Genomic DNA, 115,343 nt, shown 5'->3' with positions numbered 1-115,343 from the left:
TGCCCAAAATTTCTGGGGCGATGGTTGCCGAAAAAGCCCAACACGTTCTCGACTCAGGAGCAGATTTACTCTTAGGAATGGACATGGGCTGCCTTATGAATATTAAAGGTTATCTCGAAAAGATCAATAAGCCCGTGAAAACCATGCATATCATTCAGTTACTGGGGGAGGGAATGAAGCCATGACTATGTACAGCCCAACTATTGATCAACGCGTGGATGAGGCTCTCGCCAATGATTTCTTGCGTCTAGCCACACGTAGAGCCACCGACCGTTTGCGAAATAACAAGTATAAAGCTACTGAAGAACTAGGCGATTGGGAAAAATGGCGTCATGCCGGGGATACCATCCGTACCCACGTCGTCGCTAATCTGGATTATTATTTACAACAGCTCATCGGGCAGATCGAAAAACAGGGCGGGCATGTTCATCTTGCCAAAACCCCAGCCGATGCTGTCTCGTTCGTGAGAAAAATTGTACAGGATAATGACGCTAAAAACGTGATCAAATCTAAGTCGATGATCTCGGAAGAGATCCATCTCAATCATGCGTTGGAAGAGGATGGCTCCACTGTCATCGAAACAGACCTCGGGGAATATATCATTCAAATTGCCGGAGAGCCCCCCTCTCATATTATTGTTCCTGCAATGCACAAAACGCGCCAACAGGTTGCCGATTTATTCGAACCCATTGCGGGTCACCCCTTGACCTCTGACACCCCAACTTTAACGCGTTTCGTGCGCCTTCAAATGCGTGAACGCTTTCTCCAAGGGGATATCGGAATCACTGGGTGCAACTTTGCCGTGGCGGATACTGGTAGCATCGTCATGGTTACTAATGAAGGAAATGGGCGAATGGTCAGTACCCTACCACGCGTTCAAATCACACTGATGGGCATGGAGCGCATCGTTCCCTCGTTTCGAGAACTCGACGTGATGCTCAATCTACTCGCTCGGAGCGCAACCGGACAGAGGTTCTCTAGCTATACAACCATCCTCACCCCACCTAAACGAGCACCGGATGCGGATGGTCCCGAAGAATTCCATCTCGTGATTCTCGACCACAACCGCTCAGAAATGCTCGGGGACAAAACCTTTCGAACGGCGCTAAAATGCATCCGATGCGGAGCCTGCTTTAACGTATGTCCAGTCTACCGCCAAATTGGTGGGCACGCCTATGGGTCTGTTTATTCTGGTCCGATAGGCGCTGTGATCACGCCACTCTTGGAAAATGATTGGGAAAAATGGGGACACCTCCCCTTCTTTTCCTCACTTTGTGGCGCTTGCACCGAGGGCTGCCCCGTACGCATCCCACTCCATGATCTACTCGTAAAACTTCGAGCGCGAAAAACGCTTAGTGGACACACCCCAAAAATTGAACAACAAATCTTTAAAGCCTATCGCTACTTTTTCACCCATGAAAAGACTTTGCGCAGAGCACTTCGACTCGGTTCTCGTCTCCAATTTCCATTCGTTCGGAATGGACGCATCACCGGCGGTCCCGCACCTCTTTCCAACTGGACGAAGAGTCGTACCCTTCCCAAGGTTGCTCCTAAATCATTCATGCAAATGTGGTCCGAGGTAAATCAAAAGTAGTAATTTAAATTATGATTCAATTGTGTAAAAATGAGGTGAGAGTATTGACCCATATAAATGAATTCATTAGTCAACTATCGTCAAAACTAGGGCGCCCAACCCCCACCGAACCACCGAAATATGTTCCTATCGACGTTCCACACTTCCATTTATCAGAATCTAAGGAACGAGCTTCGAACTTCATGAACAATTGGCAGGCCTTAGGTGGCAAAGGAGCTATCGTTAACTCACACGAGGATACAGTACTGTGCCTAACGGAATGGTTTGGCGAGCAACAATCAACCTGCCCGAATAAAGATCAAGCCATCGTGGCTTGGGATATGCTCCCCACCATCGCGGAGTCAGCGTTTGCCGCATTAGAATGGCCCCTTGCCCGCTATACCCAAGCAGCCAAAAAACCACGCGATCGCTATTTGCTCGCTTCTCAAGCAGAACTTGGCGTGACTGGAGCGGATTGGGGAATTGCTCTCTCCGGCACACTCGTGGTCAACAGCAGCCCTCAACGTGGACGAGCTATAAGCCTGCTTCCACCAAGGCATCTCACGTTTATTGAGGCCTCTAAACTTCGGGATAACCTCTTCGAGGTCCTTGAAGAACTTATATCGTTAGGAGTTCCCCCCTCAGCCATTGAGATGATCTCGGGCCCTAGTCGAACATCGGATATTGAAATGGACTTATCCATTGGAGTCCATGGACCGATAGAAGTTTATGTGGTGTTAATTAGCGATTAGATAAAATACTCCACCTGGGCTAAGGGGAAATACCCCTTAGCTTGCTCTTGGAAAAACTCCTTCATTTCCTTTATCTCCTCTGGTTGATAGACGTATTTTCCATAACCAAACTGACCGTACTTAAACTTTCGTTCCTCCTCTTCCATGGGTAAGGTGGAGTTTGGAAAGACCTCTAGAATGTTAGCTTTAGCTTTCGCAGTAAAGCGATGCGAGATAAACTCTAATGACAGTTGCTCAGAGGACCAACCTAACGGAGCCCTTTTCACCACTTCATCCGCCGAGCGCTCCAAAAGCCTACGATAGGCTTCTTGCCACCCTGGAAACCGAAAAATGGGCGCGATAATAAAGCCTAAAGGATACTCAGCGTTTAACACTTTACCTGAGGCAATAATCCGTTCTTCTGGAGACGGAGTTCCATGTTCATACTTCTGCACGACCTCAGCACAATTCAGACTAAAGCGAAAACGAGTATGTCCTTCATGTCTGGCCTCGAGTAGACTCTCTACGTCCGTATACTTCGTGACAAAGCGGAAGCGACCATTCTGTTCACGTCCAAAAAATTCGATCGTCTTTTTCAAGGCTCCGGTATAGCGTTCGACCGGAATCGGATCTGAGGTTGCGGCTCCTTCAAACTGAGTAATCTCTGGTAGTCGTTCCTGAATTAGGTTTGACGCTATGCCTAAGATCTCTTCGAGATTGACATAAACTCGTACGTAAGGTTTTTTTCCTAACGTGGTGGCCAAGTAGCAATATTCGCACATGCCTGGGCAACTAGTGACCAGTGGCAATTGATAATGGGCAGATGGTTTACACGATTGGAATGTCTTACTGCGACGTACTCCGATCACCAACGCTCGCTTAGCTTCCCGATACGCAGCAGCTGCGCTATCACCGGGAATCCCTGTAATTCGATTATGAGAGGTAGTAGGACTCATCGATATTCCCATGTTCTGAAAACGCTGTACTAAGGTTTTCCCTAAGGGATAATCAAGGACACCGGGCTCATAAAATACGCGATTAGGTATGAATTCTAAGGACATTTTCCTTCACCTCAGTTTTAGGTTGCCCCATGGGTGCCAAACTAAAACTTCTCATACTTAGTTCATACTCTTCTACACCCTAAAGCGATACCCAGCGCCCCACACAGTTTCCACGTATTGGGGGTTAGATGGATCAATTTCGATTTTCTCGCGTACCCGGGCAATATGGACTGTGACAGTTGCCGAATCTCCCATAGCTTCTAAGCCCCAGACACGTTCGAATAATTCCTCACGCCCAAACACTCTATTAGGATTTTGCGCTAAATATAAGAGTAAGCCGAACTCTTTATGCGCTAGGCTTACTTCTTGTCCACTAACAAAAACTCTTCGTGAGTCTTTCTCTATTTTAAGCCCTCGAATAATCATGCTATTACCTTTTTTAGCCCCTTCGCTGAAGCGATGTTTTAACCTCTCGTAGTTTTCCAGATGCGTTTTTACCCTAGCGACCAATTCACCAGGACTAAAAGGTTTCGTGATGTAATCATCCGCACCAAGGCTTAGCCCCTTAATCTTATCGATTTCTTCCTTTTTAGCTGAAACTAAGAGAACAGGAATATCTTTGTCTTCCTTCATGATTCGCAATATTTCTAAACCATCCATGCCGGGAAGCATGATGTCCAAAATTAATAAATCAAATTCGTTTTCTTGAAGCGTTCTTAAACCTTCTAATCCGTTGGCGCACACGATAACTTCGAAGTTGGCAACTTCAAGGTAATCTTTCTGTAATTCAGCGATGCTAGCGTCGTCTTCAATAATCAAAATCTTCTTTTTCATGTATTCGCCCAGTATCATGCTTTACTTAATGAGATCATGATACTGGTCCCCTCCTCCCCGTGACTAACAGCCCATACTCTTCCTTGGTGACCTTCTATAATTTGCTTTGCTATAGCCAGCCCCAGGCCGCTGCCTTTGCTTCGTGCTGCGTCTGACCGATAGAATCGATCAAAAATATACGGTAAATCCCCTTCACTGATCCCTGAACCGTTGTCACGCAGTTCAATAATCAAGCTAGTAGATGTGTCTCTCAGCAGGATTTTTAATTCGCCCTCATTTTTACTCATGTATTTGCAAGAATTATCAAGGATGTTCATAATCACGCGTTTCATTCTCTCCCGATCTAACAAGACATGTTGTTTTTGACGGAGCTCATTATGAAACGAAACCTTGATATTACTGGTTTCCAATTCTGGTTCACTCTCTAGTAAACAAAGCATTAAATACTCTTCAATATCCGTTCTCTCAAAATTAAAGGGAATCTGGTTTAAATCGAGCTTAGCATAAAGCAATAAATCATCAATCATTTGGTCGATTTGTCGAGCCTTTAAGTCTATGGTTTTTAAATAGCGTTCTGTTTTGTCAGGCGTATTTGCTATTCCATCTAAAATCCCTTCAACGTATCCCTTGATTGAGGTTACTGGAGTTTTTAAATCATGGGAAATACTGGAAATAAGCATTTTTCGATTATCCTCATACTTGAGTTGAGTGTGCACCGAATCTTTTAGCTTAATACGCATGAGTTCGAAATCGCGGCACAACGCTTGAATCTCTTGGTCCCCTTCTTCTACAATCGAGCGATCAAGATTTCCTCGACTAATTTCAGCCGCGGCGCTTTGTAGATTATGTAGTGGCTTTAAGATACTACGAGAAAATTGATAGGAAACAACGATATTTGTCAACATAAACGTTAAGATGAACGTAACACAGATAAGCACTAGGAAACTTGTAAGGTTAGCTGTCGATCGATTCAGGGGCACCAGTAAAAATACATTTCCAGGGGAGCCTTCTTTAAACTTGAGACTAATCACTTGAACCGTATAAGAAACATCACCAATAATAACTGGTTCGCTTCTCCCCGTCTTATTCCCTGCTTCCAAAAACTTAGCCACGTCGATTTTACTGAAATCGTGTGAGGAAAAAATCACCCTTTCTTCCTTAGTTATCAAAAGTTCTCCATTAATTCCAGCAAGTTGATCCTGCAGATGTTGTTGAAAGCGCTCTTCCTCTACAACCTCAGGTGTGCGCTGCAAAATACTCGTTTGACTATTTAATAGCTCAAACTTGATCTGAGACAACCTTTGGTAGTCTTCAAACGATATATCATGACCAGATAATTTTCCGGAAACAAAAAAAGCAGCCAACGCAATTAAGACAGTAATCAGCATGGGAATGACTACTGTCGAAGCATTAGCTAAAATCAAACGTTTTTTCAGGTTCATGACATCACCTTAAAATTCCTTCTTATCAAATAAGTAAAACCCTGCTGTAAATAGCATTATACCAGATCCTATCATGATCAAGAACTGGCGTACAATTTTCCCGAGCGGAAAAGAGTTAACCAGAAATAGATTATACCAGTCAAGTTGGGTCGTCATGAATAGACTGGAATATTGAGAAAAGACCACTCCCAGCACTTTCAAAACAATAAAGATCAAGATGGATACAAAAAAGACGGATATTCCGCTCTTAAAGACATTCGCTAAGAGGACAATACCTAAAGCCAAAACAACCATCGGAAGCAAACTCACAATATAGGAGAATACGGTCCTCGCCAAGGAATCCAAGCTCGCTGAATTAGTATTAAAGATAAACCCCGCCAACATCGAAAAGATGAGTAATAATAGTAGTATGGCCAAGATAAATAGAACGATGGCTGTGATTTTGGCGCTAAAGATCTTAAAGCGGCTCACAGGTCGAGTCAGTGTGATGCGCATACTATTCTGACTAAACTCCCCTGAGAAACTATCAATCGCAACTAAGGCCGTAAAAAGCGGCAGGATGGTGTTGACAACCACTGACAGTACGAGCATTGGGAATTCGACACTTCCCGCCCCTCTAAGTCCAAAGCCGCTTCTCACCCCTACTATACCCAATTGCCCAATGACAATCACAGCTAGAGAAAGCAAAACGGCCACCAAGGCCTTTTTCTTTTTAATTAGCCTCTCGATTTCATTAACGAGCGCAGCTTGAAACACGGCCATTTCTCTCTACCTCACTTACAAAATAATTCTCTAATGTTGCATAGTTGCTCAATATAGTTTGTGTGCTCTCGACATTGAGTATTTTTCCATCGTAAATTACCCCAATGCGGTTGCAGGTCAACTCTACGTCATGGATCAGATGACTCGATATGAAAAATGTGGTCTGTTCCTGCTCCGCTAAATACTTAATCATCTTGCGAATATCGATCATTCCTTCGACATCGAGACCATTCAGTGGTTCGTCGAGAATAACGACCTTAGGTCGGGATAATACAGCTGCCGCGAGACCTAGACGCTGCTTCATTCCAAGAGAAAACTTTTTGGGCTTTTCATTCTTGTACTTGATCATTCCCGTTAGTTCAAGGACCTCATCAATCCGTTGATGATCCACATCGGGATAGTATCGAGCCAACTGCTTCAGGTTATCAAAGGCGCTAAGATAGGAGTAAGCCTCTGCGATTTCGATCAGACAGCCAACCTTTTCCATCGCCATTTCATATTCTTCCATCACACTATGGCCGAAGATTTTCACATCCCCACTCTCCGGCCTGACGAGTCCTGTCATAATTTTCATTGCGGTCGTCTTCCCTGCCCCATTCGGTCCAAGGAAACCAAAAATATCCCCTTTAAAGATGTCCAAGTTAATATCCTTAATTCCCCGGCCATTTCCATATAATTTGGTCAGGTTCTTAATTTCAATAATTTTTTCCATGTCTTGCCTCCCTAGGACAATAATACGACTGCCGGGAATTAACCCGGCAGCAATCATCTAACCGTTGATTTATAAACACTCTTACTCTACATCTGGACTAAATTCCGAATTAAATATCAAACCACTCATTGACTGAGTAATCCCATTTACATATATCTTCGCTGAATGTTCATCAATGAAAAGGTCTCCCTTACTACCGGATTTCGTCGTGTAATCATATCCTGAAGAATTTTCCTTGTCTGACATTTTGGCATCAATTTCAAAATTACGTTGAGTGGTCGCGTATTCTTCAAATCCAGGCTTATATTCCTCGTAATACCGCCCTACAACCGTCTTATTATCTATCTGCGTAATTTCAATTATTCGCTCTCCAGCTTTGACGAACTTATTGTCTTTTTCAAGCAGGATGTCGTTACTAAACTTGCCGACAAATTTTTCCGGATTAGAGATTTCAGGCCCTGAATTTTCATTCTTGGCGATGTTTTTAATTACTTTCTTCCCCGTAAGATCGGGTTTAGTGACTGTGGTGGAGTTTATACCCGACAGCTTAGCTAAAACTTCAATCGTTACTTCATGTACCGTTCCTTGCTTATCTTTACCAGACAGCACTGCGGTCCCTAAGATGTTCTCCATCACGCCGTCTTTGTTGACTTTGGCGGTTCCTTTTACTTCTTTGACAAAAACGTCCTTCGTGAGATGAGGCATGTTGTCTTGATTGCCGTTAAACTCTTGTTTCAATGAATAGGAAGCGACAGCATTGACCAAAGATGGGATTTGCACCTCAGTCAGAGAACCTGCAAATCCAAGACTCCCATCTGAATTTTCCGTAACTACCACGTGGTCTTTCAGACTCCCGACGATAGCGTCCGCAATTTTTTCAATGTCGTCTGCACCATCTTCTTTGAAAGGATTGTCAAAGGGGTCTTCTGTTCTTTCCTTGGTAAACTCAGTCACATAGTAGGTAGGATCACTCTCGGAAACCCGAATCATCGTCTTCTTATCGGAGTAGTAATTGGAATTGTTCTTATTTCCGTTTAAACTTTCTCCAGACGAAATAGTTTCCGAAGCCCCCTTACTTCTGTCATGCTTCGCGACTTCATTGGAGGTCATCAGTGTTTTTCCATTGTCCTTCATGGCCATTGAAAAGTCCAATGTAAAACTGTCAAATTTTTCGCTGCTCTGCTCAGCGGTTACTTTAAGAGCATCCTTTAACTGGTCATACCCACTTTTATTTGCGATGTCTGCTAGGGCTGTAGACGCAACCAACAGGGTTCCTAATGTAAAACTTACTAGCATCGCTGTTTTCTTTTTAAATTTCATCCATACATCCCCTTAACTATTTTAAGGAAGCTTCCTTAAATCTATTCTAGCAGTCGTGTCTTGATTTTGTCTAAACGATTTATAAACAAATTATAAACTGTCTTCCAGTGAGACGTGGAATTACTTCGAAATACTTCTTTTTGTTAAGAGTATAGCATAATATTCGTCAAAATCGGACTTTCGCACGGCTACAAAGCTGACTACATCATAAAGGGACCGGCCAAGTTAACTTGGTCAGCCCCAAACTATAACTGATCACCGATTTCGGCATCATTATTAAAACTTCCCCGATTTAAAAATTGAGATAAACAGCCAAAGCAACATGAGGCCAGCCGTCGCAAACCCTACTTCAATGGCTGGGATCTGCCAAAGTACGATGGGCTGGTGGCCTAACGCCGACGCGATAATAATCCCCGCCATAACGATACTAAACGAGAGTAAGACAATACTAAAAGAAATCTGATTCGTGATACGGTCCAATTTTCTTAGAAAAATATCAAGCTCAGGCACACTGACTTCAAAGCGAATCTTTCCTCGCATTAAGTTTCGCATTAAATCCTTCATTTGTTTCGGAAGATCCACTAAAACATCACTATAATCTGTGAGATTATGCCATATCCGCCCCGCAATCGTACTGGGTCTGTAGCGTTCTTTAAGGAGCTGAATACCAAACGGTTCAGCCATATCCATGATACTAAGTTGAGGATCGAGTTTCTCCACGATCCCTTCCAGGGTCAGCAAACACTTTGCCAGTAAGGTGAAATCTGAGGGAATGCGGATCCGATGACGAAAGGCGACTTTGAATAGGTCACTAATCGCCTCACCCAGACTAATACGACTCATCGGGACATCAATATACATCTCCCGTAATTCGTCTACATCGTTGGTCAGATGCCGCAGATTGACCTCATCCGGAACAATTCCAATTCTTAATACCGCTTTAATCATACTCTCCGTATTTTGGCGCATCATAGCAATGACCAAGGACGCAAAATTTTGCTTCATATCTAAGGTGAGTCTTCCAACCATGCCAAAATCGATAAACGCAACCACTCCGCCCCGTAGAAGGAAGATATTTCCTGGATGTGGGTCAGCATGGAAAAACCCTTCAATTAAGACTTGATGAAAGAGAGCTTGAACGAGTTGTTCAGCTATGACTTTTCGATCATACCCCTTTTCTTCAATCTCCTCAAACTGGTTGAGTTTCAGTCCATCCACAAATTCCATCGTCAAAACAGTTCGAGTTGAGTAATCCCAATAAATCGAGGGTATGTGAATCTTCGGATCCTTCTTAAACTGTTTGGCTATTTTCTCAGCATTTCTAGCCTCAATACTATAATCCAGCTCATTGCGCAACGACTTGGCAAACTCCTCGACAACATCTCGCAATTGAAGACGTTCCATGCGTTCCATACGATGTTCCGCCAATGTGGCCAAATCCAGAAGAATTTCCAAATCCGTTTCGATCATGGCCTTGATCTGAGGACGCTGCACCTTAACCGCCACCAGTTCCCCAGTCCGCAACTGAGCACGATGTACTTGTCCAATGGAGGCAGCAGCAATCGCCTCCTCATCAATCCAAGAAAAAATTTCCTCCAAAGGGGCGCCGAGCTCCTCTTCTATAATTCTAGTGACTTGATCAAAGGAAAATGAGGGAACGTTATCTTGGAGTTTTTCCAGTTCTTTTAGAACATCTTCCGGAATGATGTCCGCCCTAGTGCTCGCAATCTGCCCAATCTTGACATAAGTCGGACCAAGCTCTTCAATGACCTGGCGTATTCGCTCCCCGAACGTCATAGGATCAATCTTCTCCGTGTCGGTGAAGAGCCGTTTGGGCAGGGAAAGCATATGTAAAAGTCCCATCTCTTCCACAAAGAACCCGAACCCGTGGTGAGTAAGGACTTTAGCGACATCTCGATAGCGTTTAATATGACGTATCCTTTTTCCAAACATAAAAAAGCGTCCCCTTTATTCGAGGTTCGTAGTTCCGGGGTAAGGGCAATTCTGAATTGCCCTTACGTCTTCCCGGGTAGGGGGTAATTTACCCCCTATTTGTTTTCCAAGTCTTGAATACGCTTTTCCAAGCGCTCCAGGTCCGCTCTAGTTGGAATATTCAACTCCTTGAGAAGCTTCTCCATTTGCTCGTGAATACGGGTATTCATCTCTTTCTTCTCCGCTTCCCCCTTTTCAAGCAGCTCACGCATTAAATCCTTGGATTCAGCAGCAGAAACTTCCCCCTTTTTAACTAACTCGTCCACAAGTTTCTCGATCTGTTCCTTACTAACCACCGCTAATCCCAAGCCAAAAGCCAGTCCTTTGTTAATTAGATCTTTCATGATAGATCTCCCCCTTATCTTTTTATTCATTAGCCCTTAATAGAAATTACTGTTGACTATACTTATTATAATCAAAAATGAGTCGACTCGTCTAACTATTCTCGGCTTCAATAATAGTTGTTTACAAAAATGGATAAACTTATTTAAGAATTCGCAAGCTTTTGCTCATATAGGATTAAACCGTTGCCATTGGATAACAACTCCTCATTTAAATTTGTAAAATATTCTAGCCACGTAACAATTAGCATATTGATAAATTAAGTTATCACATGTCCAAATCACAGGAGGGAATTCTGATGTCTATCTTAATAAACTTAGGTTTGAGTGCTCTGTTTGGTCTACTTGGAATAGTCATTCTCATTCTCGGATATATCTTATTTGCCAAGTTAGTCCCGTTGGACTTTAACAAGGAGCTTGGAAACAACAACATTTCAGTCGCGATCGTAATTGCTGGTTTATTGATTGGAATAGCTATTATTGTATCCAAAGTCGTCGCAGCTTAATTACCCCTACTTAGAAGGCCTCTACTTGTAAAAAGTAGAGACCTTTTTATCGTATCTCTTTCAAACTATGACAAATAAATTTATAGAATTTCCCATACCTACCATATTTCGACCAAAGACAAGCCTGCATCTATCCGTTATACTAGGAAGCAACTTCACTGTATAATACCAGTTGTTAGTTGTGGGTCCATGATATTCCGCTCCCTACAAAGAAAGGATGGATAAAAATGAAAACCATACTCAATAAAATGGGCACGTTTCTCTTTCTACCCGTCGTTTCTGCATTCTTACTTGTGATAATCATCACAGCAGTCCCTACGACAGTAGAAGGTGATTCCTCCGCCAAAACAATTCAGAAAGCAATGGGAGATCTATACCCTAAAGCTATTCAAACAGCAGAAGCTGTTGTACCTGTCGAAGTAAAAAATACACCAGAACTCGAAACGACCTCTACCGCTAGTACTCCTCCCCCCACTACATCTGCCCCAGTAGTACAAAATCGTCCTGTGACCCCAAAAGCACAGGTATCCCCCCAACCTTCTCGGTCATCAACTTCGTTAACCTCTGCTACCGCACCGGCACAAACATCTAAGGCGAGTGCAATTATTGCAACTGGTAAACAATATATTGGGGTTAAATATTTGTACGGTGGGACCACACCATCAGGTTTTGACTGCTCAGGTTTTGTTCAGTACGTTTTTGCTAAAAATGGTATTAATCTCCCCAGAGTTTCGCGTGATCAATATAAAGTGGGCACTTCTGTCTCCTTTAGTAATCTAAAACCGGGCGATTTAGTCTTCTTTTCTTTAGCTAAAAATGGCGTCGTTGATCACGTTGGAATATATGTTGGTAGTGGACAATTTATCAACGCTTCTAGCTCTAAAGGTGTAACCATTTATACACTGGGAACTTATTGGAAATCCGCATACCTTGGAGCGAGAAGTATATTATAGCTATTAAACCCAATTCCTGCTCCCTAAATAATATATGTGCATCAGACACCACGCGTGGTTAAAAACTAATCCCCACCTCGCCAACAGCTAGGGTGGGGATTAGTTTTAACGGGAAAAATAACAAGTAACATAGATTATGTTTCTATGTATTTATTATTCAGTCATTCTTCAATCCAAATTTCAATAGGAATATCAATTGACCATCTCAATCATAAGTTCAACGAGCGCGTATAAAATATAGCTTCTATATTCATTGATCGAGTCACTAGAAGAAAATTGATCAATTTAGCTTGCCTTAATTATTCTGTAATAATAATTAGCTCATGAGAATATAAAACCCGATTTTTCCCTTCTGATTTCGCCTTGTATAATAGTTGATCAACAAATTCAAAGAGTTTATTCTGTCGGTAATACGGGTCTGTGCAAATACCTCCGGCAACTCCGCCACTGATGGTTATAGTAATAGAGTGATTGTCGATATTTAAAACATGAGTTTCAATAATATTTCTAATCCTTTCACATATAACAGCACTGTCTTGCGCCGAAGTATCTGGAAATAAGATAGCAAATTCTTCTCCACCATATCTGGCAGCAACGTCCGTCATTCTAATATTAACTTGAATTAAGGACGAAATTTCTTGTAAGATTTTATCTCCTGCTAAATGACCGTATGTATCATTTATTTTCTTAAAGTCATCAATATCCAAGATTGCAAGACTGAATGCAGTTTTAGACTGACATGAACGAAGAATAAGTTCTTTATAATACTTGTAAAAGGTCTTGTGATTATACAGATTGGTCAAGAAATCCTTAGTGACCATTTCGCTGAGTAAATGATTCTTTTGTTCCAAATCATCATACATATAGCACGTTCTGCTTTCAAGTATATTAATAGCATTAATTATAGTAGTCATAATATGTCCTAATAAATAAAACAATAAGACCTTGATAATTACAGCTAGGGAAGCTAATGCCATATTATCTTGAATGATTACCAAGATAATATAGCATATCGCTATAAAGGAACTACAAGCCATTGGAAGCTTATGATTAAACATCATACTCAGTATCACGAGATAGATATAAAATAAATCTGAAAGTATATAAAAATAATCATGTGCTAAATACAAGAAAAAGCAAAGGAAAATCCCATCTAGAAAAACGCTCCAAATGAACGGCTGAAAATCCTCTTCTCCCTTTAAATATACCTTGTATACGAACTGAGCCACTTTGAAAATAACAAATGACGTATATACAATTATAAAAACCAAAGAGTATTTGAGCTCATTTTGAAACAGGTATTTATAAAACAGAAGGATGCCAAAAATGCTCATAATCTGAAGACCGAGGTAAAACTCATAAATCACTCTTGAACGAAAATCATGAATATTATTCATGATAGCCCCTCTCTCTAATTAAAAAATGCTCATTTACAAATATTCTCTTCTGTTCATATATGCGAAAAAGAAATAGGGCAACCTTTATGTTTACCGCATGCCCAAAATAGTACATCGCGTCCATTGTATGGGTTAACAAATGTTTAGGTTACTTTATTAGCAAGCAGCGATCTTGCCTAATCTGCACGAGACACGCTCTCCCAACTCGGTAAGCGCCATACTACCAAGTTCAATATTTGCTGTATCACAAAGAAAGCTTGGATTTCGCTTCCCCTCATTGACACTTTCTGTAAAATATGCAAATATAACCGAATTTGTATGCTGTTTGTAGTCATAGTCCTGCAAGGGGATATCATAATCCAGAGTGATCAGCCGCTTTTTCTCAAGCTCTTTTAAAATAATTCCGATCTCCTTCACTGTTTCCATGCTGTTATCGAGAGCATCGATATACACAGGAGCAAGCGACACGAATTTGGCTTCTTTCTCTATACTGCTACTCATAATAAAGCGGCTGACAGGCAAATAAGTGCACTGTACAAGCTCCAGTAAAACGGATATTCCCTTACTGCTGATTGTCAGAGTCTCCTGAGAATCAGCACAGACTCTTTCCGAATCGGAAGAATTGCTGGAACCAATCAAGACGAACGGTTTATGTACCTTTAAATCATCTTCCTGTGAAGCCTGATTTACCTCTTTTATCTCTACTTTAGCACCCGCTTCCTTAACTCTTTTTGTTACAGCTCTAATCATATTAAAAACATCCTTTCTTTTAGCCCAATACGCTCTGTTTAAGCGATAACCATTCTCAATGATAGGTAAATTTTTTCGTCACTTTTTCCTAGTGACGAACATCAGATGTTAGATCACTCTAACATCTGAGTAAAATTTTCCGCTCAATGTCTTAGTCTATCTGACTTCAATTGCCCCCACTAGATTACTTCCAGCGTTGAGTTGTCAAGCTTCTTGTCTGTGGATAAGTATTCTTGGAGTCAAATTCCGACCCACGATTCTCAGCAATGAATTCTGTAATTTTATTCATGGTGATCGGACTAACAACATGTTCCATCAAACAGGCATCTTTCTCTGCTGTCTGATAATCAACCCCAAGCACTTCTACTAAGAATTCCCTCAGTATCCTGTGGCGTTTTCTTACTTCTACAGCATACGCCTTACCAGCGCGAGTCAGTACGATAGGACCGTAGCTTTCTTGAGTCACCATCCCTAGCATCTTCAACTTATTAAGTGTGATAGTAACAGTAGATTTGGCAATATTCAACTTAGCTGCAACATCAGTTACCCTGATTCCTGTTTCAGTATCACCTAACTCTAAAATTACTTCAAGGTAATCTTCCAAAGCAGAAGTTAACTCTATTGTATTTGTCACCTGTATCACCTGCCTAATATGTAGAATATGTAGAATATGTTTTATCTATCTAACTTTCATTTTATATATAAAGTATACCAAAATCAGTTCTATGTCAAGATCCACTTTCCTTCATCTGTAGACACTCTTTCAATCGTACGAGTTCACTCACCAGCTAATTCTTTAACACTTGCCACTAAAGCTCCTAGTAAGCGATGAAACCCCTGGGGATTTTGCGCCGGCACCCTATATTGTTTGTTGATCTCTATTTGAACAGCTGGAATTCCCAATTCGCGTGCTATATAATTAGCCATAGTATTAGGCCCTGAAGCGGCGAAATGATCATGGGAGATTCTGCTTAACCCGAAGCTCCGAAGGTTCCGCTCGATCACTTCAAGCATCCTGATCTTCTCTAAAAGGGTTTTTCCGCCATTCGTACCAAGATCCACATCGAATTCGCGGTCACGGGCTGCTCCATGGATATCTAGAATAAACTTCACTTTTTGTCTAGCACAGATCTCAGCGATTCTTTCTTTATATATGCAGGGATCGTCAAAGTTAGGATCCCCACCATAAAGCTTAGTTGCTGCGATGCAATGACAATCTGTTAGTTGGTTTAATAGGTATACTATAGAACCAGTGAATTGATCAGACATCTTAATCCTCTTATGTCTATAGTGCCTTACCGCATGCGGGGCCGACACCAAAACAGGCAACTTCCCTTGGGCAAACCAAAAGGGTTCTTCCTGCTTGGGGTTAACTCTCTTGTCCGTCTTGTAAAAATGCACCTTTTCAATATTCACTGCTTCCTCATTAATACGAGATCGTGTGAACTCTACTAGAATATCTTCTGGTTTGCTCAAAGTGATGACCCCCTGTTCTTTTTATAGCCGATGAAGGTTACTTTGGCAATATAATCCTCATTTTCATTGAACACATCTACATTATAGTGAGCGATTTTCTGAGAATCCGCTACTTCCTTTGCTTCAGCAATTAATGTTTTTCCTTTAGATGCTTTAAAATAGGCAATATTAGCGTTGATTCCTACAGTCACATGACCACTTGCATTAGCTGCGGCAGCAAAAGCGAAATCTGCTAATGTAAAGATGGCTCCCCCTTGAATCAAATTCACTCCATTTAAGTGGTTCTCCATAATTTCCATTTGTGCTACAGCGTATCCAGGCTCCATTTTGACAAGCTCTATGCCAATAAAAGCAGCAAATCGATCGTTCTTAAGAAGTTTAACTAGTTTATCGTCCATAATTCCTCTTAAACCCGCTTTCTTCTAAGCACGGCTCTTATCCTGACTAAAACAAGAACTAATACTCTTGAATGAGAATTGCTTAGATTATATCATAAGCTTTAAATTATATTATATTTCAAGGAGGTACCACTTTGAAAAAACAAGCCGTCGTTATTAGCCCCCAGGACAACGTCGCCACCGTAGTTGATGACTTTGCTTCAGGTACTCTGATACACTTTTTCATCGGTGGGTCTGAACAATCCCTTCAGTTACTTCAAGACATTCCCCTCGGCCATAAGTTTGCCATTTGTGATATTTCGCCTTCAGCAAACATTCTTAAATATGCCGAGAGCATTGGCATATCAACCACGCTAATTTTGGCTGGTCAACATGTTCATGTTCATAATATGGAAAGCCAAAGGGGCCGATCTAACAAGTGAACTCATTTTAAATAAAGTTGAACGTCGAGACTTTGGCGGGGAATCTACCCCTACTCCGAAGTTGAGTATAGGTTTACCCTTCCCACCAAAAGTAAGGAGTTTCGCGATTCGATTGAAAAAGCATACCTGATCCTGCATCCAAAGCTCCTAACTTACCTAAGAGGAGGACTAGACATGGAATTTTTAGGATACCGCCGGCCTGATGGCAAGGTGGGCATTCGCAATCATACTTTGATTATCCCAACCTCGGTCTGTTCGAGTACCGTCGCTTTCCATATCTCTCAACAAGTTCCCGGCACAGTAGCGCTAGCGAACCAACACGGTTGTTGCCAAATAGGCGCTGACTACGAGCAAACCTTACGAACTTTGATTAACCTAGGTAAAAACCCCAATGTTGGGGCGGTTCTCGTCGTCGGACTGGGATGTGAAGGGGTCCCCATTCATCAGGTTGTCGCTGAAATCGGAGCAACTGGCAAACCAGTCGAGGTAGTTGTTATTCAAGAAGTCGGTGGCACGTTAAGAGCCACCGCTGAGGGAGTACGCAAAATAGTCGAATTGACCCGACAGGTCGACCATCTTCAACCTGAAAAAATCAACATTAGTGAACTGAGCTTGGCCATAGAATGCGGGGGGTCTGATTTCACCTCAGGACTGGCGTCTAATCCTGCTGCAGGAATTGCAGCTGACCTATTAGAAGCTGCTGGAGGCAACGTCATGTTGTCTGAAACCACAGAATTCATCGGGGCAGAACATATCCTTGCTCGCCGGGCAAAATCACCAGAAGTAGCAGAGAAACTGTTCAAAATTGTGCGTGACTGCGAAGAACGAGCCAAGTTCTCCAACTTTGACCTTCGTGATGGACAACCGACGCCTGGCAACATTGCTGGGGGGATCAGTTCCATTGAGGAAAAATCCTTAGGATGTATCTATAAAGCAGGCCATGCATTAATTCAGGGTGTACTAAAATATGGGGAAATACCAGGTGAGAAGGGACTTTACATAATGGATTCACCTGGGCAGGATGTCGATTCCGTCTCTGGAATGCTCGCCAGTGGCGCAACTGTCGTCATCTTTACCACTGGACGCGGAACTCCAACAGGTTCTCCGATTGCCCCAGTGATTAAGATAACTGCCAATGAGCGGACGTTCAAAATGATGGAAGATAATATGGATATCGATGCTTCAAGCATCATTACCGGTCAAGAAACAATCGAACAGGTCGGCCAGCGTATTTTTAACGAAATCATCCACGTGGCTAATGGACGAAAATCCAAAGCTGAAATCTTAGGTCACCAAGAGTTTGGGATATATAAGATTGCTCCAACATTTTAATTATCAGATCAAAGTCCCGTCCATGGTCGACTAGGATATCTAACTATAAACAACCACGGCTTGAGCAAGCTGTGGTTATTTAAGTTAGATATAGGTCATCTATTTCAATTATTCTTACCCCAGGTACTTGGCCACAGCTGCCGCAGTATCATACTTGTTATTGCCTGATAGTAAAACTTCGTTTGGATGTTTAGTCGTTGATCCGCCAACTACGATAAGTTTATTGGCATTCATGGCATCGACAGGAACTGATTGATCCGCTGGCCGAATAAATATCGCGCAATAACCATTCTTAGCTGAAACATCTGCTCCAGCCCAATAGTCCTCCTTCGTAAACAACAACACAGCCACTTCTAACACGTCGCTTCCTCCTTGCAAATCCTTAAATAATCTATCCCAAGGAAAACCCGTTCCTGGACAATTAATTTTATTTACTGAATCAATCCGATAATGGCCGATAATATTATCTCTGGTTACAGGTATCTCCAATGTTTCGATTAGCCAGCGATGTAAGGCAAGTGTAGCTTGGTACTGCGCTTCAGGCATTACATCGCCACTCTCTCCTTCGTGTTCAATTGAAACGGTGTAATAATTTGGGTTAACTCCGTTTTGCAGTAGTGACCAACTAGGTATATTTATAACACCATTTGCCCAAGCATGGTTAGCCAAGTCAACGTATTGATGAATTTCGCCCTTCTTGCCTACTCCAAAGTGTGAACTAACTTTACTAGCTGGATTGGTAAACCATGCGTCAGTACCTATTAGAGTTCCGCTCATAATATGGTTAACTATTGCAAATATCTTATAACCCTTAGGACTACTGAAGTTTGGCGATCCTATCCATTTTATAGTTGGTTTGTCCATTTGCCCACTCCTTTCTACCATAATATGTATTTAAACTCATATGGTCACTCCCCAAATCATTGCCACCGCTAACCTACTTACTATAGAACAAGAGCAAAAAAAAGCCACCATTGGCACATAGCCTCTAGTAGCTTAATCTCACTTTCCATGGAATAGAATCACCCTTACTCAAATTGCAACGTTTTACCGAAAACTTTTGTAAAGTAGGCCCCACACCCCTCAACCTCTTTTCGTTCCCCTTCAGTTGTCCCCTTCGACAATAAATGTATGCTCAACCGATCTGCCTTAAGTTTACATTCGATCTTAGTAATATTCCCATTCCTTTTTCGATCAAAACACTCTGCTAATCTTAAAACAATTCCGAGCCTTTGAATTATATATTTATCTTCTTCATTTAATAACGTTACATAGGGAGAATTATCAATATCGAAATTCTCCTTTACACTAAGCATCATGGTATAGGCCGCCATAATCAATTCTTTATGGGATAAGCCGTATATTGGGGTGTTCGTGATCATGTAAAAGTTATGTTTGTGATAGTTATAGAAGTTAATAGTTTTACCACAATCATTTAACATTGCAGCTGTTTTCAATATTTTATATGAATTTCCATTAATCTTATGGAGAGGTTTCAGCTGTGTATACAAGTTCTCTGCTAACTTCCATACATGATGGGCATGAGTCTTATCTATATGTAATGTTTTGATAACATTATCGAGAGAAGTCTGTAGCACATATTTGATCACCTGTTCTCCACGCAGGATTTCATAGATCAACCCTTCCCTGAGGCCACTACCACTTACAATCATTTTTGGGTTGTTACAATATTTCATCAAGACTGTAACCGCTGAGAAAGCCCCTACAAACATATCGCACCTTTCCTTGGAAAGGCCCTTTACCTTTCTTCTTTGCTCAGTATTTTTATATTTTATAGAATCATAGATCTTTAGTATTTCCGAAGAATCCATTTGGTAATTATGAGAACGATCTATGGGATAGTTATTTGTCTTCCTTGAAATCTTTCCAATATTTCGGATGGTTCCTCCTACTCCTATAAGGGGTAAATTCTTTGCCTCTTCAAGCCATGCTACCTTTTTAAACTGGTCCATTAAATATTTATTTAACGCTTTCTCTGTATTACTTGTCATTTTTTCCGTCAGGTTAAATTGAGCGGAAATATTTATAGCTCCAAAAGGAAGGCTAATGGCTTCCTTTTTTTTCTTATTCTTTACCCAGACAAGCTCCGTACTAGCTCCGCCAATATCCATGATTAAACCATTGGAAAAGTCAAGGCTATTAATCACACCGAAATAATCATAGTATGCTTCTTGTGCTCCCGTTAAAACCCGTATTTCCATATTTAACGTTGATTTAACCTTCTCAAGAAATTCTCGTTGATTACTCGCACGCCGGACAGCCTCTGTTGCAACTGGGAAAATGTTGCATTCTCCTAAACCTTCACATAACGATTTGAAATTAGTTAGTGTTTGAATAGCTTTTTCCATCCGGATAGGATCGAGTCTACCATCCGCAGTCATATCCATGCCTAATTTGACAGTTTCCTTTACCTCATCAATGACTCGAAAATAGTTCTTCTTACCAATTTCTATGACGACCAGTCTTATTGAATTAGATCCAATATCTATAACTCCAACATTCTTCATTTTTATTTCTCCCTAAGATATAATATAATAAACTAAATATCTGTCTAATATTATATGTATTTCGACTTAGTTTCAAGGATGTTTCAAATTTTATACATTAATGATATCTTAAAGAGCCAATAAATGATAAAGACGCGAATGTAGTTGAGTGGCTATAAGAAAGGATAAGAGCATTTATGAATCCTGCTTTTTCTACCTTGCATTTTTTGAATAGAGAACTTAGCTGGTTAGAATTTAATGAACGCGTTTTGGAAGAGGCTCAAGATACAAATAATCCACTTTTTGAACGGTTAAAATTTCTGTCCATTGTAGGTTCTAATTTGGACGAATTTTTTATGATTCGAGTAGCGTCATTACAAGGTAATGTCGAAGCAAACTATGTAAAAATTGACCCTTCTGGCCTCACACCTACGGAACAAATTGAACGAATATCAGCTAGAACCCATAGACAAGTCTTCGATATGTATAACTGTTTCAATCGTTCCTTGAAAAAATCTCTAAAAAAAGCAGATATCCACTTTATAAAGATTAAGGAGTTAAACAATTTTCAACTCAATTTTCTGCGGGACTATTATGCAAATAACGTTTTTCCGGTACTCACCCCAATGGTTGTTAATAAAAATCAACCCTTCCCCTTAATTCTAAACAAAACACTCAACATTTCATTATTATTAGGAGATATCACTAATCCCGAAAACCTTTTATTTGGCACAATACAAGTTCCTTCAGTATTAAATAGATTAGTTGAGATTCCTTCCTCAGAACGTCATAAATCCTTTATCTTATTAGAAGAAATTATCAAATTGAATCTGTCAACTCTATTTGATAATCACACAGTCATTGCAACTGGGTGCTATCGTATTACTAGAGATGCTTTTTTAGATGTTTCTGAAGATGAATCGGAAGATCTCCTAACTGCAGTTGAGTTATCCCTAAAGCAAAGAAAGTGGGGTAGTGCAATTCGTCTAGAAATCGAACATGGTATCAATCCCTTGCTTCTCCAGATATTAGAAGAAGAATTGGAGATTTCTGCAGAAGCAGAATACAAAATTAGTGGACCCATTGATTTAACCTTTTTAATGAAATTAAGTGGGCTAAAAGGCTATGACTCACTACGTTATGACCCCATCAAACCAAACATTCATCCTACCCTTTTAGACGAAGACGATATATTCCAATCAATTTCTAAACAGGACATTTTACTCCATCATCCCTATGATTCCTTTGATATGATTGTCAACCTCGTTAAAACTGCTGCTGAAGATCCAAATGTTCTTGCTATTAAGCAAACACTTTATAGAGTAAGCGGCAACTCCCCTATTATAGAGGCCTTAGCTCAGGCTGCTGACAACGGTAAACAAGTAACCGTTCTATTAGAACTACAAGCACGCTTTGATGAGCAAAATAATATCACCTGGGCTAAAAAACTGGAGACTGCAGGCTGCCACGTGATTTATGGACTTGTTGGATTAAAAGCTCACTGCAAAATATTATTAATCGTTCGACGCGAGGATGGTTTAATTAAGAGATACGTGCATCTTGGAACCGGGAATTATAATGACGTTACAGCAAAATTATATACAGATTTAGGTTTATTGACTGCTAACCCCTATTTTGGCGCGGATGCCTCCGCAATCTTCAATACGTTATCGGGCTGTTCCAGCCCCTCAGCGCTTTACAAAATGACACTAGCTCCAATGAACCTTCGCAATAAATTTTTGGATCTAATCCACAAGGAAACCGAATACGCGAAGGCAGGCAAAAAAGCTAAGATAATTGCCAAGCTAAATTCTTTAGTCGATACAGAAATTATAAAGGCACTTTATAATGCTTCCTCTGCCGGAGTTACTATCGAACTAATTGTTCGTGGGATATGCTGCCTGAGGCCTAAAATACCCTTCATAAGCGAGCATATTACGGTAAGGAGCATCGTCGGGAGATTTCTCGAACATAGCCGAATATATTATTTCTATGGAGATGGTGAGGAATTGATATTCCTGGCCAGTGCCGATTTAATGAGACGTAATTTGGACAAAAGAGTTGAACTTTTATTTCCTATCGAGGATCCTGCTGCTCGAACAAAGGTTAGGAATGTCTTAGACTTAGCCTTACTCGATACCTCTAAATCAAGGGTTCTCAATTTAGACGGCACATACAGTAAAATTGATAAAAGAGGAAAGGATTCCATCAATAGTCAAGAAATCTTTCTGGCTCCTAAGTTATCTGAAACCACTCCATATGAAGTTCGTGCAAACTTCGTACCTATTATCTCTGTTAAAGATATTGATTCTTGATATTGTTGAGAATTGCTATATACTTAGAATAAATATAATTTAAGTTTTTCTATACTTACATACATATCGAAAATACAATTATTGGAGGGTTCAATTAATGGTAAGAAAAACTGTTCCTCGTGTAGATAAGCGTGATCTAACCTTAGAAGTTGCACCGTTACCTGTAACTGTATCTGAAAGTGGAAATACAATAGTACCTGTAATTAAAGTCGAAACAGAAATCATATCTGAAGTCATTCCTGAAGAGGCACCCGAACTCTCACCCGAAGTCGTACCTGAGGCCGCAGCTGTTGTCGCACCTGATGTCTCATCGATTGAAGGAGACAAAGTTTGTCCAGACGTAAAAACTCTTGAGCAAAAGATTTCAGAATTAGAGACACAGTTTGTCAACCTTCAAACTGTGCTATACGAACTTGTTAATAAAAAGAAGAAAAAAAAGGGTAAAAAGAGAAATAAGGTTAAGTGCAAATGCAAAGATAAAACAGTAGACATTTCTGAATGCAAGTGTAAAAGCAAAAAATTAGATAAATAATATACAAAAGGGTCTGTAACTAAACTTGTTTTCCAGTTTGTTGCAGACCCTTTTTGTTCGAGAATTGCCGTTATTTTCGAGGATTATTCACCATTTCATAGGTGTATAATCCTCTTTTTGGGGGATAGCGCACCACCACTCAGAAAATTTCCCAAGTTTTGTTACGCCCCCTTTATGTTGTAACCGCAAGGAGTTCACAATGTTAAGAAGATCTCTTTTTTGAAAGCAACCTGTACGAAAAATATAGTACCATCAGCAAAAGAATTATCAATCCAACTAGCATTCCGAACTGGGTTATCAAATCACTTATAGTCTCCCATGCGTCACCAAACCAGTACCCTACCCCTAAATAAAATGCAACCCAGAAAAACTCGCCGATCACTACAGTGAGGACGAAATCGATAAATCTGTACTTTGTTATTCCTGCAATTGCATTTACTAAAGCCCCTAACGCAGAAAGTGGAAATCTTGTAATTATAATTGCAACCTTCCCGTTCTTGCTAAAGAAGATGCCCGTCTTTCGAAGCTTTGGATCTAAAGATTTTTGCAGTCTAGGAAAGGTTCTTAAGATAAACCGTCCGAATTGCCGCCAAGTCCAGTAGCCAACGCTATCACCAAGTAATGTTAGAAGCCAAACCTCACCAAAAAGCAGGAAAATGTCAAATTCACCTGCCGATGCAAAAGCTCCTGACGCCATTATTAAAACACTTAGCCCTGTTGGGATCCCTATTCCTTGGAGCATTATTAACACAGCCAAGAAGATTATACTATATTGTCTAAAAGTCTCTATTGTTAAAGCAAGCATATCAATCATGCTTGCCACCATTCTGGCTAGAATGATTAATAACGTTCTTCAAGCCTTTTAACATTTCCTCAGAGGTTATGTTGTATTTTTTTCTAAGCGCGAGAATGCTTAGATTGTAATCCTCAGGTTGTGGGGTAATCCCCAAGAGTTCAAACACCTTTTCTTCCTTTGTCCCAAATTTTTCAGTCAATTCCCCCACCGTCATCCAGTTATAAATTCCGGATTTGCTGAGTTGTCTGCTTTGTTGCGTCGGAAATTGAACTCTATTTATACTGTTATGCAGCCTTATTGACTGCTTTACAGTGGCGATGACTAATATGGTTATTATTAATATTGATAAAGCAACTTTTAGCTTCTTGCTCATACTTTTCCCTCTTTCAGGCTTCCTTCATAATGTGCAGTTTTAGATACTTCATAAAAGGATACCACCTATATCATCCTTAAACAAGACATCCTCCTACCCTCTTGTCCTTGTTACAAGGATAATTTGAAGTTTTTACAGACAATTTATTGAATATAGTATAAAATGTATAGTATAAGATATCGACTTGAAAAAGGGAATTGCTTTAAATTAAAGGATTTAATGATTTCCATAACAATTTTCCACATAGAAAGGGAGTTTTTTGATGAGCCAAGATCTTAACCAAGACCTTGCCAAGCTACCAAAATCGTTTCAAGCCTTTTGGGATCGAGTAGCTCACATTATCCCGAGTAACCGTCTCTTTTGTGACCCTTTGCACACCTTAGCCTATGGAATTGATGCCAGCTTTTATCGCATGATTCCAAAAATTGTCCTAAAGGCTCGCACCCCTGACGAGATAACTCAAGTTTTAAAAACTTCTCAAGAGTACAAAATTCCTGTAACCTTTCGGACTGCTGGGACAAGTCTTTCCGGACAAGCCGTGACGGACTCTGTCCTTGTGGTATTACAGGGAGCTTGGCGAGGTCATTCGGTTCTGGAGAACGGAGAAAAGATTGCCTTAGAACCAGGAATTATTGGGGCTGAAGCAAATCGATTTTTAACGGAGTATGCTCGCAAAATTGGACCAGACCCAGCATCCATCGATCACGCTATGATTGGGGGGATTGCCGCTAACAATGCGAGTGGTATGTGTTGCGGAACCGCCGATAACAGTTACCAAACTGTTGCTGAGATGAAAATCATCTTTGGTGATGGTACGTTGCTGGATACAGGGAACCCCACATCTTGTGTGAATTTCCTCAAAAATCATGCAGCGTTAGTTCAGGAGATAAAGGACATCAGAGATGAGATTGTCGCTGATTCAGAACTGACTGCGATGATACGTCATAAATATAAAATCAAGAATACGACAGGATATGGTGTCAATGCCTTTGTGGATTTTGAAGACCCCATTAACATTATAAAACACCTTATGATCGGATCAGAGGGAACTTTGGGCTTTATCTCAGAGATTACGTATCATACCGTGATCGAGCACGCCTATAAGGCTTCAGCATTGATTCTCTATCCAGATATGGAACAAGCTTGCTTAGCCGTTCAGCACCTTGATAGGGAAACTGTCTCTGCTGCTGAATTAATGGATAGAATCTCGTTGAAAACAATGGAAGAAAAACCCGGGATGCCTGAGTATTTAAGAACTCTCTCCCCCACCGCCACTGCTCTGCTTGTCGAGGTTCGGGGTGTGGATCCCGAATCTCTAGCACAAAAAATTAAACAGGTGGAAGAGCTTCTTAAAGATATCCCTACCATACTTCCCTTAAGTTTTACCTCGGTAAAGGCAGAGTACGAGAACCTTTGGAACATTCGCAAAGGAATTTTCCCTGCCGTAGGAGCAATACGGGTCTTGGGAACTGGGGTTGTTATCGAAGATGTTGCCTTTCCTAAAGAACATTTAGCTGAAGCGACAATAGCGCTCAGAGAACTTTTGGATAAATATTCCTATCCTGACGCCATCATTTACGGTCATGCCCTAGATGGGAATCTTCATTTTATTTTCACCCAAGACTTTAGCCGTCCGGAGAATTTACAGCGTTACGAACGGTTAACGCTGGATGTAACCGAGCTGGTCGTGACACGCTTTGGTGGGTCCTTAAAAGCAGAGCATGGAACAGGCCGCAATATGGCGCCCTTCGTTGAAATGGAATGGGGTAAAAAAGCCTATGTTTTGATGAAACGACTTAAGGCCACGTTCGATCCAGAAAACCTCTTGAATCCAGGCGTCATCATCAACGACAACCCTCATGTTTATCTAGAAAACTTAAAGAATATGCCTCAAGCTCATCAACTAATTGATACCTGTACGAACTGTGGTTTCTGCCAAGCTATTTGCACCTCCAAAAACCTCACGTTGACTCCACGACAACGAATTGTGGTTCAACGGGAGATTCGAGAATTACGTCGCACGAAGGAAGATCCAGAACGTCTATCCCGTCTAGAAAAAGACTTTGAATATCCCGGTAACCAAACGTGTGCTGTCGATGGATTATGCGCTACCACCTGTCCTTTGGGATTAAACACAGGAGATTATGTTAAATTCTTGCGGTCCGAATCGGTTACATCGACTACCCGTTGGATTGCTGAAAGTATCGCGAATCATATGACCGGAGTGACGGGGTTTCTGCGTTTTGGATTAGGAGCGGTCAATGGAGTACACGCTGTAGTAGGCACGCCTATGATGGAACGACTCACACTTGGGGCCAGAAAAATCTCCAGAGATGCTATCCCGCTCTGGAACCCATGGATGCCAAAAAGCGGAAAAGTTCCAGCTCTCAAGCAATTGCCACAGAAAGTTATAACGGCAACTCCTGCGAAAGATTCAACTCCTTTAAAAGTAGTTTATTTTCCAAGCTGTATTACCCGTTCAATGGGGGCAGCCAAAAATGATCTGGATCAGAGAGCTGTAAGTGATGCTCTGCTTTCGGTTTTGGCCAAGGCAGGTTATGAAGTGATCATACCTCCAACTATGAATGGACTTTGTTGTGGTATGCCTTGGGAAAGCAAAGGCTTTTTCGAGACAGCCGATAAAAAAAGCGCTGAGCTAGAAAAGGTTCTGTTCGCAGCCAGTGAAGGAGGCAAGTACCCAATTTTGTGCGATACAAGCCCCTGTTTATATCGAATGAAACGGGTTATGCATTCTCTCAAGCTTTATGAACCCGTCGAATTTATTCACGACTTTTTACTAGATCGTCTCACATTCACCCAGCTGCCTGAAACGGTCGCCGTTCACGTTACCTGTAGTTCAATTAAAATGAACTTAAAAAATAAGTTTTACAATGTAGCTCACGCGTGTGCGGAAACTGTTATAATGCCGAAGGATATCCAATGTTGCGGCTTTGCTGGAGACCGTGGATTTACAGTTCCTGAATTAAATAGTTCGGCTTTAGCTACGCTCAAAGAGTCTCTCCCAAAAGACTGTCACGCAGGGTACTCAAACAGTCGTACGTGTGAAATCGGACTTTCTCTTCATAGCGGAATTAGCTATCAGTCCATTGTATACTTGGTGGATAAATGCACAAAACCGAGAGTGTGAGATTAAAACCATCAGAAAGGAGGATCTTACACTTTAAATACCGCGGTAGGAAAAGTGACCGACAATGTCGGTCACTTTTTAAGTGGCCAAATGCATCCCAAGCATAAGTATGTCCACAAAAAATGGTACTATTGTCCCACTGTGGTACAATAATATTGTAAGCTTATACTGTTAGGCTGATTAGAAAGAAGGAATCCTAGTTGGAAGAATCCCGTACTTCACATCTGCTGAAATCCAAAGTGGGTGTACGTTTATCGAAATCAATCCGCACTTTAAAAAACTTCAAGCCTTGGCAAAAGCCTAAGTTTTGGAGTAAACTAAGCATTTTTTTAATATTATTAATGATTTTAACTACCGGAGGAATCACCCTGTACATCTCCTCATTAGATATTAGCAAGCTACAGACTCCTCTTGCTCAGCCCTCTTTCCTTTACGATCAAAAGGACAACCGGATTTCCCAACTTTCATCCTCACGGATTGAACCAGTTTCAGGGCAGCAAATCCCTCTTATTATGAAAAATGCCCTTATTGCGGTAGAAGACCGTCGTTTCTATGATCATCAAGGGGTAGATCTTCGCTCGATCGCACGTGCTCTAATCAGAGATTTGAAATCCGGTGACTTTTCTGAAGGAGGAAGCACGATCACCCAACAATTGGCCAAGAACTTCTTTTTAGTTTCCGATAAAACGATCACTCGAAAACTGAAGGAAGCCGCCTATGCTTTAAAGATCGAGACAGTTCTTGAGAAAGATGAAATTCTAGTGGCCTATCTTAATCAAATCTACTTTGGCGAAGGGAAATGGGGTTTACAGAATGCGGCCCAACTCTATTTCGGTAAAAGTGCTGAAAAACTTACTTTAGAGGAATCTGCTTTGCTTGCAGGACTGATCAAGTCCCCTAATAATTATTCTCCCCTAAGAAACAAGGAAAAGTCTTTAGCGCAAAGAAATTTGGTTCTCAGTTTAATGAAAGAACAGAATTACATCACTCCAGCCGAATATGAGAAAGCAATAATTCAACCGATTATCCTAAAAAAAGAAACGACAAGCGACCTTTCTGGTCAATATGCTCCCTATGTCGATTATGTAATCGAAGAAGCAATTGAACTTATTGGTTTTACGGAAGAACAAATCCTCAACGGAGGACTGCAAATATATACTCAGATGGATCCTTCAGTTCAAAAGGCCGCTGAGGACGTCTATAAAGATAGTAGTTTCTTTCCTTCTGGAAAAGCAGACCAAATTGTCCAAAGCGGAGTGGTTGTTATCGACCACACGACAGGAGGCATTAAAGGCTTAGTGGGCTACCGCGGAGAAGAAGTTTACCGCGGATTTAACCATGCAACCGCACTTTTACGCCAACCGGGTTCTGCCTTCAAACCTTTGGCTGTTTACGCTCCTGCGTTAGAAAAAGGCTATACTCCAGATTCTGGTCTTAATGACAGACCCTTAAATATCGATGGGTACGCTCCAACGAATTATGACAATCAATACCGTGGCAAAGTAACAATGCAAGAGGCTTTACGTCATTCTATGAATGTCCCTGCAGTGTGGCTATTGAACGAAATCGGGATAGAGAACGGTGTTGATTACGCCACACGAAGTGGGATCACTCTAGAAAAAGAGGATCATGTGCTTCCTTTAGCCCTAGGGGGGCTTGACAAAGGGGTCTCACCGCTTCAAATGGCGCAAGCCTATGGAGTCTTTGCCAATCTCGGGGTAATGAATAAAGCCTATGCCATTAGCAAGATTACCACGAATGACGGTAGCGTTTTGTTCCAAGCCCAACCAGAATCGATAAAAGTGACCACACCTAGCGTAGCCTATATGATGACTTTGATGTTACAAGATGTTGTCACCAATGGCACCGGTAAAAATGCCAACCTTGGTCGACCGACCGCTGGTAAAACAGGTTCTGTCGAACTTCCCATCGATGATCCACAATTCTCAGGAATTAGCAAAGGTGAAAAAGATGTTTGGTTTGTTGGTTATACTCCAGAACTCACAGCGGCTGTTTGGATGGGTTATGATAAAACCGACTCCAACCACTACCTTACTACTGCAGGCGGCGCTGAACCTGCCGAGGTTTTCCGTGAGATCTTATCCAGAGCGCTAAGCGCTACTCCCATTGTCCCCTTTGAGATTCCACAAGATTACATTGAGCAGAATAAACTGTCCAACAAAATGCGCAAATGGGTCGAAGACAAGTTGAACCCAAAGGACCAGGATAGTAAGGATGAAGATAACGAAGATGATAAAGGCAAAGGAAAAGACAAGAAAAGATGAACGAAATTTCATGATGTAAGATTAGAGCCACCTTTTCTTTCGAAAAGTTGGCTCTTTTTTCACTCTTATTTGAATTTTAGAACATTAGCAAAATTAAACTATTGATCCTAAAAAAGTTGTATAATAGTACTGTCGATCGTGAAATCTAATACAATACTACTTAAATAAGGTGGTTTTTATGAGTATCTTTGAAATCATTATGTTAATTTGTTTCGGCGCAGCTTGGCCCCTTTCCATTTACAAATCTTACACATCACGATCAATTAAAGGTAAAAGCGTGTCTTTTTTAATCGTTATTCTCATAGGCTATGTTGCTGGGATATTAAATAAAATCTTTAATCAGTATGATGCTGTCGTGTATTTATACCTACTCAATTTTATTATGGTATTAATCGATCTCCTAATTTACTTTCGCAACAGTCACATCTCTGGTCGCCCTTCCCAGTCTTATCCCTCAAAAATGACTCCCCCTGCTATATCAGCTAAATAATAAATAGAAAACTTGGCTAGCACCAAGCCTTCAGGCGCCGACGACCGCTGAATTGCACTTATGCTTCAAGAAGTATGTAACTGAAAGTTATACTTTCCGACTAGAATGAAGAGACCTCCCTTAGCCGCTAATCCTTCGGCAAGGGAGGTCTCTGTTTATTATGAAAAATTTCATTTTCCTCTAGAGTAAATGACCCTCCTTTATTAAATTACCATTTGTTTGAATAAGGGACTATTCTAGGTGAGCCTTTTCACTCTTATGGTGCATATAGTAGTGTTAGAGCACACTAATGTCTCTCTTAATCAGAAGAAAGAGGTGGGAAATAGTGACAACTTTAAGGCGTGGAGCTCGCGGTTCCGAGGTGCAAGAGCTTCAACGACTGTTAGTAAAATGGGGTTATCAACCTGGGCTAATCGATGGAATTTTTGGAGCTAAGACTGAAAAGGCGGTCTTGCAATTTCAAAGAGATCATGGTTTGAAAGCAGACGGCATTGTCGGTCCTATAACTTGGCGAGCTCTTCAGAGTCAACCCCAACCAGGCTATCAATTGTACACAATCCAAGCAGGTGACACTTTCTACAAACTCTCAATAAGATTCAAAATTAGCCTTGCGAGTTTAGTTGCCGCTAACCCAGGCGTTGATCCCAATCGTTTAAATATTGGCCAACAGATTCGGATCCCTGTCCCTAGCCCCGAACCTGGTCTTACACGCGCCGTAAGCGGCTGGATTCCTTATTGGGTTCAAGCACAGGCATTACAGTCTTTACAAAAACATGCCGAATTGTTTCGTTCAATCTCCCCGTTCTGGTATCATTTGTCTGCATCCGGCGATGTATTAAATTTCACGGGTGCTGAAGACAGTAGTGTTCTTTCCTTTGCCAAGGCGCACGGAATCAATGTCATTCCTCTCATTTCGAATGAGTTTAGCAGTCAACTCGTCTCGACTGTTCTTAATGATCCCGTTATTCGTCAAAGACACGTTATGGCAATCGTGAATAAAGTAAGGCAAATGAATTATGCAGGGATCGATATTAATTATGAAAATTTGTTTGTACGTGACCGAGAAGTTTTCGTTATCTTTGTGCAAGAGCTGAAAACCGCACTATCTGCTTTAAATAAGCAGCTTGTTGTGTCGGTTCATGCAAAGACAGGTCCAACGGGCTTTTGGAGTGGTGCTGACGCCCATGATTATGTTAAAATCGGCCAAAACGCTGACACTGTTCGGGTTATGGGGTATGATTATCACTGGCAAGGTGGTCCTCCTGGGTCCATTTCTCCTGCTGACTGGGTGGACGCAGTGTTGGCCTATGCCGTTTCAGCCATTCCCCGCAACAAGATTGAACTCGGTATCGCCACGTATGGTTATGACTGGCCCCAAGGTCTGCAGGCCAAAGGAGTGACTTATAGCGAGGCTGTTTCCATAGCGAACCAGCATAATGTCCCCATTATTACTAATGCTCAACTGGGTCCCCACTATACGTATTCGGTTAATGGCCTTAACCATGAAGTTTGGTTTGTGGATGCCCTTTCGTTTAGTACCATTTTGAATTTAGTCAATAAATATGACATCCGTGGGATTTGCATGTGGTACCTGAGTGCAGAAGATCCAAAAATCTATGATGCAATCGAAGCAAAGTTTTAGACAGCCCAAGAATAACCACCGCGTCGCTCCTTACCATTAAATTACCCTGTTAAAAGTATGCTATAACAAGATAACTAAACTAGCCATGTTCCAATAAGAATAGCAAGGAGCCGTGGCGAAACTAAGTTTCGCCACGGCCCTTTAATTATACTTGAAAGCCCGCGCTTTAGAAATCTGACCTACTTGAATCGCGAGATCCCCTTCTCGATTGACTCCTTCAGCTCATTCCACGACTTTTCAGTTCCTACTTTTAGATCTTCCCATCCAAGTTCGCCGGACTCTTTAAGCTGTTCGTATTTTACCATGAAGGCATCCCTTTTCTTTTCAAGGTTATCCATTTGAGAAAGGTACTCTAATTTCATATCTGCCTTAGCCACAGCCACTTCAGCTTTCATCACGGCTAATTTAGCATTATATTTTGCAAGGTTGGCCTCAATCTTTTCCAAATATAGATTGCGTTTTTCCATCATGCACTCCCCCTCTTGTATTATACATTAAAAGCATATCATCTATAGCCTTCCTTAACAAGACATATGTGCTTTAGCCTTTTACCTATTGAAGGAATTACTATATCTAATTGTTAAATCTAGTAATTAAGTTTTAATTATTAACCCGATAAGCTTTGAGAAAGATATCACTTGTTCAGGATAAACAATACATCCAGCTAGGTCCTCTACGGTTACTCCTAACCCTTCTAGTTCACAACTACTTAAATCAATACCTTTTAGTTTTGCACCTGTCATCCCAGCTTGTTGTAAGTTAGAATCTTTAAAACTTACTTTTACAAACTTAGATTTATAGAAATCAGCACTGCGTAACAAACTATTATTAAAATTGACTTGTTTAAAATCCGAAAACCGAAATAATGCATAACTGCCATTACAGTTCTCAAAAAGTACATTTCTCAGAGTAGATTCACTCATATTTGTTCCTACCATTTTACAGTTGATCAACTCTACTCTATGTAGAACAGACTCACTTAAATCCAAATTTGATAAATCACAGTTTTCAAACCTAACATCTGTTAAATCTATGTACTTAAAAGACACTTCTATAAACGTAACGTTTTTGAATATTATTTGCTTAAAGGCTACGTGGTCAGCCTTTTGATTCTCAATCAAGCAATTACTGATAATCCCTCCCGAAAAAGAATCCTCGGTTTGGATCGCCTTATCTAGACTTAATATATCTTGCTCCCACTGTAAAAGATTAGGGGGTAATATTTTACAGTGCAAATTCTTATCGTCCATAAAATAACACCTTCATTTAATTATTATCGCCACTTTAAGTAGCCTAACTAATAACATATTTTTAATAAAAGAAACACTCTCCTACCTCTAATCATTTAACGGGGGAGAGCATTTCTTTAGACTTTCACCTATTATTGTGGCGCTCTTTCTGCCATTACCTTACTAAGTACTTTACCGCCTCGACCCCAGTTATCCATTTCGTTTTCTTTAATAAGCACGATAAATGCATCTTCCGGAATCCCGAGCGTTTCACTAGCAACTTTCGTTAATCTGCTAATTAGTAATTCTTTTTTCTCTTTGTCAATTTTACCACCCTCAAGTTGAATAAAAGGCATCAATAATCCCCCTTAAAGCAATTTTGTTTAACGAATAAAGCATACTACTATAATACCATTATTTAACCTTTGGGTATATTCCGACCATAGAAAATTTCGGCCATTTCCTTCTTTAGTCTTTGTTTAATCCGTTTCTTTTCACTCGGGGGGAGTTCTTTTTTTTCCATATCAAATAAATAATTATCCAAATCGAAGTCTTTTAAGAGCATCTTCGTATGAAAAATATTCTCCTGATAGACGTTAACATCAATCATTTGATAGAGATCCCTCTTTCCTTTGGAGAGATAATTTTGGATGGAAGAAATCTTATGATCAATAAAAAACTTCTTACCCTCAACGTTTCTGGTAAATCCTCGAACTCGGTAATCCACAATGGCAATATCCGAAGAAAAATTAGAAACAAGATAATTCAGTGCTGTCAGTGGAGATATTTTTCCACAAGTTGAGACATCGATATCAGCTCTAAATGTACTAATTCCTTTATTCGGATGGCTTTCAGGGTAAGTGTGTACCGTGATATGACTTTTATCTAGGTGAGCTACCACTGCTTCAGACAATGGTTCAGCTTTATTTGCAGCCTCTGCATCCGCGGGGTTGTCCCCCTCCTCGGAAATCAGCATGGTCACACTTGCCCCTTGGGGCTCATAATCTTGCTTGGCAATATTTAAAACATGCGCACCAATCAGACTGGCTACATGCAATAGAATATTGGCCAGCCGATCCGCATTATATTCTTCATCAATGTACGCGATATAAGCTTGACGTTGCTCAGGTGTCCTTGCATAGCAAATATCATACATATTAAAGCTGAGAGTTTTTGTTAGGTTATTGAAACCATATAATTTAAGTTTTTTGATTAGCTTAATTTCCATTTCCATCCTCCAAGTAATAAAGTCATAATAAGAGTTTAAGCATTTTGTTTAAAAGGCATTCAAAATCCTTAAATCCTAATATAAAACAAGTACACCCATCATTATACATCTTTCAGCACAATTCTTGGAGGTTTTTTTATATGCAGTGAGATTTTTTATGCACTTCATTGATTCTAGTGCCTATTTGACGGAAATTTTCCGGGGAGGTATAGAAATTGAATCCATCGACAAAGGTCAATATGAAGTGCCAAAGCTTTGGGGATAACTTATCCCCAGACGATGCGTCGAATCATCATTCCTCAAACGGTTTGCCGCCTACCTTTAACTTAGGAACCTAAGAAGAGTAGAAATCGCCATCGATCTCTACTCTTCTTGGGTTCTGATTGCCTTATTTAGATGATGAACGCTTAATCCGCTCAATCGCCTTAAGCGTATTTTCACGAGTACCAAAGGCAGTTAAACGGAAATACCCCTCTCCGTTCGCGCCAAAGCCAGCGCCCGGTGTTCCAACAACATATGCATCGTTCATAAGTTTATCGAAGAACTCCCAGGAACCCATATCGTTTGGGGTCTTCATCCAGACATACGGAGCATTGACTCCACCAAATATAGTATAGCCAGCTTCTTGTAAGCCTTCTCTGATGATCCGGGCATTTTCCATGTAATAATCGATGGTTTCTTTGATCTGTTGCTTTCCCTCTTCCGAGAATACAGCGACTGCTCCCGCTTGGACTGGATAAGAAGCTCCATTGAACTTTGTGGTTTGTCTTCTTAGCCATAGCTGGTTGAGACTATGGGCTTCGCCCTTAGAATCATAGACATTGACTTCCTTCGGAACAATCGTATAAGCACAGCGGGTTCCGGTAAAGCCTGCAGTCTTTGAGAAACTTCGGAACTCTACAGCGACCTCACGGGCACCTTCAATCTCAAAAATACTGTGTGGAACGCCCTCTTCCCGAATAAATGCTTCATAAGCCGCATCGAACAGAATGATAGAGCGATTTTTTCGAGCATAATCCACCCATTGTTTCAGTTCCTCTTTAGAAAGCGTCATCCCGGTCGGGTTATTCGGAAAGCAGAGGTAGATCATATCCACGCGTGTCTCAGGAAGGGAAGGCTTCATACCATTCTGTTCTGTGCACGGGAGATAGATGATTTTTCCATACTGTCCCTTTTCAATGTTAAACGTCCCTGTCCGACCTGCCATGACATTGCTATCGACATAAACTGGATAAACTGGATCAGTCACTGCCATGATGTTATCAGCCCCGAAAAGTTCCTGGAAATTTGCCGTGTCACTTTTCGCTCCATCACTCACAAAGACTTCATCGACCGAGAGTTCCACTCCCCGAGGGGTAAAATCATTCTCGATAATCTTTTCTATCAGAAATGGGTAGCCTTGCTCCGGACCATACCCACGAAAGGTTTCCGCGCTCCCCATCTCTGCGACACCTTTATGCATCGCCTCGATAACTGCGGGTGACAGGGGGCGTGTTACATCTCCAATTCCGAGTCGGATAATATCGGCTTCTGGATTGTCAGCTTTAAATTGATTAACTCTACGGGCAATTTCGGAGAAAAGATAGCTCCCTGATAACTTCAAATAATTCTCATTTACTAGTGCCATATGAATTCATACTCCTTTATTGATACCACTTCTCATTGATAATTGAATTATATTTATTATTTGGAGATATTGCAACTCTGTTAGCCTAAGTATACAATCAACAATTCTGTTACAGCACTCTCTCCCATCAATATGAGTGAACACCTTTTCTAGGATTTGTTACTTTAATTAATCTTTCTCACACTCTGGCAACTTGACAGCAAAGTGGGCACCCTCAAGAATTTGTACTAAAACACTAAGAGGAGTAGTAGCCACCTCCCTGTACGTCCTATGCGTGTATACGTGTCGAACATTTGGATACTCCTGCTTAAACAAACGCCGGGCTTTGTCACCAGCATAATCAGCATCCAAAAATACGCAGACCTCATCCTCACTATACTCTGCAATCAACTCTTCCAACTTATCCAACCCTAATGTTCCATAGGTACAGGCTATCTCCACTGGTTCATCTAAAATCTGCTCTAACCGCTTTTTATCAGTTATTCCTTCTACTATGATAACTTTACTCATTATTGTAACCATACTTTCAGTTAATTCCTGTTCGGTTATCTCTAACTCATTATTTTCAGCGCATTGCTAATGAACACAGTTTTTGTAAGCCTTCGCTTCATTTACCCGCTGTTTCAAAGCCTGCTCTATGTAAATCTGTATAGATTATTTTGCCACCTATACCCCTGCTCTCGAATAAAACAATCTCCGAAACCATGAATTCGCCTGATATCTTAGCACCGACAATAGAAAAATCAATACTATCAAATTTAGGACGAGAGGCTAGAGTGACATGGGGCTTGAACTCTCGTTCATCCAATTCAAAGCCTTTGCTTTTGAATTCATGATGTAGCTCATTTCTTAGTTGATTTAGTTCAATTAAATCTCCACTTACCGCTGTCCATAAGGTGTGTGGACGTTTAAGAGAGGGAAATGCCCCTAGTCCACTAATAGTTAATGCGAAGGGTTTGTAGTTGCTTGCAACTTGTTTCAGAGTTTCTGCAAGTACCACAATTTTATCGGGATCTAATTCTCCTAGAAATTCTAGGGTTATATGAAGATTGTCTAGTGATTTCCAGCCTCCATTGACTCCAAGTAGTCTCAACTCGGACTGCAATCTTACTAGATCTTGTTTGATCTGAGCTGGCAGATCGATCCCAACGAATATTCTCATAAACTGTCTCCCCGCTTCCAAGGCAAAATTAGCCAACCAACCTCCATTGTTTACCTTATTATTACAATGACCTCATTTTTCAATCCATATCTCGATTTGGTAAGTTAAGGAAGGCTGTCATGCTTGGACATTAAAAGAGGGAGCTGTCAACTTTCTTCTAAATAGTAATTAATCAAGTCCAAGGCAGGTGGTTTCTTCTTCAATTGCCTAAGCATCGTTACAATTTGTCCGCGGTGGTATGATGAATGATTGGTCACATGCAGCATCTGTTTCCACAATTCCAAAGTATAGGGTATCCCTTTGAGATTTCTATAACTAATTAGATGTGTTAAATCATCTTCTGTTAAGGACAGTATGAAACTATTGATCTGATTGCTATAATCATCCCAACGATCGGCTAGAAGAGAATGCGTCGGAAAATGGTCAGGATTTAAAAGAGTTCGACCTTGCTCCCCCATCCAGCGTGATAACCACAGTTCTTCCGCTCCTAAAATATGTACCATAGTATCTCCGATCGACTTAAAGCTACTTGATAAGTCTCGACGAAACTCCTCCATTTCTAACTCAGTCACTACATACAATATTTTTTTATTAGCCCAATCATTATAGCTATAGAGTTCAATTATCTGTCTCTTGTTCATAACGAGTGCCCCCTTTTAATGCTATCCGCTCTTAATCTACTAATAGGAGCGTTATTTCTACACTTATTGATCGCCTAGTAATTTTATAAATTCTCCCTTTTTTAGAGATACTGTTGAGCCAGGAAAAAGACCATTTCCGCTTTCCTTTCTGACACACAGCATGCAGAAAGCATATTCTCACTGCAGAAATTTTCAACCGTCTTTTTAAATCTATCCGCTTGAATAGGCGAGGTCTTATAATACTTTGTTTTGGTTCTCATTCTACTCCTCCTTGGTATCCAACTACATAAATAATCCCCTTTTTATACCTTCCACATTTATCTCCTTTTTCCTCTAAGAAACATTAATGCATTTACACTGAGTAGTGTTTTCGCAACTTAAAAGACCCCACAAGCACTTGTGGAGTCTAGATTTCTTATAGTTTTGGTCAGATTTGAAGACAGACTATACACGCTTAGTCTGAGGATCTAGGAAGAGAGAATTCCGAGAGCATAGTAAGTGACTCTGCTCAGCTTACTTCAACGTATTCTACAGTAAACAACTTTTTCCTAAGTTCTGTATCCGAGAGCGCCGTGAGTCTTTTCCAACAGTAATCTGTGTACAACCATTTACTTATCGAATTACCAATTGTATTTCGCATGCTTTTCATATGACCAGATTTTATCTGCAGGGTAAAAACAATGTCATCAGATCTAACTTTAATATTGATAATCTCCCCCCCGTCCAGCCTCCGCGAGGGGTGTTCATTATACCTGTCGGCTGCTTTAGAAAAGGTCTGTGGTATGTCGATATCCTCACAAATTCCAGTTAGATCGTAGTTGTTTTTTGGTGCGACCAAAGAAAGCCTTACAACATACTTAATCATTGGCCCTTCTGGAACCTTTGCTTTAACTGGAAAAATCTCATCGTAGTTAATAACCATAAAACCCTGCTCCTTTTTTTCGTATAATTGAAACCCAAGGAACTTCATTCACTTCTGAACGCGTTCACTGGGTACAATAAATAGTATCTCAAACTTCCTAGAATAGACGAAGAAGCTATTATTAGTTCTAGCGCTGTTCCTTAACAGCTCTTAGAGCAACAGCCACCTCTGCACCAAACAAAATTATTATACAAACGATATAAACCCAGAAGGTAAAAAGCATAATGAAGGCCAGACTGCCATAGATCATTTCATACTGCCCCAAGTGCAGTGAATACCATACAAACGCTTCCCGCGAAAGGTATATTCCAATTGTTGAGACCAAGGCGCCCATCAATAGATAAGCATTCCTAATTGTATGGGACGTTGGCAAGAAACGATAACTAAAATAGCAGGTCAAAAATAACAGTACTGGAAACGACATACGAGAGATGTCATGAAAAAGTGCCAGCCAAAATGTTATGTTACCCCTCATGAAAATCCTTTGTACTAAATCAAGTGATATCGTTGCCGCCAATGATGTAATGACGGTCAAAGACAACAGTATTCCGAGCATACCAAAGCCTACTAGGTATTGCTTGAGAAATGAACGCCGATGACTGCTTTCCCATATCATGTCAAGAATCTGCTGAAATGAAACAAATCCGCCCATAGTAGTCCAAAGCAAACCAATTAAACCAACAAGGCCAACTTGCTTCGAACCCACTGAGACCAACCTAGACACGTTTTCCACAATGTAGAAATTTGCATCGGGTAGGGTGGGGACATAGGATTGGACAATATCTGACAAAAATTTTTGTACCGAGGCATCCGGAATAAAAAAGGAGGCACCGTATATAAGCAAAAGTGCCAATGGAATCATAGCGGAAAGCCCAAAAAAGGCAATGACTGCTGCCAAGGCAACGATATTATGTTTGAAGATAAATCTTACAAGATACCTTATAAATTGTACAATGGGTCTATAATAAAAATATATTTTACCCACCCCTTATTTAACACCATGTCTCTATGCTTATCCAAGAATGTACCAATATATGTCCGTCGTCAACAAAAATAAGTCGATTTAGAAGAAGAAAAAGGCCAAAAGAAAGAACAACTAGTGTTGACACACCAGTAGTCCTTTTCCCTTGAAGCATGTAATTTATGTTCTGTAAGCCAGTAGCAACGTCAGTCCGTCGACTTTGACTTGCGGAGTAATTCCTAGCTCCAATGGTCGGAATCGCACCGACCTACTTATTTATCGTTTATAGGGAGGTCGCAGGCTATAGATTTTTAGTCTGAGGACCCTTGAATAGCGAACTCGTAAGCTTCGTAATTGTGTCTGTTTTACTAGAACCTGGAACGGTTTCAACTTCGAAGTTTTCAACTCTCATTAAGTCGTCATTTGCTATTTTGGCTTCATTAGCTGTTATGATTGCACTTTGAATTGCGATTTGTTGAGCTTGTGTAATTGTACCATCCTCTACTAAACCATCCAGTACGATTTCAACTTCACTCTTATTTTCTTTCTTGGACTTACGAAATGCTTTAATTGCAATAACAGCAGTTGCTGATAAAAGTGTTGTGATAGCAGTCGCTATTACAACTGTTCTTTTATTGACTTTTGTTTTACTGATCGTTTTACTCATCATTTTTTTCATCATCTTAAATAACCTCTTTCAAATTTACAACTAATTCTAACTAAGTATATTAACCAAATTCCACGTTAAATAAGTTAGGGTAATCATAGTGCTTTGATACATCTAAAACATCCTTAATATTTACACCCTATAAACCTTAAATGTTTGATTTTTTTAATTATATCTCAACCTTGTTTATTTTTAAACCTTATTTAATTAATACCCCAATACCCCAAATTCACATTTGTATAGTTGTTTATTGAATACCTTAACCAGCTTATACGATAGCACTATCCACAACAAAGTAATAATGGTATAGAAATCTAACCCCTTCAATAAGATTTAATAAACCTAATTTTGGAGGGGTTAAGTGAAAAAGCATATTTTATTAGGAATAATTCTTGGTATTTGCTTTACGCTAATTGCACTATCCTCTTTGCTTTCAGTTAATTACGGTAATTCAACAGTCTTAAACCATAATTATAACTATCAGCTTCCCGTACACCTTCCACACACAACTAAAGTGATAGAAACTCCCCTAAGTGAAAGAGGCCAACTCTTGTATAGTGTTTATCTAGTTGATCAGACATTACTGATCAGAGGGTATATACAAAAATGGAAGCTAGATGACCTAGAAGATTATTTAGTCTATAGCAAAAGAATTAGTACTTTCGATTTTCAATCTTACTCGCTAAAACCAATTAAATTAGCTAACCATAATGGTTATATAACCGAATGGACCGCATCTTTTGGTGAAAGTTACAGAATTTCCGGGCAAGAATACTGGCTGAAGAAATCTGCTATTGGAGAAGTATTAAGGATTTCCTTTTTTACAGATACAACTTCTTTTTCGAATGAGCAGATAGAATACATAAAAAAATTTACTGATTCAATTAACTGGAGCAAATTCACTTAACCAATTTCGTCCTATTTTTAATCGAAATCTCCTGATATATTTTCAATGGAAATAGCTCGTATTGGAGATCCATCAGCATCTTTATTTTTAAGTGGCATAATACTTAAAATAAAATACTGGTTGCTAATGGAATCTAGATTTGTTAGATTTTCAATAATGATTATGTCCTTTTGCATTAATATTTTATGAATCGCAAACGTGGTTGATTTTATATCATCAATTGAAATTGCGTCAATACCAATGCCCTTTAAATTAAATTTTGTCAACCATTTGGCTGATTGCTCTGTCAAAGAAGGAAAAGCTTCATAATACTTTTTGCTCCCCCAATACTCACTCCATCCTGTTTTTATGATAATGAACTCAACATTCTTAATTATCTCTTCATAGTGCTTTAAACGATCAATATCTATTAATACAATCTCTTCAACTGAAAAATCCAGAATCGTTGCCTTTCCTATAAAATGTTCAATATTTAAATTATCTAAATAAGACCCATGACTCAACATATGCGCAGGTGCGTCTATATGAGTACCTGTGTGGGAGTACATAGTTATTTTCGCCTCTCGAAAACCGTCCTTATCGAATGTATTTGCCTTTTTAAAAATTGGCGGTTCGGTTCCTGGGAAAACTGGCATATTCGTATCAATTAAATGTGTTAAATCAGTAATTTTCATTAATATCTAGCCTCCCCAAAATAATAATTTTTAGTGCACGTTTCAAACTCAAGTGAAAAGTAAGCATTAAATAGCGCATTAGCACTATTTAATGCTTACTCTGGTTTAACTCCTATGGTCCATAACCTATAATGTATATTCCTTGAAATATTGTTTAATCTAACAGTTAACAAAGGAGTGAACTATATGGGTTTTGGTCAGTTAGCAATAGAGTTAATTATAGGTTTTTTTAGTTTACTACTTTTTACTAGGTTAATAGGCAAAACTCAAATCACACAGCTTACTGCTTTCGACTTTATCTCGGCGCTCATTATGGGTGAGCTACTAGGTAATGCAATCTATGATGATGACACTGGCATAACAAAAATTTTATTTGCTATTGCTGTTTGGGGTCTCCTAATTTTTATAATACAGCTTCTGGGTCAAAAGTCCATTACACTAAGATACCTTATTGAAGGTAAACCTTCCTTGGTCATTCAAAAAGGAGTTATTGATCGTCAAGCACTTAAGAAAAACCGTTTGACCATCAATGAACTTCAAACCTTATTGAGGGATAAAGATGTCTTTTCCGTCCGAGAGATCGATTACGCTATACTTGAACAAAATGGGTCCTTAACTATTTTACGGAAACCCGAATTCGATACCCCAACGCTTAAAGATCTTAATCTCCCTTTAAATAGCAAATCCCTACCATCAATTCTTGTTAGTGATGGAGTAATACTTAACGATAGCTTACAGTCAATCCGAAAAACCGAGTCATGGCTCAAAAAACAGCTAAAAAAAGAAGGTCATCCTAATCTGGATAACATTTTTTTTGTTGAATGGAGGGAGGAAGATGGTTTCTATATCATTGAAAAGAATCAATTATCGAAGGATAGTTAATTGTTCTTAGGAATATGCAAGTTACTATTTTATTTTCCTGCTTCTCTGCATGACACTGGACATGACCTTGCCTAGCTCTTGAATTCTGTAAGGTTTTGCAATCACGTCGCAGAAGCCATAATTCTTATAGTCAGTGATGAGCGCGTCGGCGGAGTAACCGCTGGAAACAATTGCTTTAACATCCGGGTCAACAATAAGTAGCTCACTTACAGCCACTTTACCACCCATACCACCACGAACCGTCAGGTCGGTAATCACCACATCATAAGGACGGCCTGAAAGAAATGCTTCTTTATATAGTCTGACTGCTTGGGCACCATCCCCGGCTAACTCCACATCATAACCGAGAAAAGTCAACATCTCATTAGCCGTTTGTCGCACACTCTCTTCATCATCCATCAATAAAACTTTTCCTTCCCCCAAGATAAGAATATCTTCATGCACTTCTTTTTCAGCTTGAACATTGGAGACAGGAAGATATATCGTAAAGCTTGTCCCTTGCCCCTCCACAGATTGAACTGAAATATGACCGCCATGTTTCTTCACAATTGCGTAACAAATTGTTAGCCCAAGGCCGCTGCCAAGATCTTTGGTACTAAAATAAGGGTCAAATATTTTCGGCAGTATCTGACTGGAAATGCCAGCTCCTTCATCTGTAATGGTTAGGGCCACATAATTACCGATCTGAAGTGGCAAGGTACTGTTTTCACCGGTAACAGCAAGTTCTTTAGCGTGGATCTTGATTGTTCCGCCCAGCAGCATAGCTTGGTCTGCATTGATTAATATGTTAGTAATGACTTGTGTCATTTGTCCCCGGTCAATCTCAACTGACGGCAGATCTTCTGTAAAAAATAATTCACAACGTGTTTTAGAGCCGCTCAGGGCAAAAGCGCTATCGTCCTCAATTAATCGATAGAGGGAGACAGCCTTGGTCAAAGGCTGACCGCCCTTAGCGAAAGTTAGCATTTGCCTGGTCAAGTTACCAGTCTGTTTAACGGCCTCTTCCATATACTGAAGATATTTAGTAGCTTTGGGCTCTTCTTTGGTACACCTCTTCACCAGTGAGAGATTACCGAGGATTACGGTGAGGAAATTGTTCAGGTCGTGTGCAATCCCACCAGCTAGAACACCAAGAGATTCCAATTTATCAGCTTTTTGCAACTCTTCTTCCAGTTGTTTGCGTTTGCTGATATCACGCAGTAGCCAGCGCAACTCCTCCTTTCCTCCACTGGAGGCAATTACCTTCCCCACAGTTATTGACACGGGAAACGTTGTTCGCTTTCCGGATAGCATTATAAGCTCCCAGTTCTCGTTTTGGATAACTATTCCTTTTTTTATCTCTAACAACCGGGTACGGAAGATCAGGTGCTCATCGCTGCGGACAAATATCGCTAACGGCTTACCCATAAGCAAGGATCTGCTTAAGTTAAAAAGGGTGGTAGCAGCGATATTAGCATCGAGTATTATGCCTTCTGTATCAGTGACCAGATAACCATCTGGTGCAAAATCAAACAGTTCCTGATAACGACATCGCTCTGCTTCAAGTTTTTGGCGACTAGATGCCATTTCCTCATTTTGCTCAATCAATTCAACAGAAGCGATCTTTAATTCGTGAAGAGCAAAATCGAGCTCTGATAAAAGTTTAGACGTCAGTTCTTGGGACGATAAATCACATTGAGACAAGTTCTCCAGACGGCTGAATGCTTTTTGCACTTGTACATATAAATCCATGTAAAAGCTCGCCTCCTCGACAAATACTACTACGTAATATCATAAAGTCTGACATTCTAGTTAACATCTTGAAACCTTTTGGATATTAAGGATAATTCGACATGTACCATAATAATCCTCTCTCAATCTAAGAATAACAGCGGAAATAATTATAGATAAATAAAAAAAACCTCAATAGAGGTTTTATTTATTTATCTATAATCACGATACTGGTTCCCCATATATGGGGACTACTTTTGTCCAGCCTTTCATTTTTCCATACTTTAAATATTTATCATAATACTCTAACTCTGTATTGAGTAGTTCGCTCCATAACTTACGCAATGCGTCATTCCTTATCGTCTCAATGATTGCTCTAACATGAGTATCTAAAGAAGTTAATTCCCAACTTAGGATATTACGATACATAAACTTATCCTTTATCGTTTCAGGATCAATGGGAGACATTACAGGCAGTGTCGGCCTGTTAGGCAGCGGTACATTCAGCTTTAGCGCTATCTGTTCAAGATGGTTTACCTGCTTGTTAAAAATATATATTCCATGTTGAAGGATAACCTTAAACTCAGTGTCATGAGCAAAGCTAATGAATATTCCTATTAATTCAATTTGTTCATATCTCAGATTTATATGGTCCCAAATATGAAATGCTTCGGAAGTGGAAAGTTGTTCTTTTTGCTGGGGCAAAGCTGTCTTATAAACAGGATACGACTCTTCCCACCCTTTCAATTTACCAAACTTATAAAGAATATCAAAATCCTCAAAATGAGTGGTTAAGTCTTGAATAATAATATGTCTTAAATTATCGTTCGTGCTGGATGAACGAACTGCATGGATGAGTGACATTAGTTCTGCTATGAGGTCATGGTATATTTTTTTATAGATATATTCATCCGTAATATCATTAATGCTGGTTGCAAATTTGATGTCCAGCGGAGGTCTACTGGGCATCATGATACGATATTCTTCTCCTAATTCCTCTAGAATAACAATTTGTTTGTCAAAATGTTTCATAAATTTATCTAGAATTATTTCCCAATCTATGTCATGGACAAAGTTCTTAAATAGTTGCACTGTTTGAGCACTAACATATCTTGCTCTTAGAAGGTTATATATATTAAATGCTTCCTGAATATCAAGACGTTCTTGTTCACCTTTAAATTTCTTCAATATCGCTAATAGATCCAACATCTTCACCCCTCAATGCTACATACTTATTTTAGTATAAGTAAAATTACTTAACGTATGCATCAGTGAAGGGACTTCTAGGCCTTAAAATATATTCTCATTGATAAGACCTAAACAGATCTTGTGAATGATAATATCCACTCTCCTCGGTTTCTTACTTTACTTCGGCTCTTTACCGGCAGCTACTTCCCTATGGCTAAGTTTCATTTCATTCTGCAAGCTGTCATTCACCTGTACCAGCTCTTCCCCTTGATCTATAATGCGTTGTTCCAAAGCCAATTTCGTTTGACGTAGCTCCGCCTCTAACACCTTTGATTCAGTGATATTTACAAAGGTGATGACCACACCGTCTATTTTATCCTCTAGAGTGCGATAAGGCAGAATTCGTGCATTAAACCAACACCCATTATAAGACATTACCTGTTTTTCAACAGTATTCAGCGTCCGCAGCACTTCCCCAACATCCTCTGTCAATTCAGGGTAAAAAAGATCTGAAGCAATATCGGTGATTGGTCGTCCTGCGTCACTCGAAATCAGCTTCGAGACCACAGACATTTGGTTAGTAAAGCGTTTGACGCACAACGAGTTATCTAAAAATAAGGTGGCAATTTTCGTGCTGTCCAGTAGATTCTTCATGTCGTTATTAGCTAGTGATAGTTCATCCAAATTGGCCTGCAGTTCAAAGTTAACCGTCTTTAGTTCTTCATTTAAGGACTGTATTTCCTCCTTGGTTGTGCTCAATTCCTCGTTTGTCGACTGGAGCTCTTCATTGCTTGACTGCAATTCCTCATTGCTAGATTTGAGTTCTTCTTGGGATATCTGCATTTCTGTACTGGCAACTTGCCACACCTGGCGAGCTTGCATTAATTCTCGCTCCAGTTCCGCCTCTCGCGGGCTGTTGGCAGTGATTCGTCCGGCTGGGTTGGTTGTTTCGATAACATTAGGGGTGTCAACGTCAGTAAAAACAATCATGACCATCCCCCTTAAGGCCTCCGGCTCTTTGAGCGGATTGACTGTAATGTCTACCATCTGCGACCCACCTTCGTTCTTCACAATGGCGTTTTTGTAAGTAACTGCCTCTTTTTGCCGAAGCGCCTTGTAGAAGGTGTTACTCAGTTTATAGTTAAGCCCTTCACGGGCCATGGCAAAAATATTCCAATTAACCTTGCCAGCAGCCGGTTCCAGATACTTACCCGTTCGTCCGGTAATGTAGAGGATATCACCTTTAGCATTGACTAACACAGTAGGTGGTGAATAAAATTGCAAAATCAGTTTATCCGCTAGTGACTGAATGTTCTGAACTTTTACCGACTGGTTTGTTGCAGCTTGAGCGGGGGCAAAGGAGGTGGGAAATTTCACAGGTTCCGCCTGCAATAAGGGTTGGCGTCGCTTGTACAGTCGCGATTTGCGATCCAGTGGTTTAAAAAGATCTGTAAAATTCCCGACTGCCTCCGCACTTCCTAAAAACAAAAAGCCCCCCGGATTAAGACTATAGTGAAAAAGCGGCATGAGCTTTTTCTGTAGTTCTGGTGTCAGGTAGATAAGCAGATTACGGCAGGTCAATATATCGATCCTAGTGAAGGGCGGATCCTTAATCATGTTTTGCTGAGCAAAGATGACCATATCGCGAATGGTCTTAATAACCTGATAGCCACGATCCACCTTTACGAAATATCGGTTCAGCCGCTCAGCCGACATATCTTCCGCAATGTTAGCTGAGAATACCCCCTCTCGGGCTTTATCAATAGCCTCACGGTCTAGATCAGTGGCAAAAATCTGCATAGAAAAGTCTTGGGAAGGCTTCAACTGTTCCAAGACCTCTTTAAATACAATAGCTAAGGAGTATGCCTCCTCGCCCGTGGCACAGCCGGATACCCATACCCGTATAGTATTAGTGGGTGCCCGTTCTGCTAAGAGTGCAGGTATTGCTTTTTCCTTTAGCAGCTCCCACTCTGTCGGTTCACGAAAGAAACTGGTAACCCCGATCAAAAACTCTTTAAATAGCAATTCCAGTTCCTGGGGATTCTCCTGTAAAAAACGGACGTAAGTAGTAATCTTGTCAATTTGATGGACGCCCATGCGCCGATCAATCCTGCGATCCACTGTGTTCTTCTTATAGGAGGAAAAATCATGACCTGTTTGTGAACGCAACAAAATCATAATTCTGTCGTAAGAACTCAATTCAGTCTCTGCCAGATCCTTATCAACGCTATAGATAAGAGGCATTTGCTCAAGATGCGAAACAATCTTTGACGGTAAAGTCTCTGCAGGAGAGACAACGTCTGCTAAACCTGCCTCAATAGCGCTGCGAGGCATCCCCTCATATTTAGCCGAGGACGGTTCCTGAATAAAGACAACGCCTCCTTTTTCCTTGATCGCCCTGAGTCCAGATGTTCCGTCAGCACCCATGCCAGAGAGGATAACTCCGATGCTTCTCTCCTGTTGGTCATTGGCCAAGGACCGAAAAAAGAAATCTATGGGAAGATGAAGAGTATAGGGCATAATAAAGTCGAAAAGACGCAGCACCCCGTGTTGGATCGACATTTCTTTGTTGGGCGGAATTACATAGACATAGTCCGGCTGAACAGATAAATTCTCCACTGCCTGAACAACTTTCATAGAAGTAGCACTCTGAAGTAACTCCACCAAAATATCTTTACGCATCTGCTCCATATGCTGAATGATAACGAAAGCTAAGCCACTGTTCTTAGGCACATTACTCAAGAAAGCGATCAGGGCCTCCAACCCTCCTGCGGAAGCACCAATGCCAACGATTGGAAAGTCTACTTTTGCGGTATCAGTATTGGTAACTATGCGACTAGATTTAGTCCCTCCGTTTGTATCAAAGTGCATATTTTCTTTCATCTTAGCTCTCCATTCATTGAGACAATCCTACACTACTATTTGTATTTTCATAAATACATTCAACACAAAAACAATTTCTCCTGCTAAAAACAACATGGCATCAGTATTCAACAACAGTAGTATGCAGACCAGCGCACCAGCACAATCATAAGACTCCCACTTTAGACATGGGAGTCTTATGATTGCCTAATTTCCTTTAATTACATTCTGATTTATGAATCCATCTTTGCATTTTTTGTGATTTAATATCTAGTGCATTTATCCCAGAGCTAACACATTAGATTTTTTCTTGTTTTTCCGAAGTCAAATTCGGCTCTTTTACTAGGAAACACAATGCTAAAATTATACCACCAACAGTGAACAAGGCCGATATAATGTACATTAATTGCACGTCGCCAACTCGAATTAGCCACCCTGCACCTACCGTCCCGACAATTGCACTGATTCCAAAACTGACCGCATTAAAGGCTGATTGTGCGCTCCCTTGTAAATAGGGTGGTAAAAGCAAGTTTAAATATTCCACACCCGCCAAATAAAAGAGTGCAAAGCTAAGACTCTGACTTATCTGCAACAAGACTATTAGATGATAGTCTTGAACAACACTATACCCTACCCAACGCAGAGTAAAAACCAGTCCAGCCATCGCGATCAGTTGCTGAGGCCGGAACCGCCTTAGCCAAGCACTCCCTTTACTAAAAACCACTATTTCGCTCAATGCGGCAATCGTCCAACCTAACCCAATCCACCACTGGCTTGCCCCTAACGCCTGCATGTGCCAACCAAAAAATGCAGAATAGGCGTTATACGGGGCCATGAATAGAAATGTGATCAAAAGAAAAACAACTAAACTAGGCGCTTTCACGACACTAAGAAAGGGAAAAGGCATGGCGGAGACAGCTTGACTCGTGTCACGTGGATTAGGCAACGATTTTGCCCACAATAAACACCCGAATAATATAATACCTTCGATAGCTCCAAACCAAGCCAAATCCAAATAGGAAAAGACAAGTCCTCCAAATGCAGCAGTCAAAGCAAAACCTAAGGAACCCCAGCGCCGAATCTTACCATAATCCCTCGGGTCTTCCAGTGTATTTAACACTAAAGCATCTGATAGAGCCGTAATCGGGGAGTTTGTCAAAGCATAGAATAACAGCAAAACAGCTAAACCAGCAAAGCCCTTGCCAAAAGACAACGAAATGCTGATGATTGCGGTTAAGGTCAAAGCTATGAGTAGATATTCTTTGCGTCGATGATAGCGATCCGCGAGTGTCCCCCAGACCGCTTGTGCAAAAATACCTGCTAGGGGGCCAACAGACATTAGAACGCCAATTTGAAGGCTATTCATATCCAAACGCGCGAGAAATAGTGGCAAAAAGGGAAGATAGATTCCCACCGCTGCAAAATAAAAAATATAATACCCAGCCATAATGGAATTGCGTTTCATGTTCACTCACTTCTCCTAAAAACATTCTGGTTAGGCATTAATATCGTGGTGGCCTTCCTTAGTTTATCATATAAACCATAAACTATGGCACAAAAGACTGCACCAGACTAGCCGCCATTTCGCAATATTATTACTATATTACTAGCAGCAGCTTTGAACCATCTACCCATTTCTCGCAATACAGTCTTTATCTCTAGCCAGCAAAATCTCAGCGATGCTAAAGAATAACTAAAACGAGCCCTCAGTAAGACAAGGGCTCGTTGCTGTTTCAATATTTTATCAGTCTTTCTTAATTTTCATTAGAATCTAATACGGCATACAATATTTCACTTGCAGTAACGACTTCCAGATCGTAAAGGATCTTTCTCTTGTATCGTCTGGAGTTGCTCATAGTAAACATAATCTAGTTTGCTCATTGCTCTTAGGAGGAATAATATCGATACCAATGCCAAGTGTCTTAGCCTGAGCTAAAATGTTGGTTAGCGTATTTGTTCTCTCGACTGCCTTAATTTTCAGCCTTGCTTGATCATTCGTAAGTCCTCCGATATCAATCTTGAGCGCTATAGCCCGGGCCTGAAGAGTTGCTCGTTGTTTTGCTTGACCGGCCGTTTTAAGTTGTTTTCGAATTTCATCATAGGTTAAGCCAGTAGTATCGATATTCAAGGCTTTAATCTGCGCTTGAAGAATCAGATCCTCATCCGCTTGCCGATCTTTTTTTACTGTTGCAGGCTCGATAACGTCAGGTGATTTAACGCCTTCTCTTAGCCCTACTATTTCTGGCTGATTCATAAGAAGTATCAGTGATTTATCTGAGTCTACATTGGGTTGTGCGAAGGTTGGGGTTGACAACATTACAATGATCGATATAGTTCCTACCATTATTTTGAATTTCAACAGTTGCTACCTCTCCTCTATTGTTGTGTTAACACCACATCTGATCTATCTATTTACCAGAATTAACGGTTAACTGTCTTATTAATATAGCATAAACAATATTTGTTACAGTTCTGTGACCTACTTATGGAGAAAATGTCAACTATCAATCCATTGCTACTTTAGTGGAAACAAAAGTTCAATTACAGAATCATCTCGGGTCGGCTTCATAGCTAAAGCATACAGGTGTTCCGTTATCAGAATCTATCATAATTCTTGCATTAATGTGGAACACTTCATTCCATACTTTTGGGGTAATAATTTCAGTAGGAGTTCCAATCTTAATAATTTTACCTGCTTTCATCGCTACTATTTCATGTAAAAACCGTGCCGCCTGATTTATATCATGCAGTACCATGACAATGGTGCGGTTTGGGCAATTTGTAAAACTTCTAGTTGATGAGCGAAAACAATTAATTTTTTCAAATTACCCTGCCTCCTTTTAATTTAGTATTGCATTGAAAGAAGAAATTATTCAGTTCGTACAATTAGCTATTACAAACAAAAAGACTTAAGAACCCACCTCAAACATAATCCAGAAGTCATTCCCGAACAATACAGTTTGGCAAGATAAACCGAAAGATATGCCTTACTGTAGCTACGATTCTTTCCAAGAACATTTTTTATTTTTCTCCATTGTTAATTATTTAACATTTATCTTTTTAACCCCATGTTAAGATCACATAAGACGAGCGGTTTGTTAGATCCAATGACTTGAAGTATAACGCAGCTCAGAGAAGAGGTGATATTTATATGAAGGTACGCATAGTTGCCTGCGGCATCTTCCAACTGGAGCTTGAGCAAGTTCTGGAGGAAATAAGAACTGAATGGGCAACTGATGCTGAGTTTAAAGTTATCTATACACCACCAGCTTTGCATGTAGACTATGATAAACTGAAAGATGGCATCACCGAGGCTCTAAATAATAATGCGACCGAAGAAAAGACAGTCCTCTTTTTTGGCTCTATGTGCCATCCTGAGATGAACGAGTTCACTGAAAAATATCATGTTATCAGGTTGCAACCCCGGAATTGTATTGAATTGATTTTAGGTAAGGAGAGACAGGAGGAGCTAGAAAAATCGATTAAGATATTTTACCTTACACAGGGTTGGTTGCAAAACTGGCGAGAAATTTTCAGTCAAGCACAAGGCTGGGACGAAATTGACGCTAGGCAGAATTTTGGTTTCTACGATAAAATTTTGCTCCTCGACACTGGCGTTTCCAAGTTCGATGATGAGGATATCTTGGATTTTTTCGAATATACACAGGTACCAATCGAAATTGAGAGCGTAGATCTGGCAGTTTTCAAAAATAATGTGATTCAAACTCTAGAGAAAGCTTTTAGTAAAGAAACCCCTCATAATCGGTTAAATTAAGAAAAATACCCAACAAAACAATTTAAGGAGTGTATTTTAATGGTTATAACTCAAGAAATTAAAGACGTAATATCAAAGGCTCCGTTTATTCCTATCACTACTGCTTCTGCTCATGGAGAACCGCACATGATCGTGGTAGGAAAAGTAGCGGAAATAAGAGAAGGTGACATACTAGGGTTTGGCATCTACAAGATGGAGGTCACTCAGCAGAACATCAAAGCTAACGGAATGATGCAGGTTGTAATAGCAACGATGGAAGGTGGCCCCAAAGGCTTCAGGCTGACAGGTAAAGCATGTATAGAAGAAAAACTGGTTCTATTTAAGGCAGAAAAGGTAGATGTGCTTCTGTAGATTTTCCTGAAATGCACAATAAACCCGCTTATGACAGGCGGGTTTATTGTGCATTTCAGGTTTTCAGATATTATAGTAGTGTTAGAACATTTCCTTTATACACTCTATCTATAGCAACTGTTGATACATGAGGAGGAAAAGTATGAAGCGTTGCATCATCTGTCTGCAACAATTGGACCTATTTCTAGGACTAGCACAAGAGCAACTTACTAACTTATGTCAATGTACGCAAAGAAAGAAATTGTCCAGAGGACACTATCTTTTTCGTCAAGGAGAGGCAAGAAGTACCATATACCTTATAAAATCGGGTAAACTGAAACTAGTACAAACTACTGAGGCGGGCCATGAAACAATTCTAGATATATGCGGCCCCGGCGAAGTGTTAGGTGAATTGTCCTTATATCGAGAACAAAATGAGCATTGTAGCGCCATAGCCATGGAAGATGTTTGCATATGCTGTTTCAGCAAACTCCAATTTGAGGCGTTAATCAAACAAGATCCTTCGTTTGCCATGCGGATTATTGGCTACTTAGGGCAAAAACGTTACGAAACCATGGTGAAATTAGGAAAAGAAGCTGGACTACCTGTTAAAGAGAGACTGTTGCAACTTTTTTATCGTTTAGCAGAACAATATGGAAAACAAACGCCAACCTCGACGTTGATAGATCTAAAAATCACCCAGCAGGAATTAGCTGATATGATTGGCTCTTCGCGTGTTATGGTCATTCAGGCACTTAAAGAGTTTAAAGCGGCTAATATAATTGACCGGGAAAAAAGATATTTCGTCTTGAAGGACGACCCTTGCATCAGTATTCATAAGTTTGAATAATGCAACTACTCTTCAAAACAAAAACAAAATGCGCTGTTGAGAAAATTTCAATCTTCTCAGACCTGATATTACAGTGTACTAAGCCGCAGCTCATAAAAATACTGCACAATCGGGTGCTTCAACTTCATATTCTCAGTCATGCTTAAAAGTCGCTTTTTCCCGACCCTTCTGTCCACCAAAGCCAATATATTCAATAATATATCATTGCTCTCTATACTATCCACTATAGAAATAGATAAAAACTTATTTGCTACAACAGTAAAATTCGATTTACTTAATACTGATTGCGCTGACAGCAGCTCTTTTGCATATTCTGATATTTTTCTATTTCTGGCAATTACAACTAGACGATCCTCAGGGACTGTCCCATTAATATCTTTTCTGACTGCTTCAATTTCTTCATTGTTGATAGGAATTTGAATATCTGGATCATTCTTTATTTCCTGCTCCGTTTGATACCACCTGATCAATGTAGTTACATCTCTCATATTGAACACGTTCTTTTTATTTACCGTAATATAACAAAGGCCTGCCTTATCAGGTGAATAACGGTAGCTGGTTGCACAGTACTCAACCCTTCCATATAATGCAGGGCAAAGAAAGCTCTCCAGAAGTTGCTTAATTTTACTCCAGGCCATGTATTCCTCCTATGAATTTACTTCCCTAACTCATTTTATTGTATAAATGCTAAATCTCACCGATTTAAGGCTACTTCCGCTCTATATTGCGTGATTCCTATATGTGAAACGATGAATACATTAAGCTTTAAAAACAAGATTTTCTTCATAGTTTTCTAAAGTCTCCTGTTCACTGAATAAGCTTGAAACAGCTTCATCGTAATCATCTAACCTCTCTGATTTCTTAATTTTTTTTGCATATTTTGCGTTATTAGAAAACACCGAAATCATATAAAACCATAACTCTTTCATTTTAAACAAGACATTCCTATCTCCAAAAAGTATCACTTTATAATCGTTATATACTTTGTCATGAAAGTCTTTTAGTAAATTTTTTTTGAGTTTAATATTATTTTTGATATCGCTTATCAGACCCGGATTAGCTAATAATCCGCGGCCTAACATTAGAGTACTTACACTCGGAAATTGAGCTGAAAACTCCTTGTAATCTTTGGCTGTGAAAATGTCGCCATTATAGCAAATGGGATTTTTACTCATCCTCAAGGCTTCCTTAAAAATTTCTAGATTAGGCTTGTTTTTATAAAAATCCTTTTGAATTCTAGGATGAATGACAAGCTCTTCTATAGGGTATTTGTTAAATATTTCGATTAAATCATAAAATTCTTCAGGCTGGTCTTTGCCTATTCTCGTTTTTACCGAGATCTTTGTTATGGATTGAGAAAAAATCTCTTCTAAAAACACATCAAGTTCTTCTCTTTTCGAAAGAAATCCCGACCCCCTATTTTTTGAAACTACAGTTCCAGAAGGGCATCCCAGATTTAAATTTATCTCATTATAACCTAAAATCTTTATTTTCTTTGAAGTATGGATAAAATCTTTTGCATGATTGGTTAGTAATTGCGGAATCAAAACTAGTCCTTGGTTGTTTTCAGGCAAAATATCATTTAATTCACGAGTTCTAAAGCTTTCGCTTTGATTTGCAATAATAAAAGGTGAAAAATATTTATCTATATTATTGAATAAAGCATTATGGGCATTTCTATAAATGTATCCGGTTGAACCTTCCATAGGTGCGAAATAAAAATTCATATACCAAAAAGCTCCCTTTATTTAAGTAATTCCCTTTCTATCAACGCAACACACTCCACATGTCTTGAGCGGTCAATAATAATTCCGCTTGAAGTTGTTAGTCCGGGGTAGAAAAAATTCCTAAGTCATTGATTTCTATTTCATAGGACTTTACTTTATTGTTTCTTTACTATGTAGCTTATGGAGCATCTGATGAATATCTGCGACCTGAAGTTCTAGACGATGGAGATGCTTTTGCATGTCGGCTATTTCAAGCTCAGCTTTATAGTTAATAGAAAAATCAACGACTGCTTCGTGTTTGTCCCGGATGCCTTGGCGGTTTTGACTCATGATTATGAAAGGAGCCTGAAATGCCGCAGTGAACGAAAGAATGAGATTGAGTAGAATGAATGGTGCGACATCGAAATGAAGTGCTGTTGTTTGAGCAAGAGTGTTCCACACCATCCAAAGAACAAGGAATGATGTGAAAATAATAATGAACTTCCAACTGCCAGCAAAAAAAGCTACTTTGTCAGCTAGATGGTCTGAACGGGTCGTTTCACGATATTCTCGGGCGTTTAGTTGTGAAAGAATGTGAGTTTTATATTCATCGACGAGACGATCAATACGCTCGGCATGAGCATCGCTAATATCTGTGTTCGATTTCTTGTTCACTTCTTGCTCTTGTTCATTTTTTGGCTCTTTCACATATATCACTCCACAAACAAATTACTTTACTGGAATAAGTATTAAGCTACCTATAAAATTAACCTAACATTATCGTATCGTATATCCCTTTTATCATAAATGCAAATTCATAACTCATAAGCATAATTCATTACTATTCAAACTTGTAACCATAGAACTAGGCACATGGATAGCATTAAAGTTAGTGCTAGATAACAAGGGAACTCCCGATTAAACGAAAGTTCCGCTTTTATTAATGGCCACAGCTTAGAAGTACTGGATGGTATACTGAAGGAGGAAATTGCATCCCTCTGCTGTTCTATGCATTAACATAAACACATCTGCTCTTAGGTTTCCCGTATCAGGAACTGTATAAACAGGTCGTGGTAAATATTTAACGAGCGCGCCTAAACAAGTTTAGTAGACAATTATTTTAAGATTAAAAGTTGAGGTTCAGTTGATTTTGGGATGGTAAAGTAAGAGGTAATTCTAAGTTGACGTAACAGGAGGTGAATTTATGTTCAATATTTTGGTAGTCGAAGATGACACCAACACACAAAAACTGATCTGCGCTGTTCTAAAGCGGGGAGGTTACACTGCTTTGGCGGCAAAAGATGGCCTCGACGCTTTAAGTATGATGGAAAGGCAATATTTTGATTTGATTATCTTGGATTTGATGATGCCAAGGATGAGCGGCTATCAGCTTTGCAAAGAATTACGCGATGTAGGAGAAAATATTCCTATATTGATGATCACAGCCCAACAAGAAATTAAGGATAAACATAGAGGCTTCCTTGTAGGGACAGACGATTACATGACAAAGCCGTTTGACGAGCAGGAGATGCTGTTTCGCATAAAGGCATTACTACGTCGGGCGCAAATTGTAAATGAGCACAAATTAACAATCGGCGGCACCACGCTGGATTATAACACTCTTACCGTCACTCATGCTGAAGATACAATTACGCTTCCCCAAAAAGAATTTTATTTACTCTTTAAATTGACGAGTTATCCAAATATGATTTTTACCCGCATGCAATTGATGGATGAAATATGGGGCCCCGATACAGAAACGGATGAGCATACCCTGAATGTCCATATGGGCAGGCTGCGCGAAAAATTTAAAGATAACCCTGATGTTGAGATCGTTACTGTGCGCGGACTAGGATATAAGGCGGTGAAGCATACATGAAAAAAAGAATGAGTCTCGCTGTTTCACTAGTTGTATTTGTCTTTTTTGTTATGGTTTTGTCTGTTGTGATTGTCGGATTATGTATTTATTTACTGGATTCTATTTTTGACATTAGCTTTTTAAAAAGTGGTATTTTAGAATTTTTTGCAATGCTGCTAATAAGCGTATCTATTGGAACTTCTATCACCGCTCTCCTAAGCAGGTGGATGGTTAAGCCTGTCCGTAATCTGATTGAAGCTATTGAAGATGTAGCTAAAGGCGATTTTTCGGTTACGGTTAAAGGCAGCAACATTCCAGAGCTTGAGAGCCTTGCTGCGAGTTTTAATAAAATGGTGCGGGAGCTTGCGGGAATTGAAATGTTACGTGTTGATTTTATTAATAATTTTTCACATGAGTTTAAAACGCCTATTGTTTCTATTAAGGGCTTTGCAAAACTTTTGAAAGAAGGCGGTTTAACCAGTGAAGAAGCGCAGGAATATTTAGATATAATCATTCAGGAGTCCCAAAGATTGGTTGACCTTTCCACATATGTTCTTAATTTATCAAAGGTCGAAAATACGGAGATCATTAGTGGAAAAGAGGTTTATGCGCTGGATGAGCAAATTCGCCGCGCTATACTTATATTGGAACCCAAATGGAGCGCTAAAAATCTTTCAGTGGATGTGGATTTGCAGAGTATAAATATTTATAACAATGCACCCCTACTCCAACAAATATGGGTAAACCTATTGGATAACGCTATCAAATTCACAGATAACGGTGGGAAATTGCAAGTCAGTTTAAGACGCATCAATTCATCAATACGGTTTTGTTTGCAGGATAATGGACATGGAATGGACGAGGAAACAAAACAACATATCTTTGACAAGTTTTATCAAGGCGATACATCACACACAACTATTGGGAATGGACTTGGACTGACGTTGGTTAAAAAAATTGTCGGCCTCTGCAACGGCCATATAGAAGTCGAAAGCAGTCTAGGAAAAGGCAGCGCCTTCACTATTTTCTTACCTTCGGGGATGCCGATGGATAATAGACACGGCTAAAATCTATTTTTATCATATTTCTCGGAGTAAAAAAGTGCCTGCAAATGGATAATCACGCCATTTGCGGGCACTTTTTTATTTTACTTGCCGCTATACATGCGAAGCTCTCAAAAATAGTGTAATCATGCGGCTTTTAGGCGTTTTGAAGTCAATGAACCATACTTCTGAAAATGGGAAATACCTATAACCGACGTAGTCATGCACTATGTCGGACTTTAAGCTCCGGAAAATGCGTTTAAAAAACTTTATTTACCGGGGCCAAAAGTTGAGGTTGAGTTGAGGTTGAGTTGATATTGGCTTGTTAGAATAAAACACGACAAAAAGAAAAGGAGTTACAGATAAATGACGAAAATGAGAGTTCTGGCAATTGTTATTGTACTTGCTTTGGCTGGTACAGGAGTTACAACCATCATGGGAAAGACGGAAAAGACAATCGAAGCCGCTCCAAATAAGGTTTCTGTCAAAGTCAGTGAGGCAAAGAATGTTATAAAGAATTCAACCCTTTCGTATAAAGCTTCCTTAGAAGCTTCTCAAGAGGGAATTGTAAGTGGCAAAGTTGGTGGTAAGGTCGTTCAGGTCATGTTCGAAAATGGTCAATATGTATCCCAAGGGGACACGTTAATCAAATTGGATGATCAGGACATTAAAAACCATATAGCTTCTTCTGAAGCCAAGCTGAAAGCCTCAGAAAGTCAAGTAACATCTTCTGAGAGCCAATTAGTTTCTTCACAAACCGGATTGCAGAAAATGCAGCTGAGTGTAGACAATGCAGTGCGCACCTATGACAGAACGAAAGAGCTTTTTAACGGCGGGGCCATTTCCATGGTTGAACTGGAAAGCGCTGAAACAACGGTAAGTAATGCGAAAAGTGACCTGGAATCGGCAAAAGCCAATATCGAAACCTCAAAAGCCAGTATTAAAACAGCACAAGCAAATGTGACTGCAGCACAGGTTGATTTAAAAATTCTTACAAATTCGCTGGCGGATACGATCATCACTGCGCCCCTTACTGGGATCATAGATGAGAAAAGTGTGAGTCTAGGACAATATGCCAACGTAGGAGCTGCCTTAGGAAAGGTTAAGACTATATCACCGATCTACGCGGTAATTGAAGTAGACCAAAACGATATGAGTTCTCTTAAAATAGGACAGAGTGCCAAAGTCAAAGTTGGAAGTATTGATATCAATTACTATGACGGAATTATAAAAAGTATTGAAGCCTCTGCCGATGCTACTTCAAGAGTTTTTAGATGCAAAGTTGAGGTCGCTAATCTCGATCAGACACTGAAACCGGGCATTTATGCCAACGTGGATATTGTAGGTGACCAGACATCAGAGGTGATTGCTGTGACAACAGATGCCTTGAGCGGAAATCAAGGAAATTATACAGTGTTTGTGAATGATAAAGGGGTCGCCCGTAAACGCATTGTTAGTATTGGGGAAATTACCAAAGGTCTAGTAGAGATCAAAGATGGTGTGAAAGAAGCTGACAGCGTCATTATTACTAATGTAAATACACTTCAAGATGGCGATATGGTTTCAGTCGTGACGGAATAGGAGGACAAGATTTATGTTTTTAACAGATATCAGCCTGAAACGGCCAGTATTTGCCACTGTAATCATTATCGCCATGCTGGCAGTAGGGGCTATGAGTTATATAGGGCTACCCATCAACGAAAACCCTGAGATCGAGATTCCTTATATAGCGGTTGCCATCTCTTTACCGGGAACTTCAGCTGAACAGCTTGAATCGAAAGTGACAAAAAGAGTCGAGGAATCTGTCGGACAAATTTCGGGAGTGAAACACATTACCTCCAGCATTTCGGAAGGGGTTTCCCAGACCGTCATTGAGTTTAATTCTGGAACAGAAGTCAATGTGGCTGCCCAAGATATCAAAGATAAACTAAGCGGTATTCGGGGCACTTTGCCGCAGGATATTGAAGAACCCATTATTCAAAAATTTGACTTTGCAGCAACGCCCATTATATCCTTTGTGGTCACTAGCCCTCTTTCCAACAAGGACTTATCACAAGTCGTCGAAGATAACATCACCAAAAAACTAAATACGGTGAAAGGTGTTGGATCGGTTACCACCTATGGTGCGCAAGTCAGGGAAATACATATCAAACTCGATAAAGAAAAAATGGCCTCTCTTAATGTGACCACTGCGCAAATTACCCAGAGCCTGCAAAGTGATAACATCGATAGCTCAAGTGGTACAGTTTCCAACGGTGACAAAGAAGTTTCGATCAGAACGAATGGTACGGTCAAAGAAGTCAATGATTTCTTGAATATTTTAGTCGCCAATCGTAATGGGACTGAAATAAGAATCAAGGATGTTGCCCAAGTAGTAGATACTATTAAGGATAAGGACAGCTTATCTTATTATAAGGGTGCAGAATCGATTGGTATTGATATTGTCAAACAATCCGGAGAAAACACCACCCAAGTAGCGGATGATCTTAAAGTGAAACTTGCAGCAATTCAAACGTCACTGCCTAACGATGTGAAACTAGATATTGTCAATGACAATTCGCAGGTCATACGGGCGTCCGTAACTGAAGTTCAGAAAACCTTGCTGGAAGGGTGTATCCTGGCGGTTCTCGTTGTTTTCCTCTTCCTGCGGAGTGGGGGAAGCACGGCCATCAGTGCCATTTCACTGCCCACCTCGATTATCACGACCTTTGCTGCTATGAAACTGATGAACTTTTCACTCAACACCATGTCATTAATGGGCCTCTCCTTATCGGTTGGATTGCTGATTGATGATGCAATTGTCGTCGTTGAGAATGTTGTACGTCACTTAAATATGGGTAAATCACCCATTCAAGCGGCGAAAGACGGTACGAGTGAGATTGGATTGGCCGTGACGGCTACAACGCTTACCATAGTTGCTGTCTTTCTCCCCATTACCATGGTTGATGGATTGATCGGGGCCTACTTCAAGGAATTTGGTCTAACGGTTGCTATCAGCGTCTTGATTTCTTTATTTGTATCCTTTACATTAGTGCCGTTGATGGCGTCTAAATATATAAAAAGCGAAAACGATGAATTAGATAAAAAACACGGTCCCCTGGGTAGATTTTTAATATGGTTCAATCACCTGTTTGTTAAACTTGCCAGAGTCTATACAAGACTTCTCAGGGTAACACTGAAGCACAGAATTAAAACCATAGCTATTGCCACGGCAATGTTCGTCGGCAGTCTGCTCCTTCTTAACGTCATTAATATTAGCTTTTTAGATTCCTCAGACAACGGAAAGATCACAATAGCAGCGACGACAGATGGAGGGACAACACTGGTTAGCGCTGCAGAAACAACCAAAAAAATGGAACGTATTCTTAATGAGTATCCGGGAGTAGTGTACCTGTACTCGACTGTTACACCCAGCAGCATTAACATTAGCGTACAGCTTCCAGACAAGAATACGAGAAAAGAACTCTTAAGTGAAACAGCCAATAAAATGCGAGAGAGTTTAACGCAGATTCCGGGGATTAGCTTTTCTATGACGATTGGTTCAACTGTGGGGCAAGGAGGGAAGGACGCTGAGATTCATTTTACTGGCAATGACTTTAATCAACTTTTAGACTATTCGCTGCAAGCCGAGAAAGTCTTAAAGAAAACTCCCGGAGCGGTTGACGTAAGTATAAGCTATAAAACTGGAAAAGCAGAAGCAAGAATTGACGTGGATCGTGATAAGGCCGCTGATTTAGGGGTCAGTCCAGTGGTCGTGGCCAATACGTTGGGAACACTCTTTAATGGTTCCCTCGTAACCCAGTATGAAACAGAAAAGGATCGTTATGACGTTAAAGTGTTGCTCCAAGATGATCAGAGGGAGGACTTTGACAGCTTAACAGGAATTTATGTGCCTGGTTCAAATAACAGTATGGTTCCTCTCGATCAGGTCACAAAGCAAGTTTTCGCTACCGGCTCTACTACCATTAGCAGATATGATAAAGCTCGAGAGATTGTGGTATCGGCAAATGCCTCCGGAGTTACGGCAACTCAGTTGAATACTCAGTTTAACACAGCCTTGAAAAATGACACGAAGATGCCCGCCGAAGTAAGCCAAGTTACCGGAGGAGATCAGGAAATGATGGCAGTAGCTATCCCCGGCTTACTGAAAGCCCTCTTGATGGGAATTCTGTTCATTTACCTGATCCTTGCCGCTCTGTTTGAAAGTTTTATTGATCCCTTTGCGATTGTCTTGGCTTTGCCCTTCGGTATCATTGGAGCACTGTTAGGCCTGTTTCTTAGCGGCAGCAATTTAAGCATGATGGCCATGATTGGTATTATTATGTTGATGGGACTAGTCACCAAAAATGCGATTTTGTTAGTTGACTATGCCAAACAAAGGCTGTCCGAGGGAGAGGAGCGAAATGAAGCGCTACTACAGGCGTCTTCTACACGACTTAGACCGATCATTATGACGACATTAGCGATGATATTTGGTATGATTCCCACAGCGCTTTCCACAGGGTTAGGCTCTGAAGGACGCGCACCTATGGCTTATGCCATTATTGGTGGCTTAATTACCTCGACTTTTTTAACACTCATCGTTGTACCTGTGATTTATACGCTGTTGGATGACGCCAAAGGGTTTTTTCACAGGAAACCGTCTGTAGTAGTTGTAGGGCAGAAATCGGTAAAAAGCTAAAAACTATAGGTATGTAAGGTTCTATATAGAACAAAATTCTTCGGAAGCAATAAGAAAAGCTGTACAGAATGCTTGAAAAGTAACAAAGGTGAAAAGACTCATTGCTTCCACAGCGGCTGTGTGATGTCAACAGTTGCTTACTGCGCTGTAAGAAAATCACGGCGGTTACTTTCAAAGAAAATCCACCGCCGTGGAGGAAAAGAAGTGAATCGACGATTCCCACTATCCCGATACTACTTTACTTTATCGAATAATGTGTATCGTACCTTCTTTACGAATAGGCGCAGTCGATTCTGCACCTATAAAACCGATAGACGCGGAAGAGCAGATCGTATGCTCCTTTGGGATGCCCAATTCAAGCAGATACGCTCGGACACCAGGATCATCCCGAAGCCAATGAAGTTGGTTGTTATAACAGCTTCCCAACCCCAGAGACTGGGCCGCAAGAAAAATATTCTGGAGCGCCATCGCACAATCTGCCATTGCATTTTCGTAATTTGGGCGATTGGAGGCAATGATGAGCGTTGGCGCTTCGCGATAGAAGTTATAACCTTCCTTTTGCGAATGCTCCTTTATAGCTTGCTTGCCGGGGTAATCGTCATCAGGAATCCAATGTTGAAATCCTTCACGAACAAGCTCGTTTAAATGAAGAAGCACCTCTCTTTTCTGAATCGCCGTAAACAGCCAGCTTTGGCTATTGCCGCCGCTAGGTGCCCATATTGCAGCATCAAGCAGAGCATCCAGTTGTTCCGATGATATTTGTTTGTCAGTAAATCGGCGCGTACTCCTCCGCTCATGGATGCAATTTAAGATTTCGTTATTTATACTCATATTATTTTCTCCTTCCAAATATATTTGCTTGCCCACTCCTAATCATCTTCTCCAACCTCTCGTATAAATCCGTTTTCTTCCCCCGATCCCAGGAACTGTAGATCTTCTCCGACAGCGTGGGAGTCAGAGGTAGGGATTTTAATTCATTTTCCAGAAATACCTTATAAATATCCTTTGAGCAACTCTCACATAGATAGCGCTCTCCACCCCAGGCGAAGCAATTGCGCATTTTTTGATAAATATCCTCAAATTCATCCACCATGATATTACCAAAAGATATGTTAAGAAACTCACAGGGCTGTAAATCCCCCTTGGCATTGATATAAAATCTATCCGTACCTCCAGCCGTACAGCCGAACACTGCTTTATCTTCCTCAATAATCTGAGCCGAGATTGCAGGATACTCAGAGAACGCTTCTTCCAAATTGTATTGATTCACCCTGTTTTTAATATAATTAAGATTCTCAGTGGTAAACTCAATATTTCCTTTTTCCAGCCACCCTCCGGCAGGTTTTGGCTTAATGATCTGGATAAGACAGGCCCCAAAGCCTTTGGCCGCCTCCATAATCCTCTCAAAATTACCACTATAAAAGTCCTCTCGCATCAGACAGGTATTAAACGCCACCGCTAGGCCCGCCTTGTGGCACATCTCAACCCCTTTCTCCATAGTATCCCAAGCAGAATCCTCCCCCATAAACTGATTAAACGTAACGGCATCGGGACTGTGTAGAGAAAACATAATGGCTGTCACGTTCAATTCTTTAAGTTCTGAAAGCTTTTCTGGACTCATCCCAGCGCCTGTAGAGTTGATCCAGATTTCCGATCTGGCGTCAATAACTGTGCAAACCCTCTTTAACCGCTCATAAACTATAAAGGGCTCGCCACCCTCAATATTAAAAAAGGCAATTCCCATCTCCTGCAGCTTTCTTACGGTCTTGATCAACGTCTCTAGCTCGACATCCTTGCCCTTATCTAACTTCTGATAACAGTAATTGCAATGATAGGGGCAGGCGGAGGTAATCGATAACAAGACTGTGGTGCAGGGCATTTTTTCTGAGAACTGACTGAATTTATGACAGGCAGTGTAAAAAGCCTGGGATGGATAACCTGGTACGTAGAGACCTAACCTTGTCTTACCGTCGATATTAACAAATTTATTGTGCTGCATCTTAGACACAAAAAGCAACAGCCTTTTTAAGAGCAGAATAAACCCTGTAAAGGAAATCTCTCTTTTGCAAAGCACCGGGATATGGTGAAAAAAGATGTTTATTTTTAGTTTCAGGTTAAACTTTGTTTTTTGCCAGCCAGTAACATTTCTTATCTTGATCACGGGCCTACCCCATTTCATATCCCTTTTAGATCAGACCTTGTTCTTTGTACCATAGGACCGTTTTTTTAATACCTTCCTCAAGGCTATAGGCGTTTCTAAACCCTAGAAGCTGCTCAGCCTTCGCCACTGAAACCTCTAAATTGTCGTAGAACATGTTAACCCGCCCCCTAGTTAGAAGTGGGGGACTTTGGGCCTTAACCACAGTGTATAAAAGCTCCATCAGCAAAGCAATGGGATAACTCAGGGGCTTAGGAAGATTCCCGGGTTTTTTAAGTCCTGCTTCAGAACAAAATAACCTATAAATTCTGTCCATGCTTTCCGCCTGTTCGTTGCCAACTAGGATACAATTTACCCCTGTTAGATGTTTTGTATAGGCTAGAACATAAGCTCTGGCCAGATCTCCGGCATAGATGACATGGAATTTGTTCTGCTTTGCTCCTGGCACCAAGGGAATTCTAGCCTTGGCTGTTTTAAGGTATTCATAAAATCCCCCGTTTAACTCCATCTCACCATAGACCCAAACCGGCTCTAATATAGTCAGGTTTAAATCAAATGCGCCTGCAAACTCGAGGGCCTCTTTTTTGGCCAGGGCTTTAGTATCGCGATAGAAATTCAACTTACAGGGGAAAAAACGGTCTCCAAAGTACTGGTAATGCGAATTATAGGGCGACGTTTCGTCCTTTACGAGCAAGGTATTCTCTTCGCCGTATACGGAATTGGACCCTGTTATCAGGACATTCTTGATCCCGGCCTGCACACAAGCAGTTAGTACATTGATTGTGCCAGTAACATTTGTCTGATAAAACTCATCATAATTCCCCCAGTCGGATACTTTGGCGGCATTATGAATCACCCAGTCATAGCCAGCGAAAGCCTTAGTTAAATCCCCTATGTTTTTAATATCTCCAGTCTTTATCTCGACAGGCAGACCCTCAAGGTTGGCCAGGCTGCTGCCTTCTCTTACCAAACAGCCTACACTAACCAGGCTTTCACAGAAGGCCCTAGCAATATGACTACCGATAAATCCTGTGGCTCCAGTAATCATGACCTTACTCATTCTCTTCATATCTCTTCAGTAGGATCAGGGCATTATGCCCCCCAAAGCCGTAGGAAGCAGAGAGTGCATAGTCAATTGGAGTCTCAATTGTCTCTAGTGGTAGATTCAGATTATCCATCGGCTCAGACATTAGGTTCCCATGGAGTCTCGACTCTTTGATCGATAAGGCCGTTACTGCCACCTCAAGGGCTCCACTGGCTCCAATGCTGTGGCCTAGGATCCCTTTAGTAGAATTAATGTACGGCTGAGTGCTTTTAGCTCCAAAGATCCGTTGGATAACTTGGGCTTCAATGTCATCATTAGCCAATGTCCCCGTACCATGGGCATTTAGATAGTCAATCTTGATCCCCTGGGTCACCTTCTGAAAAAGCCCAGTAATACTGTCCCCGGAGGGCTCCATCTGCACAATACTGTAAGCGTCACTGCACGCTTCGTAATCAACAACCTCAGCATAAATGTCAGCCCCTCTATTCCGTGCCCTTTCCAGCTCCTCCAGAACGAGAACACAACCTGACCCTTCACTGAATAAAAACCCGCTTCTCTGCTGAGAAAACGGCTGAGGCCTTCCGTCCTTGGCTCTGGTAAGGGTTGACAGCATATCAAACCCTCTCATAATTGCGCCATTCTTTTCTACTAGGGCTTCCACTCCACCCGCTAGGATCACATCACTTCTGCCGGATAAAATAGTTCTATACCCTTCACCAAGAGCAAAAGTCCCTGAGGCACAGGCGGCATTGAGCGTATAATTAAACCCTTTCAGTCCGAATAGTATCGAAATCCAGGCAGCAGGCGAATTAGTCATCAGCATGGGAATAACCATTCTGTTGAACCGAGTTCCTGATCCGGTTGTTCTAGGATTAGGATTAGGATTAGGATTAGTACCAGAACTAGAACTAGAACCAGTTCTAGACTCAAAATCAGACTCGGACATTTCTACCCCAACCATATGAGCTGAGTAGGATTCCAAAGCGGTTTGCAAGCTACTCATACCAGTACCGATTATGATAGGGCAGTTTTCCAATCCCTTAACCTGCATGTGTTTTTCAGCCTTATCAATCTGATATCCTGCGTCCTCTAATGCCAACTTCGCGCATAAGACGGAAAGTCTCGAGGATTCTTCCATCATCCCTTCCACGGATTTATGGATTAAATCGGTCAAGGAGAATTCCGGTTTAGGAACAAAGTAACGCGATTTGAACGTATAGTTCTGTTCATAACACTTCGGAATCTCAGCTATGCACGTTTTTAAACCGTAAATCCCTGCTGAGAAATCGTTTTTACCAATTCCTATGGCTGTGGCCGGTCCGATCCCAGTAATAACAACTCTTCGTTTCACTTGGTCCTCCTTTAAATCGATGTGCGATGTTCGTTGTTGGTAATTTGACTTGAGTCCCTCTACTTTAGAAAATTTGCCACAGCTCGCAAATAGTCTTTCGAATCTGAGAAATCTCTAGCACTCAAATCGTACATCGCTAAGTCGATCTCCCGATCTTTCTTCCATAGTGATTTGCTGCCCTGGTCCTTAACTTCACCTAATTTATAGAACTTCAAAGTCTTCTGCTGGGCTTCGTTTAGAAACTCTTCTTCGCCTTCTTTACTCAGAGTGAAAAGCAATTCATACTCCCCACATTCCCCTAAAAACAGCACTTCCTCGGGTAGGTTAAGGCCTTTGGCCAGGAATACCCCACTTTCTATATAGGGTAGGTCGCTTACCACAAAACCAGTTTCGCTCATCTCTGAAATAGAATTGAGCGCGTTAAAGATTCCATCACTGGTATCAATACAGCAGCAGCTGTGTCGTTTTATGAGCTCTGCCTCTTTGCTTCTCAACTGGAAAGGTTTTTTCCATTGACCCGTTAAATGCTTAATGTAGGGGTTTTTGGCATACAGGACTAGGGCAGCTTCAATATTCCCGCCGCCGATGTGGCCAGTCACATAAATCCCATCTCCAACCTTTGCCCCACTCCTTAACAGGGGCTCTCCCTCTAGCTCTCCAATGACCGAACCAGTGTAGCGCCAAGTTTTGGAAGTCCCAAAATCTCCACCGATGAACGCTGCCCCCACTTCCTTAAGTACCTGAGCGATCCCTTGAGACAATTTGCTCACATAGTCTTGGGACCAGGATTTTCGGATCACTAAGCTATGCGCATAATACTTAGGAGTCCCCCCCGAGGCTAGGATGTCACTGATACTGCCAACTGCCATATTCCAGCCCAGCACGTAAGGGTCCTTATCCCTTAATAGGTCTTCTTCCGAAAACTCGTCCATCGTGTAGAGAAGTCTCTTTCCCTGAAACTGAACTATTTCCGAGTCGGACTCAAAGAGCTTATTAAGCTGATTGATACTCCTCGGCATATGCTTATTTATCAGCTCAATCATTTCTGTTTCTTTACTCATCATGCACCTCACATATCAAGTCTAAGGGGTCCCGTGCAGTTTCAATCACACACGGCAAAAACCCTCTAGGATCCCCATCAAACTCTATTTCAGGATTTTTGCTATTTCCGTACACTTCTATTGATGAGGCGTATTGCAGGGACATCGACTTGGTATTGCCAAACCTCTTCCCCCTGTATAGTTTCAAAAGGACATTGAACCAATCAGCCCAGCCTATCTCCTTGATGGTTAGAGCATAAAACCGCTTGTCTCCAAGAGTTAACTGGTTCTTCACTTTAATACCTGAAGCTATGTACGTTGTCTTGCCCACGGAAATATTATAAACCTTTTCGAGCACCTCACTCTGTCCGTCAAAACGAACGGAGAAGTGATTGGGTTTATACTCAAATAAGGTTTTAATCAGGGAGGCAAATGTCCCAGCGTAATCTCCGATATACTTTCTTATACCGCTGTTAGCACTTCTGGCGACGGAGGCTCCCAAGCCGAAATTGGCACAGCAAGCAAAATAACTGGTTTGCACATTTCTGTTAATCTTACTTAGCGGCTGTATCGGTTGACCCTCCAGTCCCTGGTCATAAGCACAAGTGTAGGTTATTTTACCGATGGAAATTTCTTGACTCTTTCCCGCAAAGACAGTGTTCAAAGCCTGTTCAATGTCCAGCGGTATATTGTAGCTATTACATAAGTCAGGGCTGGTTCCGATATGAATGACACCCAGTTTGGAACTGGAAATTCTTCTACCCTCAGAATCATAAAACCCGTTGATGACCCGGTTAATCGTTCCGTCTCCCCCCACAGCTACGATCACATCATAGCCCTTAGTGTTTCCTTCGACGGATAGAGTATAGGCATCTTCTAAGGTATCTGTTAGCTTATAGTCAAACTCAAGCCGGCTTTGCTGAAAGATTGTCAGGATTTTCTCAACCTTTTCCTTACTGCCCCCGCCAGAACCGGGATTCATGATTAAGAGATATCTCACAGGCGTCTTACCCTTTTAATAATTTCCGTGGCTTCGGCAACCGTCTCCGAGGTGAGATTGGCTCCAGCGATCAACCTGACTCGACCTTCACCGACTGGGACAGAGGGTTCAATAAACGTTGTGGAAAGAATCCCCTGTTCATAAAGCCTCTTAGCTAGTTTGAACGTCGCTTCTTTACTTCCGGATTGAATTGAATTTATAGGGGCCTCACCCGTCGAGACTGTAAAGCCCCCCTCAACGAGACTTTCATAGATCGCCTGTTGATAGGTCACCAACTTACGCTTAAGCACTTCGAAGTCAGCGCGAATGACTTCCAGAACAGCCACTGTGCCGGCCAGAACTGCAGGGGTAAGGGCCGTCGAATAAACTAAGTGAGGGCAGTAATATTTCAGATAACCTATCAGCCCTTTCTTACCGCTGATCATCCCCCCTGAGTTAGCCAGTGCCTTTCCTAAGGACGCTGTATAGATTCCAAGGTATCCATCGATTCCCTGCTCCTCAAGAATACCTCGCCCCGATTTTCCCAGCACTCCAATACCATGGGAATCATCAATCACAGGCATGGCGTTATAGGTCTCACACAATTGCACAACTTCCTTAAAAGGAGCAATGCTGCCCTCCGTGGAAAACACGGACTCTGTCACAACAAAGACCTGCCGGTACCCAGTGGAACGCTGCAAAATCCCTTCCAGATGCTCAAGATCATTGTGAAGAAAGGGCCTAATTTTACAGCCAGCGGATTTGATTCCTTGAATCAAGGAAGAATGGGCATACCGGTCAACGACGATCAGATCCTGGGCTCCAGCAATACAACTAAATAAGCCATTATTTGCCTGGTAACACGAGGGTAGGATAATCGTCTCTTCCAGCCCGACAAAGCTTGATAGCTTCTCTTCTAACCTTTGGTATAAATCAAGGTAGCCTGTGGCGATGGGTGTTCCACAGAGAGAAACCCCATACTTTTTTATGGCCTCCTCAGCAGCTTGTTTCACCCTACTGTCTGTGGCCAGACCCAGATAATTGTTCGATGCCAGGTCAATCATCTCATGTCCGTTCACCTGAATTCTTTCATTCAATCCAGATTCAACTCTCAGGTAATAGGGATTATGTCCAACTTCTTCGGCAAGGCTCTCGTCCAAGCTAAATCGGTTATAAAACTCTCTTAGATCCATGTTTTCCCTCCAATTATAGAACTTACTTCAGGTGGAGTATTAGCTCCATCTGAAGTTTATTTAACCTATCCAAGGGCTGTTAGCTATCTGACACACCTCGGGCTCGAAGTTTTACTGCGATATCATTGACCGTAACTACATCGAGAAAATCATCTTCTGCAATGATTATGGCGAATTCATCCTCCAAGCCTGAGAGAATCATTAAGAGGTCTAAGGAATCCACCTTTAAGTCTTCTTGTAAACGGCTCTCAGGGGTTATGTCTGAACTTTTTTCTAAAACACCGTATATCGTGCTTATAATTCGCTCTTCCAAATTCATCTGACGCCCACCTCCCACTGAAATCATCGCTTGTAACAACGAGTTAGTTGGTCTGAATCACACATAATGGCGCAAACGTTGCAGTTGACGCATTTTGCCGAATAATTTTCGTCTTGCTCCAGCTTATTGACCAGATTTGGTTCACAAATAAAGGGTCTGCACAGGCTTATAAAATCAGCAAAATCATGCTCAAGGCACTCACTCATTTCTGCACCCTTCCGGAAACCGCCGACACTGATTATGGGAATACTCGTTAAAGATTTGGCCAGTTTGGCATACTCAAGATTGTAAATAGGGGTAAAAGGCTTTAGTTTCATCCTCATCAAGCAGAAGATAAACGCCTTATGGAGCAATCCCTTAAGCCCGTTGTTGCTCTTAAATACTGGGTTATGCTTTAAAATCACTTTAAGAGGGATATCCCCGCGAAAGATATTCAGGGCATTATCCATCGTCCCATAGCTAACCTCTATCCCATCGACTTTCTGAGCATCAAGGAATCGTATCAAGCTAGCAAACTGCTCGGCGGAGAATCTGGGGAAATAGTCATCACTGCCGCTAACCTTGACCAACAGGGCAAGATCAGGTCCACATGTCTTGCGGATCTCCTCGATCACCAGGCCAAGGAATTTCGTGCCGATACCACTCTGAACGTCAAGACCAAATTCATCGTCTCTGTTATTAATAGTAGGAAGTAGAAACTGATGGATAAGGTAGCCATGGGCAGCATGAACCTGGACTCCGTCAAATCCCGCTGCCTTCGCATATATCGCGGCTTCTGCAAACCTATTGACCATTGAATACACCTGCTCAGTTGACAACTCCCGAGGAGAACCCCCAAAATACAAGGACTCTTTAGTCGAGGCACCCCAGACATCCTGCCCTGTTTCCGCTTTTCTGGTCTGTCTTCCGGTGTGGGCCAACTGCATAAAAATCTTACAGCCGTATTGGTGGACCTCGTTCGTGACGGGCAAAAAGGCTTCGACCCTTTCTTCACAATCGATTCCGACCTGACCAGGTTGCATCGCTTTTCCTTCGGGCGAGATATATGCAAAGCCAGTTATAATCCCGCCCACGCCTCCAGAAGCCAATTTTTTATATAAACCTCGGTACTCTGGTCTTGGATAACCCTGAGGATCCGCCATTCCCTCGAAGGTTGCCGAGCGGATCAGCCTGTTTTTCAACTGGCAGGTGCCTAACATTGCTGGTTCAAATAACTTCATACCATCCCTCCCTTGGATCGTGGTTCATGCTTCGTGGTGGTTCGAATATTAATATAAGGCAACGCTTTCGAATTTAATAGAAACTAAGTGTAACGGAAGTGAAGTGTGTTGAGCATTTTCACGTTGTAAAGTAGCTAGGACTTAATTCGCCTTTCGTAAGGTTCCCTTATGATTTAGGATCAGTGTGCAGATCAAACAAGAATCCAACAAACATATAAGATACTAAGAATAGGATCATCGATAGTTCGGTATTAAATAACGCAATTAAGGTTGCCTGTCCGCAGATACAAGCTCGAAAATTTGCCACCAGAGAATAATAAGTTCTCTCACCCTGGGGGTTCTTAAAGTAAAGATAGCCCGTCCACAATTCTAGAAAAACCGTTAATCCAGAGAGGATGAGGAACATCGTGTTAACTCTGGCCTCAATAAAGTGATTTAAATAGAGGAGCGCAAAGATCACTGCAGGGAGAAAAGCGGAGACTACCGCAAGATAACGAGATTTTTCGATCCCCAGCGATACGATGATCGTCCGTTTACCTGCCTCTTTGTCTCCTTCATAGTCTTTAAAATAGGTATAAAAGGTCATCAGCCCGTTCATTACCGCTACCAAGATCAGCACGGAAACCCGACTGGACGTAAAATAGGGGGACTCTGTGGGACCTGCTGCCAGAAACCCAAAGGCGGTACACATGGCAATCATCAGGCCAAAGACGATATTCCCAAAAATACCGTGACCCTTGGCATATTCATAGAGAATGTTTAAAACGATTCCCAGAATTGCGGGAATAAGGGCAATAGGTTCTAGATACGTGTATGTAACCAAAAGCGTCATAGTCAGCAGGACTCCCGTTAAGGCTAGAGCCTTTCCAGGATTGAGTTCGCCAGTTACCATGGGACGGTTTGGTGCATTGACCCTGTCCTCTTTTAAACCCAGATAGTCATTGATAATCTGGTTTGTACCCCAACTGAGAAAAAGCATGATCAGGACTAAGGCTTTCTTTTCGGTTGCGGGTACGAGCTCCACTGTCTGAAAGGGAGATTTGGCGATGTATTCGTAAAACGCCATCCCAATCCAGCCCGCAATCCCGGTTACAAAAGCATAGTAAAGCCTCATTGATTTGATATAAGCCTTCATGAATTTTACCAATTCATCTAACCTCACCCTTTTCTGCAAGCTCCTGCATTCGTTTTTTGATATAGTCGTAATCAAAGGAAGAACAAATCCTTCGGTCCTTACTGTCGAGAATCCGATAGTGCTCGGAAATAATATTTCGCTGGATGCGGAATTCATTCGTTAACTTAATATTTATCCACCATACTTTCCCTCCCATGGTTTTTTCATTACTTTCAGAATCGGTGAAGGCTAAAGAAAGGATGATATCTTGAGGATCCCCTCCAAAAGTCATCTCTAAGACCTCACTATTTTTAAAAATCGTACACATTGTAACGGCACCTGCCCAGCCCAGGGTGGACCGTCCTTTTTCAATCTGCACCAAGGTCTTTTTAGACATACCCAGTATTTCAGCCATTTTGTCCTGGGTATATCCACCTTCAATGCGGATGAGTTTTAATTTTTCAGAGGCAAATTTTATGAATTCCATTCTCGTCAAAACTCAACACTCCTTTAGTGTAATATTACACTATTTGTGGTATTTGTAAATAGCACATTATATAATTCAAGTAGAAATCCATATTATGAGTCATAGTAAATAGAAAAGCACCTGCCATCATTCAGCAAGTGCTCTATATTTACCTAAAATCCTGTCCTGTCCTCTCTTGTCTTTTAACCTTGAAACATGAAAATATCCGGGCAATTTGTCCAGATAGGTGTTATAATTATAAATTAATAGCGATGGCAAGGATTAGACTTGCTTATCCTTGCCATTATCTCGTTAAGATTATTTTAAAATATTAGGAAAAGAAGGAGTAATTTGTATGAGCAGCAAATCTAGTATTGGTGCAGGTATTGGTATTGGTAATATTATTGCAATAGTCATATCATGGACTGCAAATCACTCCATAATATGGGCTCTAATCCATGGTCTATTAGGTTGGGTGTACATCGTCTATTATGCTCTATTAGTTAGGTAAGCTTATCAACTATAAATAAAGTAAAAACAAACCTGTCCATTACAAATTGGACAGGTTTGTTTTTACGTATTAGGCAATTTTAGAATAGATATTGATATTGCATACTTTCTTCCTTCAGAGCATCCAGTCAATGTATCGCTGTAACTTCTAACTAGGCAGTATTCCACATCGACCGTTTTTTATCGAATTCAGCCCAACGTTCTTCCATTGACATTGCTCGAGTTTTCCTGCCATTTGAAGCTAATTCAGATATCTCTGGAATAGAAGACCCTTCGCCTTCTACTATTACTTCAGAAATCTTAACTTTAGAATCTTCTATTTCTGTTAAAGCTTTTGATATTCTAGCTCTGGTTTCTCTCAAGTGTGCATCAATTTTTCTTTCCGTTTTAAGCGCAAGCACAATCTTTCGAACTACAAACACCATAACTGTCAGTAGCATTAATGCAATTAGAAAATACGTTAATCCATTAAGTTCGAAACCAGCATTTCGAAAAGAATTGATAAGACTCATTTTACTAACCCCTCCTTATGATTTTGCGCCCGATATTCAACTAGTTTAACGATCACATAATCACACTTCGCTAGGTTAGGAAAAATTCCCTTCAGAGATATTGTAAAATATTGTAAGTAACGTGGTTATATAGAGGAAAGTATATATTTGTTTTGCATATAGTTATCAACAAAAAGGAGTGCCTTCGTACTGAAAGGCACTCCTTTTCTATCATTCTTATCATGAACTCAATAGGTGGTGAAATTCTAAATAGTTTACAATTAATGGCTTTTGACTTGCTTCAACATGAATAAGGGGTTGAGGTTTTTGGGCAATCACGCCTGCCCATTTGGTATAGATGGTTTGGGTATATTTCTTGCGAGCGATTGGATCAGCATAACTGAGACAAATGACAACAAACTGTGGATTGAAATTAGCTTGTAGCGAGCTAGGGTTCTTTATGCTAAGGAGCAAACTTGTGTTGGTGTCTCTAGGTATATCGTTAACTACTGTGTAATCATGGACAAGAGTAGGCTCACGCAACAAATTTTCGTCGAAGACTATGCTTCTACTAGAAAGGTTCGTCGCTGGATGAACACCTACATTGTTGAATTTAAATTCAAAACTGAGCCTGTCTGTTAGCTGAACGGAAGGAGACTCTTTGAAAGTAAAATATGGACGGGCTGCTTCGCGTTGGTTCTGCCAAGTATTCACAGTGATAAAGGACGACACAATCGATACAAAAGCAAAGATAGCTGTTGATATCGTTACGATGGTGCCTGACCAGTTACGATTTTTTATGTCCCAGGACATAGCTTCCCCCTATTAGACATGTCGTTTAGATTATATATATTGAAGAACGGATTAAAACATTCATTTTAACCGCGGCAAATATTAGAATCTAAACTACAATCGAATCCAAAGGTTCATGTCTTGAAAGGAACCGGCAATATGGCAATTGTTAACTAGTTGTCCTTGATATTTATAACCAAGTTTATGGAATACTCTGTTCATCCCATAGGACTGGGCCCGAGCCAGAGTATAGATGTTAAATGCGCCGCGCTTTTGAACTTCCTGCTCTAAGATCCACAGTAAACGTTCGGATAGTGAATATCCCCGGTATTCTTCTAATGTTGCACAGTCCGTCATTTCGCACCGATTAAGTATTGGATCAAGGTAAGCAGCCGAAAGACCAATTAGACGTTCTTGGAGAAATGCTCCAGCAAAAATATTCCCCTCTTGTATTAAGGAACGGACATAATGGGGGTTTTCCACAGGGGTGGGATAACTTGCAAATACTCTTGTTAGTAATTGCGATATTTGCGGGGCAAAGGTTTCATTTAAAAGTTTTAACTCGAATCCTGAAGGCAAAGATTGTGACGGCTTGATCGGTCTCGTCCTCACTGAATGGATAATTTCTTTCTCTGCCTGCAACTTATCGGAATAACCTCTTGTCTCACTAACATAATAGGCAAGGCTAACAGCAAATTCCTCGTAGTTGCCTCGGAAAAGACTGCCTTCCAGAAGAAATCCAGCTCGTAGAAATTCCTCAACATCTGCCGGCAATGCCCAAAGCCATATTTTTTCCAGTTTCTTTTGTATTGCTCTATCGATTAGCTGTCGACTGAACAGAGACGGCTTAGTTCCAGGTGGATAGCCGTTGGCTACAAGCCGTTTATTCGCCTCCTCGGCAATAGGGCTAGAAATAGTCACAGGATTCATCATCCTAAACATTTGCTATACCGTCGCAATCGCGGGAAACTTTTTTTCTTCTTTCCTGTCGCATGTTTCCTTGGGGTATCAGACTAATTCGCTCCCCTTTCAGCAACTTGCCAAGACCAATCTGGCGAGTTTTTGTGCTGTCACATGGGTCCGAGCAAGTCTTACAACGGCTCGTTTTATCTTCTGGTTCCTGATATACACTGATAACCCCTTCATAATTACGCAGGATGACTTTATCGTTGGATTGCGAAATCAAATAATTAGGTTGCAGAGGGATTTTACCGCCACCTCCTGGGGCATCGACAACAAAGGTAGGGACTGCGAAACCGGAGGTGTGCCCTCTGAGCATTTCGATAATTTCCAAACCAGTACTGACCGATGTCCTGAAGTGTTCAATCCCAGTGGACAAGTCGCATTGGTACAGGTAATAGGGTCTTACCCGGCATTTTACGAGTTCGTGGACCAGTTTTTTCATAATAACAGGACAATCATTGATTCCTTTAAGCAAAACTGATTGGTTCCCAAGCGGAATGCCTGCATTGGCCAGTTTGCTCAGGGCATTACGAGCTTCTGGCGTAAGCTCTTCAGGGTGATTAAAGTGTGTGTTGATCCAGATCGGATGGTATTTTTGCAATACCTCAATAAGGTGATCCGTAATGCGCATCGGAAGAACCACAGGAGTTCTTGTCCCGATCCTAATAATTTCGACGTGGGGAATCGAACGCAGATTGGAGAGGATAAATTCTAAACGGTCATCACCAAGGGTAAACGGATCTCCTCCAGAAATCAGAACATCACGTATTTGTGGGTTGGAACGGATATATTCTAAGGCGCGCTTGAATCGATTAAGAGGCAGAGCCTGGTCAGTTTGCCCAGCCATTCTTCGTCTGGTGCAATGTCTGCAGTACATCGAGCATTGATCCGTTACCAAGAGCAGAACACGGTCAGGATAGCGGTGGGTCAGCCCCGGCACCGGTGAATCGGCTTCTTCATGCAATGGATCTTCTAAATCACATGAGGATTTACTTAATTCATGGATTGAAGGAATTGCTTGTTTTCTGATTGGACACTCAGGATCTTGAGGATTCATCAGAGAAAAGTAATAGGGCGTGATTGCCATGCGGAAATTTTCCAGGCAACGCTCAATTTGTTCAGCTTCTTCAGCGGGAAGAGACATAGAGTCCAGTAATTCCTCGTGGTTTGTAATCCGGTTGGACATTTGCCAGTGCCAATCATTCCATTTTTCATCACTTATATGAGACCATAATTTTTGTCGCTGTTCGTTCATTTGTTTTTCCTCCTCTAATTGACTACTAAAAAAAATTATTCAAAAATAGCGCTTTATCATAGCCATCTAAATTATGCAGCACTATGGGAACATCAGATAAATTACTAACAACTTCTTTTATAATCATAGGTTGTTAGGTCGTATATGTCAACTATTTTTTTTGTCAAACTTTGTCCGATGCTACTCAAAAATTCCTCTACGCCTTATATCACCAGCATTATAGAACGCCCCCTAACGCTTAAAAATGCGTGTAGGAGGCGTTTTGCTACATGGCGTTACACCCATACCCGTATTTGGTAAATAGCTCATCCTTAGCAGTTCCAGCCCTTAGTTACTCACCGGTAACTGATAGACATTAGATTGCGAAATCACGTTACTCATACTGTCAGATAACTTGATCTGAACATCTACAGTACCTGATTTTCCGCTGAAATCCTTTGGCAGACTAGCAGATAATCCTTTAGGATTGGCAAACGTTGAGTCGATTGTCTTTCCATCTATATAAACTTTGTCATTTTGGCTGAAGTTTTCGCCTTCGATCGTGAGCAAACCAGCTGTAATCACAGCCTTCGTGATTTTTACTGGTCCCTCCCCTTGGATATAGGCGGTGTTAGTTGACGGTTTATGACTCGGTTCCAGCAGATTCGTAAATTCTTCTCCAAACATCAAATCATATTGTAGCAACTTATATTGAGTAACTTCAGTGGGTGTTATTTTTTCCTGACTTGGATAGTCTTGATTGATGACGACGTCTGAATCCTTCTGTAAGAGATTCGAGAGAAAGTCTGTCATCGGACTACCTGATTTTTGGGCAAGCTGTAACGCGTATGTTCCCAAAAAGTTGGACGATAAACTTAAGTCTTGCTTGGTCGTCGAAAAGTTATTCCAGGTTACGAAGGGAACACTGTGAAGATCTATATTTTCCTGATAGGAGTTGTCGCCTTTGATAAAGCCTGCTTCTTTATAAACACTATAGTCGTCACCAAGCATCGGTAGATGATCACCATAGAAGATCACTTCAGTAGGCTCTCCGCTTTGTTCTAAGCCTTCAATAAGTTGTTTGAGTGATTGATCGACATCAGCGACGGTATTGCTGTAGTTTTCTAAAATCGCCTGAGACGCCGGACTTAAATTGCTGCCACTCACCTTAATTTGGTTTTCAGGATTCGGAGTACTTGAGTAAGGCCCATGGGCCTGCATTGAAGTAGCATAGATAAAATCCGATTTATCTGTTGCTTTGACTTCCTCGAGAATTTTCTTAGTTAGCTCAGTGTCGCGGATATATGACCCTTTGTATTCTGGACTATTAAAGTACTCTTTGCTGATAAATTTGTCAAAGCCTAAATCCTTATAAACATTATTTCGATTATAAAACCAATTGTCATAGGTGTGGATCGCCGAAGTGGCATAGCCTTGTCTCTGGAGAATTGTCGGCAGGGCTTCGATCGGCTTGTTGACATATTGGGCATAAGGAATCGCGCCGTTGGGTAGAAATTGTGTCGAAAATCCAGTTAAGACTTCAAATTCGGTATTGGCTGTCCCACCACCATAAACTGGTGAGAGCATGGTACCACTGGTCTGGGATTTTTGCAGGGAGCGGAAAAACGGCATGGGGTCTTGGTTAAATGAAACATTCTTCATCAGCGTTGGATCCCAAAATGCTTCACTCATTACGAAAATGATGTTGGGCTTAAAATCAGGGTCTGTTGAATAGGAAGCTTTACTTCCCTCAACGACCTGCTTAATAGAATCTTCTTGGTAATTAGCAGGCTCCTGCACCTTAAGATATTCCGCATTAAGGGCAAAACCGAGCATCATGCCATTTTCTTCGTAGTTTATCTTCTGGCTCAAATTGTTTAATTGCAGTGCAAATGCTTTCTTAATCGGCCCGAAAGCCGTGTAAAAGAGGGTTAACAGGGTTAATGACGTCAGGAATACAGCAGTTTTCTGCTGCCACTTGTATTTCTCTCGCGGAGTAAACTTTAACATTAACACAATCAGTACAAGCGCACCAATGGCAATTAGTGCCATCCAAATATAGACATCCTTGAAACGCCCCGATATCTCAATGGCCTCTTTAGCTATGGAAAAATCCGTTGGTAGTAAAGGAGAGCCTTTAATGTTTAGTTTTTGTCGACTGATATAACCTAATATTGAAAATAGACCAAATAGGATACTGCAGATCGCCAAATAAGCTTTACGAGGTAAGCCATAGAAAATATTGATTATTCCAAACATCAATATGTAACTGACTAAAAATTGTTTGGGATATTCTATTATCCAGGCGTATACACTGAATAAATCCCCATTATAAAATATCTGCAGTGCCAATAACGTAACTAAAGGAATCATTAATAAGTATAAAAGATTTGTGGATTTCAACCGTTGCTTTATTAAAGAATATTTCATATGTTACATAACCTTTCGTGTTCCACCAGGTATTTTTTATGTGATAAACCGACAGTGAATTTCATAAAAAATAAAATGTCCATGTATTTGCTGCTGCCCATATGTGCCAACTCGTTAGTGAGATATAAGTTGTCCTTAATAATAGTAATCCAAATTTGTTACCGTTCCGTGACCTATGTATGTAGAATTTGTGAAGATTTATTTAAGTAATTGAAATAGAGTAGAAAAATACTGGCAGCTCCAACTGAATTGGTGCTGCCAGTATTCCTTGTGTCTTAATTGCTCGACGATTAATTACCTAGAGCCGTTTCTAAACCGCATATGCTCTTTGAGGTTACTTTAAGCCGACCATAATTGATACCGCTGATGCATAGAATACATATCGCCCGATAAACTCGCCGACAATTACGACTCCTAAAGCAAGGTAAATTGTATTGGCAGGAATAGTTCCTTTGCCACCTTTAAAGACAGCATAAAGTAATAGCATTCCACCTGCTATAGAGACAATCCACCTAAATATCATAGTCATGGAGTAACTGTCCTTAAGAAGTTCTGCTGAAGCCATTGCTGCACTTCCAGCAGATCCCAGACCGGATATATAGAACGGCAGATAAACTAGTTGGACGGCCAAAGCTGCGATGCCCAGATAGCTTATTTTCTTCAAGCTATCCGTTACTTCTGCCGAGACTGTCGACCCTTTCATCCCATAAACGATAGAAGCCAATGCTCCTGCAGTACCAAAGAGAAGGGTAGTACCAAAGAAGGCAATATACGTGTTGACATCTGCCCACGCAGGGCGAACAGACGTGGCATAAATACTGGCCATACTAAAGATTGCTGCGAATCCAAAGAGTACTGTAATCCAGCTCAGGGCGGATCCACTCTTACCTTTTTTCTCAAGATAGTAACCAATCGCCCAGAGCACGAAGAAACCACCGGCAGTCACAATCTCGCGGCTCAACCAAGACGACCCCAAATTAGAAATCGACCGATAAGCTCCCAGTGGACTTCCCAAATGAAATAAGGAAAAAATCAAGGCTATCGCCATCAAAGGGCCAACCACCGCTACTCCACTTTTTGTGATTTGATTAGCTACCTGGGAATTTTTAGCGTTTAAGATAGACCGCACAAGGATTAGGATAAAATAAGTTCCTACAGCCATCTGGCTTAATAACGTGAACATCATTAAAGGCCATTCTTCAGCAAACATTGTAAGGCCCCTTCCATATTCTTTAGTTGAATTCCAAAACGTAATCCCTAAAATTTATATTGAACCAAGTTCACTACTTAAGAGCTTCTTTGTTCGGATTAATGGTAATCGAAGGATGTGTGATTCCTGAATCTGGTAATCCTTTGATATCCGCTGTACCTTTATATTTCTTGCGCAGCTCTTCGATATCTCCAAACTGTAAAGCCCTCATCTGACAAGCGGTCACACAGGATGGCTGTTCATCCATATCGAGAAGGTCAACACACATATTGCATTTACCAGTTTTTCCTTCCTTCTCGATGTACTTGGGCGCTCCATAAGGACAAGACCAAGTACAAAGTTTACACCCGATGCATTTATCTTTATCCTGCATTACGACACCGTCTTCCGTGCGTTTATATAACGCACCCGATGGACAGTTTTTTACGCACTTTGGATCTGCACAGTGATTACAGCCAATGGAAAGGTGATATGCCCATGGTTTGGGAAATTTTCCACCTTCGAAATCAAAGACCTTTCTAAAGGTGGTCCCCACTTCCAAATTATTTTTATCACTACATGCTATTTGACAAGTTTTACAGCCCGTACAAACCATCATATCATAGTAAAATCCCAGTTGTGCCATTTACTCCACCTCCTTAAAATATAATTCGTTGTGGCCACTTATAGTCTGGTGCAAGAGGCTTGTTATATTTTTCGAGCTTAACGTTACAGGAGTTGTGACCAGTATGCCCTTGACCTGATGGAATAGGACCGTTAAGGACGTTGGTGGCTCCTGCTTTGTCGACCTTTTCTGCTTCGTCATACTCAATCCATGCACCTTCACCAACAGCAACCACCCCGACATTAATTCGTTCGGTAACATAGGCGGGACGTATGATAGCACCCCAACGGCTAGTTACTTTGACAATATCATTGGTTTTGATCCCTAGGGTTGCTGCATCGCTGGCGTTAATCCAAAATTCTTGTGGGAAAGCTTCCCTCAGCCAGGGCACATTATCCATAGTTGAGTGCGACCTTCTCAAATAATGAATTGTAACGAGTTGGAATGGAAGTCCATCCTTGACGCCATCTTCAAATCCTTCAGTGGAAGGTTCATATTTCGGCAGGGGCGACTTTAGATTAAATCCAATTTTTTCGATGTGATCTGCTAAGGGTTTACAATAAATCTCTAACTTACCACTCGGAGTCGCTAATTTCTTGCCCACAGGATCTGATACGAAATCTTGAAACGAAGTGAATTCAAACTTATCTCCCCGAGATCTTGGGAATTGATAGATACCTTTTTCTTTGAACTCTGCATAGGTTATCCGGCCTGTTTGAGGAGTCCCTTTAACGCCCATGCTTTGAATGTCTTCCGCGGTAAACGCAACTAACTTCTCATAACCCGAAGCATCCATTTTCATAACCGTTGACCCGGCTAATTGGTTGTAAACCTGTTGCTCGATAGGAACAGGATCGATGACCATGGGATCAAGCCCTAAACGCTTACCGAGTTCTTTAGCGATCCACATATCACTCTTGGACTCAAATAGAGGTTTTAGAACTTGGCTATAGTAAATGAGGATCTCTCGATTACCAGTCAGCAGCCCACCGTATTCCTCCCATTGAGAATAAACTGGCAAAACGACATCTGAGTATCTAGAGTTAGTATTCAGAAATAAATTTTGGGACACGACGAATTCGACCTTCCGATGAGCTTCAATCCCTTTTAACATACCGGCTCTCTGATTTAGATCCGAGCCAAATCCATGATAGATCATCTGGATATTAATATTCTTTTGGGGACCAAGACCGTCTGTATATTTTCCATCCAGCATTGCTTGCCACATCTCCAAGTTGTTAAGCTTGATTTTGGCTTTTGGATTGGCAATGGCAGGAACACCTGTGCCTCCAGCCTTCACGAGAGCCGGTCCAGCGTTAGTCGAGCTATTGTGCATATTAGGACTTACTCCCGCGCCAGGAACTCCGATATTTCCAGTCATGAAAGCTAGCGTCATTAGGGCGTGAGGGAAATGTTCTCCGTTGTTAATTCGTGCAGGCGCACCTGCGGAGACGATCGCTACTGGTTTAGATGTTGCATACTCTTTGGCTAGTTTTGTGATAAGGTCAGCACTAACACCACATATCTCGGCTGCCCACTCAGGTGTCTTAGGCGTTCCATCAAACGTGCCGAGTACATAATCTTTGAAGTTTTCTTTGGGATCAGCGCCTTCGGGCAAGTGATCCGCATCATATCCCAGACAATACGTATCTAGGAATGACTTATCAAGTAAATCGTTTGTAATTATATAGTGCGCCATCGCCAAGATGAGGGTTGTATCCGTCGCAGGGCGAATAGGAATCCACTCATCCGCTAAAACCCTTGCCGATTCAGTGTAGAGCGGGTCAATGACAATAAACTTAACCCCTTCTTTTTTTGCTTGTAAGAAGTTAAATGTTGGCGTACCAAGGCTTGAGGATGCGGGATTAGCACCCCAAAGAATGATGAGTTTTGAATCACGTAATCGAAAGCGATCGTTTCCTGAAGAAGCTCCATTGTTGGCAATTCCAGTAATTTTAGGATAAACATCTGCCCAAGCGCCCCAAGATACTAGTCCCCAGCGGGCTGTAAATCCGCCATATAAACTAAGAACTCTGGGGATTTCCGTGCCACCACTCGGATAGAAGAAAGCAGTATTATCATACTTTTCCTTAATCCGTTTGATTTCACTGGATACAATGTCAAGAGCCTCATCCCAGGAGATACGAACCCATTCATCCTTGCCACGCAGCTCTTTTTTCCCACCACCCGGTTCCCAGTTTTTACGTTTCATTGGATATTTTAGGCGATCCACACCTTGGACATGTTGACGATGGGAACGACCCCGTGCGCAACTTCTTTGTTGGGGATTATCTGGGCTGTCCAGATGGGTATCATCTGTTTTCATCTTGGTTACGATACCATCGACAACGAACGCCTTATTAAGACAGCGTCCACCGCAGTTATGCCAACAGGCCGAAGTCACCCACATACCTTCTTTGTTGGCTAGCATCGCTGCTTGCTCCGCATCTACTTTGACCAGTCCACACCCAGGCAGAGTGACGGCCGCCGCAGCGCCTGCAGTAAACGTTGCCGTCATACGCAAAAACGATCTTCTACTTAACATGTAGTCCTTGGCTTTTCCAATGAGGTCTGCCATTCGTTAGACACCTCCTAAATTTAGAACACTTAACCCAATATATCTAAAAGCTCTTCTAAGGCTTTAAGATCCAATTCTATAAAACCTGCTAAAACCATGGCCATACCCTCGTAAAATTGGGTTTGAGCATTTTTCGCCATGTTTTTACTAAAATCTGGTACCAACATGAGTAAATGCTCTTCCAAAAACGACTTTTGGTCTACAAGAACCTCTTTTAGGCCAGCTTTATCTTGCTTATTAACCTTGGATATGGCTAATTCACAGAGTTGATACATAAAGTCAAGCTCTAAGCCCAGATGATCATCTGCTTCATGACCATAGTCCTTGGGCAGAAATAAATATTTCAAATAAGCCCTTCGGACGTTCAAAGTTTCTTCTTGGAACAACAACCGTTCCTTATTCAGGTAGGCCGATTCCCACGGAGGAGCTGATAATTCGTACGGCCCTATAAACATACGTGTATAGTCCCAATGCAATTGATTGTAAACTTCTTCGCTTAAAATATCCTTTTCTTTCAGATATTTAGAGACCTTACCCACTCCTTCGTGGATTAATTCACTATCGTCAACAAAGGGAAATCCTTCAACAAAACCTTCTTGACTCATGGTTTGGAGTAGATCTTTCGTTGGTTCTGTTAAAAACGTTCTTCTCAACCAATCATATGCGAATACCCTCACTCCCAAGAGAGGCAGGATTTGCTCAAACGTCACCAGATCTGAAGACATTTTAATCAACTCCTTTAATTTAAATGTGATCTCAGTCACATTATACAACATTCGCTTTTGTACAGAGGTCCAAAAATCCGACAATATTATTGTATCTTTGTAATATGGAGAATTGACAAACCAGCCTTTCCGTCATCGGATACAATCGTATGCCCCCCTCACTGATAGAGCCTCAAAAAACTGACAGCTTCTAAACTTACCGCAAAGGCTGAGTCTGTCCGTGGGTACTAATTCATCTTACAAAGATAAGGGGTAATTCTTGTACATGAGTCCAAAGGGATTGTGAAAACTAATGGAGAATATATCGAATTATGCTGTAATCGATAACTTTAATAAATTAAGTTTTGGAGGGCAAAATGTTAACAATAAGCCATCTTACTAAAGGTCTTTATCGGAAAATTATTTTGTTTTCTACCCTTACTGTAATGTTGTATATAGCTATCTCAGGAATCTTTTCCATCCCTCTGAATCAAACGACTATAAACATGGCTACAAAAGCGGGAGGCTTATCCTTTTATACAATAGGGGCCTTATTCTTACTCAGTGTCCTTAAAGCAACTTTTTTTGAATTTGTCAACAACAGCGCAGTACGTAGTACCGGACAAACGATCTTTCGGTTTCTCCATAAATTCTTAGGCTGGTTAATTTTTCTCCTAGCACTCTATCACAGTCTGTTTTTTATGTACTATTACATCTATCCAATCGAAGAAATTTCTGTTCTCATCATAATTACAGGATTATGTGCTTTGATATGTTCAGTCTTTGTTATCTTGTCAGGCAAGAATGCAATCTTCAAGAATTTAAATTTTGAATCCGTTTATTTTAAACACGTTTTTGCATCGATTGTGTTAATATTATTAATAATCATTCACCTTAACTTTCTTTAATATCAATATCACAATTATAAAGGGGCTTACGGCATGCTCATGAATCTGTCTCAAAAACGACTTGCAACTGTGAAAAACCAAACTCTTAAGGACTACGGCCAGATCTATCTGAAGATTGACGATAGCTTTAATGATTGGGTTAATCAGACGGGGCTTGTCCTGGCTAAGGACATTTCTCCTGAAACAGAGACCCTCCTCGAACGCCTCCACGCCAAAGGGGCTATCTTCAGAAATGATGGCAAAAGCATCTACGTTAACCAAATATCTCCTGCCTGTGTTGCCTGTCAAAAAGGGGTTGGTAGTGTTTCCTTGTTTATTTCTCTCATGTGTCACCGCGATTGTTATTTCTGCTTTAATAAAAACCAGGATAACTATGAGCAGTTTTCCAAGCACAAGAGAAACTACCGCGAAGAACTCGACGCCCTATCTCAAAATGGAGGCAAGCTGACCTACCTAGGCTTAACTGGCGGTGAACCACTACTACATAAGCCTGAAACAATTGACTTTTTTCAGTATGCCTTGGCTAAATTTCCACGCGTTCATACTCGTTTATACACCTCTGGTGATTTACTTGATGAAGACGTTCTGAAAGAACTGCAAGAATCTCAGCTCGACGAGATCCGTTTTAGTATTAAAATTGATGACCCACACGCTTTACAACTTGACGTCTTGGCAAAAATAGCTTTAGCCAAAGCCTACATCCCAACCGTTATGGTCGAAATGCCAGTCGTTCCTGGAACCTTGGGCGCCATGAAAGATTTACTTATAAAGCTAGACTCGATCGGTATTTTTGGTATTAACCTTTTAGAGTTTTGTTTCCCCCACAACAATGCTGAAGAGTTTCAGAAAAATAAGTTCCAGGTGAAAAATCCCCCCTACCGAGTTCTCTATGATTACTGGTATGCCGGAGGGCTTCCAATCTCTCATAGTGAACTAGAGTGTCTTCAACTTCTGGAGTTCATCATCGATCAAAAACTAACTCTGGGTGCCCAATATTGTTCCTTAGAAAACAAGCATACCGCTCAAATCTATCAGCAAAATTATACCCAACGGGTTGCTAAAACCCAGTATTTTTCTAATAAGGACTACTTCTATAAATCCGCCAAAGTTTTTGGTGAGGACATCCCTAAAGTTCTCAAAGTCTTTAAGAAGCTTCATTATACCAACTATCTAATCAATAATGACTACCAGTTCCTAGAGTTTCATGTTGAGAAGATAAAGAGTCTAGCTAAGTTAGACCTTGAAGTAGTAATCGCTTATAATGTGATGGAAAAACGGGATGACGGAAGTTATCTTCGAGAATTAAGGCTTGATGTGACTACTCCAAAAGACTTCGACCTAAAATTAGATCTTTAGTCACTTTGAGGCATTAATACTCCACTAGTCTGCCCACTCTTTAAAGAAAACTTGGCTTCAAATAGTCCTTTGTTTTTTGGCATCCACTGGAGCCAGTCCACAGCCAGGCAAAGTTACAGCTGCGACTAGCGCGCCCGTCATGCCAAGAAAAGAGCGTCACTATGTTACATTAAATGAAAGTATGGGCATTGGACTAGGCCGGACGGATTGAGCTAGCGTAAATGCTAGCCATACTAAGCAGGCTTTTTTGGCGTAGATAAATAATTAGAGCCACTAAAACTAAAGTGGCTCTAATTATTTATCCAGTATCTTGACTTTACTTTTATCGGACGAAACCGAATAGACGGCTTAGTGAGTGTGATATCTGGAAAACCCTCTATCGTGGGTAGCGTATCACGGGGCGGATGATCAAAGTTTATGACGCTGAGTGCCCCTGTGTGACAAGCGCTTACACAAGCTGGTTGTAACCCGGCTTCTCTGCGGGGCAAACAAAAGGTGCATTTGCTAGCCTTGCGTTTCTCTATGTCAAATTGTGGTGCTTTATACGGACAAGCAGAAACGCAGATCATACATCCGTCACATCGATTTACATTAATCATCACGATGCCATCTCTACGTTTGACAAAGGCTTTTTTGGGACATACTCTAAAGCACTCCGGGCTTTCACAGTGGTTACACGATATTGACAGACTGTTTCCTGAGCCTAACGATGATACTCGACGCCAGTTGACATTAGCTGGCGTCGAGTTTTCATTTTTACAGGCCATCTCGCAGGACTTGCACCCTACGCACAGATCCGCATTAAACAAAAAACCCAATTGATCCTCCATGCTATCTCCTCACCATCTTTTCCACATCGACGAAAGCATTATAAAATGCAGCACCTTCACCTCCGCTATAATTTTTCCCCATATCTGCGGATAACCCGGAAAGTAGACTATTCACAGGATCTTTTCCACCTTGATAAATAATAATCAAGCCCTGTAATATTTCCGGATTTAATATTGCCTTCTTCGTGACACTTCCTAGCGCATTATAGATCCGAACGTTATCACCGTTCTGTATTTCTCTCTGAACAGCATCCAGAGGATTTAGCTTTACAACATCCTCACTTTCTTCAGACCCGATCCACTTTGAAGACCAGTCTTGAGAATGGATGCTGGCAATGCTCTGAGGGGTTAGCAAACGGAGGGGAAACGAAGGATCACTGCTTTTAGCAGAAAACCTAGGCAAAGCTGGCAGGTTGTTTTCTTTTGCATCTTTGGAGAAAAGTTCAAATTTTCCTGTTTTAGTTTTGAAAGCGAAGTCCGCCCACGGATTATCACCGCCCCGTAGCTTTGCTGGTGCTTCAGCTAGGTCTCTCCAACTCGATAACCCGTAGAGTTCTAATACTTCCGGCGTAAACTCCATTCCAATCCATTCCTCTGGGGTTCGTTCAAATGGAAAATTAGAGAAACCAGGCTGTAGCTCGTTTAAGCTTCGAGTCAATTGCTGAGCAATTTCCAAATCACTCTTTGCTTCATAATAAGGTGCAATAGCTTTTTCATTGAGGGCTAACCAGTGATGCCAATAACTCACATTTATGTCGATTTCCTCAAAATGACTCGCTGCGGGGAGTACAAGGTCGGACATTTCACAAGTTTTCGTCATGAATAAGTCAACCGTCACGACCAACTCCAGTTCAGCTAACAACCTGGACCAACTTGAAACCTCTTGATCTTGACTTAATGGATTTCTACCCGCAATCCACAAAAACTTCACGGGAGGATCCACCAGCTCCAATGCCTGAGACGGATAATAATTTATATCGATGGATCGTGACACTAAACCATCATTGGGGCCCTGATGATTTAATAAATGTAAAGGAAACGAGTCTGTACTGGGGTGAAAATAGTAAAACCCTCCACCTACTTTGCCAAGATTCCCAGTCAAAACACTTAACGCAAAGATGGCCCTTACATTTTGCCCACCGTTTGGATAACGTTGCAAACCATATCCAGACCAATTCGCAGCAGGATCGCATTTCCCGTAGAGGTCTGCCAGCATCCGTACAGTTTCTTCAGCAACCCCAGTTACGTTTTGTACCTCTTCGAGAGTTACCTTCTCTTTAAGATAGCCTTGAAAACTTTCCCACCCTTCAACATGCTCCGCCAGAAATGAGGGATCATACCTGCCTTCTTCAATAAGGACCTTAGCAATTCCTAGCGCTAGTAGCCCGTCTGTACCCGGGCGAATTTGGATATAATGGTCAGCTGTGGCAGCCGTGGGGGTATAGACTGGGTCGATAACCACAAATTCTGCTCCCTTGTCTCTCGCTTGATTAATAAAATAAAGTTGATGCACAGCCGTCCAGGCAGGATTAGCTCCCCATAGGACGATTAATTTTGAACCTGACATTGCTTCAGGGTCAGGGCCTTTCCCCTCTCCAGAACTATACATTATGGCATCCAGTCCTGCCGCCATACAAGGGTTACCTTTTAATTTAGTATGCGAACCAAAGCTGTTAAACATCCCTTCCGTCGCATAATGCAAAAAGCCGACATTCCCAGAACATTTATTATAAGCGAGGGGAAGATTTGATCCATAGCGGTGATTGAGCTCTAAAATTTTAGCCCCAATAATACTAAAAGCCTCCTCCCAAGTAATACGGACCCAATTCCCCGAACCTCTTGGATACTGTCGCATGGGATAACGTAACCGTTCCGGACTATAGACATAGCGCGAATAGGCATATCCTTTGGCACAAAGGCGTCCCTGGGTATATCCGTGCCAAGGTTCTCCCTCTACTTTGATCAATTTACCATTGACTACATGAGAAAGCATAGCACAGGTATTGTAACAGTTACGAGGACAAACATTTTTATATACCCGAACGTCACCATCCACCTATTTCTCCCCCTTTCTTACATACCTTCTAAACCCATCAAGCACTACTCATCTATATCGGATACTTTTAGATGCTTAATCTTGAAGGCAACCATAAGATTCAGCTTTGTATCAAAATCATCGAAATCGAGATCCAATATTTCCTGAATCTTCTTCAAGCGATAACGCAAGGTGTTGGGATGTATATAACTCGTTTTAGCGGTCTCCTTTAAATCGCAGCGGTGTGATAAAAAATTTTCTAAAGTTTTCATCAACTCAGTGTTGTGCGCACTATCATACCGTTCGAGTTCACCTAAAGTCTCTTGGTATAACTCTGCTAACTCCTGGCGGTCATGATTATAAAGAATCCTAGCTAACCCTAAATATTCAAAGAATGGGGTTCTCAAACGCGAGTGCATCAACTTACCTAGTTCTAAAGCCACTTTTGCCTCTTGATAGCTACGGAATATTTCGTTTGGATTTTCGTATATCCTTCCAATTCCCAGCCTCAGCACTCTAGCAGGAATTCGTTGTTGGGCAAGGCTCTGTATCTTGTCAACCACTAATTTCATGTATTCCCGCTGTTCATGTTTACTGCCCTTGGTCTTAAAAAGGATGGCTATAACTTCTCCCTTTTTCTTAGTTAGAATAGGTTTTTCACCCATCTCCTTCATCACAAACCTAACACTCTCAATGAGTATCTCAAGTAAGTTTTTATCTTCCGTAAAATAGTCATAATCATCTAATTCAAAGACTAATACGCATTGTGGTCGACTTAGATCCCATCCCCAAAGTTCCCCTCTGGCGAGGATGTCCTCCCCTGATTCTATGTTGCCATAGAGAAGATCAAACAAGAACGCGTCGACATATCTCTTTTCCGTTAGCAAAAGCTCTTTATCTTTTGTTAATTGAACGGTCAAGACGAGAGAAGCAATTTTTCCGAAGTCTTTTATATCCATCCTATCTGAAGCGTCACTAAAAATATATAAAAATCCGAGTGTTTCATTTTTAATATAACTCGGAAAGACATAAGCTAGTTTAATACTTTGTTCTAGTTTTATCTGGCATAATCCCGGATTTTTTTCTGTCCCATTGATACAACTTCTGACAAATGAGTTTCTTGGATAATCCTCATGGGAAGAACCAAGAACTTTATAAAATTCATTCGTCACAACGACTGGCAATTCAGTCGCCTTGGCTAGGATGTTGACTATACCAGCTACTCCAGCTCCTTCTGCGATAATCTTTAGTAAATCAGTTTGCACAGTTTGCGCTTCTTCAATATTCATAACATACCCTCTTCCGCAGAAAGTCATCTTAGGTCGCTGTTCTTGATGTTGCAATTTGTATTATTATATCAGATATGGTCGGTTCGTATAAAACAAAGGTTTGATTTCTTCACAAGAATCAAACCTTTGTTTTTTCATTTAGTGCTTACAAACAAATGCGCTCATTATCAATCAATTATGCCTACATTTCTTTGATAGCATCATAGCTCGCCAGCGTTGGGGAAACCTCTGGGGCGGCCTGGGGATGACTATAACTTATCTACCAGCGCATGGAAAAATACCAGAAAAATTGCACTTCTGCTTATCATTGTTCAAATATCGAACAACTGGAACGGTTTCTGGCTTGTCTTTGAACCAGTAGCCGGAGGCTTGCGAGTCGTGGTGATTAAGAAAAACCTCGGCTGCGCCTCGTTTTTAATCATTTTTGTGATTTTTGTTTTTGAATTTTTCTTTCTCTTCTATAAATAAGTGTCCCTTCTTTTTCCGCAGCACCAGCATAATCAGGCTGAACAGGCTGACGGAGAAGCTTACTTGGCAATCACTTAGCTGCCTGAGTCGCCGACATAAAAAAAAGAGAACCGCATTTTCTGTGGCTCATTTTGTCCTTATAAACTTTTGCTTTTCAAATGCCTTATAGAAACCTCATGTTCGCCCAATATACCTTTTATGTGTTTCGCTTCAGCAACATCGTTTCGGATAACCTTCTCTAGTAAACTCGTTTTTTCGTTTACATAGTGTGTAAGTGTTTCGAATTGCTGAACAGTTTGTTCCCTCAATGACGTTACTCCCTCGGCAACCGTTTTAATCTGGTTTTGTACCTCCTCCAATAGTATGCGGTTTCTACCAACTTCGGATTTTATCGTATTTATTTCGCCTGATAGGTCAGCTCTCGTTTGTGTTATTTCGCTTGATAGATCAGCTCTCGTTTGTAATATTTCGTTTGATAGATCTGTTCTCGTTTGCAATATTTCGTTTGATAGATCAGTTCTCGTTTGTGTTATTTCGCTTGATAGATCGGCTCTCGTTTGTGTTATTTCGCTTGTTAGGTCAGCTCTCGTTTGTGTTATTTCGCTTGTTAGGTCAGCTCTCGTTTTCTTAATTTCACCCATTAGCTCATTCAACATTTCTAAAACCTTTTGCTCTACCATCTTCTTTCATTCCCCTTTGTAATTGTTAGTCCTTCAACCTCAATAACTTGATTACACTATTGTATAATTAAGTTAATTTCTCACCGTAATCTTATCAAAGATATTCATTAAATCCAACCCAATTCTTTCCACGGCGCAGTCAAATCTTCCTCTCTAGGCGCGGTTGTGCTGGCAACAGTTAAACTTAGCCTCATCTTTTTCTGATTCTAATATTAGATTCCCTCGGAACGCTGTTTATTCGCCTACGGTCAAAGCCATCTATTTCTTCTCAAAGTAAAGCTCCGGCAAAACAATTCTAACCTCGCGCTCAGTATTTTCTTTCTGCCAGTAGACAATAAATCTTATCTTAGCTGTCCTCGGCACATAATTCTTATGCCTCAGCGACTCTATTTGTTTTAAAAATTGTTTAGAGAATCTGACAACTGCTTGTCCCTTGGAATTATTACAGCCATTCTCGTCAAAAGCAAGGAACTCCCCGCTCTTCAGCTCCTTAATCAAATGCGGATAGTAAAGGAAAAAATCCAGCTGAACATCCCGATGGGATAATTGCATGACCAATTCTTGAGGTGGCAGATAGGTTTGGGAATCAAGAACCACTTGCATCCCCTCAGCTTTAATGGAATCCAAATAGGTCCCGTTATCGTAAAGGGTAAGATTGTGTTTTGCCCTAGTCATCCCAACATAAAGCTGGCGTTTCCCCTCGTTCGTTCCAGGGTTGAATTGGTCCAGCATCAGAAAGACATTGTCAAACTCTCGACCTTTAGCCTTGTGAATGGTTGACACAAAGATCGTTTCCCTAGTTTCGCCAATGAAATCTTCCAGCACGGATTCGCGGATAAAGATCTCCAGGTCAGATTTATACTTATACTTCGGATTCTCCGCCTCAAACTCTTGGATCAGATTAAGACAGCTCTCTAAATTCAAGCTGCTGCCAAACCGCTCTGCCAATTTCCGTTTGGCATTTTCCCAAAGCTCATCATGGATGATATAGACATCGTCAGCCAAATTGAGGCGGCTCAGAAAATACCGGATTTCTAAAAGGTTATATAGATTAAACCCTTCATTGGACTGGATCAGCTTGGCCTACCTGCCGTTCTTGATGAGCAGTCCGGCAATCTGTAAAGCTTCTTCATTCCTCTTCGTCAAAACACAGGTGCTTCCGATCAGCCCTTCGGCGAGGATGTCCTTGACTAAGGGAGTAATCAAGTGACGGCTTCGATAGCGGACCCGTTTAAGCTTGCCATTATCACTCTGGACAGCCATAATGGGCGTCTGCTTTAACCGGTTCGTAATGCGCAATAAAAACCGGTTGGTAAAATCGACGAGATTGCGCTTACTCCGGTAGTTTTCAACCAGTTCAACCAGCACGGCATCTGGTCCCGTAATCAGGTTTTCCATATATTTGGAACTTGCACCCCTGAATTCAAAAATATTCTGGTCATCATCCCCTACGGCAATGACCCGCATCCCCTCGTTCTGTTCCATTAAAGCCTTGACCAAGGCAAATTCATGGGCATCCATGTCCTGGGCTTCATCAATAACCAAGACCGTTTTCGTAATCCTGCCCGGTTCGACTTGTCCGTTCTTGATCCGCTTAATTGTTTCCTGAATGATCTCCCCTGACTTTTCCAGTGATCCAACTCTTCCCAATAAGTTTGATCCAGTTCTTGATCGCCCAAAGATTCAGAATGGTTTTGAGCTTATTGGGTGAGACATCTGCACAGGCCGACGCTTCAGCCTGCTCATTCAGCTCTTTGAGGTGAATGATTTTTTCCTCATCGCTGATCACTGTGAGGAGAAATTTTTCGATTTGCCCATAGGTCTTCAAGATACTCAGGGAATTTTTCTTACTCTCCTTTTTCTTAATAAAGGCATTCAGGTCTTTGGAATCTGCTAAAATCTTTTCATCCCGCAAAAGACTGACAATCTGGATGACTTCCTCTTTCACAATCCCCAAATGATCGGAGATATAATCGATCCTGGCTTCCGCGACTTCATCACTGGAGCGTCCTTTGCTTTTACTGGAGATCAGTTTCTTAATGATCCTCGTGGCCTGTTCCTTTTGCGTTTCACTAAAACGACTGGAACTGTTAATCTTTTTGTTGTAACTCTGAAAATCGTAATAAATATCCATCTGGGTCTTGTACCAATATTTCTTCAAACACTTGCATTTCTGAGTCTATTCTATATTCACTAACAAAAGGTTCTTTAAAGAATTTTATATTATTATTACTTAGATTTAATATAACATTCTTTACATCACCTACAAAAAATTGAAAGTTAATCCCTCTTCCGAATGGATATTCTGTAATTCCTGTACTCCAACTTCCGTTAACGCCTTCATCTAGCATCAATTGAACACCATCAAGTGAAATGAAAGCAAATTTATCTTCTTCTCTTTCATATTCTACTTTAAAACCAAGTGTATCAATATAGAATTTTTTAGATATATTGATATTACTTACAGATAATTCAGGAACCATTTTATTAAAAATCATCTTTAATCAACCCCATTCTATTTTAATTTGAAATTCAATTGTAGTTTGCTTATATGTTAAATACACTATAAATTTCCATATAATGATATATTCAAATGAATATAGGTTCTCTTTAATCCGATATCTTTGTATAAGCATGGGCTACATTACTTTGAACCATGAAGTTTTTGATTTTTACTGCTTCCTTATCATTTTCAAACAATTGTAACCATTTGAACCAATACATATAATTACTGATATATTTAGTTGCAACACCATTAAACCCATCCATCCACTTTTTTAACTTGCTGTGTACAATCTCCCCCTATTGTAAATATAGAATGCTATCATCTCTATTTCGCATCTGCAAACTACATATCTCCATAATCCTTCTATAAATTAGCCCAAATTTCCTCCTAGGCACACATTTTAATGAGGGGAATCATAAATACAGCAACTTCTGATTATCCTACTAACTGCTCCAAACCTATGCTTCTGAGAACTTCCAATTATTAGCCAACTTGTACATTGTTTACATGCAGAGAACAGCGAACCCACAATTGATGGTTCTCTGTTCTCTGTTATTTATAACTGAAGTCGGGGGCTTTCGTCTACGCAATCGTAAATTTTGAAGGGACTGAAGATTGAAATCTATCAGTTAGTGTGTTATTATACTGGTACACTAGTTTACTAGAAAAGAGATGATAAGATGCATTTTCAATCGGATAAAGCACCAATATATTTGCAACTCATTCAAAGAATAAAAGCAGATATTATTTCAGGACGATTAAAGGCGGGAGACAAGATGCCCTCTGTCAGAGATATGTCAGAGAGCTTTAAGGTTAACCCAAACACAATTCAAAGAGTCTTATTAGAGCTTGAAAGAGAGGGTATTACTTATTCTCAAAGAGGGATAGGAACCTTTGTAGTCGATGGAGATGAGCTGCTAGAAACCTTAAGGACGACGCAGGCTAAAAAATACACCCATCGATTTGTGAGCGAAATGAACGAATTGGGCATGAAAAAAAGTGAGTTAATGAAGTATCTGAAACTAGAATTGGAGGAACACGAAAATGAAAATATTAGAAGTTGAATCTGTTGGAAAAAAATATTTTAAAAAGCAGGTATTGTTAGGGATTAACTTAGTCATCGAACAAGGTAAGATCGTTGGGCTATTAGGCCCGAACGGTAGTGGGAAAACAACCTTCTTAAAGATTCTTGTGGGGTTGATAAGGCCAACTGCTGGGAGTATTAAGATATGCGAAAATGAGATCGGCTACAAAACTAAAGAACTCGTAGCCTACCTTCCAGATAGTGAGTTTTTATATAGTTGGATGAAGATTAAGGATGCTAAAGACGTGTACATAAGATTCTACAAGGACTTTAATAGCAAGCGCTTTGATGATCTTTTAGAGTTCATGAAATTAACGAGCGATATGAAAGTTACAAGTCTTTCAAAGGGTATGAAGGAAAAACTCGCTTTGGCCTTAACTTTGGCAAGAGATGCCAAGCTCATTATTCTTGACGAGCCATTAAACGGGGTTGATCCAGTGGCGAGGGAGCAGATTTTGGTGTCGATTTTAAAGGCCTTTAACTTTGAAAGCTCAATGATTATAACAAGCCATCTTATTAACGAAATGGAAAGTATGTTGGATGAGGTTTATTTCTTAAAGGAAGGCAAAGTGGAACTTCACGGAAATGCCGAAGAATTAAGAAATGAAAAGAAAATGACTCTGGACGAGATCTACAGGGAGGTTTTTGCATGTTAATTCGACTACTGGGTTATGAGATCTATAAAAAATGGAAAGTATCAAGAAATATTTTGGGTGGCTTCATCGTTTTACAGGTGCTTCTATTATCAATCACTAGGGTTTTCTTTTGGAACGATGCTTTGTCAAAAATGGTCATGGGGATAGGGGACAATGGGCAAAATGGAAGTTTCACTTTAGGCTTAATTTCTTTACTGTATTTTGGTATTGCAACGGGGCTATTTTTCTTGCCAATAATTGAAAATATCTATCGATTTGAAAAGGATTTATCAGGAAAACAAGCAGTACTTGAACTCATGATACCCATAATTTCCTGGAAAAAGATTCTGTCCAAATTGATTGTTATGCTTTTATCGACCATAGTGTTCCAAATGACTGCAGCACTTTCCATCATGGCCTATGTTCTTGTAAATTCCAATTTCAACAAAGAAATCGTAGATTCAACTCTTTATAATGCCAGGATTATAATATCTTCTCCAGGAAAAAGTTCTATTGTTGCGCTGTATGCAATTTACATCTTAGCATTAATCTATATACTTGTTATGTTTTGTATAGCTTTTTCAAAGTCTATAACCCACAAAAATCGGATTGCAGTTCCGATCGGTATAAGTATGTTTATTGCTTGTATAGCTGTTTTTATAGTTGCAGCGACACAAATTGTAAAATTTCCTATTGTTGAGTTTGATCTGTTTGGAATAGAGGAATCTTTAAGCTCACTAATTTTTGTACTATTATTTGGTGGTTCACTTTTCTTAGGCTCTTCTTTTCTGATGGAAAATCGAATAGAAAATTGATTTCACAAGGCGTTATAAGAAGTCGTTTTCTGGGGAAGAGTCTATATCGAAAGACTGCATCCATATCGATGATGAATTGCGCCCGTTCCTCCTTTGGATACCTAAAAGAAGCACCGCCTGGCTGTAGTTTAAATTCGGATTCGAATCCGAATTTGAGGAGGTAGGCTGTCCGGTTCCGTACTCTTTGAAGATACGCATCAGTTTATTTGCCCTGCTCTGGGAGAAATCAACCGACTCCTCCAGCCACTGCCCCATTCTACATACTTGAGCAGGGCCTAGGCCTCCGCAAGCCAATACCCCCAGGTTTTTTTTCATCCCTTTCATCTGACTTCCCTCTCCCCTCATGCGGATACCCCTCATGTATCCAATAACATCATGCACTGCGTATCGGATGCCGAAGCACTGTTTTCAATTTCCCCGGCGCTATCTTGCGGGGGTCGGAAATGTATATCTCGTGATGACGGCGGGTGTCGTCAATATCTATGATAAAGCCGTTTTCTATGGCGAAACCGTCAAGCGCCGCTATCGTGGCAGGTTCATCATCATACTGTAATGGACGTGGAATCTCGGATGGTACACCACCAAGTAGTTTTGTAGCTAATTCCAAGCCGCTCCAAACGCTCTTTTGTGGCAGCGTTGGAATAAGATATTCGTAGAACGTCCCGTATTCTCGATGACCCTGAGTAGTAACTTTACATATTCGAATATACCGTTAAACAATATCAGTCTCCTTGGAACTTGGTAGAGGTCAGTTTATAGATAGTCTTCTAATTCTTTTACGACCTTTTCTTTTAATGGAATACTCAACTCACTTACCTCACTTTCTCCTGCAGCCTAAGTCAAAGATGCTGGTGAATTTGAACAACCTCACTCATAACCTATGTGTTCAAGCCCTCACCTGTGACAAGCAACCTCTGTTTCGACTCAATTAATTCGCGAAAACTGCCTGACTGTTGAAGAGAAAGACGACTTTGTTGGCCGAGAGTTTGATCTAAGCGGCTTTAATATCCTTTTGCAGGACGGCGATTTTGCGGCTGAGGCGTCGCCATTCTTGGCAGCGTCCAGTTGCTCCTGTAAAGTCTTGATACTTACTTGTGCTGGCATAATATCCTTTGCTCAAGTCAAGAAGCGGGTATACCTGCGTAAACTCGTTCGGGTGCGCCGCATCCCTTCGAATATCATAGTTTTTGGCTGTCACGGTTTCCCCTGAGGCATCTTTTATGTAAAACGACCTACACTGATGGTACGGCGCTTTGCCTTCTGTTGTGTAGCGGATCAGCGTTTCTCCGTTCTCTGTTACAATGTCATTTTCTGCTTGGTGGCGGCGAATTGTTACGAACGAGGTCTACATGATTCTCCGGCTCAAACAACGGGATACAGAAGGCTTCGATCTAGAGATTCTACAGCAAATAGGGGTTGCAGTGGATGAGTTGGTCGTGATGCGGTGTGAGCTGGCTCGGGTTCTCCGGCTATTACCAATTGATCAACAACAGGTTGTGATCGACGTGGATTTGTTGGGGGTTAGTTTGCTGGAAGTTGCTGAACGGAACCAGAGGTGCAGGAGCGTCTGGGTGAGCATCCCTATCTTTGGGAGCAAGGCGAGGAAACCCAAGCTTATGCGTGTGCGTTTTTCATCTGAGCCTCTGAAGACTAATCTTTAAGGCTGCAAAAGTACTCCTGGGCAAAGCAGTTACCGGTCTGGACTTTTACCCCAGCAATCATCGTACCGAGATTTATAACAAGGGAAGTTACCCGTATTTATAGGCCCATAAAGCTACTGGAAACTATTACTTAAAGACCCATGAGAAAGCATCCTTGTGGCCACTTAGGCATACAAAGGATGCTTTCTCATATAACGTTAAATGCTCATCTTATGACGTTAATTCACTGTATCAACAGGACGCGCCTCAATATACCCTCTATACCCCAACGGAGCAAGTTGAAATCTCGGTGCTGTTTCAGGTGCCCATTTATATCCGTAAATATTGGGGTTGAATTTCTCAATGTGCTTCCAAATTTCGCCGATAGCCTCCATAAAGTCATCGTCGTTATAAGGTTCTCCTTGAAAAACCATCATCTTGCAAGGTGGCAACTCGATCAGATCATATCCATCAGGGACAGCATTATTGTAATCAAGCGGCAACTCCACACCCTGCACATATTGGGAAGTACCATTTTTTATCAGGTCTTCCGGCAACCACATTCCAATGGGTTCATACATTGCTTCTTTAACACTGGAAAGCATAGACCACACATCACAGCCGACTTCTTCGCAGTATGCAAAATACTCTGTTGCTTTAAATCCTCGCTTTAGAAGCACCTTTCTGGCAGGACGTTCTATAATTTGCACAAAGACTGTTTTGGTTGCTTTTTTCTCACTCATCTTCATTCCTCCTTTATGAAATGCTCGGAAGGTATCGAAAACTCTTGCAGGCATGAAAAGTTGGATAGGCGGAGTGTTTAGACTATATCGTTTGGGGGGTAAGCCAAACTCTTTTGAAAAAGCACGAGTGAAGCCTTCGTGAGAGTCAAATACAAAATCCAAGGCAACATCTATTATTTTTCGTTCCTCATCACGAAGAACAAGTGCTGCTCTGGTTAATCTTGAAGCACGAATATAATCAAAGGACGTTCTTCCCGTTATCTCTTTAAAAATTCTCGCCGAGTACCATGAAGAATATCCAGCCGCATTTGAGAGTTGCTTAAGTGTGATTTTTTCATATATATGGGCATCAATATAATCCTGCATTTTCTGAACTGCCATTACTGTTTCAACCTGATTCATTTTCTCACCCCTTTGTAACAGCATAAATCAAAAGGAGCAATAATTCTTGACCTGGATTGCTAAGTTCAATCGCAGAGCCTCAGATCTATAAAGTTTAAGCGCTAATTCTCTTTATAATTCAATAAATTAATCTTTGTATAGTCGTATCGCTAAACTCCCCATGAATGGCAATAAAATCAACTATAGGTACTTTATATACTCCCCCCTCTTCCATAATTCCAGGCCAAGGGAATTATAGTGCACGAGTAGTGTTCATTAATTCCGTATGAACTCTTTTCAATAATTCCGGAATTTCTAAAGTCTGTGGGCAATTTTCTGTACAAATTCCACAAGACACACATTGATCCCCACCGGTACCGGTTGGTACCAAATTGCTTTGATATACAACTGCGTCTATTACATGTGATTTCATAAGCTGTTGGCTGTTATATAGCTTAAATATATCAGGAATTGCTACACCCTGTGGACAGGGCATACAGTATCTACAGCCGGTACAGCCAATGCTCTTTTTGGCTTCATAAGCCTCACGTATCATTTCAATCAAATGCAAGTCCTCTTCTGACATAACATTTGCTGCTGCATCTTCAAAAATTTTCAGATTATCTTTTAGTTGCTCTAGAGTGCTTGTACCGCTCAAAATTACGGATACTTCTGGCATGTTGTAAAGCCACCTAAAACACCATTCTACTAAAGAACGCTTTTCCGGATATTGATTAATTAAATCCTCTACCTCCTTGGGCACAGTATTGAGGATATAACCCCCTCTTAGGGGTTCCATTACAACTGTCGCTAAGCCTTTATTTGCCGCATATAGCAGGCCTTCGAGGCCCACTTGTTGTTTCACATCTAGAATATTAAGCTGAATTTGAGCCATCTCCCATTCATAGCTGTCCACAATTTCTTTAAAGGCCTCTAAGGTATTGTGAATAGAAAAAGCTTTATGAGCTATTTTCCCCTTTTCAATCATTTTATCTAAGAAAGTCAGACCATCAAATTTCTTGACCTTCTCCCAATGTCCATGATTCATATTATGCAGAAGATACACGTCAATATGGTCTGTTCCAAGTCGTATTAATTCTTCATCCAGATACTTTTCGAAATCTTGATATTTTTCGATATTCCAAATAGGACTTTTCGTCGCTAAATAAATTTTATTTCTATAGCCATCTTTTAAAGCTTTTCCTGTTATGATCTCGCTATTTTTGTAAATAAATGCGGTATCAAGGTAATTCACGCCATGATCGATAGCGTAACGTACCATATCAATAGCTTCTTTCTCATCCGAAGGAAACCGCATGCACCCAAGTCCAAATCTAGATACTTTCATCCCTGTTTCCCCATATTGTACGTATTCCATTGTTTCAACTTCTTTCCATTTTATTCCGCTTACTCGATTTAGAAAATTTATCTGCCGCATATCCTGACCAAGTACGCAAGACCTGCTATGCAAATCATGGCATTTTTCCTCTTAGTATATCTCCACAGCCAAAATTTAAAAACTCCTAGTAAGATATTTCGATTATACATCTTAGAGTTGACTCAAGGTCAAGAATTAATTTATTTCCCTAATATCATACAAAATGGCCACCTGCGATTAATTCAAGTGGCCTAAGACAAAAAGGTATCAATGATTTGAAATACATTCGCAAGGCCAGCATAAATGAGGGCCTTGCGAATGTATTTCAAATCATGATTGAGGATATTGTGACCGCAAACATATTCCGACCCATAGAGAAACTTGGCGAAGTCAACCATAGAATTGGAGTGAAATGAACTGCCAACGCCCTTGATACCGCCGATATCAAGTATTTTTCCACTTTTCCCTCCTTTAAATACCTTCAATCTTCTCACTGACAAACCTCAGACGACCACCTTTTACTGACCAGACCGATTCAGCCTAGGCAATTGTATTGGAAGGAGACTTACTGGATTTGCAAAGAATTACGATCTTCTTGTCTCTTCGAAAGCTATGAACGTTTCTCGAAAAGCTTCAGCGAAGATTGGGAAACGGTTCAAGACGAATCAACTATGATCGTATCTGTGAGGACTTCCGACAAGGTTAAAGCCTCCTGCGTAGGATAAAAACTACGACACGAGGCTTTAACCTTGTCCGTATATGAAAATCAATCAAACCTTCCTGGATCCACACCAATTAGCCCCATAACCCCAAGTGCAACTAAACATAAAAGGAAAATGGCTAGAAATATAATTCCTGCTGTAAACAATTTTTTATATGCAAGCCCTTTATGTTTTAAAACAGCACCCGCTATCATTAAAATTGCCCCCGTAACAATTGTGATAATAGGTAACCATGAAAAAATTAAATACGTTAAAAATTCAAATTTAGACAAAAATCAAAACCTCCCTTATATAGTTTCTTTACTAGTTTGTCTACGTTTTGACCCCCTAAAAAGGTTAATATCCAGTATTTTGGCGGGTTCCGAGATTTTAAGCAAAAAAAGAATTCTCTTTTGACCTTCGGTTATCTCTGTTCTTTGATAGACCTTACCATCTGTCGATTCGTATTCAATCAGATGCATACCTTCCAGTTCCGAGCGTAATTGGGGCCAAGTTTCCTTAGTGTTAACCTCTGCGATTCTAACGAGGAGAGGGGATAACCAACACAGTAGGACATGCGCTCGTATCCGTTCTTCTTTACGATGATAGACTGGCCGTAGTACTATATAGAACTAGAACCATTACTCTTTTCAAAGATATGAAATCCATTCTAAAATGGAAGTATACGCTACTAATCAATTTGTAAAGTAGACGCTGAGCCATAGATAAAACTGCCATAATCAATGACAGCAAAAACGATTATGGCAATATTTTCTCAAAGTAAAGCTCTGGCAAAACAATTCTAACCTCGCGCTCTGTGTTTTCTTTCTGCCAGTAAACTATGAATCTTATTTTAGCTGTTTTCGGCACATAATTCTTATGCCTCAGCGACGCAATTTGTGTTAAAAATTGTTTGGAGAATTTGACAACTGCTTGTCCCTTAGAATTATTACAGCCATTCTCGTCAAAACCAAGGAACTCCCCGCTATTCAGCTCTTTAATTAAATGCGGATAGTAAAGGAAGAAATCCAACTGAACATCCCGATGGGATAATTGCATGAGCAATTCTTGGGGGGGCAGATAGGTTTGGGAATCAAGAACCACTTGCATCCCCTCGGCTATAATGGAATCCAGATAGGTCCCGTTATCGTAAAGGGTAAGATTGTGTTTTGCCCTAGTCATCCCAACATAAAGCTGGCGTTTCCCCTCGTTCGTTCCAGGGTTGAATTGGTCCAGCATCAGAAAGACATTGTCAAACTCCCGGCCTTTGGCCTTGTGAATGGTCGAAACAAAGATCGTTTCCATATTTTCGCCAATGAAATCTTCCAGCACAGATTCACGGATAAAGATCTCTAGGTCAGATTTATATTTATACTTCGGATTCGCCGCCTCAAAATCTTGGATAAGATTAAGACAACTCTCTAAATTCAAGCTGCTGCCAAACCGCTCTGCCAGTTTTCGTTTGGCATTTTCCCAAAGCTCATCATGGATGATATAGACATCGTCCGCCAAATTAAGGCGGCTCAGAAAATACCGGATTTCCAAAAGGTTATAGAGACTAAACCCTTCATTGGACTGGATCAGCTTGGCCTGCCTACCGTTCTTGATGAGCAGTCCTGCAATCTGTAAAGCCTCTTCATTCCTCTTCGTCAAAACACAGGTGCTTCCTGTAAGCCCTTCCGCGAGGATGTCCTGGACTAATGGAGTAATCAAATGACGGCTTCGATAACGGACCCGTTTAAGCTTGCCATTGTCACTCTGGACAGCCATAATAGGCGTGTGCTTCAAACGGTTCGGAATGCGCATTAAAAACTGGTTGGTAAAATCGACGAGATTGCGCTTGCTCCTGTAGTTTTCAACCAGTTCAACCATCACGGCATCTGGTTCCGTAATCAGGTTCTCCATATATTTGGAACTTGCGCCCCTGAATTCAAAAATATTCTGGTCATCATCCCCGACGGCAATGACCCGCATCCCCTCGTTCTGTTCCATCAAAGCCTTAACCAAGGCAAATTCATGGGCATCCATGTCCTGGGCTTCATCAATGACCAAGACCGTTTTCGTAATCCTGCCCGGTTCAACTTGTCCGTTCTTGATCCGCTTAATCGTTTCCAGAATGATCTCCCCTGACTTTTCCAGGGATCCCACTCTTCCCAATAAGTCAAAGCAGTAGGAATGAAAAGTTTTGATCTCGATGAAGTGGGCAGGATTGCCGATCAGCTTTAACAAACGCTTCTTGAATTCCGTAGCAGCCGATCTGGAAAATGTCACCATCAGCAATTGCTCATGCTTGACATCTTCCATTAACAATAGAGACGCCAACTTATGCACCAGAATCCGCGTCTTACCGCTTCCCGGTCCAGCGGCGACGACAATGGTTTTCGATTCCTTATCATTGATGATTTTTAGTTGGGTCGGTGATAATTCGCCAAACAGTTGTTTGAACTTTGAGGGTGTAATGTTTCGTTTGATTTCCTCCTGACGGCTGCCCGGAAAATATTTATGCAGAAAGGACAGGTAATTCAACTTAAAATAATCATCCACAAATTGCAGGGCCTCTTGATAATTCCTGATCATTTTCCGGGCATATTCTCCAACAATATGGATTTGCTGGACTTTATTCTGGTAATACTCTTCCAGTCTCCGGTAATCCTCTACTTTGTAACGCTTTTTGTTGTCCTTCTCCAGACGTTCAATCGTCAGCGCATTATAAACCACCATAAAGCCGCCCTCGATCTTCAAGGCTTCGATTCTGGAAAGATGAAAAAGTGCATCTTCAATCTCTTCCGTCGTCGCGCTACTCCGAAAGAGGGTAGATCTCTTGGAGTATTTATCTTTCAATTCTAAAACAGAAAAAGCAACCGGCACTTCCTCCTGACTGCTTTCCTCCGTACCGGAGTCTGCTTTGCTTAGATCATAAAGTTCAGCCAAAATAAATTGGGCGATATCATTCCGTTTTTCGAGCTTTGCTGTCAAGGTCTCTGTATCAAAAAGCGTAAGAACGGCAAGGTGGTTTTTAGAATGGGGTGTCGTCTGTCGTCTGATCCAGTTTTTGATCGCCCAAAGATTCAAAATGGTTTTGATCTTATTGGGCGAGACATCTTCACAGGCCGACGCTTCAGCCTGCTCATTCAGCTCTTTGAGGTGGATGATTTTTTCCTCATCGCTGATTATGGTGAGTAGAAATTTTTCGATTTGCCCATAGGTCTTCAGGATACTCAGGGAATTTTTCTTACTATCCTTTTTCTTAATAAAGGCATTCAGGTCTTGAGAATCTGCTAATATCTTTTCATCCCGCAAAAGACTGACAATCTGGATGACTTCCTCTTTCACAATACCCAAATGATCGGAGATATAATCGATCCTTGCTTCTGCCACTTCATCACCGGAGCGTCCTTTGCTTTTACTGGAGATCAGTTTCTTAATGATCCTCGATGCCTGTTCCTTTTGCTTATCACTAAAACGACTGGAACTGTAAATCTTCTGAACGGCCTCTTCGGCATTTTTGGCCAAAATACTGTTCGCGTAGAGCCTCGGGCTATTCTGACCTCTTTTCAGATAGCCTGCGTTTTCCAAGGCCGCAATTGCCGTGGTCACTCTGGTGCCAATGTCCATGATGCTATCATCCCAACCGGCCTTGCGGGCAATCTCTAAGGTGGATTGGGATGCCTTTGCCCGTGTTTTGGTGATATCTTTAACAGCCTTCCAGACCTGCTGAATTTCCTGGATACTCAGCTTGGTCTGATTCAACATCACAAAATGCTTACTCAGGTCATCGTCATTAAACAGCACAAAACAGGCGGCCGAAATAGTTTCGTCCCGTCCTGCTCTTCCTGCTTCCTGAATGTAATTTTCCAGGGAATCGGAGATGTCGTAATGAATTACCAGACCAACATCTTTCTTATCCACCCCCATGCCAAAAGCAGAAGTGGCTACCATGATCTGAATCTCTCCTCGCATAAAGAGATCCTGATTTTCTGTTTTCTCCTGCTTGTCCATCTGACCATGGTAGGCTCTGGCCTGATAACCGTCTTGGGTTAATCTTTGCGCCAATACTTCTGCTTTACGGGTACGTGAAACATAAATGATCGTCGGACAATTCTTTTCTTCGATCATATTCCTAAGGGTGTTGTACTTTTCCTCCTCATCATGCTTTTCGAACACCTCATAATGAAGATTGGTCCTAGAGGCATTGGAACTAAAGACTTCCAATTCCAGAGATAACTTTTCCTTGAAATAATCCCGGATATCTTCGATCACCTTCTGCTTGGCTGTCGCCGTAAAACAAGAAACAGGAATTCCTTCTAGAAGACTTTTCTTTTCCTGAAAGCTTTTGATAAAGTCCCCAATATATAAATAGTCCACCCGGAAATCTTGACCCCAGGATGAAAAACAGTGAGCTTCATCGATCACGAAACGGACCACATTTCTCCCTAAAAGCAAACGTTCAATAGTCTTGGAACGCAAGGATTCCGGCGAGATATAAAGGATCGAGGCTGAACCATTTTCTACTCGTTCCAAAGCTTTGGCTCTTTCGATCGGGTCCAGCAAACCATTAATCGTCACACCATCTGTGATATTCAATTTTTCCAGGTTATCCACCTGGTCTTTCATCAAGGACTGCAATGGGGAGATGACGACTGTCAGCCCCTTGGTGTTGATCCCGCTCATTAAGGCCGGCACTTGAAAGGTAATGGACTTCCCGCCACCGGTAGGAAAGATGGCCAAAAGAGATTTGTTATCAACGGCGGCTTGGACGGCCTTCTTCTGCAAAGGTTCCCCGGCATAGGTTCGGTAATCAGCAAAGCCGAAGAAACGTTTCAGCCCCTGATGAACGTCAAGCGCCTGATCGCAATACCCACAGCCTGTCAGGCACGGGCTGCTTCTTAATAAAAACATGATCCGTTCTACTGCCGGATAGTTCTTCAAAACCCAGGGCGGCGTAATGGAATATCGGTTATCGGTATTGATCAGCGCCAGACAGTAGGACAGTTCGATGGGATAGTCTACGATTATCTTGGCCAAATCACTATTTTTACAGATTTGGGAATGAAACTTTTCACGAATCACTTTTTCGAGATTGATATGATCTGCTTGATAGCCAAGGAAATGAAAGAAGGAGAAAAACTCCTTTTGGTCTCTCAAGAGCTGATAATAGATTTGTTTTAAATCGGCATCTGCCTGCTGAAAAGCTGCAATCTCATCAAAGAAAAGGTCTTTTGCTTTGATGGAATCATTCAGCGGATTGTTAGTGTCTTCTGTTTGCAGCTTATCGTCCTTGAGTAGCTTATGATAAGGTTTGGCTGGGAAAAGAAGCGGCGAAAGAAACAACGTATCAATGATATTTGCATCCTCAAGGCCAGCATAAATAAGGGCATTGCGAATGTATTTCAAATCATGATTGAAGATATTGTGACCGCAAACATATTCCGACCCATAGAGAAACTTGGCGAAGTCAACCAAAGAATTGGAGTGAAATGAACTGCCAACGCCCTTGACACCGCCGATATCAAGTATCTTTCCACTTTTCGGTTCAATTTCGATATCGATAAAGACGATGGGTTTCAGGTTCGTTTCCTCCTTTAAAGACTTGGTGGTTTTCTCCAGGCAAGATAAGGCCTTCGGCTAATAATGACCCATTAACTAAACCACTTTCGATATAATCAGTTTGCTCCAAAGGAAAGGTGCATTAGAAGCAGATAATATGGATGATGGGTAGCCGGATTTCCTTATTACTGCAACTATATTTATACCAGCTGTTATGCCAGTTCTTATTTATTTCCCCAAATGCGAAGTCCCTTAACCCTACCACTGTGATCAACATAGAATTTTGTAGATGCGAGCACTTCCTGGTACTTAGCCGGCATTGCAATACCTTTACTTATCGACGGCTGAACAATGACCATTTTTGCGGAAAAGTACTTGTTCGTCCTTAACAACCTTTTCAGTTGTTCAAAATCTCCCTTATGAAGAATACACCTACCACCTTTTCGCCGTTCAACAAGTTTTTGCAATAAAGTTGACTTTGATTTGAGCCATATTGTGGACTTTACTGCTTGTTGTGTTACTTCATAGATATCATTAACACCACTATTAAAGTTTTGAGCACCCATAGCTTTTACATGATATAAAGTAACGTCTATCGAAAATTCTTCTTCTGATACCGTTAGAAAATCAGCAATTTCGCCAGTTCCATGATCATATATGAGGTAATGAAATGACGTATCTCCATCAAACATATCCAGCAACGCAGCATGAATTGATCTCCCTGTTTCGGTGGGATCTCCACACTCGTTTCTTATGTCAGTATTATATGCCTCCCAGTCTACAGCATCAATATTGTTCAATGAAAAAGCGATGGCGTCCGGATTTCCTGTGCATATTTCATTCCCAACAATTAGCGCATCATTTGTAGTCTTAAATTGTAACGGATTGTCATTAAGATGTTCAACGAGAGATACCCTATTTCTTCCATCCTTGATATATATCTGATTAAGCTCAGACTTGTATTTGCCATTAATATCACATGATAAATGCTCCACTATGCTATCTATACTAGCCGTAAACTCGATCTGTTTTTCCTTGACATTATCGATTTTGACAACTACATCAGTTAGCACGTAATCAGTCAAGTCCCCCCCTAAAAAGATTGATGGAGGTGACAAATAAGTTTTGTCAGAGAAAAAGGTAAAGAAAACAGAACTCGGATAATTTTGTAGCCTTTTTGGTATAGGTAAAAGGTCATAATTTGTTTGAGTTTTTACAATAATACCTTCATCTGCAATCTTTGAGCCGCATTCATTGCACCATGCCACGTATTCTGGTATCTTCAAATATAAACTGCTCCATATTTTGGAGCCGCTGCTGTACCCTATCGTAACTGGAACGTTATCCTTGTTCGCTTTACAAAAAGCATGACCAGCAGATCTCATTTTTCCTGTGGTTTCATCAATTGAAGATGCAGTATTTGACCCTGCATAGATCCTATATGATTCTCCATCCTCAGAATATCTGTTCTGCATCCCCGTATTAAAGAACTGATAATCTTTCATGTTGCCCAAAACTCGGTGCATCTCATTTCTTGGAATTTTCTCATACAATTCAGAGAATGCCTCTGCTATTTCTTCATAATAAGCTTCCGTTTTATTTTGAGAATAAATGAACAAAAGTGATGTATCCGGCTGATAGTGGACAATATATAAAAAATTCTGGACGTCCAACGCTTGATCCCCTTCAAGCCAGACTGGACCAGTTTTCATTGCAGCAAGACCTATAACCGTATTATCTGCATAACTACGATAGACATTATCTTGCACTCCACATGATTTAGGGAAAGCGCCTTCTATGTCGAAATTAGAAATATGGTACACTTTTGCATGGCAATTGGGCCTGATATTATGTAGAGAAACAGTGTCATCAGATGATTTTTCGACATCAGTTATTCTTGAATACTCTTTTAAATTGTTTTTCACACTTTCTTCCTCATGTATTTTTCGCTCACTCATATCAATTATGATCTCTTGCCACACAGCATCGCTTGCGTACATTTTGTAATTTTCAATAACAAGATCATTATCATTCATTGCAATGAACTTTGCTTTGCCGATATTATCAGCATTTGTTCGGGCAAATCTTCCGATAAACTGCAAAGTGCTAGCTAATGATTTGTGGGGAGCATGTACAGCGGCTATTTTAAGATTTGGAAAATCGAAACCTTCACCTAGCATATCAACACAAATCAAACCATCGATTTCCTTTAATTTAAGCGAAGCAATTGCACGTGCGACAGTATTGTATGTTGTCGAGCTATCAATTCTCTTAAGCCTGAGTTGAGTAACACTGCTGTATAATTTCTCAAGTGCCTTAGCGCTATCCTTTGTATCGGTTCTAACCATTAAATAATGGTCAAATCCTTGCTCTCTGTCGTTTATTAGAACTCTTTCTGCTTCAATGGCTATAAGATCATCTTTTTCTGGTGCCTCTTCAATTGGAATATATGTTACTTCTCCAAATATTCCATCCCTATATGCTAACGACAATGGGTAGGTATAAATGTTTTCGCCCCTAATTTCTTTTCTATCCATCCTAAACGGAGTAGCTGTAAATAAGATTGTATTAACATCTTTCATGTTGTTTAGTATACTTTGCCACGTTTGAGCAGGTACATGATGTGCTTCATCAACGATAATGTAATCAAAAGAAGCTTTTATCTCATTTTCAGATAAAGACAGCGCAACCTGCGGCGTAGCCACAACGACATCAGCACTTGATACGTCTTCTTGTAATTCCTCAGAAAACTTGTTCTTAAGCTCATAGGTGCGTGGTGGAACTACATCCTCATGAAACACGTGGATTTTCCTGAGAGTATGCAAGTGAGAAAAGTCCTCGTATATTTGACCGCGCACCATTATGCTCGGCGTTACAATTAACACTTTATGTCTTTGAGTCACATAAGGTGCCATCATTAGCACCCCTGTTTTCCCTGAGCCAGTAGGCATTACAACAATTGCTGCACACTTCTTATTAAAGGTGTCATATGACGCTATAGCATGAATAGCTCCAATCTGAGCGTTTCGGAGGCCAATTGATTCATTGCTATCTATTGGATACCTCAAGCTATCATATGTTTCAATGAAGTAGCACATATTGACTTCCTCTTTTCCGTTAGATATGCTTTCATATTTTTTCTTGGGGCTTATCTTTATCAGCAAAGTGCACATTATTAGCCTAATTGTAACTTACGCAAGCCTCTTCCAACTTCTGGTTATGTGCATTTGTTGTCTTCTGCAAATTAAGTCAATACTACTTGCAAGGAGATGATTAGCAAATGCAATCCAATAAAACTTGTCAACTTGTTGAACAGTACCTAGGGTATCTTGTCGTTATAAAAGGCAGGTCAGAAAACACGGTTAAAGAATACCGAACGGATTTACTTATGTTTTTCAGCTTTGTAATGGCATCCCGAAACAAGCCTATAACTGACAAAATCTTTGTAGGGGTAGACTTGGAATTCATTAAAACAATATCTCTTAACGATATGTATACATTCATTGCCTATTGTCAAACTGAACTACACGCTGCTGCCGGTACTAGAGCAAGAAAAATTGTATCTATCCGTCAATTTTGGAAGTATCTTAAAACCAAGGTTCATCTCATTGATAACAATATTGCTGAAGAATTGGAGACCCCAAAACTCCCTAAAAGAATACCCAAATACTTAAGTCTAGAAGAATCAGTCAGGCTTCTAATTCAATGCGAGAAGTCTCCACGCGATCATAGCATAATAACCATTTTTCTAAACTGTGCTTTACGTTTATCCGAATTAGCAAGCTTAGATATCGACCAAGTGGATAATGAAGTTATTAGTGTCGTTGGCAAAGGGAACAAGGAACGTAGAATCTATTTGACTCCAGCTGCCAAAAAATCGATTAATAAATGGATTCAAATTCGGAGCTCCTTCGATATACCTACCAATGCACTGTTTATTTCAAGAAACAACAGGCGGATGACAACCAAAGCTATTCAAAATGTCGTAAAGAAATATGTAATTGCTTCAGGACTCGATCCGAAATACATATCAACCCACAAACTTCGCCATACAGCAGCCACATTAATGTACAAGTATGGACGGGTTGATATACGATCACTTCAGCAAATTTTAGGACACGAAAGCGTGGCCACAACCGAAATTTATACTCATATTGATGAACATCAATTGCAATCTGCTGTCAATTCAAACCCGCTTGCTATGATGTTTAACTAATTACCAAGCACATCTGCGACTAAAGTTTTAATATTTAGAAGTTTATATTTGTTCCTATATGTCTGTAAACTATACGGCACCTAAAACTCAGTATTATCAGGATGCTATTTAAATACCCCAAAATTAGAATTTCATCTCTATTTGTACTCTGCCAGTTTATTTTTCGCCTGATAACTGTTGATTTCTTAACTAGATTTACGAGATCATAATGTTTATTAAACCTAGATTGTATGGAAAGCTCAACTATCTCCGGGCTATTCTCCCATAAGATCGGATATTTTCTTTTTATAAAACTAATCAAGGCTTCTTTTTCTTTAGTATTAGGAACAATCGGTGCCATTGGAATTGCTATGGGGTCTTCTCTTTTGCTTAATTCCTCCGCGCTTGCTAATCCAAAATGGTGTATGTTGTAAGACTTGCTCACTTTCTCCTCCATAGTCAGTATATACTGACCATGCCCATCAAGTTGAATCCTGTCAAACCCAGCATAGATTAACCGCAAAGGTTTTCTGTTTTCAATCTCGTAAAACAGTTCAACTACTAGGACTGACTCATTTGCTAGCATTGGTACCGCTTTATAGTTCGACTTCTTTAAAACCGGGACTGGGTACACCTCGCCTTCTCCGCTAATAAAAAGAAATTTAATTCCGCTCAAAACTCTTCACCCTTTTCTTAGGATTTCTGAGATAATATAAACTTTGTTTATTTATCGCCAGAGGTTTACTACTATATCTCCTCCTGATATTAGCCCCATTTTGGCATAATGTATATCGGTTTCAATAATCCCTATCTGACATCGATGTCGTTGATACCTAAAATTTGTGAGGTTAGAGTTAATTTCTTACTTTATTCGCCACCATCGTCTTCTTGTAACCGATCGCAACATGATGATGCAAAATTTACTTTAAACAAAGGAATCTCCCACGTGCCGGTTTGAACTGAGAGCAGGGAATCTTTGGATTGTTCTTAAAAAAATCTTCCTTAAGAGAAACGCCCAAGGAAACTTTGATCAGCAGCAGTTAGTTCCAATCCATCTCGCTCAATGTTGTTTTTAAATATGGTTTTACTTTCTGGTCTTCAAAAAAACAAAGGTTTTGTTATCCGATAGCTCATCCATATAAATAAAATTAAGTCTATTAAACTCTTTGATTTCATCCAAATTTTCAACCGCGTTTTCAGCCATGAAACGCACCATTTCACCGCGAGCCATTTTAACATAAACTCCTTTTTCTATAACTATACTGCCGATCAGTTCGCCGAATCTGCAGGTAATGTAATTAATGTCGGCTGTCAGGTATTTCTCAACAGTTTTACTGTATTCAGTAGAAGCAAGATTCAAAATCGTGGTATCATTCTGGGTTAGGTCCCGATAGATATCATCTTTCCAATAGTCATACATATTATGACAGAAGGCCGTTTTTAACTTTGTCTGCATTTCCAATCGATAGGGTACAACTCCATCGAAAGGTTTCAATATCCCATAAAATCCAGATAAAATCCGTAGATGATTTTCTATGTAGTCAAAATAATCGTCCTCAAATACCTGTGGTGCCATGTACTTGTACTGAATGCCATCGTAGGATAAAATGGCCAGGTTTGTGTAACCGCACAAATCCATTTTTTGATAGCGTTCATAGTTCAGCCTTGCAATCTCATCGTTACAGCAAAGCAGTTTTTTAAGGTCCTCGTATGTTAGGCTTTGTAGATATTCTTTAAGCTTTTGGGCTTTTTCAAGGTATACCGGAGGATTGCGAGACGGCAGAAAATCCGCGTCCATATTCATTTTCTTCGCTGGAGAGATTATGATTTTCAATGTATTTTACATCCTTTAATATTCGCCATTAAGTTAATCCGGTTATTCTTCTAGGCTTACAGTAAGGTAATTGTAGCCGGGTAGAAGTGGGCGATTACTCCCCCACAACCCCCACAGACCCGGACGTGCGGATTTCCCGCATCCGGTTCCTCTTATTATGGTTTTGCTAAATGTTGTAGTGCATTATTTTTGGCGTTGGAAGTGGAAAATGCTTGAGGAAATCGTTGAACGAGTCCCAGTTTCTTTTACCTTTCCGCGACCGTCGGTTTAGCCACTTTAGCCATAAATGCGATACTGCGTGACGAAAAGCGCTAAGGCACTTGGCATTCCCATTAATGCCATAATACTGATAGTGTCCCTGCAGTTTAACACATAGGATTTTATGCTGATCTCTTATGGGAAGGTGCCGATTATCCCGACACCACTTTCCTATCCCTTGTATTTTGCTGCTCAAACGCTTACTTATAGTTTTCCGTCTGACAACCCAATTCCCTCTCAGACTCCGTCCCCAATAGTGGGTAAAACCCAGGAAGTCGAATGTCCTACATTCCTCATCTGGTTTTTGGTCTGCTTTCCTCGGTCGGTTGAAGGGAACTAAGCGTGTCTTCTCAGGGTGCACTGTAAGTCCGAATTTGCCAAACCTCTTGGGGAGAACCTCCATTACTCGCATGGCGTCTTGTTTATCTGAAAATCCTACTATTAGATCATCGGCAAAACGGACCATGAATACCTTTCCCGTCATACGTGGTTTGACCACCGTCTCGAACCATACATCCATTACGTGATGTAAATAGATGTTACTAAGAAGCGGCGAAATTACCCCGCCCTGAGGAGAGCCGGCTTCTGGATAACTGAGTTGATCCTTCTCCTGTACACCTGCATTTAGCCACTTTCCTATCAGCCTTGTAACGACTCCATCATTAACCCGTTGTCGAAGCATTGCCTGTATTTGTCCATGTTCGATGGTATCGAAATATTTTCGTA

General features: G+C 40.9%; 105 protein-coding genes and 4 pseudogenes (1 of these 109 only partly in view). 30 read left to right on the top strand and 79 right to left on the bottom strand.

Annotated features, from left to right (window positions below):
• The 3 genes in view from E4K67_RS20885 to E4K67_RS20875 are tightly spaced (at most 44 nt apart) and all read left to right on the top strand, a layout consistent with a single transcriptional unit that may run on beyond the window.
• A protein-coding gene (locus tag E4K67_RS20885; RefSeq protein WP_135550245.1) for a (Fe-S)-binding protein crosses the window boundary here: on the top strand, positions 1-185 show its end. The gene continues 544 nt to the left of window position 1, outside the view; the window shows 185 of its 729 coding nt (coding positions 545-729); its start codon lies beyond the left edge, outside the window; its stop codon occupies positions 183-185.
• On the top strand, positions 182-1,594 hold the full coding sequence (locus E4K67_RS20880) for a LutB/LldF family L-lactate oxidation iron-sulfur protein (protein ID WP_135550243.1): 1,413 nt from the start codon (positions 182-184) through the stop codon (positions 1,592-1,594). The genes E4K67_RS20885 and E4K67_RS20880 overlap by 4 nt, the downstream gene beginning before the upstream one ends.
• A 44-nt stretch (positions 1,595-1,638) precedes the next feature.
• A complete protein-coding gene (locus E4K67_RS20875; protein ID WP_199242611.1) occupies positions 1,639-2,325 on the top strand; it encodes a LutC/YkgG family protein in 687 nt (228 codons plus the stop codon).
• On the opposite strand, the gene splB is transcribed toward E4K67_RS20875, so the two are convergent.
• The 8 genes from splB to E4K67_RS20835 all read right to left on the bottom strand — a co-directional run bounded on the left by splB (position 2,322) and on the right by E4K67_RS20835 (position 10,711).
• Positions 2,322-3,365 carry a spore photoproduct lyase gene (gene splB, locus E4K67_RS20870; RefSeq protein ID WP_135550239.1) on the bottom strand — a complete coding sequence of 348 codons (1,044 nt, stop codon included), beginning with the start codon at positions 3,363-3,365 and terminating at the stop codon, positions 2,322-2,324. The two genes, E4K67_RS20875 and splB, sit on opposite strands and share 4 nt — an antisense overlap.
• A 72-nt stretch (positions 3,366-3,437) precedes the next feature.
• The gene (locus E4K67_RS20865) at positions 3,438-4,139 is read right to left on the bottom strand and encodes a response regulator transcription factor (protein WP_135550355.1); all 702 of its coding nucleotides are present in this window, start codon (positions 4,137-4,139) and stop codon (positions 3,438-3,440) included.
• A gap of 14 nt (positions 4,140-4,153) precedes the next feature.
• A complete protein-coding gene (locus tag E4K67_RS20860) occupies positions 4,154-5,581 on the bottom strand; it encodes a sensor histidine kinase (RefSeq protein WP_135550237.1) in 1,428 nt (475 codons plus the stop codon).
• A 9-nt stretch (positions 5,582-5,590) separates the two neighbouring features.
• Positions 5,591-6,343 (bottom strand): ABC transporter permease, encoded by a 753-nt coding sequence (locus E4K67_RS20855; protein WP_135550235.1) that lies wholly within the window; start codon positions 6,341-6,343, stop codon positions 5,591-5,593.
• A complete protein-coding gene (locus E4K67_RS20850) occupies positions 6,315-7,055 on the bottom strand; it encodes an ABC transporter ATP-binding protein (RefSeq protein WP_135550233.1) in 741 nt (246 codons plus the stop codon). Before E4K67_RS20850 ends, E4K67_RS20855 begins: the two co-directional genes overlap by 29 nt.
• Before the next feature lie 81 nt (positions 7,056-7,136).
• Positions 7,137-8,375 (bottom strand): hypothetical protein, encoded by a 1,239-nt coding sequence (locus E4K67_RS20845; RefSeq protein ID WP_135550231.1) that lies wholly within the window; start codon positions 8,373-8,375, stop codon positions 7,137-7,139.
• Positions 8,376-8,651: 276 nt separating this feature from the next.
• On the bottom strand, positions 8,652-10,328 hold the full coding sequence (locus tag E4K67_RS20840; RefSeq protein WP_135550230.1) for an ABC1 kinase family protein: 1,677 nt from the start codon (positions 10,326-10,328) through the stop codon (positions 8,652-8,654).
• A 95-nt stretch (positions 10,329-10,423) separates the two neighbouring features.
• The gene (locus E4K67_RS20835; protein WP_135550228.1) at positions 10,424-10,711 is read right to left on the bottom strand and encodes a phasin family protein; all 288 of its coding nucleotides are present in this window, start codon (positions 10,709-10,711) and stop codon (positions 10,424-10,426) included.
• A 296-nt stretch (positions 10,712-11,007) separates the two neighbouring features.
• Here E4K67_RS20835 and E4K67_RS20830 point away from each other — a divergent pair, with 296 nt between their 5' ends.
• Both E4K67_RS20830 and E4K67_RS20825 read left to right on the top strand, forming a co-directional pair.
• A complete protein-coding gene (locus E4K67_RS20830) occupies positions 11,008-11,214 on the top strand; it encodes a DUF350 domain-containing protein (protein WP_420841571.1) in 207 nt (68 codons plus the stop codon).
• 227 nt (positions 11,215-11,441) lie between these two features.
• Positions 11,442-12,167 (top strand): C40 family peptidase, encoded by a 726-nt coding sequence (locus tag E4K67_RS20825; protein WP_135550226.1) that lies wholly within the window; start codon positions 11,442-11,444, stop codon positions 12,165-12,167.
• Positions 12,168-12,466: 299 nt separating this feature from the next.
• Here the strand turns inward: E4K67_RS20825 and E4K67_RS20820 are convergent, their stop codons facing one another.
• The 5 genes from E4K67_RS20820 to E4K67_RS20800 form a co-directional block, all read right to left on the bottom strand.
• Complete coding sequence (locus tag E4K67_RS20820; protein ID WP_135550224.1) at positions 12,467-13,564, bottom strand: GGDEF domain-containing protein; 1,098 nt, start codon at positions 13,562-13,564, stop codon at positions 12,467-12,469.
• 156 nt (positions 13,565-13,720) lie between these two features.
• Entirely contained in the window at positions 13,721-14,314 is a 594-nt protein-coding gene (locus E4K67_RS20815; RefSeq protein ID WP_243454566.1) for a hypothetical protein, read from the bottom strand.
• Positions 14,315-14,498: 184 nt separating this feature from the next.
• Positions 14,499-14,948, bottom strand: a complete 450-nt coding sequence (locus E4K67_RS20810; protein ID WP_135550222.1) for a metal-dependent transcriptional regulator — start codon at positions 14,946-14,948, stop codon at positions 14,499-14,501.
• A 143-nt stretch (positions 14,949-15,091) separates the two neighbouring features.
• The gene (locus E4K67_RS20805; RefSeq protein ID WP_199242610.1) at positions 15,092-15,790 is read right to left on the bottom strand and encodes an N-formylglutamate amidohydrolase; all 699 of its coding nucleotides are present in this window, start codon (positions 15,788-15,790) and stop codon (positions 15,092-15,094) included.
• Positions 15,787-16,188: a PaaI family thioesterase gene (locus E4K67_RS20800; protein ID WP_135550218.1), complete on the bottom strand. Its 402-nt coding sequence runs from the start codon at positions 16,186-16,188 to the stop codon at positions 15,787-15,789. Before E4K67_RS20800 ends, E4K67_RS20805 begins: the two co-directional genes overlap by 4 nt.
• A gap of 134 nt (positions 16,189-16,322) precedes the next feature.
• On the opposite strand from E4K67_RS20800, the gene E4K67_RS20795 reads away from it, so the two are divergent.
• Both E4K67_RS20795 and E4K67_RS20790 read left to right on the top strand, forming a co-directional pair.
• Positions 16,323-16,610, top strand: a complete 288-nt coding sequence (locus tag E4K67_RS20795) for a UxaA family hydrolase (protein ID WP_135550216.1) — start codon at positions 16,323-16,325, stop codon at positions 16,608-16,610.
• 174 nt (positions 16,611-16,784) lie between these two features.
• Positions 16,785-17,942, top strand: a complete 1,158-nt coding sequence (locus tag E4K67_RS20790; RefSeq protein WP_135550214.1) for a UxaA family hydrolase — start codon at positions 16,785-16,787, stop codon at positions 17,940-17,942.
• A 114-nt stretch (positions 17,943-18,056) separates the two neighbouring features.
• Here E4K67_RS20790 and E4K67_RS20785 read toward each other — a convergent pair whose 3' ends face one another.
• A complete protein-coding gene (locus E4K67_RS20785) occupies positions 18,057-18,806 on the bottom strand; it encodes an N-acetylmuramoyl-L-alanine amidase (RefSeq protein ID WP_135550212.1) in 750 nt (249 codons plus the stop codon).
• Between the two features lie 164 nt (positions 18,807-18,970).
• The gene (ppx, locus tag E4K67_RS20780; protein WP_135550210.1) at positions 18,971-20,470 is read right to left on the bottom strand and encodes an exopolyphosphatase; all 1,500 of its coding nucleotides are present in this window, start codon (positions 20,468-20,470) and stop codon (positions 18,971-18,973) included.
• A gap of 176 nt (positions 20,471-20,646) precedes the next feature.
• On the opposite strand from ppx, the gene E4K67_RS20775 reads away from it, so the two are divergent.
• Both E4K67_RS20775 and E4K67_RS20770 read left to right on the top strand, forming a co-directional pair.
• Complete coding sequence (locus E4K67_RS20775) at positions 20,647-22,764, top strand: RNA degradosome polyphosphate kinase (RefSeq protein WP_135550208.1); 2,118 nt, start codon at positions 20,647-20,649, stop codon at positions 22,762-22,764.
• 97 nt (positions 22,765-22,861) lie between these two features.
• Positions 22,862-23,296 carry a hypothetical protein gene (locus E4K67_RS20770; protein ID WP_135550206.1) on the top strand — a complete coding sequence of 145 codons (435 nt, stop codon included), beginning with the start codon at positions 22,862-22,864 and terminating at the stop codon, positions 23,294-23,296.
• Between the two features lie 202 nt (positions 23,297-23,498).
• Here E4K67_RS20770 and E4K67_RS20765 read toward each other — a convergent pair whose 3' ends face one another.
• Together E4K67_RS20765 and E4K67_RS20760 are read right to left on the bottom strand one after the other, a co-directional pair.
• Entirely contained in the window at positions 23,499-24,110 is a 612-nt protein-coding gene (locus tag E4K67_RS20765) for a DedA family protein (RefSeq protein WP_158408535.1), read from the bottom strand.
• Positions 24,103-24,465, bottom strand: a complete 363-nt coding sequence (locus E4K67_RS20760) for a hypothetical protein (RefSeq protein ID WP_135550202.1) — start codon at positions 24,463-24,465, stop codon at positions 24,103-24,105. Before E4K67_RS20760 ends, E4K67_RS20765 begins: the two co-directional genes overlap by 8 nt.
• Positions 24,466-24,727: 262 nt before the next feature.
• On the opposite strand from E4K67_RS20760, the gene E4K67_RS20755 reads away from it, so the two are divergent.
• From E4K67_RS20755 to E4K67_RS20740, 3 genes are all read left to right on the top strand, one after another.
• A complete protein-coding gene (locus E4K67_RS20755; RefSeq protein ID WP_135550200.1) occupies positions 24,728-27,613 on the top strand; it encodes an FAD-binding and (Fe-S)-binding domain-containing protein in 2,886 nt (961 codons plus the stop codon).
• A gap of 200 nt (positions 27,614-27,813) precedes the next feature.
• Positions 27,814-29,898, top strand: a complete 2,085-nt coding sequence (locus tag E4K67_RS20750) for a transglycosylase domain-containing protein (protein WP_135550198.1) — start codon at positions 27,814-27,816, stop codon at positions 29,896-29,898.
• Positions 29,899-30,713: 815 nt separating this feature from the next.
• Positions 30,714-32,030 (top strand): glycosyl hydrolase family 18 protein, encoded by a 1,317-nt coding sequence (locus E4K67_RS20740; RefSeq protein WP_135550195.1) that lies wholly within the window; start codon positions 30,714-30,716, stop codon positions 32,028-32,030.
• Between the two features lie 179 nt (positions 32,031-32,209).
• Here E4K67_RS20740 and E4K67_RS20735 read toward each other — a convergent pair whose 3' ends face one another.
• The 4 genes from E4K67_RS20735 to speD form a co-directional block, all read right to left on the bottom strand.
• Positions 32,210-32,500 (bottom strand): sll1863 family stress response protein, encoded by a 291-nt coding sequence (locus tag E4K67_RS20735; protein WP_243454565.1) that lies wholly within the window; start codon positions 32,498-32,500, stop codon positions 32,210-32,212.
• A 123-nt stretch (positions 32,501-32,623) separates the two neighbouring features.
• The gene (locus E4K67_RS20730) at positions 32,624-33,280 is read right to left on the bottom strand and encodes a pentapeptide repeat-containing protein (RefSeq protein ID WP_135550194.1); all 657 of its coding nucleotides are present in this window, start codon (positions 33,278-33,280) and stop codon (positions 32,624-32,626) included.
• Positions 33,281-33,411: 131 nt separating this feature from the next.
• A complete protein-coding gene (gene dmpI / locus E4K67_RS20725; protein WP_135550193.1) occupies positions 33,412-33,615 on the bottom strand; it encodes a 4-oxalocrotonate tautomerase DmpI in 204 nt (67 codons plus the stop codon).
• A 62-nt stretch (positions 33,616-33,677) separates the two neighbouring features.
• Entirely contained in the window at positions 33,678-34,487 is an 810-nt protein-coding gene (gene speD / locus E4K67_RS20720) for an adenosylmethionine decarboxylase (RefSeq protein WP_135550192.1), read from the bottom strand.
• A gap of 172 nt (positions 34,488-34,659) precedes the next feature.
• Between speD and E4K67_RS30770 the strand changes: the two are divergent.
• Positions 34,660-34,805 (top strand): annotated as a pseudogene (locus E4K67_RS30770) (ABC transporter permease subunit); the annotation flags it as partial.
• A gap of 70 nt (positions 34,806-34,875) precedes the next feature.
• On the opposite strand, the gene E4K67_RS20710 reads toward E4K67_RS30770, so the two are convergent.
• The 8 genes from E4K67_RS20710 to E4K67_RS20680 all read right to left on the bottom strand — a co-directional run bounded on the left by E4K67_RS20710 (position 34,876) and on the right by E4K67_RS20680 (position 40,482).
• Complete coding sequence (locus tag E4K67_RS20710; RefSeq protein ID WP_135550191.1) at positions 34,876-36,114, bottom strand: LL-diaminopimelate aminotransferase; 1,239 nt, start codon at positions 36,112-36,114, stop codon at positions 34,876-34,878.
• Positions 36,115-36,282: 168 nt separating this feature from the next.
• Complete coding sequence (locus E4K67_RS20705) at positions 36,283-36,624, bottom strand: toprim domain-containing protein (RefSeq protein ID WP_135550190.1); 342 nt, start codon at positions 36,622-36,624, stop codon at positions 36,283-36,285.
• A gap of 97 nt (positions 36,625-36,721) precedes the next feature.
• Positions 36,722-37,276 (bottom strand): RNA 2',3'-cyclic phosphodiesterase, encoded by a 555-nt coding sequence (gene thpR, locus E4K67_RS20700; RefSeq protein ID WP_135550189.1) that lies wholly within the window; start codon positions 37,274-37,276, stop codon positions 36,722-36,724.
• Between the two features lie 146 nt (positions 37,277-37,422).
• Positions 37,423-37,917, bottom strand: a complete 495-nt coding sequence (locus E4K67_RS20695; protein ID WP_135550188.1) for a DinB family protein — start codon at positions 37,915-37,917, stop codon at positions 37,423-37,425.
• Positions 37,918-38,018: 101 nt separating this feature from the next.
• Positions 38,019-38,177, bottom strand: a complete 159-nt coding sequence (locus E4K67_RS29860; protein ID WP_158408534.1) for a hypothetical protein — start codon at positions 38,175-38,177, stop codon at positions 38,019-38,021.
• Between the two features lie 248 nt (positions 38,178-38,425).
• On the bottom strand, positions 38,426-38,839 hold the full coding sequence (locus E4K67_RS20690; RefSeq protein WP_135550187.1) for a hypothetical protein: 414 nt from the start codon (positions 38,837-38,839) through the stop codon (positions 38,426-38,428).
• Positions 38,840-38,966: 127 nt separating this feature from the next.
• The gene (locus E4K67_RS20685; RefSeq protein WP_135550186.1) at positions 38,967-39,824 is read right to left on the bottom strand and encodes a YihY/virulence factor BrkB family protein; all 858 of its coding nucleotides are present in this window, start codon (positions 39,822-39,824) and stop codon (positions 38,967-38,969) included.
• A gap of 277 nt (positions 39,825-40,101) precedes the next feature.
• On the bottom strand, positions 40,102-40,482 hold the full coding sequence (locus E4K67_RS20680; protein ID WP_135550185.1) for a hypothetical protein: 381 nt from the start codon (positions 40,480-40,482) through the stop codon (positions 40,102-40,104).
• A gap of 346 nt (positions 40,483-40,828) precedes the next feature.
• On the opposite strand from E4K67_RS20680, the gene E4K67_RS20675 reads away from it, so the two are divergent.
• On the top strand, positions 40,829-41,374 hold the full coding sequence (locus E4K67_RS20675) for a hypothetical protein (RefSeq protein WP_135550184.1): 546 nt from the start codon (positions 40,829-40,831) through the stop codon (positions 41,372-41,374).
• Positions 41,375-41,391: 17 nt separating this feature from the next.
• On the opposite strand, the gene E4K67_RS20670 is transcribed toward E4K67_RS20675, so the two are convergent.
• A complete protein-coding gene (locus E4K67_RS20670) occupies positions 41,392-42,048 on the bottom strand; it encodes a cyclase family protein (protein WP_135550183.1) in 657 nt (218 codons plus the stop codon).
• Positions 42,049-42,234: 186 nt separating this feature from the next.
• On the opposite strand from E4K67_RS20670, the gene E4K67_RS20665 reads away from it, so the two are divergent.
• Positions 42,235-42,930 carry a DUF421 domain-containing protein gene (locus tag E4K67_RS20665; RefSeq protein WP_135550182.1) on the top strand — a complete coding sequence of 232 codons (696 nt, stop codon included), beginning with the start codon at positions 42,235-42,237 and terminating at the stop codon, positions 42,928-42,930.
• A gap of 24 nt (positions 42,931-42,954) precedes the next feature.
• Here E4K67_RS20665 and E4K67_RS20660 read toward each other — a convergent pair whose 3' ends face one another.
• From E4K67_RS20660 to E4K67_RS20640, 5 genes are all read right to left on the bottom strand, one after another.
• Complete coding sequence (locus E4K67_RS20660) at positions 42,955-44,661, bottom strand: hybrid sensor histidine kinase/response regulator (protein ID WP_135550181.1); 1,707 nt, start codon at positions 44,659-44,661, stop codon at positions 42,955-42,957.
• A 201-nt stretch (positions 44,662-44,862) separates the two neighbouring features.
• Positions 44,863-45,849, bottom strand: a complete 987-nt coding sequence (locus tag E4K67_RS20655; RefSeq protein WP_135550180.1) for a DUF3231 family protein — start codon at positions 45,847-45,849, stop codon at positions 44,863-44,865.
• 156 nt (positions 45,850-46,005) lie between these two features.
• Positions 46,006-48,711 carry a chemotaxis protein CheB gene (locus E4K67_RS20650; protein WP_199242609.1) on the bottom strand — a complete coding sequence of 902 codons (2,706 nt, stop codon included), beginning with the start codon at positions 48,709-48,711 and terminating at the stop codon, positions 46,006-46,008.
• A gap of 277 nt (positions 48,712-48,988) precedes the next feature.
• The gene (locus tag E4K67_RS20645; RefSeq protein WP_135550178.1) at positions 48,989-50,155 is read right to left on the bottom strand and encodes an MFS transporter; all 1,167 of its coding nucleotides are present in this window, start codon (positions 50,153-50,155) and stop codon (positions 48,989-48,991) included.
• A gap of 387 nt (positions 50,156-50,542) precedes the next feature.
• Positions 50,543-51,049: a hypothetical protein gene (locus E4K67_RS20640; protein ID WP_243454564.1), complete on the bottom strand. Its 507-nt coding sequence runs from the start codon at positions 51,047-51,049 to the stop codon at positions 50,543-50,545.
• Positions 51,050-51,841: 792 nt separating this feature from the next.
• Here E4K67_RS20640 and E4K67_RS20630 point away from each other — a divergent pair.
• The 3 genes from E4K67_RS20630 (at position 51,842) to E4K67_RS20620 (ending at position 53,645) form a co-directional block, all read left to right on the top strand.
• On the top strand, positions 51,842-52,465 hold the full coding sequence (locus tag E4K67_RS20630) for a DUF1638 domain-containing protein (protein WP_135550175.1): 624 nt from the start codon (positions 51,842-51,844) through the stop codon (positions 52,463-52,465).
• A gap of 39 nt (positions 52,466-52,504) precedes the next feature.
• On the top strand, positions 52,505-52,816 hold the full coding sequence (locus tag E4K67_RS20625) for a pyridoxamine 5'-phosphate oxidase family protein (protein WP_135550173.1): 312 nt from the start codon (positions 52,505-52,507) through the stop codon (positions 52,814-52,816).
• A 142-nt stretch (positions 52,817-52,958) separates the two neighbouring features.
• On the top strand, positions 52,959-53,645 hold the full coding sequence (locus tag E4K67_RS20620; RefSeq protein WP_135550171.1) for a Crp/Fnr family transcriptional regulator: 687 nt from the start codon (positions 52,959-52,961) through the stop codon (positions 53,643-53,645).
• Positions 53,646-53,713: 68 nt separating this feature from the next.
• Here E4K67_RS20620 and E4K67_RS20615 read toward each other — a convergent pair whose 3' ends face one another.
• The 3 genes from E4K67_RS20615 to E4K67_RS20605 form a co-directional block, all read right to left on the bottom strand.
• Positions 53,714-54,283 (bottom strand): SF0329 family protein, encoded by a 570-nt coding sequence (locus tag E4K67_RS20615; protein ID WP_135550169.1) that lies wholly within the window; start codon positions 54,281-54,283, stop codon positions 53,714-53,716.
• Between the two features lie 120 nt (positions 54,284-54,403).
• A complete protein-coding gene (locus E4K67_RS20610; RefSeq protein ID WP_135550167.1) occupies positions 54,404-55,372 on the bottom strand; it encodes a tRNA dihydrouridine synthase in 969 nt (322 codons plus the stop codon).
• A 150-nt stretch (positions 55,373-55,522) separates the two neighbouring features.
• A complete protein-coding gene (locus E4K67_RS20605) occupies positions 55,523-56,059 on the bottom strand; it encodes a DUF1003 domain-containing protein (RefSeq protein WP_243454563.1) in 537 nt (178 codons plus the stop codon).
• 496 nt (positions 56,060-56,555) lie between these two features.
• Here E4K67_RS20605 and E4K67_RS20600 point away from each other — a divergent pair, with 496 nt between their 5' ends.
• From E4K67_RS20600 to E4K67_RS20585, 4 genes are all read left to right on the top strand, one after another.
• Positions 56,556-57,230 (top strand): response regulator transcription factor, encoded by a 675-nt coding sequence (locus E4K67_RS20600; protein ID WP_135550163.1) that lies wholly within the window; start codon positions 56,556-56,558, stop codon positions 57,228-57,230.
• Entirely contained in the window at positions 57,227-58,276 is a 1,050-nt protein-coding gene (locus tag E4K67_RS20595; RefSeq protein ID WP_135550161.1) for a HAMP domain-containing sensor histidine kinase, read from the top strand. Before E4K67_RS20600 ends, E4K67_RS20595 begins: the two co-directional genes overlap by 4 nt.
• Positions 58,277-58,618: 342 nt before the next feature.
• Positions 58,619-59,833 (top strand): efflux RND transporter periplasmic adaptor subunit, encoded by a 1,215-nt coding sequence (locus E4K67_RS20590; protein WP_135550159.1) that lies wholly within the window; start codon positions 58,619-58,621, stop codon positions 59,831-59,833.
• A gap of 13 nt (positions 59,834-59,846) precedes the next feature.
• The gene (locus E4K67_RS20585; RefSeq protein WP_135550157.1) at positions 59,847-62,933 is read left to right on the top strand and encodes an efflux RND transporter permease subunit; all 3,087 of its coding nucleotides are present in this window, start codon (positions 59,847-59,849) and stop codon (positions 62,931-62,933) included.
• Positions 62,934-63,176: 243 nt separating this feature from the next.
• Here the strand turns inward: E4K67_RS20585 and E4K67_RS20580 are convergent, their stop codons facing one another.
• The 11 genes from E4K67_RS20580 to E4K67_RS20530 form a co-directional block, all read right to left on the bottom strand.
• On the bottom strand, positions 63,177-63,764 hold the full coding sequence (locus tag E4K67_RS20580; RefSeq protein WP_135550155.1) for a nitroreductase family protein: 588 nt from the start codon (positions 63,762-63,764) through the stop codon (positions 63,177-63,179).
• A gap of 1 nt (position 63,765) precedes the next feature.
• Complete coding sequence (locus E4K67_RS20575; RefSeq protein WP_135550153.1) at positions 63,766-65,094, bottom strand: radical SAM/SPASM domain-containing protein; 1,329 nt, start codon at positions 65,092-65,094, stop codon at positions 63,766-63,768.
• A 25-nt stretch (positions 65,095-65,119) separates the two neighbouring features.
• Positions 65,120-66,151 (bottom strand): NAD-dependent epimerase/dehydratase family protein, encoded by a 1,032-nt coding sequence (locus E4K67_RS20570; RefSeq protein WP_135550344.1) that lies wholly within the window; start codon positions 66,149-66,151, stop codon positions 65,120-65,122.
• The gene (locus E4K67_RS20565) at positions 66,144-67,487 is read right to left on the bottom strand and encodes a beta-ketoacyl-[acyl-carrier-protein] synthase family protein (RefSeq protein ID WP_135550151.1); all 1,344 of its coding nucleotides are present in this window, start codon (positions 67,485-67,487) and stop codon (positions 66,144-66,146) included. Before E4K67_RS20565 ends, E4K67_RS20570 begins: the two co-directional genes overlap by 8 nt.
• Before the next feature lie 59 nt (positions 67,488-67,546).
• Positions 67,547-68,548, bottom strand: a complete 1,002-nt coding sequence (locus tag E4K67_RS20560; RefSeq protein WP_135550149.1) for a thiamine-phosphate kinase — start codon at positions 68,546-68,548, stop codon at positions 67,547-67,549.
• A complete protein-coding gene (locus tag E4K67_RS20555) occupies positions 68,541-69,527 on the bottom strand; it encodes a diacylglycerol/lipid kinase family protein (RefSeq protein ID WP_135550147.1) in 987 nt (328 codons plus the stop codon). The genes E4K67_RS20560 and E4K67_RS20555 overlap by 8 nt, the downstream gene beginning before the upstream one ends.
• Positions 69,524-70,699, bottom strand: a complete 1,176-nt coding sequence (locus E4K67_RS20550) for an aminotransferase class I/II-fold pyridoxal phosphate-dependent enzyme (protein ID WP_135550145.1) — start codon at positions 70,697-70,699, stop codon at positions 69,524-69,526. Before E4K67_RS20550 ends, E4K67_RS20555 begins: the two co-directional genes overlap by 4 nt.
• 79 nt (positions 70,700-70,778) lie before the next feature.
• Positions 70,779-71,018, bottom strand: a complete 240-nt coding sequence (locus E4K67_RS20545; protein ID WP_135550143.1) for an acyl carrier protein — start codon at positions 71,016-71,018, stop codon at positions 70,779-70,781.
• 23 nt (positions 71,019-71,041) lie between these two features.
• On the bottom strand, positions 71,042-72,238 hold the full coding sequence (locus tag E4K67_RS20540) for an NADH:flavin oxidoreductase (RefSeq protein ID WP_135550141.1): 1,197 nt from the start codon (positions 72,236-72,238) through the stop codon (positions 71,042-71,044).
• Positions 72,239-72,404: 166 nt separating this feature from the next.
• The gene (locus E4K67_RS20535) at positions 72,405-73,400 is read right to left on the bottom strand and encodes a UbiA family prenyltransferase (protein WP_243454562.1); all 996 of its coding nucleotides are present in this window, start codon (positions 73,398-73,400) and stop codon (positions 72,405-72,407) included.
• Positions 73,387-73,848 carry a helix-turn-helix transcriptional regulator gene (locus tag E4K67_RS20530; RefSeq protein ID WP_135550139.1) on the bottom strand — a complete coding sequence of 154 codons (462 nt, stop codon included), beginning with the start codon at positions 73,846-73,848 and terminating at the stop codon, positions 73,387-73,389. Before E4K67_RS20530 ends, E4K67_RS20535 begins: the two co-directional genes overlap by 14 nt.
• Positions 73,849-74,173: 325 nt before the next feature.
• Here E4K67_RS20530 and E4K67_RS30235 point away from each other — a divergent pair, with 325 nt between their 5' ends.
• Positions 74,174-74,329 (top strand): hypothetical protein, encoded by a 156-nt coding sequence (locus E4K67_RS30235; RefSeq protein ID WP_199242608.1) that lies wholly within the window; start codon positions 74,174-74,176, stop codon positions 74,327-74,329.
• 151 nt (positions 74,330-74,480) lie between these two features.
• On the opposite strand, the gene E4K67_RS20525 is transcribed toward E4K67_RS30235, so the two are convergent.
• The 9 genes from E4K67_RS20525 to E4K67_RS20485 all read right to left on the bottom strand — a co-directional run bounded on the left by E4K67_RS20525 (position 74,481) and on the right by E4K67_RS20485 (position 85,355).
• A complete protein-coding gene (locus E4K67_RS20525) occupies positions 74,481-74,840 on the bottom strand; it encodes a hypothetical protein (protein ID WP_135550138.1) in 360 nt (119 codons plus the stop codon).
• 219 nt (positions 74,841-75,059) lie between these two features.
• The gene (locus tag E4K67_RS20520) at positions 75,060-75,632 is read right to left on the bottom strand and encodes a hypothetical protein (RefSeq protein WP_135550136.1); all 573 of its coding nucleotides are present in this window, start codon (positions 75,630-75,632) and stop codon (positions 75,060-75,062) included.
• Positions 75,633-75,725: 93 nt separating this feature from the next.
• Positions 75,726-76,541 (bottom strand): putative beta-lysine N-acetyltransferase, encoded by an 816-nt coding sequence (gene ablB, locus E4K67_RS20515; protein WP_243454569.1) that lies wholly within the window; start codon positions 76,539-76,541, stop codon positions 75,726-75,728.
• A gap of 4 nt (positions 76,542-76,545) precedes the next feature.
• Positions 76,546-77,829 carry a lysine 2,3-aminomutase gene (gene kamA, locus E4K67_RS20510; protein ID WP_135550132.1) on the bottom strand — a complete coding sequence of 428 codons (1,284 nt, stop codon included), beginning with the start codon at positions 77,827-77,829 and terminating at the stop codon, positions 76,546-76,548.
• Positions 77,830-78,156: 327 nt separating this feature from the next.
• Positions 78,157-80,238 (bottom strand): LTA synthase family protein, encoded by a 2,082-nt coding sequence (locus E4K67_RS20505; protein WP_135550130.1) that lies wholly within the window; start codon positions 80,236-80,238, stop codon positions 78,157-78,159.
• Positions 80,239-80,572: 334 nt separating this feature from the next.
• The gene (locus E4K67_RS20500) at positions 80,573-81,448 is read right to left on the bottom strand and encodes a dimethyl sulfoxide reductase anchor subunit family protein (protein ID WP_135550128.1); all 876 of its coding nucleotides are present in this window, start codon (positions 81,446-81,448) and stop codon (positions 80,573-80,575) included.
• Positions 81,449-81,521: 73 nt separating this feature from the next.
• Entirely contained in the window at positions 81,522-82,073 is a 552-nt protein-coding gene (locus E4K67_RS20495) for a DMSO/selenate family reductase complex B subunit (RefSeq protein ID WP_135550126.1), read from the bottom strand.
• A 13-nt stretch (positions 82,074-82,086) separates the two neighbouring features.
• Positions 82,087-84,630, bottom strand: a complete 2,544-nt coding sequence (locus tag E4K67_RS20490) for a molybdopterin-dependent oxidoreductase (RefSeq protein WP_135550124.1) — start codon at positions 84,628-84,630, stop codon at positions 82,087-82,089.
• Between the two features lie 29 nt (positions 84,631-84,659).
• The gene (locus tag E4K67_RS20485; RefSeq protein ID WP_135550122.1) at positions 84,660-85,355 is read right to left on the bottom strand and encodes a TorD/DmsD family molecular chaperone; all 696 of its coding nucleotides are present in this window, start codon (positions 85,353-85,355) and stop codon (positions 84,660-84,662) included.
• A gap of 356 nt (positions 85,356-85,711) precedes the next feature.
• Between E4K67_RS20485 and E4K67_RS20480 the strand changes: the two genes are divergently transcribed.
• A complete protein-coding gene (locus E4K67_RS20480) occupies positions 85,712-86,242 on the top strand; it encodes a ferric reductase-like transmembrane domain-containing protein (protein ID WP_135550120.1) in 531 nt (176 codons plus the stop codon).
• A gap of 33 nt (positions 86,243-86,275) precedes the next feature.
• Positions 86,276-87,598, top strand: coding sequence for a radical SAM protein (locus E4K67_RS20475; RefSeq protein ID WP_135550118.1), 1,323 nt, complete (start codon positions 86,276-86,278; stop codon positions 87,596-87,598).
• A 290-nt stretch (positions 87,599-87,888) separates the two neighbouring features.
• Here the strand turns inward: E4K67_RS20475 and E4K67_RS20470 are convergent, their stop codons facing one another.
• The 9 genes and pseudogenes from E4K67_RS20470 to E4K67_RS20440 all read right to left on the bottom strand — a co-directional run.
• Positions 87,889-88,428 (bottom strand): 4Fe-4S dicluster domain-containing protein, encoded by a 540-nt coding sequence (locus E4K67_RS20470; protein WP_135550116.1) that lies wholly within the window; start codon positions 88,426-88,428, stop codon positions 87,889-87,891.
• A 1-nt stretch (position 88,429) separates the two neighbouring features.
• Positions 88,430-90,484 carry a molybdopterin-dependent oxidoreductase gene (locus tag E4K67_RS20465; protein ID WP_135550114.1) on the bottom strand — a complete coding sequence of 685 codons (2,055 nt, stop codon included), beginning with the start codon at positions 90,482-90,484 and terminating at the stop codon, positions 88,430-88,432.
• Positions 90,485-90,528: 44 nt separating this feature from the next.
• Complete coding sequence (locus E4K67_RS20460; RefSeq protein ID WP_135550113.1) at positions 90,529-91,752, bottom strand: PucR family transcriptional regulator; 1,224 nt, start codon at positions 91,750-91,752, stop codon at positions 90,529-90,531.
• A 605-nt stretch (positions 91,753-92,357) separates the two neighbouring features.
• Complete coding sequence (locus E4K67_RS20455; protein ID WP_135550111.1) at positions 92,358-92,900, bottom strand: hypothetical protein; 543 nt, start codon at positions 92,898-92,900, stop codon at positions 92,358-92,360.
• A 258-nt stretch (positions 92,901-93,158) separates the two neighbouring features.
• Positions 93,159-93,905, bottom strand: a complete 747-nt coding sequence (locus E4K67_RS30765; protein ID WP_243454561.1) for a 3'-5' exonuclease — start codon at positions 93,903-93,905, stop codon at positions 93,159-93,161.
• A 78-nt stretch (positions 93,906-93,983) separates the two neighbouring features.
• Positions 93,984-94,550: a UvrD-helicase domain-containing protein gene (locus E4K67_RS30760; RefSeq protein WP_243454560.1), complete on the bottom strand. Its 567-nt coding sequence runs from the start codon at positions 94,548-94,550 to the stop codon at positions 93,984-93,986.
• Complete coding sequence (locus E4K67_RS30755; protein WP_243454559.1) at positions 94,495-95,034, bottom strand: hypothetical protein; 540 nt, start codon at positions 95,032-95,034, stop codon at positions 94,495-94,497. The genes E4K67_RS30760 and E4K67_RS30755 overlap by 56 nt, the downstream gene beginning before the upstream one ends.
• Positions 94,991-95,398, bottom strand: coding sequence for a bleomycin resistance protein (locus E4K67_RS20445; protein ID WP_135550110.1), 408 nt, complete (start codon positions 95,396-95,398; stop codon positions 94,991-94,993). Before E4K67_RS20445 ends, E4K67_RS30755 begins: the two co-directional genes overlap by 44 nt.
• Before the next feature lie 112 nt (positions 95,399-95,510).
• Positions 95,511-95,696 (bottom strand): annotated as a pseudogene (locus tag E4K67_RS20440) (IS1595 family transposase); the annotation flags it as partial.
• A gap of 390 nt (positions 95,697-96,086) precedes the next feature.
• On the opposite strand from E4K67_RS20440, the gene E4K67_RS20435 reads away from it, so the two are divergent.
• From E4K67_RS20435 to E4K67_RS20425, 3 genes are read left to right on the top strand one after another with little or no spacing between them, the layout of a single operon-like run.
• Positions 96,087-96,470 carry a GntR family transcriptional regulator gene (locus E4K67_RS20435; RefSeq protein WP_135550108.1) on the top strand — a complete coding sequence of 128 codons (384 nt, stop codon included), beginning with the start codon at positions 96,087-96,089 and terminating at the stop codon, positions 96,468-96,470.
• Entirely contained in the window at positions 96,451-97,146 is a 696-nt protein-coding gene (locus E4K67_RS20430; protein ID WP_135550106.1) for an ABC transporter ATP-binding protein, read from the top strand. The genes E4K67_RS20435 and E4K67_RS20430 overlap by 20 nt, the downstream gene beginning before the upstream one ends.
• A complete protein-coding gene (locus tag E4K67_RS20425) occupies positions 97,140-97,940 on the top strand; it encodes a hypothetical protein (RefSeq protein ID WP_135550104.1) in 801 nt (266 codons plus the stop codon). The genes E4K67_RS20430 and E4K67_RS20425 overlap by 7 nt, the downstream gene beginning before the upstream one ends.
• Before the next feature lie 58 nt (positions 97,941-97,998).
• On the opposite strand, the pseudogene E4K67_RS20420 reads toward E4K67_RS20425, so the two are convergent.
• Both E4K67_RS20420 and E4K67_RS30745 read right to left on the bottom strand, forming a co-directional pair.
• Positions 97,999-98,215: pseudogene (locus E4K67_RS20420) on the bottom strand (DUF3102 domain-containing protein); the annotation flags it as partial.
• 716 nt (positions 98,216-98,931) lie between these two features.
• On the bottom strand, positions 98,932-99,138 hold the full coding sequence (locus E4K67_RS30745) for a hypothetical protein (protein WP_243454558.1): 207 nt from the start codon (positions 99,136-99,138) through the stop codon (positions 98,932-98,934).
• Between the two features lie 151 nt (positions 99,139-99,289).
• Here E4K67_RS30745 and E4K67_RS20405 point away from each other — a divergent pair, with 151 nt between their 5' ends.
• The gene (locus E4K67_RS20405; RefSeq protein ID WP_206752219.1) at positions 99,290-99,601 is read left to right on the top strand and encodes a hypothetical protein; all 312 of its coding nucleotides are present in this window, start codon (positions 99,290-99,292) and stop codon (positions 99,599-99,601) included.
• A 218-nt stretch (positions 99,602-99,819) separates the two neighbouring features.
• Here the strand turns inward: E4K67_RS20405 and E4K67_RS20400 are convergent, their stop codons facing one another.
• The 7 genes and pseudogenes from E4K67_RS20400 to E4K67_RS20370 all read right to left on the bottom strand — a co-directional run bounded on the left by E4K67_RS20400 (position 99,820) and on the right by E4K67_RS20370 (position 111,494).
• Complete coding sequence (locus E4K67_RS20400) at positions 99,820-100,725, bottom strand: AraC family transcriptional regulator (RefSeq protein ID WP_135550098.1); 906 nt, start codon at positions 100,723-100,725, stop codon at positions 99,820-99,822.
• Positions 100,726-100,957: 232 nt separating this feature from the next.
• A complete protein-coding gene (locus E4K67_RS20395; protein WP_135550096.1) occupies positions 100,958-102,082 on the bottom strand; it encodes an aldo/keto reductase in 1,125 nt (374 codons plus the stop codon).
• Positions 102,083-102,333: 251 nt separating this feature from the next.
• The gene (locus tag E4K67_RS20390) at positions 102,334-102,576 is read right to left on the bottom strand and encodes a hypothetical protein (protein WP_135550094.1); all 243 of its coding nucleotides are present in this window, start codon (positions 102,574-102,576) and stop codon (positions 102,334-102,336) included.
• 272 nt (positions 102,577-102,848) lie between these two features.
• The gene (locus E4K67_RS20385) at positions 102,849-103,076 is read right to left on the bottom strand and encodes a hypothetical protein (protein WP_135550092.1); all 228 of its coding nucleotides are present in this window, start codon (positions 103,074-103,076) and stop codon (positions 102,849-102,851) included.
• A gap of 15 nt (positions 103,077-103,091) precedes the next feature.
• Positions 103,092-103,403: pseudogene (locus E4K67_RS31605) on the bottom strand (IS1634 family transposase); the annotation flags it as partial.
• A gap of 139 nt (positions 103,404-103,542) precedes the next feature.
• Positions 103,543-108,177 carry a RecQ family ATP-dependent DNA helicase gene (locus E4K67_RS20375; protein ID WP_476728671.1) on the bottom strand — a complete coding sequence of 1,545 codons (4,635 nt, stop codon included), beginning with the start codon at positions 108,175-108,177 and terminating at the stop codon, positions 103,543-103,545.
• A gap of 377 nt (positions 108,178-108,554) precedes the next feature.
• The gene (locus tag E4K67_RS20370; protein ID WP_243454557.1) at positions 108,555-111,494 is read right to left on the bottom strand and encodes a DEAD/DEAH box helicase; all 2,940 of its coding nucleotides are present in this window, start codon (positions 111,492-111,494) and stop codon (positions 108,555-108,557) included.
• Positions 111,495-111,610: 116 nt separating this feature from the next.
• On the opposite strand from E4K67_RS20370, the gene E4K67_RS20365 reads away from it, so the two are divergent.
• Positions 111,611-112,546, top strand: a complete 936-nt coding sequence (locus tag E4K67_RS20365; RefSeq protein ID WP_135550088.1) for a tyrosine recombinase XerC — start codon at positions 111,611-111,613, stop codon at positions 112,544-112,546.
• 34 nt (positions 112,547-112,580) lie between these two features.
• On the opposite strand, the gene E4K67_RS20360 is transcribed toward E4K67_RS20365, so the two are convergent.
• From E4K67_RS20360 to E4K67_RS20350, 3 genes are all read right to left on the bottom strand, one after another.
• Positions 112,581-113,201, bottom strand: coding sequence for a hypothetical protein (locus E4K67_RS20360; RefSeq protein WP_135550086.1), 621 nt, complete (start codon positions 113,199-113,201; stop codon positions 112,581-112,583).
• Positions 113,202-113,609: 408 nt separating this feature from the next.
• Positions 113,610-114,359, bottom strand: coding sequence for a peroxide stress protein YaaA (gene yaaA, locus E4K67_RS20355; RefSeq protein WP_135550084.1), 750 nt, complete (start codon positions 114,357-114,359; stop codon positions 113,610-113,612).
• 166 nt (positions 114,360-114,525) lie between these two features.
• On the bottom strand, positions 114,526-115,343 hold an 818-nt coding region (locus E4K67_RS20350), incomplete at its 5' end, for a reverse transcriptase domain-containing protein (protein ID WP_243454556.1).

Origin of the sequence: Desulfosporosinus fructosivorans (genome assembly GCF_004766045.1) — a bacterium.
Classification (GTDB): domain Bacteria; phylum Bacillota; class Desulfitobacteriia; order Desulfitobacteriales; family Desulfitobacteriaceae; genus Desulfosporosinus; species Desulfosporosinus fructosivorans.
The sequence above is the reverse complement of the archived record's forward strand: the minus strand, read 5'-3'. Positions and strand labels throughout refer to the sequence as shown.

Excerpts from the sequence above, each read along its gene's own strand:
- E4K67_RS20400 (WP_135550098.1), bottom strand. The coding sequence starts at position 100,725 with ATGAATCAGGTTGAAACAGTAATGGCAGTTCAGAAAATGCAGGATTAT.
- E4K67_RS20880 (WP_135550243.1), top strand. The coding sequence starts at position 182 with ATGACTATGTACAGCCCAACTATTGATCAACGCGTGGATGAGGCTCTC.
- E4K67_RS20770 (WP_135550206.1), top strand. The coding sequence starts at position 22,862 with ATGGTAAGAAAAACTGTTCCTCGTGTAGATAAGCGTGATCTAACCTTA.
- E4K67_RS20765 (WP_158408535.1), bottom strand. The coding sequence starts at position 24,110 with ATGATTGATATGCTTGCTTTAACAATAGAGACTTTTAGACAATATAGT.
- E4K67_RS20650 (WP_199242609.1), bottom strand. The coding sequence starts at position 48,711 with ATGAAAGAAAATATGCACTTTGATACAAACGGAGGGACTAAATCTAGT.
- E4K67_RS20645 (WP_135550178.1), bottom strand. The coding sequence starts at position 50,155 with ATGAAACGCAATTCCATTATGGCTGGGTATTATATTTTTTATTTTGCA.
- E4K67_RS20405 (WP_206752219.1), top strand. The coding sequence starts at position 99,290 with ATGATTCTCCGGCTCAAACAACGGGATACAGAAGGCTTCGATCTAGAG.
- E4K67_RS20730 (WP_135550194.1), bottom strand. The coding sequence starts at position 33,280 with ATGGACGATAAGAATTTGCACTGTAAAATATTACCCCCTAATCTTTTA.
- E4K67_RS20800 (WP_135550218.1), bottom strand. The coding sequence starts at position 16,188 with ATGGACGATAAACTAGTTAAACTTCTTAAGAACGATCGATTTGCTGCT.
- E4K67_RS20430 (WP_135550106.1), top strand. The coding sequence starts at position 96,451 with ATGAAAATATTAGAAGTTGAATCTGTTGGAAAAAAATATTTTAAAAAG.
- E4K67_RS20830 (WP_420841571.1), top strand. The coding sequence starts at position 11,008 with ATGTCTATCTTAATAAACTTAGGTTTGAGTGCTCTGTTTGGTCTACTT.
- E4K67_RS20505 (WP_135550130.1), bottom strand. The coding sequence starts at position 80,238 with ATGAAATATTCTTTAATAAAGCAACGGTTGAAATCCACAAATCTTTTA.
- E4K67_RS20665 (WP_135550182.1), top strand. The coding sequence starts at position 42,235 with ATGGGTTTTGGTCAGTTAGCAATAGAGTTAATTATAGGTTTTTTTAGT.
- E4K67_RS20520 (WP_135550136.1), bottom strand. The coding sequence starts at position 75,632 with ATGTCCTGGGACATAAAAAATCGTAACTGGTCAGGCACCATCGTAACG.
- E4K67_RS20540 (WP_135550141.1), bottom strand. The coding sequence starts at position 72,238 with ATGAAGTTATTTGAACCAGCAATGTTAGGCACCTGCCAGTTGAAAAAC.
- E4K67_RS20760 (WP_135550202.1), bottom strand. The coding sequence starts at position 24,465 with ATGAGCAAGAAGCTAAAAGTTGCTTTATCAATATTAATAATAACCATA.
- E4K67_RS20630 (WP_135550175.1), top strand. The coding sequence starts at position 51,842 with ATGAAGGTACGCATAGTTGCCTGCGGCATCTTCCAACTGGAGCTTGAG.
- dmpI (WP_135550193.1), bottom strand. The coding sequence starts at position 33,615 with ATGCCTTTTATTCAACTTGAGGGTGGTAAAATTGACAAAGAGAAAAAA.
- E4K67_RS20525 (WP_135550138.1), bottom strand. The coding sequence starts at position 74,840 with ATGAGTCTTATCAATTCTTTTCGAAATGCTGGTTTCGAACTTAATGGA.
- E4K67_RS20485 (WP_135550122.1), bottom strand. The coding sequence starts at position 85,355 with ATGTCTTCAGATCTGGTGACGTTTGAGCAAATCCTGCCTCTCTTGGGA.
- kamA (WP_135550132.1), bottom strand. The coding sequence starts at position 77,829 with ATGAACGAACAGCGACAAAAATTATGGTCTCATATAAGTGATGAAAAA.
- E4K67_RS20620 (WP_135550171.1), top strand. The coding sequence starts at position 52,959 with ATGAAGCGTTGCATCATCTGTCTGCAACAATTGGACCTATTTCTAGGA.
- E4K67_RS20365 (WP_135550088.1), top strand. The coding sequence starts at position 111,611 with ATGCAATCCAATAAAACTTGTCAACTTGTTGAACAGTACCTAGGGTAT.
- thpR (WP_135550189.1), bottom strand. The coding sequence starts at position 37,276 with ATGAGAATATTCGTTGGGATCGATCTGCCAGCTCAGATCAAACAAGAT.
- E4K67_RS20860 (WP_135550237.1), bottom strand. The coding sequence starts at position 5,581 with ATGAACCTGAAAAAACGTTTGATTTTAGCTAATGCTTCGACAGTAGTC.
- E4K67_RS20820 (WP_135550224.1), bottom strand. The coding sequence starts at position 13,564 with ATGAATAATATTCATGATTTTCGTTCAAGAGTGATTTATGAGTTTTAC.
- E4K67_RS20500 (WP_135550128.1), bottom strand. The coding sequence starts at position 81,448 with ATGTTTGCTGAAGAATGGCCTTTAATGATGTTCACGTTATTAAGCCAG.
- splB (WP_135550239.1), bottom strand. The coding sequence starts at position 3,365 with ATGTCCTTAGAATTCATACCTAATCGCGTATTTTATGAGCCCGGTGTC.
- E4K67_RS20445 (WP_135550110.1), bottom strand. The coding sequence starts at position 95,398 with ATGATTTTTAATAAAATGGTTCCTGAATTATCTGTAAGTAATATCAAT.
- E4K67_RS20490 (WP_135550124.1), bottom strand. The coding sequence starts at position 84,630 with ATGGCAGACCTCATTGGAAAAGCCAAGGACTACATGTTAAGTAGAAGA.
- E4K67_RS20480 (WP_135550120.1), top strand. The coding sequence starts at position 85,712 with ATGTTAACAATAAGCCATCTTACTAAAGGTCTTTATCGGAAAATTATT.
- E4K67_RS20580 (WP_135550155.1), bottom strand. The coding sequence starts at position 63,764 with ATGAGTATAAATAACGAAATCTTAAATTGCATCCATGAGCGGAGGAGT.
- E4K67_RS20680 (WP_135550185.1), bottom strand. The coding sequence starts at position 40,482 with ATGATGAAAAAAATGATGAGTAAAACGATCAGTAAAACAAAAGTCAAT.
- E4K67_RS20625 (WP_135550173.1), top strand. The coding sequence starts at position 52,505 with ATGGTTATAACTCAAGAAATTAAAGACGTAATATCAAAGGCTCCGTTT.
- E4K67_RS20550 (WP_135550145.1), bottom strand. The coding sequence starts at position 70,699 with ATGGATCTAAGAGAGTTTTATAACCGATTTAGCTTGGACGAGAGCCTT.
- E4K67_RS20655 (WP_135550180.1), bottom strand. The coding sequence starts at position 45,849 with ATGTTGGATCTATTAGCGATATTGAAGAAATTTAAAGGTGAACAAGAA.
- E4K67_RS20590 (WP_135550159.1), top strand. The coding sequence starts at position 58,619 with ATGACGAAAATGAGAGTTCTGGCAATTGTTATTGTACTTGCTTTGGCT.
- E4K67_RS20855 (WP_135550235.1), bottom strand. The coding sequence starts at position 6,343 with ATGGCCGTGTTTCAAGCTGCGCTCGTTAATGAAATCGAGAGGCTAATT.
- E4K67_RS20710 (WP_135550191.1), bottom strand. The coding sequence starts at position 36,114 with ATGGCACTAGTAAATGAGAATTATTTGAAGTTATCAGGGAGCTATCTT.
- E4K67_RS20475 (WP_135550118.1), top strand. The coding sequence starts at position 86,276 with ATGCTCATGAATCTGTCTCAAAAACGACTTGCAACTGTGAAAAACCAA.
- E4K67_RS20545 (WP_135550143.1), bottom strand. The coding sequence starts at position 71,018 with ATGAATTTGGAAGAGCGAATTATAAGCACGATATACGGTGTTTTAGAA.
- E4K67_RS20670 (WP_135550183.1), bottom strand. The coding sequence starts at position 42,048 with ATGAAAATTACTGATTTAACACATTTAATTGATACGAATATGCCAGTT.
- E4K67_RS20840 (WP_135550230.1), bottom strand. The coding sequence starts at position 10,328 with ATGTTTGGAAAAAGGATACGTCATATTAAACGCTATCGAGATGTCGCT.
- E4K67_RS29860 (WP_158408534.1), bottom strand. The coding sequence starts at position 38,177 with ATGAGAACCAAAACAAAGTATTATAAGACCTCGCCTATTCAAGCGGAT.
- E4K67_RS20785 (WP_135550212.1), bottom strand. The coding sequence starts at position 18,806 with ATGGACAAACCAACTATAAAATGGATAGGATCGCCAAACTTCAGTAGT.
- E4K67_RS20585 (WP_135550157.1), top strand. The coding sequence starts at position 59,847 with ATGTTTTTAACAGATATCAGCCTGAAACGGCCAGTATTTGCCACTGTA.
- E4K67_RS20425 (WP_135550104.1), top strand. The coding sequence starts at position 97,140 with ATGTTAATTCGACTACTGGGTTATGAGATCTATAAAAAATGGAAAGTA.
- E4K67_RS20395 (WP_135550096.1), bottom strand. The coding sequence starts at position 102,082 with ATGGAATACGTACAATATGGGGAAACAGGGATGAAAGTATCTAGATTT.
- E4K67_RS20835 (WP_135550228.1), bottom strand. The coding sequence starts at position 10,711 with ATGAAAGATCTAATTAACAAAGGACTGGCTTTTGGCTTGGGATTAGCG.
- E4K67_RS20690 (WP_135550187.1), bottom strand. The coding sequence starts at position 38,839 with ATGGTTATTAACTACGATGAGATTTTTCCAGTTAAAGCAAAGGTTCCA.
- E4K67_RS20570 (WP_135550344.1), bottom strand. The coding sequence starts at position 66,151 with ATGAGTAAGGTCATGATTACTGGAGCCACAGGATTTATCGGTAGTCAT.
- E4K67_RS20865 (WP_135550355.1), bottom strand. The coding sequence starts at position 4,139 with ATGAAAAAGAAGATTTTGATTATTGAAGACGACGCTAGCATCGCTGAA.
- E4K67_RS20755 (WP_135550200.1), top strand. The coding sequence starts at position 24,728 with ATGAGCCAAGATCTTAACCAAGACCTTGCCAAGCTACCAAAATCGTTT.
- E4K67_RS20790 (WP_135550214.1), top strand. The coding sequence starts at position 16,785 with ATGGAATTTTTAGGATACCGCCGGCCTGATGGCAAGGTGGGCATTCGC.
- E4K67_RS30755 (WP_243454559.1), bottom strand. The coding sequence starts at position 95,034 with ATGGATATTTATTACGATTTTCAGAGTTACAACAAAAAGATTAACAGT.
- E4K67_RS20560 (WP_135550149.1), bottom strand. The coding sequence starts at position 68,548 with ATGAGTAAAGAAACAGAAATGATTGAGCTGATAAATAAGCATATGCCG.
- ablB (WP_243454569.1), bottom strand. The coding sequence starts at position 76,541 with ATGAATCCTGTGACTATTTCTAGCCCTATTGCCGAGGAGGCGAATAAA.
- E4K67_RS20595 (WP_135550161.1), top strand. The coding sequence starts at position 57,227 with ATGAAAAAAAGAATGAGTCTCGCTGTTTCACTAGTTGTATTTGTCTTT.
- E4K67_RS30235 (WP_199242608.1), top strand. The coding sequence starts at position 74,174 with ATGAGCAGCAAATCTAGTATTGGTGCAGGTATTGGTATTGGTAATATT.
- E4K67_RS20705 (WP_135550190.1), bottom strand. The coding sequence starts at position 36,624 with ATGAGTAAAGTTATCATAGTAGAAGGAATAACTGATAAAAAGCGGTTA.
- E4K67_RS20470 (WP_135550116.1), bottom strand. The coding sequence starts at position 88,428 with ATGGAGGATCAATTGGGTTTTTTGTTTAATGCGGATCTGTGCGTAGGG.
- E4K67_RS20850 (WP_135550233.1), bottom strand. The coding sequence starts at position 7,055 with ATGGAAAAAATTATTGAAATTAAGAACCTGACCAAATTATATGGAAAT.
- E4K67_RS20455 (WP_135550111.1), bottom strand. The coding sequence starts at position 92,900 with ATGGTAGAGCAAAAGGTTTTAGAAATGTTGAATGAGCTAATGGGTGAA.
- E4K67_RS20660 (WP_135550181.1), bottom strand. The coding sequence starts at position 44,661 with ATGGATTTATATGTACAAGTGCAAAAAGCATTCAGCCGTCTGGAGAAC.
- ppx (WP_135550210.1), bottom strand. The coding sequence starts at position 20,470 with ATGAAGAATGTTGGAGTTATAGATATTGGATCTAATTCAATAAGACTG.
- E4K67_RS20460 (WP_135550113.1), bottom strand. The coding sequence starts at position 91,752 with ATGAATATTGAAGAAGCGCAAACTGTGCAAACTGATTTACTAAAGATT.
- E4K67_RS20845 (WP_135550231.1), bottom strand. The coding sequence starts at position 8,375 with ATGAAATTTAAAAAGAAAACAGCGATGCTAGTAAGTTTTACATTAGGA.
- E4K67_RS20695 (WP_135550188.1), bottom strand. The coding sequence starts at position 37,917 with ATGAACAAGAGACAGATAATTGAACTCTATAGCTATAATGATTGGGCT.
- E4K67_RS20610 (WP_135550167.1), bottom strand. The coding sequence starts at position 55,372 with ATGAATTTTTATTTCGCACCTATGGAAGGTTCAACCGGATACATTTAT.
- E4K67_RS20815 (WP_243454566.1), bottom strand. The coding sequence starts at position 14,314 with ATGATTAGAGCTGTAACAAAAAGAGTTAAGGAAGCGGGTGCTAAAGTA.
- speD (WP_135550192.1), bottom strand. The coding sequence starts at position 34,487 with ATGGAAATTAAGCTAATCAAAAAACTTAAATTATATGGTTTCAATAAC.
- E4K67_RS20825 (WP_135550226.1), top strand. The coding sequence starts at position 11,442 with ATGAAAACCATACTCAATAAAATGGGCACGTTTCTCTTTCTACCCGTC.
- E4K67_RS20600 (WP_135550163.1), top strand. The coding sequence starts at position 56,556 with ATGTTCAATATTTTGGTAGTCGAAGATGACACCAACACACAAAAACTG.
- E4K67_RS20735 (WP_243454565.1), bottom strand. The coding sequence starts at position 32,500 with ATGATGGAAAAACGCAATCTATATTTGGAAAAGATTGAGGCCAACCTT.
- E4K67_RS20615 (WP_135550169.1), bottom strand. The coding sequence starts at position 54,283 with ATGGCCTGGAGTAAAATTAAGCAACTTCTGGAGAGCTTTCTTTGCCCT.
- E4K67_RS20775 (WP_135550208.1), top strand. The coding sequence starts at position 20,647 with ATGAATCCTGCTTTTTCTACCTTGCATTTTTTGAATAGAGAACTTAGC.
- E4K67_RS20435 (WP_135550108.1), top strand. The coding sequence starts at position 96,087 with ATGCATTTTCAATCGGATAAAGCACCAATATATTTGCAACTCATTCAA.
- E4K67_RS20495 (WP_135550126.1), bottom strand. The coding sequence starts at position 82,073 with ATGGCACAACTGGGATTTTACTATGATATGATGGTTTGTACGGGCTGT.